Origin of the sequence: Paenirhodobacter ferrireducens, assembly GCF_004022265.1 — a bacterium.
Classification (GTDB): domain Bacteria; phylum Pseudomonadota; class Alphaproteobacteria; order Rhodobacterales; family Rhodobacteraceae; genus Rhodobacter; species Rhodobacter ferrireducens.
The window spans coordinates 1-110,004 of sequence record NZ_SAVB01000020.1; the positions used below are offsets into that span (position 1 = coordinate 1).

110 protein-coding genes, 3 tRNA genes, 4 pseudogenes and 1 riboswitch are annotated in these 110,004 nt (G+C 68.9%); of the genes and pseudogenes, 52 read left to right on the top strand and 65 right to left on the bottom strand.

All coding sequences use genetic code 11. From position 1 onward, the window contains the following. From EOW65_RS14005 to EOW65_RS14040, 8 genes and pseudogenes are all read left to right on the top strand, one after another. A pseudogene (locus EOW65_RS14005) lies at positions 1–584 on the top strand (DNA polymerase III subunit gamma/tau); the annotation flags it as partial. 65 nt (positions 585–649) lie between these two features. Further along, on the top strand, positions 650–997 hold the full coding sequence (locus tag EOW65_RS14010) for a YbaB/EbfC family nucleoid-associated protein (protein ID WP_113899691.1): 348 nt from the start codon (positions 650–652) through the stop codon (positions 995–997). Between the two features lies 1 nt (position 998). Next, positions 999–1,598: a recombination mediator RecR gene (gene recR / locus EOW65_RS14015; RefSeq protein WP_128150461.1), complete on the top strand. Its 600-nt coding sequence runs from the start codon at positions 999–1,001 to the stop codon at positions 1,596–1,598. Continuing rightward, positions 1,598–1,954: a TfoX/Sxy family protein gene (locus EOW65_RS14020; protein ID WP_128150463.1), complete on the top strand. Its 357-nt coding sequence runs from the start codon at positions 1,598–1,600 to the stop codon at positions 1,952–1,954. The genes recR and EOW65_RS14020 overlap by 1 nt, the downstream gene beginning before the upstream one ends. Before the next feature lie 53 nt (positions 1,955–2,007). Further along, positions 2,008–2,673: an FtsZ-binding protein FzlA gene (gene fzlA, locus EOW65_RS14025; RefSeq protein WP_128150465.1), complete on the top strand. Its 666-nt coding sequence runs from the start codon at positions 2,008–2,010 to the stop codon at positions 2,671–2,673. 53 nt (positions 2,674–2,726) lie between these two features. Next, positions 2,727–3,788, top strand: a complete 1,062-nt coding sequence (queG, locus tag EOW65_RS14030; RefSeq protein WP_128150622.1) for a tRNA epoxyqueuosine(34) reductase QueG — start codon at positions 2,727–2,729, stop codon at positions 3,786–3,788. A gap of 5 nt (positions 3,789–3,793) precedes the next feature. After that, a complete protein-coding gene (locus tag EOW65_RS14035) occupies positions 3,794–4,720 on the top strand; it encodes a DMT family transporter (RefSeq protein ID WP_128150467.1) in 927 nt (308 codons plus the stop codon). A 108-nt stretch (positions 4,721–4,828) separates the two neighbouring features. Continuing rightward, entirely contained in the window at positions 4,829–5,020 is a 192-nt protein-coding gene (locus tag EOW65_RS14040; protein ID WP_128150469.1) for a hypothetical protein, read from the top strand. Between the two features lie 51 nt (positions 5,021–5,071). Here the strand turns inward: EOW65_RS14040 and EOW65_RS14045 are convergent, their stop codons facing one another. Beyond that, positions 5,072–5,941, bottom strand: a complete 870-nt coding sequence (locus EOW65_RS14045; protein WP_128150471.1) for a branched-chain amino acid aminotransferase — start codon at positions 5,939–5,941, stop codon at positions 5,072–5,074. A 147-nt stretch (positions 5,942–6,088) separates the two neighbouring features. On the opposite strand from EOW65_RS14045, the gene EOW65_RS14050 reads away from it, so the two are divergent. The 6 genes from EOW65_RS14050 to EOW65_RS14075 all read left to right on the top strand — a co-directional run bounded on the left by EOW65_RS14050 (position 6,089) and on the right by EOW65_RS14075 (position 11,107). Then, a complete protein-coding gene (locus EOW65_RS14050) occupies positions 6,089–6,589 on the top strand; it encodes a MarR family winged helix-turn-helix transcriptional regulator (RefSeq protein WP_128150473.1) in 501 nt (166 codons plus the stop codon). Further along, entirely contained in the window at positions 6,589–7,308 is a 720-nt protein-coding gene (locus EOW65_RS14055; RefSeq protein WP_113899699.1) for a response regulator, read from the top strand. Before EOW65_RS14050 ends, EOW65_RS14055 begins: the two co-directional genes overlap by 1 nt. Before the next feature lie 219 nt (positions 7,309–7,527). Then, positions 7,528–8,097 (top strand): ubiquinol-cytochrome c reductase iron-sulfur subunit, encoded by a 570-nt coding sequence (gene petA, locus EOW65_RS14060; protein ID WP_121531994.1) that lies wholly within the window; start codon positions 7,528–7,530, stop codon positions 8,095–8,097. A gap of 18 nt (positions 8,098–8,115) precedes the next feature. Next, a complete protein-coding gene (gene petB / locus EOW65_RS14065; protein ID WP_128150475.1) occupies positions 8,116–9,429 on the top strand; it encodes a cytochrome b in 1,314 nt (437 codons plus the stop codon). 18 nt (positions 9,430–9,447) lie between these two features. After that, positions 9,448–10,230 (top strand): cytochrome c1, encoded by a 783-nt coding sequence (locus tag EOW65_RS14070; protein WP_206364072.1) that lies wholly within the window; start codon positions 9,448–9,450, stop codon positions 10,228–10,230. Between the two features lie 103 nt (positions 10,231–10,333). Next, positions 10,334–11,107 carry an NYN domain-containing protein gene (locus EOW65_RS14075; protein WP_128150479.1) on the top strand — a complete coding sequence of 258 codons (774 nt, stop codon included), beginning with the start codon at positions 10,334–10,336 and terminating at the stop codon, positions 11,105–11,107. 13 nt (positions 11,108–11,120) lie between these two features. Here EOW65_RS14075 and EOW65_RS14080 read toward each other — a convergent pair whose 3' ends face one another. The 3 genes from EOW65_RS14080 to aroC form a co-directional block, all read right to left on the bottom strand. Beyond that, on the bottom strand, positions 11,121–11,669 hold the full coding sequence (locus EOW65_RS14080; RefSeq protein ID WP_128150481.1) for a L,D-transpeptidase family protein: 549 nt from the start codon (positions 11,667–11,669) through the stop codon (positions 11,121–11,123). Then, complete coding sequence (locus EOW65_RS14085; RefSeq protein WP_128150483.1) at positions 11,670–12,299, bottom strand: TetR/AcrR family transcriptional regulator; 630 nt, start codon at positions 12,297–12,299, stop codon at positions 11,670–11,672. Between the two features lie 89 nt (positions 12,300–12,388). Beyond that, positions 12,389–13,489 (bottom strand): chorismate synthase, encoded by a 1,101-nt coding sequence (aroC, locus tag EOW65_RS14090; RefSeq protein ID WP_128150485.1) that lies wholly within the window; start codon positions 13,487–13,489, stop codon positions 12,389–12,391. A gap of 144 nt (positions 13,490–13,633) precedes the next feature. Between aroC and EOW65_RS14095 the strand changes: the two genes are divergently transcribed. Further along, positions 13,634–14,050: an SRPBCC family protein gene (locus EOW65_RS14095; RefSeq protein ID WP_128150487.1), complete on the top strand. Its 417-nt coding sequence runs from the start codon at positions 13,634–13,636 to the stop codon at positions 14,048–14,050. A 4-nt stretch (positions 14,051–14,054) separates the two neighbouring features. On the opposite strand, the gene EOW65_RS14100 is transcribed toward EOW65_RS14095, so the two are convergent. Next, a complete protein-coding gene (locus EOW65_RS14100; RefSeq protein WP_128150490.1) occupies positions 14,055–14,528 on the bottom strand; it encodes a cytochrome b in 474 nt (157 codons plus the stop codon). A gap of 160 nt (positions 14,529–14,688) precedes the next feature. Continuing rightward, a riboswitch (TPP riboswitch) is annotated at positions 14,689–14,797 on the top strand. Positions 14,798–14,836: 39 nt separating this feature from the next. On the opposite strand from EOW65_RS14100, the gene EOW65_RS14105 reads away from it, so the two are divergent. Genes EOW65_RS14105 through EOW65_RS14115 form a run of 3 tightly spaced genes read left to right on the top strand, consistent with a single transcriptional unit; the run spans position 14,837 to position 18,037 of the window. Then, entirely contained in the window at positions 14,837–15,826 is a 990-nt protein-coding gene (locus EOW65_RS14105; protein WP_128150492.1) for a thiamine ABC transporter substrate-binding protein, read from the top strand. Further along, complete coding sequence (locus tag EOW65_RS14110; protein WP_128150494.1) at positions 15,802–17,358, top strand: ABC transporter permease family protein; 1,557 nt, start codon at positions 15,802–15,804, stop codon at positions 17,356–17,358. The genes EOW65_RS14105 and EOW65_RS14110 overlap by 25 nt, the downstream gene beginning before the upstream one ends. Next, complete coding sequence (locus EOW65_RS14115) at positions 17,342–18,037, top strand: thiamine ABC transporter ATP-binding protein (RefSeq protein WP_128150496.1); 696 nt, start codon at positions 17,342–17,344, stop codon at positions 18,035–18,037. The genes EOW65_RS14110 and EOW65_RS14115 overlap by 17 nt, the downstream gene beginning before the upstream one ends. 52 nt (positions 18,038–18,089) lie before the next feature. On the opposite strand, the gene EOW65_RS14120 is transcribed toward EOW65_RS14115, so the two are convergent. Next, positions 18,090–19,220, bottom strand: coding sequence for an S-(hydroxymethyl)glutathione dehydrogenase/class III alcohol dehydrogenase (locus EOW65_RS14120; RefSeq protein WP_128150498.1), 1,131 nt, complete (start codon positions 19,218–19,220; stop codon positions 18,090–18,092). 71 nt (positions 19,221–19,291) lie between these two features. Here EOW65_RS14120 and EOW65_RS14125 point away from each other — a divergent pair, with 71 nt between their 5' ends. Both EOW65_RS14125 and EOW65_RS14130 read left to right on the top strand, forming a co-directional pair. Then, positions 19,292–19,627 carry a hypothetical protein gene (locus EOW65_RS14125; protein ID WP_113899711.1) on the top strand — a complete coding sequence of 112 codons (336 nt, stop codon included), beginning with the start codon at positions 19,292–19,294 and terminating at the stop codon, positions 19,625–19,627. Positions 19,628–19,902: 275 nt separating this feature from the next. After that, the gene (locus EOW65_RS14130; RefSeq protein WP_113899826.1) at positions 19,903–20,250 is read left to right on the top strand and encodes a DUF2794 domain-containing protein; all 348 of its coding nucleotides are present in this window, start codon (positions 19,903–19,905) and stop codon (positions 20,248–20,250) included. Here EOW65_RS14130 and EOW65_RS14135 read toward each other — a convergent pair. The 3 genes from EOW65_RS14135 to EOW65_RS14145 all read right to left on the bottom strand — a co-directional run bounded on the left by EOW65_RS14135 (position 20,247) and on the right by EOW65_RS14145 (position 22,958). Further along, the gene (locus EOW65_RS14135) at positions 20,247–21,077 is read right to left on the bottom strand and encodes a C40 family peptidase (protein ID WP_128150500.1); all 831 of its coding nucleotides are present in this window, start codon (positions 21,075–21,077) and stop codon (positions 20,247–20,249) included. The genes EOW65_RS14130 and EOW65_RS14135 overlap by 4 nt on opposite strands. Continuing rightward, positions 21,074–22,474 carry a leucyl aminopeptidase family protein gene (locus EOW65_RS14140; RefSeq protein WP_240664695.1) on the bottom strand — a complete coding sequence of 467 codons (1,401 nt, stop codon included), beginning with the start codon at positions 22,472–22,474 and terminating at the stop codon, positions 21,074–21,076. Before EOW65_RS14140 ends, EOW65_RS14135 begins: the two co-directional genes overlap by 4 nt. A 109-nt stretch (positions 22,475–22,583) precedes the next feature. Continuing rightward, positions 22,584–22,958, bottom strand: coding sequence for a hypothetical protein (locus EOW65_RS14145; RefSeq protein WP_128150502.1), 375 nt, complete (start codon positions 22,956–22,958; stop codon positions 22,584–22,586). A gap of 187 nt (positions 22,959–23,145) precedes the next feature. On the opposite strand from EOW65_RS14145, the gene EOW65_RS14150 reads away from it, so the two are divergent. After that, positions 23,146–23,796, top strand: a complete 651-nt coding sequence (locus EOW65_RS14150) for a carbonic anhydrase (RefSeq protein ID WP_128150504.1) — start codon at positions 23,146–23,148, stop codon at positions 23,794–23,796. A 71-nt stretch (positions 23,797–23,867) separates the two neighbouring features. Here EOW65_RS14150 and EOW65_RS14155 read toward each other — a convergent pair whose 3' ends face one another. The 5 genes from EOW65_RS14155 to EOW65_RS14175 form a co-directional block, all read right to left on the bottom strand. After that, positions 23,868–25,451, bottom strand: a complete 1,584-nt coding sequence (locus EOW65_RS14155) for a DUF4139 domain-containing protein (protein ID WP_128150506.1) — start codon at positions 25,449–25,451, stop codon at positions 23,868–23,870. A gap of 279 nt (positions 25,452–25,730) precedes the next feature. Further along, positions 25,731–26,753, bottom strand: coding sequence for an aspartate-semialdehyde dehydrogenase (locus EOW65_RS14160; protein ID WP_128150508.1), 1,023 nt, complete (start codon positions 26,751–26,753; stop codon positions 25,731–25,733). A 69-nt stretch (positions 26,754–26,822) separates the two neighbouring features. After that, positions 26,823–27,440: a glycosyltransferase family 29 protein gene (locus tag EOW65_RS14165; protein WP_128150510.1), complete on the bottom strand. Its 618-nt coding sequence runs from the start codon at positions 27,438–27,440 to the stop codon at positions 26,823–26,825. Then, positions 27,437–28,474 (bottom strand): glycosyltransferase family 4 protein, encoded by a 1,038-nt coding sequence (locus EOW65_RS14170; protein WP_128150512.1) that lies wholly within the window; start codon positions 28,472–28,474, stop codon positions 27,437–27,439. The genes EOW65_RS14165 and EOW65_RS14170 overlap by 4 nt, the downstream gene beginning before the upstream one ends. Positions 28,475–28,483: 9 nt before the next feature. After that, positions 28,484–29,674, bottom strand: a complete 1,191-nt coding sequence (locus EOW65_RS14175; RefSeq protein ID WP_128150513.1) for an MFS transporter — start codon at positions 29,672–29,674, stop codon at positions 28,484–28,486. A gap of 107 nt (positions 29,675–29,781) precedes the next feature. Here EOW65_RS14175 and EOW65_RS14180 point away from each other — a divergent pair, with 107 nt between their 5' ends. The 4 genes from EOW65_RS14180 to modC all read left to right on the top strand — a co-directional run bounded on the left by EOW65_RS14180 (position 29,782) and on the right by modC (position 32,752). Next, complete coding sequence (locus EOW65_RS14180; RefSeq protein WP_128150515.1) at positions 29,782–30,165, top strand: winged helix-turn-helix domain-containing protein; 384 nt, start codon at positions 29,782–29,784, stop codon at positions 30,163–30,165. Between the two features lie 64 nt (positions 30,166–30,229). Next, entirely contained in the window at positions 30,230–30,970 is a 741-nt protein-coding gene (gene modA / locus EOW65_RS14185; protein WP_128150517.1) for a molybdate ABC transporter substrate-binding protein, read from the top strand. A gap of 4 nt (positions 30,971–30,974) precedes the next feature. After that, positions 30,975–31,670 (top strand): molybdate ABC transporter permease subunit, encoded by a 696-nt coding sequence (gene modB / locus EOW65_RS14190; RefSeq protein WP_206364073.1) that lies wholly within the window; start codon positions 30,975–30,977, stop codon positions 31,668–31,670. After that, positions 31,667–32,752, top strand: coding sequence for a molybdenum ABC transporter ATP-binding protein (modC, locus tag EOW65_RS14195; protein WP_128150521.1), 1,086 nt, complete (start codon positions 31,667–31,669; stop codon positions 32,750–32,752). The genes modB and modC overlap by 4 nt, the downstream gene beginning before the upstream one ends. A gap of 60 nt (positions 32,753–32,812) precedes the next feature. On the opposite strand, the gene EOW65_RS14200 is transcribed toward modC, so the two are convergent. From EOW65_RS14200 to EOW65_RS14230, 7 genes are all read right to left on the bottom strand, one after another. Beyond that, positions 32,813–33,292: an Hsp20 family protein gene (locus EOW65_RS14200; RefSeq protein ID WP_128150523.1), complete on the bottom strand. Its 480-nt coding sequence runs from the start codon at positions 33,290–33,292 to the stop codon at positions 32,813–32,815. A gap of 160 nt (positions 33,293–33,452) precedes the next feature. Further along, entirely contained in the window at positions 33,453–34,232 is a 780-nt protein-coding gene (locus EOW65_RS14205; RefSeq protein ID WP_128150525.1) for a trypsin-like serine peptidase, read from the bottom strand. Between the two features lie 59 nt (positions 34,233–34,291). Further along, complete coding sequence (gene glcF / locus EOW65_RS14210; RefSeq protein ID WP_128150526.1) at positions 34,292–35,575, bottom strand: glycolate oxidase subunit GlcF; 1,284 nt, start codon at positions 35,573–35,575, stop codon at positions 34,292–34,294. Further along, the gene (locus EOW65_RS14215) at positions 35,575–36,645 is read right to left on the bottom strand and encodes an FAD-binding protein (protein WP_128150527.1); all 1,071 of its coding nucleotides are present in this window, start codon (positions 36,643–36,645) and stop codon (positions 35,575–35,577) included. The genes glcF and EOW65_RS14215 overlap by 1 nt, the downstream gene beginning before the upstream one ends. Positions 36,646–36,656: 11 nt before the next feature. Then, entirely contained in the window at positions 36,657–38,138 is a 1,482-nt protein-coding gene (locus tag EOW65_RS14220) for an FAD-linked oxidase C-terminal domain-containing protein (RefSeq protein WP_128150528.1), read from the bottom strand. Positions 38,139–38,292: 154 nt separating this feature from the next. Next, a tRNA-Val gene (locus tag EOW65_RS14225) sits at positions 38,293–38,367 on the bottom strand. A 19-nt stretch (positions 38,368–38,386) separates the two neighbouring features. Next, positions 38,387–38,815, bottom strand: a complete 429-nt coding sequence (locus EOW65_RS14230) for an HU family DNA-binding protein (RefSeq protein WP_164880108.1) — start codon at positions 38,813–38,815, stop codon at positions 38,387–38,389. Between the two features lie 125 nt (positions 38,816–38,940). Here EOW65_RS14230 and EOW65_RS14235 point away from each other — a divergent pair, with 125 nt between their 5' ends. Beyond that, positions 38,941–39,159 (top strand): hypothetical protein, encoded by a 219-nt coding sequence (locus EOW65_RS14235; protein WP_128150530.1) that lies wholly within the window; start codon positions 38,941–38,943, stop codon positions 39,157–39,159. A gap of 79 nt (positions 39,160–39,238) precedes the next feature. On the opposite strand, the gene lon is transcribed toward EOW65_RS14235, so the two are convergent. Together lon and EOW65_RS14245 are read right to left on the bottom strand one after the other, a co-directional pair. Continuing rightward, positions 39,239–41,653, bottom strand: a complete 2,415-nt coding sequence (gene lon / locus EOW65_RS14240; protein WP_128150531.1) for an endopeptidase La — start codon at positions 41,651–41,653, stop codon at positions 39,239–39,241. A gap of 201 nt (positions 41,654–41,854) precedes the next feature. Beyond that, positions 41,855–43,204, bottom strand: a complete 1,350-nt coding sequence (locus tag EOW65_RS14245) for an ATP-binding protein (protein ID WP_128150532.1) — start codon at positions 43,202–43,204, stop codon at positions 41,855–41,857. 48 nt (positions 43,205–43,252) lie between these two features. Between EOW65_RS14245 and EOW65_RS14250 the strand changes: the two genes are divergently transcribed. The 3 genes from EOW65_RS14250 to EOW65_RS14260 all read left to right on the top strand — a co-directional run bounded on the left by EOW65_RS14250 (position 43,253) and on the right by EOW65_RS14260 (position 44,385). After that, a complete protein-coding gene (locus tag EOW65_RS14250; protein ID WP_128150626.1) occupies positions 43,253–44,125 on the top strand; it encodes an MBL fold metallo-hydrolase in 873 nt (290 codons plus the stop codon). A 70-nt stretch (positions 44,126–44,195) separates the two neighbouring features. Next, positions 44,196–44,270, top strand: a tRNA-Asn gene (locus EOW65_RS14255). Between the two features lie 40 nt (positions 44,271–44,310). Continuing rightward, positions 44,311–44,385 (top strand) — tRNA-Asn (locus EOW65_RS14260). Between the two features lie 608 nt (positions 44,386–44,993). On the opposite strand, the gene EOW65_RS14265 is transcribed toward EOW65_RS14260, so the two are convergent. Both EOW65_RS14265 and EOW65_RS20495 read right to left on the bottom strand, forming a co-directional pair. After that, complete coding sequence (locus tag EOW65_RS14265; protein ID WP_128150533.1) at positions 44,994–45,740, bottom strand: hypothetical protein; 747 nt, start codon at positions 45,738–45,740, stop codon at positions 44,994–44,996. Further along, positions 45,719–45,916 (bottom strand): annotated as a pseudogene (locus EOW65_RS20495) (IS30 family transposase); the annotation flags it as partial. The pseudogene EOW65_RS20495 and the gene EOW65_RS14265, both read right to left, overlap by 22 nt. Before the next feature lie 43 nt (positions 45,917–45,959). Between EOW65_RS20495 and EOW65_RS14270 the strand changes: the two are divergent. Then, positions 45,960–46,261: pseudogene (locus EOW65_RS14270) on the top strand (integrase core domain-containing protein); the annotation flags it as partial. Positions 46,262–46,313: 52 nt separating this feature from the next. Here EOW65_RS14270 and EOW65_RS14275 read toward each other — a convergent pair. From EOW65_RS14275 to hutI, 12 genes and pseudogenes are all read right to left on the bottom strand, one after another. Further along, positions 46,314–46,487, bottom strand: a pseudogene (locus tag EOW65_RS14275) (IS5/IS1182 family transposase); the annotation flags it as partial. A 259-nt stretch (positions 46,488–46,746) separates the two neighbouring features. Beyond that, on the bottom strand, positions 46,747–47,541 hold the full coding sequence (locus EOW65_RS14280) for an amino acid ABC transporter ATP-binding protein (RefSeq protein ID WP_164880109.1): 795 nt from the start codon (positions 47,539–47,541) through the stop codon (positions 46,747–46,749). A 3-nt stretch (positions 47,542–47,544) separates the two neighbouring features. Then, the gene (locus EOW65_RS14285) at positions 47,545–48,204 is read right to left on the bottom strand and encodes an amino acid ABC transporter permease (protein WP_240664699.1); all 660 of its coding nucleotides are present in this window, start codon (positions 48,202–48,204) and stop codon (positions 47,545–47,547) included. Beyond that, positions 48,204–48,851 (bottom strand): amino acid ABC transporter permease, encoded by a 648-nt coding sequence (locus EOW65_RS14290; protein WP_128150535.1) that lies wholly within the window; start codon positions 48,849–48,851, stop codon positions 48,204–48,206. Before EOW65_RS14290 ends, EOW65_RS14285 begins: the two co-directional genes overlap by 1 nt. A gap of 49 nt (positions 48,852–48,900) precedes the next feature. Further along, entirely contained in the window at positions 48,901–49,713 is an 813-nt protein-coding gene (locus tag EOW65_RS14295) for a transporter substrate-binding domain-containing protein (protein ID WP_113899734.1), read from the bottom strand. A gap of 93 nt (positions 49,714–49,806) precedes the next feature. Continuing rightward, complete coding sequence (locus EOW65_RS14300) at positions 49,807–50,352, bottom strand: HutD/Ves family protein (protein ID WP_128150536.1); 546 nt, start codon at positions 50,350–50,352, stop codon at positions 49,807–49,809. Next, positions 50,349–52,043: a urocanate hydratase gene (gene hutU / locus EOW65_RS14305; protein WP_128150537.1), complete on the bottom strand. Its 1,695-nt coding sequence runs from the start codon at positions 52,041–52,043 to the stop codon at positions 50,349–50,351. The genes EOW65_RS14300 and hutU overlap by 4 nt, the downstream gene beginning before the upstream one ends. A gap of 19 nt (positions 52,044–52,062) precedes the next feature. Further along, the gene (locus tag EOW65_RS14310) at positions 52,063–53,205 is read right to left on the bottom strand and encodes an acyl-CoA dehydrogenase family protein (RefSeq protein WP_128150538.1); all 1,143 of its coding nucleotides are present in this window, start codon (positions 53,203–53,205) and stop codon (positions 52,063–52,065) included. Beyond that, complete coding sequence (locus EOW65_RS14315) at positions 53,198–54,394, bottom strand: CaiB/BaiF CoA transferase family protein (RefSeq protein ID WP_128150539.1); 1,197 nt, start codon at positions 54,392–54,394, stop codon at positions 53,198–53,200. The genes EOW65_RS14310 and EOW65_RS14315 overlap by 8 nt, the downstream gene beginning before the upstream one ends. Then, entirely contained in the window at positions 54,391–55,185 is a 795-nt protein-coding gene (hutG, locus tag EOW65_RS14320) for an N-formylglutamate deformylase (protein WP_128150540.1), read from the bottom strand. The genes EOW65_RS14315 and hutG overlap by 4 nt, the downstream gene beginning before the upstream one ends. Next, positions 55,182–56,702: a histidine ammonia-lyase gene (hutH, locus tag EOW65_RS14325; RefSeq protein WP_128150541.1), complete on the bottom strand. Its 1,521-nt coding sequence runs from the start codon at positions 56,700–56,702 to the stop codon at positions 55,182–55,184. The genes hutG and hutH overlap by 4 nt, the downstream gene beginning before the upstream one ends. Next, positions 56,696–57,874: an imidazolonepropionase gene (gene hutI, locus EOW65_RS14330; RefSeq protein WP_128150542.1), complete on the bottom strand. Its 1,179-nt coding sequence runs from the start codon at positions 57,872–57,874 to the stop codon at positions 56,696–56,698. Before hutI ends, hutH begins: the two co-directional genes overlap by 7 nt. A 100-nt stretch (positions 57,875–57,974) precedes the next feature. Here hutI and EOW65_RS14335 point away from each other — a divergent pair, with 100 nt between their 5' ends. From EOW65_RS14335 to EOW65_RS14345, 3 genes are all read left to right on the top strand, one after another. Then, positions 57,975–59,345, top strand: coding sequence for a formimidoylglutamate deiminase (locus EOW65_RS14335; protein WP_128150543.1), 1,371 nt, complete (start codon positions 57,975–57,977; stop codon positions 59,343–59,345). Between the two features lie 2 nt (positions 59,346–59,347). After that, the gene (locus EOW65_RS14340; protein WP_128150544.1) at positions 59,348–60,055 is read left to right on the top strand and encodes a GntR family transcriptional regulator; all 708 of its coding nucleotides are present in this window, start codon (positions 59,348–59,350) and stop codon (positions 60,053–60,055) included. Positions 60,056–60,420: 365 nt separating this feature from the next. Beyond that, complete coding sequence (locus EOW65_RS14345) at positions 60,421–61,701, top strand: ferredoxin reductase family protein (RefSeq protein ID WP_240664700.1); 1,281 nt, start codon at positions 60,421–60,423, stop codon at positions 61,699–61,701. Positions 61,702–61,749: 48 nt separating this feature from the next. On the opposite strand, the gene EOW65_RS14350 is transcribed toward EOW65_RS14345, so the two are convergent. The 4 genes from EOW65_RS14350 to EOW65_RS14365 all read right to left on the bottom strand — a co-directional run bounded on the left by EOW65_RS14350 (position 61,750) and on the right by EOW65_RS14365 (position 68,484). Next, positions 61,750–62,976: an MFS transporter gene (locus tag EOW65_RS14350; protein ID WP_128150546.1), complete on the bottom strand. Its 1,227-nt coding sequence runs from the start codon at positions 62,974–62,976 to the stop codon at positions 61,750–61,752. A gap of 13 nt (positions 62,977–62,989) precedes the next feature. Beyond that, complete coding sequence (locus EOW65_RS14355) at positions 62,990–63,427, bottom strand: YqaA family protein (RefSeq protein WP_128150547.1); 438 nt, start codon at positions 63,425–63,427, stop codon at positions 62,990–62,992. Between the two features lie 307 nt (positions 63,428–63,734). Continuing rightward, on the bottom strand, positions 63,735–67,067 hold the full coding sequence (gene carB / locus EOW65_RS14360) for a carbamoyl-phosphate synthase large subunit (RefSeq protein ID WP_128150548.1): 3,333 nt from the start codon (positions 67,065–67,067) through the stop codon (positions 63,735–63,737). Positions 67,068–67,185: 118 nt separating this feature from the next. Then, positions 67,186–68,484 carry a glycosyltransferase family 87 protein gene (locus tag EOW65_RS14365; protein ID WP_128150549.1) on the bottom strand — a complete coding sequence of 433 codons (1,299 nt, stop codon included), beginning with the start codon at positions 68,482–68,484 and terminating at the stop codon, positions 67,186–67,188. Positions 68,485–68,684: 200 nt separating this feature from the next. On the opposite strand from EOW65_RS14365, the gene aspS reads away from it, so the two are divergent. From aspS to EOW65_RS14380, 3 genes are all read left to right on the top strand, one after another. Next, positions 68,685–70,463: an aspartate--tRNA ligase gene (aspS, locus tag EOW65_RS14370; RefSeq protein ID WP_128150550.1), complete on the top strand. Its 1,779-nt coding sequence runs from the start codon at positions 68,685–68,687 to the stop codon at positions 70,461–70,463. Between the two features lie 119 nt (positions 70,464–70,582). Beyond that, positions 70,583–71,950 (top strand): DUF1800 domain-containing protein, encoded by a 1,368-nt coding sequence (locus EOW65_RS14375; protein WP_128150551.1) that lies wholly within the window; start codon positions 70,583–70,585, stop codon positions 71,948–71,950. A gap of 4 nt (positions 71,951–71,954) precedes the next feature. Then, positions 71,955–73,223, top strand: a complete 1,269-nt coding sequence (locus EOW65_RS14380; RefSeq protein ID WP_128150552.1) for a DUF1501 domain-containing protein — start codon at positions 71,955–71,957, stop codon at positions 73,221–73,223. A gap of 2 nt (positions 73,224–73,225) precedes the next feature. On the opposite strand, the gene EOW65_RS20405 is transcribed toward EOW65_RS14380, so the two are convergent. Beyond that, positions 73,226–73,360, bottom strand: coding sequence for a hypothetical protein (locus EOW65_RS20405; protein WP_276319605.1), 135 nt, complete (start codon positions 73,358–73,360; stop codon positions 73,226–73,228). 143 nt (positions 73,361–73,503) lie between these two features. Here EOW65_RS20405 and EOW65_RS14385 point away from each other — a divergent pair, with 143 nt between their 5' ends. Then, entirely contained in the window at positions 73,504–74,226 is a 723-nt protein-coding gene (locus EOW65_RS14385) for a GNAT family N-acetyltransferase (protein ID WP_128150553.1), read from the top strand. Between the two features lie 4 nt (positions 74,227–74,230). Here EOW65_RS14385 and EOW65_RS14390 read toward each other — a convergent pair whose 3' ends face one another. Next, positions 74,231–74,926 carry a response regulator gene (locus EOW65_RS14390; RefSeq protein WP_240664703.1) on the bottom strand — a complete coding sequence of 232 codons (696 nt, stop codon included), beginning with the start codon at positions 74,924–74,926 and terminating at the stop codon, positions 74,231–74,233. Between the two features lie 150 nt (positions 74,927–75,076). Between EOW65_RS14390 and mce the strand changes: the two genes are divergently transcribed. Both mce and EOW65_RS14400 read left to right on the top strand, forming a co-directional pair. Then, on the top strand, positions 75,077–75,481 hold the full coding sequence (mce, locus tag EOW65_RS14395; RefSeq protein ID WP_113899752.1) for a methylmalonyl-CoA epimerase: 405 nt from the start codon (positions 75,077–75,079) through the stop codon (positions 75,479–75,481). Beyond that, complete coding sequence (locus EOW65_RS14400) at positions 75,481–75,750, top strand: DUF1467 family protein (protein ID WP_128150556.1); 270 nt, start codon at positions 75,481–75,483, stop codon at positions 75,748–75,750. Before mce ends, EOW65_RS14400 begins: the two co-directional genes overlap by 1 nt. Positions 75,751–75,754: 4 nt before the next feature. Here EOW65_RS14400 and EOW65_RS14405 read toward each other — a convergent pair whose 3' ends face one another. The 3 genes from EOW65_RS14405 to EOW65_RS14415 all read right to left on the bottom strand — a co-directional run bounded on the left by EOW65_RS14405 (position 75,755) and on the right by EOW65_RS14415 (position 77,190). After that, positions 75,755–76,015 (bottom strand): DUF6455 family protein, encoded by a 261-nt coding sequence (locus tag EOW65_RS14405; RefSeq protein ID WP_128150558.1) that lies wholly within the window; start codon positions 76,013–76,015, stop codon positions 75,755–75,757. A gap of 15 nt (positions 76,016–76,030) precedes the next feature. Beyond that, entirely contained in the window at positions 76,031–76,342 is a 312-nt protein-coding gene (locus tag EOW65_RS20135) for a DUF6455 family protein (protein WP_206364074.1), read from the bottom strand. A 101-nt stretch (positions 76,343–76,443) separates the two neighbouring features. Beyond that, positions 76,444–77,190, bottom strand: coding sequence for a M48 family metallopeptidase (locus EOW65_RS14415; protein ID WP_128150560.1), 747 nt, complete (start codon positions 77,188–77,190; stop codon positions 76,444–76,446). Between the two features lie 141 nt (positions 77,191–77,331). Here EOW65_RS14415 and EOW65_RS14420 point away from each other — a divergent pair, with 141 nt between their 5' ends. Then, on the top strand, positions 77,332–77,592 hold the full coding sequence (locus tag EOW65_RS14420; RefSeq protein ID WP_113899756.1) for a hypothetical protein: 261 nt from the start codon (positions 77,332–77,334) through the stop codon (positions 77,590–77,592). A 21-nt stretch (positions 77,593–77,613) separates the two neighbouring features. On the opposite strand, the gene EOW65_RS14425 is transcribed toward EOW65_RS14420, so the two are convergent. Continuing rightward, the gene (locus tag EOW65_RS14425) at positions 77,614–77,862 is read right to left on the bottom strand and encodes a DUF167 domain-containing protein (protein WP_128150562.1); all 249 of its coding nucleotides are present in this window, start codon (positions 77,860–77,862) and stop codon (positions 77,614–77,616) included. A gap of 101 nt (positions 77,863–77,963) precedes the next feature. On the opposite strand from EOW65_RS14425, the gene EOW65_RS14430 reads away from it, so the two are divergent. The 5 genes from EOW65_RS14430 (at position 77,964) to EOW65_RS14450 (ending at position 81,282) form a co-directional block, all read left to right on the top strand. Beyond that, entirely contained in the window at positions 77,964–78,569 is a 606-nt protein-coding gene (locus EOW65_RS14430) for a nitroreductase family protein (RefSeq protein WP_128150564.1), read from the top strand. Further along, complete coding sequence (locus tag EOW65_RS14435) at positions 78,566–79,255, top strand: EI24 domain-containing protein (protein ID WP_128150566.1); 690 nt, start codon at positions 78,566–78,568, stop codon at positions 79,253–79,255. Before EOW65_RS14430 ends, EOW65_RS14435 begins: the two co-directional genes overlap by 4 nt. 156 nt (positions 79,256–79,411) lie before the next feature. Further along, positions 79,412–79,753: a carboxymuconolactone decarboxylase family protein gene (locus EOW65_RS14440; RefSeq protein ID WP_128150568.1), complete on the top strand. Its 342-nt coding sequence runs from the start codon at positions 79,412–79,414 to the stop codon at positions 79,751–79,753. A gap of 90 nt (positions 79,754–79,843) precedes the next feature. Beyond that, entirely contained in the window at positions 79,844–80,353 is a 510-nt protein-coding gene (locus tag EOW65_RS14445) for an EF-hand domain-containing protein (RefSeq protein ID WP_128150570.1), read from the top strand. Positions 80,354–80,448: 95 nt separating this feature from the next. Beyond that, positions 80,449–81,282 (top strand): GH25 family lysozyme, encoded by an 834-nt coding sequence (locus EOW65_RS14450; protein ID WP_128150572.1) that lies wholly within the window; start codon positions 80,449–80,451, stop codon positions 81,280–81,282. Positions 81,283–81,417: 135 nt separating this feature from the next. Here EOW65_RS14450 and EOW65_RS14455 read toward each other — a convergent pair whose 3' ends face one another. Next, positions 81,418–83,919, bottom strand: a complete 2,502-nt coding sequence (locus tag EOW65_RS14455) for a GcvT family protein (protein WP_128150574.1) — start codon at positions 83,917–83,919, stop codon at positions 81,418–81,420. A 174-nt stretch (positions 83,920–84,093) separates the two neighbouring features. Continuing rightward, positions 84,094–85,086 (bottom strand): 2-hydroxyacid dehydrogenase, encoded by a 993-nt coding sequence (locus EOW65_RS14460; protein WP_128150576.1) that lies wholly within the window; start codon positions 85,084–85,086, stop codon positions 84,094–84,096. A gap of 176 nt (positions 85,087–85,262) precedes the next feature. On the opposite strand from EOW65_RS14460, the gene EOW65_RS14465 reads away from it, so the two are divergent. Continuing rightward, positions 85,263–85,829, top strand: coding sequence for an SH3 domain-containing protein (locus EOW65_RS14465; RefSeq protein WP_164880110.1), 567 nt, complete (start codon positions 85,263–85,265; stop codon positions 85,827–85,829). 52 nt (positions 85,830–85,881) lie between these two features. Further along, on the top strand, positions 85,882–86,778 hold the full coding sequence (locus tag EOW65_RS14470) for a cation diffusion facilitator family transporter (protein ID WP_128150578.1): 897 nt from the start codon (positions 85,882–85,884) through the stop codon (positions 86,776–86,778). Between the two features lie 63 nt (positions 86,779–86,841). On the opposite strand, the gene EOW65_RS14475 is transcribed toward EOW65_RS14470, so the two are convergent. The 8 genes from EOW65_RS14475 to EOW65_RS14510 form a co-directional block, all read right to left on the bottom strand. Next, positions 86,842–88,860, bottom strand: coding sequence for a M3 family metallopeptidase (locus EOW65_RS14475; protein WP_128150580.1), 2,019 nt, complete (start codon positions 88,858–88,860; stop codon positions 86,842–86,844). Positions 88,861–89,007: 147 nt separating this feature from the next. Then, positions 89,008–89,790 carry an amino acid ABC transporter permease gene (locus EOW65_RS14480; RefSeq protein WP_128150582.1) on the bottom strand — a complete coding sequence of 261 codons (783 nt, stop codon included), beginning with the start codon at positions 89,788–89,790 and terminating at the stop codon, positions 89,008–89,010. Further along, positions 89,787–90,563 (bottom strand): transporter substrate-binding domain-containing protein, encoded by a 777-nt coding sequence (locus EOW65_RS14485; RefSeq protein ID WP_128150584.1) that lies wholly within the window; start codon positions 90,561–90,563, stop codon positions 89,787–89,789. Before EOW65_RS14485 ends, EOW65_RS14480 begins: the two co-directional genes overlap by 4 nt. Positions 90,564–90,600: 37 nt before the next feature. Continuing rightward, positions 90,601–91,695 (bottom strand): HesA/MoeB/ThiF family protein, encoded by a 1,095-nt coding sequence (locus EOW65_RS14490; RefSeq protein ID WP_128150586.1) that lies wholly within the window; start codon positions 91,693–91,695, stop codon positions 90,601–90,603. Continuing rightward, entirely contained in the window at positions 91,695–92,162 is a 468-nt protein-coding gene (dut, locus tag EOW65_RS14495; protein WP_206364075.1) for a dUTP diphosphatase, read from the bottom strand. The genes EOW65_RS14490 and dut overlap by 1 nt, the downstream gene beginning before the upstream one ends. 19 nt (positions 92,163–92,181) lie before the next feature. After that, entirely contained in the window at positions 92,182–93,384 is a 1,203-nt protein-coding gene (gene coaBC, locus EOW65_RS14500; protein WP_128150588.1) for a bifunctional phosphopantothenoylcysteine decarboxylase/phosphopantothenate--cysteine ligase CoaBC, read from the bottom strand. Positions 93,385–93,435: 51 nt separating this feature from the next. Further along, positions 93,436–94,242 (bottom strand): ChaN family lipoprotein, encoded by an 807-nt coding sequence (locus tag EOW65_RS14505; RefSeq protein ID WP_128150590.1) that lies wholly within the window; start codon positions 94,240–94,242, stop codon positions 93,436–93,438. Then, complete coding sequence (locus EOW65_RS14510; RefSeq protein WP_128150592.1) at positions 94,239–95,117, bottom strand: RNA polymerase factor sigma-32; 879 nt, start codon at positions 95,115–95,117, stop codon at positions 94,239–94,241. Before EOW65_RS14510 ends, EOW65_RS14505 begins: the two co-directional genes overlap by 4 nt. Positions 95,118–95,354: 237 nt before the next feature. On the opposite strand from EOW65_RS14510, the gene EOW65_RS14515 reads away from it, so the two are divergent. After that, on the top strand, positions 95,355–96,869 hold the full coding sequence (locus EOW65_RS14515; protein ID WP_128150594.1) for a YifB family Mg chelatase-like AAA ATPase: 1,515 nt from the start codon (positions 95,355–95,357) through the stop codon (positions 96,867–96,869). Here the strand turns inward: EOW65_RS14515 and EOW65_RS14520 are convergent. The 4 genes from EOW65_RS14520 to rsmI all read right to left on the bottom strand — a co-directional run bounded on the left by EOW65_RS14520 (position 96,847) and on the right by rsmI (position 100,033). Next, positions 96,847–97,758 (bottom strand): alpha/beta hydrolase, encoded by a 912-nt coding sequence (locus tag EOW65_RS14520; RefSeq protein WP_128150596.1) that lies wholly within the window; start codon positions 97,756–97,758, stop codon positions 96,847–96,849. The two genes, EOW65_RS14515 and EOW65_RS14520, sit on opposite strands and share 23 nt — an antisense overlap. Further along, positions 97,755–98,702: a glutathione synthase gene (gene gshB, locus EOW65_RS14525; protein WP_128150598.1), complete on the bottom strand. Its 948-nt coding sequence runs from the start codon at positions 98,700–98,702 to the stop codon at positions 97,755–97,757. Before gshB ends, EOW65_RS14520 begins: the two co-directional genes overlap by 4 nt. Positions 98,703–98,771: 69 nt before the next feature. Continuing rightward, on the bottom strand, positions 98,772–99,131 hold the full coding sequence (locus EOW65_RS14530; RefSeq protein WP_128150600.1) for a YraN family protein: 360 nt from the start codon (positions 99,129–99,131) through the stop codon (positions 98,772–98,774). After that, on the bottom strand, positions 99,128–100,033 hold the full coding sequence (rsmI, locus tag EOW65_RS14535) for a 16S rRNA (cytidine(1402)-2'-O)-methyltransferase (protein WP_128150602.1): 906 nt from the start codon (positions 100,031–100,033) through the stop codon (positions 99,128–99,130). Before rsmI ends, EOW65_RS14530 begins: the two co-directional genes overlap by 4 nt. A 97-nt stretch (positions 100,034–100,130) precedes the next feature. On the opposite strand from rsmI, the gene EOW65_RS14540 reads away from it, so the two are divergent. Genes EOW65_RS14540 through murJ form a run of 3 tightly spaced genes read left to right on the top strand, consistent with a single transcriptional unit; the run spans position 100,131 to position 105,662 of the window. Then, positions 100,131–101,306 (top strand): penicillin-binding protein activator, encoded by a 1,176-nt coding sequence (locus EOW65_RS14540; protein WP_128150603.1) that lies wholly within the window; start codon positions 100,131–100,133, stop codon positions 101,304–101,306. Positions 101,307–101,355: 49 nt separating this feature from the next. After that, positions 101,356–104,118, top strand: coding sequence for a [protein-PII] uridylyltransferase (locus EOW65_RS14545; protein WP_128150605.1), 2,763 nt, complete (start codon positions 101,356–101,358; stop codon positions 104,116–104,118). Further along, the gene (gene murJ, locus EOW65_RS14550) at positions 104,115–105,662 is read left to right on the top strand and encodes a murein biosynthesis integral membrane protein MurJ (RefSeq protein ID WP_128150607.1); all 1,548 of its coding nucleotides are present in this window, start codon (positions 104,115–104,117) and stop codon (positions 105,660–105,662) included. Before EOW65_RS14545 ends, murJ begins: the two co-directional genes overlap by 4 nt. A gap of 19 nt (positions 105,663–105,681) precedes the next feature. Here murJ and EOW65_RS14555 read toward each other — a convergent pair whose 3' ends face one another. Next, complete coding sequence (locus tag EOW65_RS14555; protein WP_128150609.1) at positions 105,682–106,365, bottom strand: rhomboid family intramembrane serine protease; 684 nt, start codon at positions 106,363–106,365, stop codon at positions 105,682–105,684. Between the two features lie 94 nt (positions 106,366–106,459). On the opposite strand from EOW65_RS14555, the gene trpS reads away from it, so the two are divergent. Further along, positions 106,460–107,503, top strand: a complete 1,044-nt coding sequence (gene trpS / locus EOW65_RS14560) for a tryptophan--tRNA ligase (RefSeq protein WP_128150611.1) — start codon at positions 106,460–106,462, stop codon at positions 107,501–107,503. 116 nt (positions 107,504–107,619) lie between these two features. Here the strand turns inward: trpS and EOW65_RS14565 are convergent, their stop codons facing one another. From EOW65_RS14565 to EOW65_RS14575, 3 genes are read right to left on the bottom strand one after another with little or no spacing between them, the layout of a single operon-like run. After that, entirely contained in the window at positions 107,620–108,945 is a 1,326-nt protein-coding gene (locus EOW65_RS14565; protein ID WP_128150613.1) for an MATE family efflux transporter, read from the bottom strand. Next, positions 108,938–109,447 carry a PaaI family thioesterase gene (locus EOW65_RS14570; protein ID WP_128150615.1) on the bottom strand — a complete coding sequence of 170 codons (510 nt, stop codon included), beginning with the start codon at positions 109,445–109,447 and terminating at the stop codon, positions 108,938–108,940. The genes EOW65_RS14565 and EOW65_RS14570 overlap by 8 nt, the downstream gene beginning before the upstream one ends. Then, positions 109,444–109,887, bottom strand: a complete 444-nt coding sequence (locus EOW65_RS14575) for a PaaI family thioesterase (protein ID WP_121532052.1) — start codon at positions 109,885–109,887, stop codon at positions 109,444–109,446. Before EOW65_RS14575 ends, EOW65_RS14570 begins: the two co-directional genes overlap by 4 nt. Between the last annotated feature and the right edge of the window lie 117 nt (positions 109,888–110,004).

A 110,004-nucleotide genomic window follows, 5' to 3' on the forward strand; every position in this document is an offset into this window, starting at 1 on the left:
GCCCCGCCCCGGGCGGCGGGCCGGTGCACGGCCCCGCGGCGCTGGCCGCCGCGACCACCCGCGCGATGCTGGGCGGCGCGCCGGTCGGCCGAGCCCCCTCGGGCGCCGCGGTGGCCCTTGCCGCCGCCCCCGCCACCGGTGCGCTCGCCCGCTTTGCCCGGTTCGAGGACGTGGTCGAGCTGATCCAGCGGATGCGGGACGTGAAGCTGCTGGTCGAGGTCGAGACCTGCCTGCGGCTCGTGCGCTATGCCCCTGGCCGGATCGAGTTCGAGCCCACGCCGGCGGCACCGCGCGACCTGGCCGCCACCCTTGCCGCCCGGCTGCAGGGCTGGACCGGCGCCCGCTGGGGCGTCTCGGTGGTGTCGGAGGGCGGCGCGCCCACCATCGCCGAGGTCCGCGACGCCGGCCGCCGCGCCGCCGAGGCCGAAGCGCGCGAGACGAACCCGGTGGTGCAGGCGATCCTCGCGGCCTTTCCCGCCGCCGTCTTCGACGACATCAAGCTGGCCGCCGACCTTGCGCAGGAACAGGCCGCCGAGGCGCTGCCCGAGGTCGAGGATGAATGGGACCCGTTCGAGGACGGCTGACGCCCCCCTTGTTCCGCCCGGTCGGGCTGCGTATCTGTGACAGACACTCATAGCGGGGGACGACGATGTTCAAGGGACTGGGCCAGCTCGGCGACATGGCCAAGATGATGAAGGCCGCGAAAGAGATGCAGGAGCGGATGATGACGCTCCAGGAAGATCTTGGCCGCATCGTCGTGGTGGGCGAGGCGGGCGCCGGCCTCGTGCAGGCGCGCGCCACCGCCAAGGGCGAGCTGACCGGCCTGTCGATCGACCCCTCGATCCTCGTCGCCTCGGAAAAGGAAGTGGTCGAGGACCTGATCCTCGCCGCGATCAAGGATGCCCAGGCCCGCGCCGCGGCCCGCGCCCAGGATGAACAGCGCAAGCTGCTGACCGAGATGGGGCTGCCCGCCGACATGAACCTTCCGCCCGTGTAAGATGGCCGGCGCGCAGGACGAGATCGAGGCACTGATCGCGCTGATGGCGCGGCTGCCGGGGCTTGGCCCCCGCTCGGCGCGCCGTGCCGTCCTGCAACTGATCCGCCGCCGCACGCAGCTGATGGAACCGCTCGCCCGTGCCATGGCGCATGTGGCCGAGACCGCGCAGGACTGCCCCATGTGCGGCAATATCTCGCTCGGCGGGCTGTGCGAGATCTGCGCCGATCCGGCCCGCGCGACGGGCGAGATCTGCGTCGTCGAGGATGTCGCCGATCTCTGGGCGATGGAGCGCGGCCACGCCTTCAAGGGCCGTTATCACGTGCTGGGCGGGCTGCTGAGCGCGCTTGACGCCGTCGGGCCCGAGGAGCTCGGCATCCCGCGGCTGATCGAACGGGTCCGCACCGAGGCCACGCGCGAGGTGATCGTCGCGCTCAACGCCACGGTCGAGGGCCAGACCACCGCCCATTACATCGCCGAGGCGCTCGAGGAGAGCGGCACCGCCGTCACCGGCCTCGCCCAGGGCGTGCCGATCGGCGGCGAGCTCGACTATCTCGACGACGGCACGATCCAGGCTGCGCTGCGCGCCCGGCACAGCCTCTGATGCCGGTCTCCCCCGATCTCGAGCTGTTCTTGCGCGAACAGCTGCAGGGCCGCGTGCATTCGCGCCCGATGTTCGGCGGCTTCGGGCTTTATCTCGGTGAAAAGCCCGCCGGGTATCTGTTCAACGACGCGCTCTATCTGCGCCGGCTGCCCGCCCTCGAGCCGCTGCTCGACCTCCTCCCCGAACGCCCGCCGGCCGAACCGCCGGTGCGCGGCGCGCAGCCCTATTGGCGGATCGAACCCGATCTGTGGGAAGACCCCGACTGGCTGCTTGAGCTGCTGCGCGCGGCCTCCGAGGCCGCCCCGCCCCGCCGCCCGCGCCGGCCGCGCCGCGTAAAGACGCCCGCAGAGCATTGAACGCCCCGGCCCCGGCCGCTATCACGGGGAAAACACCAACCGGGGCCGTGTCCATGAACCGCCTGTACCACGTCGCGCTTTCGCCCTTTTGCCGCAAGGTGCGCCTGACCCTCGCCGAGAAGAAGATCGAGGTCGAGCTGATCGAGGAGCGCTACTGGGAGCCGAGCCCCGATTTCCTGCGCCGCAACCCGGCCGGCAAGGTGCCGGTGCTGCGCCTCGACAACCGGATGATGTCAGAAAGCCAGGCGATCTGCGAATATCTCGAGGAAACGGTGCCCACGCCGCCGCTGCTGCCGCGCGACGCCGAGGGCCGCTACGAGGTGCGCCGGCTCTGCGGCTGGTTCGACGACAAGTTCAACCACGAGGTCACCCGCAAGGTGATGGGCGAGCGCGTCTGGAAGAAGGTGATGAAGAAGGGCTATCCCGACAGCAAGACCGTCAAGGAAGGGCTCTCGGCGATCAAGTTCCACATCGACTATATGAGCTGGCTGCTCGATCAGCGGCGCTGGCTTGCGGGCGACGTGATGACGCTCGCCGATTTCACCGCCGCCGCGCATCTGAGCTGTCTCGACTACATCTCGGATGTCGACTGGAACCGCTCGGACGCGGTGAAGGACTGGTATGCGAAGATCAAGTCCCGCCCGGCCTTCCGCTCGCTTCTGGCCGACCAGCTGCCGGGCCTGCCGCCCGCCCCGCAATACGCCGAGCTCGATTTCTGAGTGCGAGAGGGGGCCCGCCTCCGCCCAGCATCACGGAGACCGACGTGGACGATCTGAAGCGCCGCCTGATCGAGACCGCCCGGGCCGAGGGCTTTGCCAAGGCGCGGGTCACCACGCCCGACGCGATTCCCGAGGCGATGGCGCGGCTCGAGACCTTCGTCGCGGCCGGCATGCACGGGCAGATGGGCTGGATGGCCGAGCGGATGGAATGGCGCGGCAACCCCGCCGCGCTCTGGCCCGAGGCGCGGGCGGTGGTGATGCTGGCCGAACCCTATACCCCGGCCGTGGACCCGCGCGCGGCGCTCGAACACCGCGAACGGGGCGCAATCAGCGTCTATGCCCAGGGCAAGGATTACCACGATCTGCTCAAGCGCCGGCTGAAGCGGGTCGGCCGCTGGCTGATCGAGGCGGCGAAACGGCAGGGCGAGGCGGCCGAGATCAAGGTCTTCGTCGACACCGCGCCGGTGATGGAGAAGCCGCTCGCGCAGGCAGCGGGGCTCGGCTGGCAGGGCAAGCACACCAACCTGCTTGCCCGCGACCTTGGCAGCTGGTTCTTCCTCGGTGCGATCTTCACCACCCTGCCGCTGCCCCCCGATGCGCCCGACGTCAGCCATTGCGGGCGCTGCACCGCCTGCCTTGACGCCTGCCCGACAGCCGCCTTCCCGGCCCCCTACCGGCTCGATGCGCGGCGCTGCATTTCCTATCTGACGATCGAGCATCGTGGCCCGGTCGCACCCGAGCTGCGCCCGATGCTCGGCAACCGGATCTATGGCTGCGACGATTGCCTTGCCGCCTGCCCCTGGAACAAGTTCGCCGCCGCGGCACACGAGATCGGCTATGCCGCGCGCGAGGCCGAGGCGCCCTTGCTCGCCGAGCTTGCCGAGCTTGATGACGCCGCCTTCCGCGCCCGCTTCGCCGGCTCGCCGATCAAGCGCATCGGCCGCGACCGGATGGTGCGCAACGTGCTCTACGCGATCGGCAATTCGGGTGCACCGACACTCGCCGCGGTGGCAGCCCGGCTGGTGGATGACGCCGACCCGGCCGTCGCCGATGCCGCCCGCTGGGCACTGGCCCGGGTTTCTCCCCTTGCCGGCCCCGCCCCGCGCGATAGGTGAGGCCAATGATCGAGACCACCCCCTCCCCCGCCAAGGGCATCGCCCTGAAACTTGCTGCCGTCGTCGGCTTCGTGGTGATGCAGGCGATGATCAAGGCCGTCGCGCCGCATGTGCCGCCGGGCGAGGCGGTGTTCTTCCGCTCGGCCTTCGGCATCGTGCCAATCCTCGTCTGGCTGGCCGTCACGCACGAGCTCTCGGGCGGGCTGCGGGTGCAAAGCCCGCTCGGCCATGTCTGGCGCGGCGTGATCGGCACCACGGCGATGGGACTCGGCTTTGCGGCGCTGGCCTTCCTGCCGCTGCCCGAGGCGACGGCGATCGGCTATGCGACGCCGATCCTCGTCGTCGTCTTCGCCGCGCTGTTTTTGGGCGAGCAGGTCCGCATCGTGCGGATCTCGGCAGTGGTGATGGGGCTTGCGGGGGTGCTGATCGTGCTTTGGCCGCAATTCGGCGCCGGCGCCGGCGGGACCGAGGCGCTTGGCGCGGGGCTCGCGCTTGCCGGCGCGGCCTGCGCGGCCCTCGCCCAGATCCAGATCCGCCGGCTGGTGGGCTCCGAGCGCACCTCGGCGATCGTGTTCTGGTTCTCCTTCACCGCGACGGCGCTGTCGCTGCTGACCATCCCCTTCGGCTGGGTCATGCCCTCACCCACCGAGGCGGCGCTGCTGATCGGGGCGGGGCTGCTCGGCGGGGTGGCGCAGATCCTGATGACCTCGGCCTATCGTTTCGCCGACGCCTCGGTCGTCGCGCCCTTCGACTATGCCTCAATGCTCTTCGCCCTGGTGATCGGCTATGCCGTCTTCTCCGAGATCCCCTCGGCCAGCACGCTTGCCGGCTCGGCCATCGTGATCGCGGCGGGGGTGCTGATCATCTGGCGCGAACATCAGCTGGGTCTTGAACGGCGCAAGCAGCGCAAGGCGATGACGCCGCCGGGCTGAGCCCCTGCGCCGATCCCCGCCGAGGCGCCGCGCTGCGGCGGATCGTCTGGTCGAAACCGGCGGTTTTTCGTGCTAGGGTTGTGGCCCAAGCATCTGAAGGAGGCTGCCATGACCCGTCACATCATCGACCGCGCGGCGCCGAAGGCCGAAGGGGCCCGCGTGAAGCACTTCCTCGACCTTGCCCGCAAGGAAGGTGTCCATCCCGCGGTTCTCGAGCTGAACCAGCGCCCCGCAGACCGCGGCGCCCGCAAGGTGCAGGAATTCCTGCGCATTAATCGCGAGGAACGGGCCGAGGCCTGAGTCGTCCCGTGCCGGCGCGCCGAGGGGCGCGCCGGCACGGGACGGGCGCGATCAGGCCCGGACCAGCGCCTCGTAGCTGCGAACCATCTCCTGCGCGAGCGCGCCGACCTCGAATCGGAAGTCGCCGATCCGTGCGACCGGGGTCACCTCGGCGGCAGTCCCGGTCAGCCAGCACTGCTCGAAGCCGGCCATCTCGGTCGGGCTGATGTGGCGTTCGTGCACGGCAATGCCCTTTTCGCGCAACAGCCCGATCACCGTCTGCCGGGTGAGACCGTTGAGGAAGCAATCCGGCAGCGGCGTGTGCACCGCGCCGTCCTTCACGAAGAAGACATTCGCCCCCGTCGCCTCGGCCACATAGCCCCGGTAATCCATCATCAGCGCGTCCGAGCAACCCTTCGCCTCGGCCGCGTGCTTCGACATGGTGCAGATCATGTAGAGCCCCGCCGCCTTCGCCTCGCAGGGGATGGTGCGCGGATCGGGCCGGCACCATTTCGAGATGTCGAGCTGTGCGCCCTTCATCTTGGCGTCGCCATAGTAGTTGCCCCACTCCCAGCCCGCCACCGCAAGCCGCACCGGGTTGCGCCGGGCCGAGACGCCCATGTCGTCGCCCGCCCCGCGCCAGGCCACGGCCCGCACATAGGCATCGGTCCAGCCGTTCGCCTTCAGCATTTCGTATTTCGCCGCCTCGATCTCCTCCACCGTCCAGGGGATTTCCATGTCGAGAAGCTCGGCCGAACGGCGCAGCCGGCGCGAATGCTCCACCCCCTTGAAGATCCGCCCGCCATAGCAGCGCTCGCCCTCGAACACCGAGGAGGCGTAGTGCAGCGCGTGGGTCAGGACATGGACCTGCGCCTCGCGCCAGGGGACGAGCGTGCCGTCCATCCAGATCCATCCATCGCGATCGTCATAAGCCCCGGCCATACTGGTCTCCCTCGGGTTGTTTTCCACAAGTTGCGCACAATGACACTTTCGAATCATAATATTGCGCAGATTGTGTGCCCGGCTAACAATTCATTCTTGGAAAGTCAACAACACTGACATAAAGTCGCGAAAAAGCGAGGAAGACCGATGGCCGACAGCAGCACCCAGGGCGGCGAGACCCTGCTGTTTCTGACCGACGAGCAGTTGCGCAAGGGGATCGAGGCGATGTTCTTCGCCTATCGCGGCTTCACCGCCGATCCCGACCGGATTCTCGACAAGCACGGCTATGGCCGAGCACATCACCGCGCGATCCATTTCATCAACCGCGAGCCCGGGCTGACGGTAACGACGCTGCTTTCGGTGCTCGGCGTGACCAAGCAGTCGCTGAACCGGGTGCTGCGCACGTTGATCGACGACGGGCTGGTCGAAAGCCGGGTCGGGCGCAAGGACAAGCGCGCGCGCCACCTGCATCTGACGCCGACGGGCGAGGCGCTCGAGCGCGAGCTGTCGGGGGCGCAGCGCGAGCGGATGCGCGGTGCCTATCGCACCGCCGGGCCGCAGGCCGTCGCGGGTTTCCGCCAGGTGCTCGAGGCGATGATGGACCCCGAGATGCGCCGCCACTATCAGATGCTGAAGGATGACAGCTGATGCCGGGCGCCGCGCAAGCCCCCCACCTGCTGATCGTCGACGATGACGAACGGATCCGCGGCCTTCTGCAGAAGTTCCTGATCCGAAACGGCTTTCTTGTCACCGCGGCGCGCGATGCGGCGCATGCGCGGCGCCTGCTGGCCGGGCTCGAGTTCAACATGATCGTGCTCGACGTGATGATGCCGGGCGAGGACGGGCTGAGCCTGACCCGCGATCTGCGCGCGCGCCGGGTGGCGACACCGATCCTGCTGCTCACCGCCCGCGGCGAGACCCGCGAACGGATCGAGGGACTCGAGGCCGGGGCGGATGACTACCTGCCGAAGCCGTTCGAGCCGAAGGAGCTCTTGCTGCGGATCAACGCGATCCTGCGCCGCGTGCCCTCCGCAGTGCAGACCGGGCCAAAATACCTGACGCTCGGCCCGCTGCGCTATGACCAGGACCGCGGCGAGCTGTGGCAGGGCGACAGCCCGGTGCGGCTGACCGCGACCGAGATGGCCCTGATGCGGATCTTTGCCGCCCGCGCCGGCGAGGTGGTCAGCCGCACCGACCTGATCGACGAGCTCGGGCGCGACCGCCCGGCCACGCCCGAGGAAGGCGCGGGCGACCGCGCCATCGACGTGCAGATCACCCGGCTGCGGCGCAAGATCGAACCCGACCCGCGCGAACCGCGCTACCTGCAGACGGTGCGGGGCCTCGGCTACATGCTCGCCCCCGACTGAGCCCGCGCGGCAGCGAGGTCTGCCGGCGCGGCGCCATGGGGCGCCGCGAAAGCCAGGCAAGACGGAATATCCTGCGGCATTTCGCCCCACGGGGACAAGAATGTTCGCTGGACTGACAACATCGTGATTGCTAAACGAAACGCATGTTCGGCGGCACGTCACGTGCGGCCCGGCAAGTCGCATCGGCCTGATCCCAGGCCCGGGAAGGGAGAAGAATTCGTGTCCCACGCAGAAGACGCAGGCACCCGGAGGGATTTCCTCTACTATGCCACCGCCGGAACCGGCGCGGTGGTGACCGGCATGGCCGTCTGGCCGCTGATCAACCAGATGAACGCCTCGGCCGACGTGAAGGCCATGGCTTCGATCTACGTCGATGTCTCGGGCGTCGAGACGGGGACCCAGCTGACCGTGAAATGGCGCGGCAAGCCGGTGTTCATCCGTCGCCGCACCCAGGAAGACATCGATCTCGCCCGTTCGGTCGACGTCGCGACGCTGACCGACACCACGGCCGAGAACGCGAACAAGCCGGGCGCTGACGCCTCGGACCAGAACCGCTCGCTGCCGCCCTTCTCGGGCGAGGACACCGGCGAATGGCTGGTGATGATGGGCGTGTGCACCCACCTCGGCTGTGTGCCGCTCGGCAATGCGGGCGACTTCGGCGGCTGGTTCTGCCCGTGCCACGGCTCGCATTACGATTCGGCCGGCCGCATCCGCAAGGGCCCGGCGCCGCGCAACCTGGACATCCCGGTCGCGGCCTTCACCGACGACACCACGATCAAGCTCGGCTAAGGGCAAAGGGACAGGAACATGGCTGGAATTCCGCACGACCATTACGAGCCCAAGACGGGCGTCGAGAAGTGGCTGCACGAGCGTCTGCCCGTCGTGGCGCTGATCTATGACACGATCATGATCCCGACGCCGAAGAACCTCAACTGGTGGTGGATCTGGGGCATCGTCCTCGCCTTCTGCCTAGTGCTGCAGATCGGCACCGGCGTTGTGCTGGTGATGCACTACACCCCCCACGTCTCGCTGGCCTTCGCCTCGGTCGAGCACATCATGCGCGACGTGAACGGCGGCTATGCGCTCCGCTACGTGCATGCGAACGGCGCCTCGCTGTTCTTCTTCGCCGTCTACATCCACATCTTCCGCGGCCTCTACTACGGTTCGTACAAGGCCCCGCGCGAAGTGACCTGGATCGTCGGCATGATCATCTACCTGCTGATGATGGGCACCGCCTTCATGGGCTACGTGCTGCCCTGGGGCCAAATGTCCTTCTGGGGCGCCACCGTCATCACCGGCCTCTTCGGCGCGATCCCGGGCATCGGGCCGTCGATCCAGGCCTGGCTTCTGGGCGGGCCGGCCGTCGACAACGCGACGCTGAACCGCTTCTTCTCGCTGCACTACCTGCTGCCCTTCGTCATCGCCGGGCTGGTGATCGTGCACATGTGGGCCTTCCACACCACCGGCAACAACAACCCGACGGGCGTCGAAGTGCGTCGCACCTCGAAGGAAGAGGCGAAGAAGGACACCCTGCCCTTCTGGCCCTATTTCGTGATCAAGGACCTGTTCGCGCTGGCCCTCATCGTCACCATCTTCTTCGCCGTCGTCGGCTTCATGCCGAACTACCTCGGCCACCCCGACAACTACATCGAGGCGAACCCGCTCGCGACTCCCGTGCATATCGTTCCGGAATGGTACTTCCTGCCGTTCTACGCGATCCTGCGCGCCTTCACCGCGGACGTCTGGGCCGTGCAGTTCGTGCACTGGATCACCTTCGGCATCGTCGACGCGAAGTTCTTCGGCGTGCTCGCCATGTTCGGTGCGATCATCGCGATGGCGCTGGCGCCCTGGCTTGACACCTCGAAGGTGCGCTCGGGCCAGTTCCGTCCGGTGTTCAAGTGGTGGTTCTGGCTGCTCGCGATCGACTTCGTGGTGCTGATGTGGGTGGGCGCGATGCCGACCGACGGGATCTATCCCTACATCTCGCTGATCGGCGCGACCTACTGGTTCGCCTACTTCTTCGTGATCCTGCCGCTGCTCGGCCTGATCGAGAAACCGGCACCGATGCCGGCGACGATCGAAGAAGACTTCAACAACCACTACGGCACTCCGGCCGAGTAAGGACAAGGACCGTACATCATGAAAAAACTTCTGATCTCGGCCCTTTCCGCGCTCGTGCTGAGCACGGGTGCGGTGGCCGCGAGCGAGGCCGGCGGCGTCAAGGACTTCGCCTTCTCCTTCGAGGGCCCCTTCGGCCGCTTCGACCAGCAGCAGCTGCGCCGTGGCTTCCAGGTCTACCGGGAGGTCTGCTCGGCCTGCCACGGCCTGAAATTCGTGCCGATCCGTTCGCTCGCCGACGAGGGCGGCCCGCAGATGGACCCGCAATGGGTGCGTGACTACGCGGCCGAACTCGACCCGGTGATCGACGCCGACACCCAGGAAGAGCGTCCGCGCAAGGACACCGACTTCTTCCCGATCCGGGTCGGCGACGGCATGGGCCCGGACCTGAGCCTGATGGCGAAGGCCCGCGCGGGCTTCCACGGCCCCTACGGCACCGGCATCTCGCAGCTGTTCAACGGCATCGGCGGGCCGGAATACATCCACTCGCTGCTGAACGGCTTCACCGGCGCGGACAAGCAGGAGGCTGGCAACACCTTCTACGAGAACCACATCTTCTCGACCGGCTGGATCAAGATGCCGCCGCCGCTCTCGGATGACATCGTCACCTACGAGGACGGCACCCCGGCGACGGTCGAGCAGATGTCGGAAGACGTCGCGACCTTCCTGATGTGGACGGCCGAACCGAAGATGATGGCGCGCAAGGACATGGGCTTCACCGCGGTGCTCATGCTCGGCCTGCTGACGGTTCTGCTCTACCTCACCAACAAGCGGATCTGGGCGCCCCACAAGGGCAAGCACTGAGCCAGCCGCAAGGATGACCTGAAACGCGCCCTCCGGGGCGCGTTTTCTTTTGCCGTGGTGCGCGTGCCGCGGATGGCATAGGCTCGCCGCCAAAGGAGACCCTATGACCCAGCCCCGCGCGCCCCGCCTGTGCGTCCTGATCGACGCCGACAACATCCCCTGCGCCCATGCGGAAGCGATCTTTGAGGAGATCGCCGGCCTCGGCGAGGCCTCGGTGCGGCGCATCTATGGCGACTGGTCGGCGCAGCGGCTGGCCGGCTGGGCGAAGAAGGTGAATTCGCTCGGCCTCGTCGCCGACCAGCAATTCGCCAATACCAAGGGCAAGAACGCCTCCGACATCGGCCTCGTCATCGCGGCGATGGACTTCCTGCACTCGGGCCTCTTCGACGGCTTCGTGCTGGTCTCCTCGGACAGCGACTTCACCCGCCTCGCCTCGCGCATCCGAGAGCAGGGGCTCGACGTCTACGGCATCGGCGAGAAGAAGACGCCCGAGGCCTTCCGCAACGCCTGCAAGCGCTTCATCTATGTCGAGAACCTCGGCGCCGAGGAGGCCCCGGCCCCGATGGTCGAGACCGGCTCCGAGGCGCAGCCCTCGACCCCGTCGACGGCGATGCCCACCGCCCCGGCACCCGCCGCCTCGGGCAAGCTCGCGCCGCCGCAGGCGATCCCGCTCGTCGTCGCGGCGATGAAGCGGATCGGGCTCGAAGAAGACTGGTATTCGCTCGGCCAGATCGGCCAGTTCATCACCCAGGCGAACCCGGATTTCGACACCCGCACCTATGGCTGCGCGAAACTGTCGGATCTGCTGCGCAAGACCGGCCGTTTCGAGGTCAAGCAGGGCCAGGGCAACCACCTGATGGTGCGCGACAAGGCCTGAGGCCCGCGCCGGCTCAGGGCGCGATCCGGATCGGCGTGCCGTCGGGCACCAGCGCCCAGATCTCGCGCATCTCGGCATTGGTGACGCCGATGCAGCCATCGGTCCAGTCGAGCCGGCGATGCAACGCACCGAGAAATCCCCAGCCGTTCGGCAGCCCGTGAATCATGATGCTGCCTCCCGGGGCGACGCCGGCCGCCCGGGCCCGGGCCCGGTCTTCCGCATCCGGGTAGGAGATGTGCAGGCTCAGATGCGCGACTGAATTCGGGTTGCGCCAGTCGATCCGATAGACGCCTTCGGGGGTGCGCTCGTCCCCCTCCTGATGCTTCGGCCCCGCCGGGGCGCCGCCAAGGGCGATGTGGTAGCTGCGCAGCACCCGCCCCTCGCGCAACAGGCGCATCTCCCGCGCCGACTTGAGAACCTCGATGGCATCGGCCTGCACCGCAGCCGCGGCCATCGGCGGCGCCTCGCCATGCCCCAGCCGCGCCATCACCTTGGTATAGCCGACGGTTCCGCCACCGAGACAGAGCACCGCCAGCACTGCAATCGTCAGCGCGCGCCGCATTCAGCCCTTCACGCCATAGCGGGCGAGGAACATCTCGACCGCGCCGTCGACCGTGCGCTTGATATGGCGCGCGCTGCAGCATTCGGTGACGCCGAAGATCATCCGCGCATGGATGTCGGCCTTGCACAGTTCGACGAACTGATCGGCGGCAAGGTCGAAATCCTCGATCACGAGTTCGCCGCGTTCGACCGCGCATTTCAGGTAGGACACCAGCCGGTTGCGCAGCAACAGCGGCCCGGCCTGATAGAACTCGGTGCCAAGCTGCGGAAAGCGATCGCCCTCGGCGACGCAGATCCGGAAGAAGCCGAAGCCGAAATCCGAGGACATGAACTCGACGATCCGGCCGCCGGCAAAGCGCAGCACATCGCGCGGCGGCGCGCCGCCGGCCAGAAGCTCGCCCGCCTCGTCGGCCTGGCGCGCGCATTCGCCCTTCGCCACCTCGAGAAAGAGCAGTTTCTTGTCGGGAAAATAGCTGTAGAGCGTGGCCTTCGACACCCCCGCCTCGCGCGCGATGTCATCGACCGAGGCGCCCTCGAAGCCGTCACGCAGAAACACCTTGCGCGCGCCCTCAAGCACCTGGTCGAACTTGCGCCCCTTGCGGATCGCCGGTTTCGTCTCTGTCTGCGCCATCATGCCCCCTGCCCGCGCCGCGCCGGCTCCTCAGCATAGCCCCTCCGCTCCGGCCGGGGCAAGGCGCCGATCGCGCGGCCGTGAGCGGCTCAGCCGATCCGGCCGCGCACGCCGCCGGTCTGGCCGCGGTCAAGGAGCAGGTGATCGAGGATCACGCAAGCCATCATCGCCTCGGCCACCGGCACCGCGCGGATGCCGACGCAGGGGTCGTGGCGGCCCTTGGTGATGACCTCGACCTCGTGGCCATCGACGTCGATCGAGCGGCGCGGCGTCAGGATCGAGGAGGTCGGCTTGACCGCGAAGCGCAGCACGATCGGCTGGCCGGTGGTGATGCCGCCGAGGATGCCGCCGGCGTGGTTGGTCTCGTAGACCGGGCCCGAGGGGCCCATGCGGATCTCGTCGGCATTCTCGGCGCCGGTGAGCCCCGCCGCCGCCATGCCCTCGCCGATCTCGACCGCCTTCACCGCGTTGATCGACATCATCGCAGCGGCCAGATCGCTGTCCATCTTGGCATAGATCGGCGCGCCAAGGCCGGGCGGGCAGCCCTCGGCCACCAGCTCGATCATCGCGCCGACCGAGTTCTGGTTCTTGCGCACCGCCTCGAGGTAATCGGCCCATTCGTCGACCACCGCCGCATCGGGGATGAAGAACGGGTTGCGCAGGATCTCGTCGCGGTCGAACCGCTCGCGGCTGATCTGCTTCACCCCCATCTGCACCATGTAGCCGGTGATCCGCAGACCGGGCACGAGCGCCTTCAGCACCGCCTGCGCGACGCCCCCCGCCGCGACCCGCGCCGCGGTTTCCCGCGCGCTCGAGCGGCCGCCGCCGCGATAATCGCGGATGCCGTATTTCTGGTGATAGGCAAGGTCGGCATGGCCCGGGCGGAACTGCCGCGCGATCTCGCCGTAATCCTTGCTGCGCTGATCGGTGTTCTCGATCATCAGCTGGATCGGCGTGCCGGTGGTGCGCCCCTCGAAAGTGCCTGAGAGGATCTTCACCCGGTCGGGCTCCTGCCGCTGCGTCGTCATCTTCGACTGACCCGGACGGCGGCGGTCAAGGAAGACCTGGATGAACTCTTCCGAGATCTCGATGCCGGGGGGGCAGCCGTCGACCGTAGCGCCAAGCGCGGGGCCGTGGCTCTCGCCCCAGGTGGTGACGCGGAACATGTGTCCGAAGGTGTTGTAGCTCATCGCGGGCCTCCCCTTTTGCCTTTCTCCTAAGGCATGGCGGCGCGTCGATAAACTGGAAAGTGCGGCGGGCCCCGGTGCGCCTTACAGCCAATTGACGCCACGTCGCCCGCTTGCGACACTTTGCCGGCAGCGGAGGAGCACGCCATGGGATTCGAGCAGGTCACGATCGCCGCCACCATCGCCGCCACGCCCCGCACCACCTGGCGCGCCTGGACCGCGCCCGCGCATATCACGCGCTGGAACTTCGCCGCGCCCGACTGGCACTGCCCGCACGCCGAGGTCGACCTGCGCCCGGGCGGCAGATACCTCGCCCGGATGGAGGCGAAGGACGGCAGCTTCGGCTTCGATCTCGAGGCGGTCTTCGACATCGTCGAGCCCGAGCGGCGCATCGCCTTCACCATGCCCGACGGGCGCCGCGCCGAGACCACCTTCGAGGCGATCGGCGGCGGCACCCGCGTCAGCACCACCTTCGACGCGGAAACCGAAAATCCCATCGAGATGCAGCGCGCCGGCTGGCAGGCGATCCTGGACAATTTCGCGCGCTACGCCGCCGCGCTGTGACGCCTCAGCCGCGCAGCATCTTGCCCAGCATGTCGGTCTTCCACAGGAACTGATGCGCAAGGGCCAGGCTGACATGCCCCGCGATCAGCAACCACCACAGCCAGCGCAGCACCTGCCCGTGCAGCATCAGCGCCGCCGCGCTGCCGCCGTAAAGGCCGATGAGCCCGCTCAGCGGCATCGCGAAGAACAACGCGTAGAACACCCATTGCCCGAAGCGGGCGAGCCGGCGAAAGACCTTCGGCGCGCCGCAGGGCTCGGGCGGCACCCCGTCGATCAGCCGCAGCAGCAAGCGCAACAGGCCGAGCACCAGCACGGCCGAGCCCACCATGACATGCACGAAAGCGGGCGGAACGACCCCGATGTCTAGCCCCCTGCCGCCCATCCCCTGCGGCAGCAGCAGGTTGAACAGGATCAGCCCGACCATCGCCCAGTGCAACACCCGTTGCGGCAGGGAAAAGGTGGTGGGCAACTCTCGCATCGGTCTTGCTCCGCATCGGCGGTCCGCGGGGAGGCGCCTGACCCTGATGTGATCCCGCGGGTGGGCCGTGGCAAGCGACAGGGACCGGCCGCAGTGTCGCACCCGGACATTCCTTCCGCCCGCGATTTTCCTTGCATCGTCCCTGCGCGGCCCTATCCTGCGCTCCACCTCGGGGTGCCCGGGCCCCAAAGGCCCGGCTGAGATGCGCAAGCGAACCCGTTGAACCTGAACCGGTTAAGACCGGCGGAGGGAAGGTATCCGGGCACTCTCCCGGCCTGACCCCGTCCGTCACGCCATTGGAGAGACCGATGAAGAAACCTCTGATGCTGGCGGCATGTCTGATGGTGGCGAGCCCCGCGCTCGCCGAAGACAAGCCCGTGCTCACCGTCTATGCGCCCGACTATTTCACCTCGGAATGGGGCCCGGGTCCCGCGATCGAGGCGGGCTTCGAGAAAAGCTGCGGCTGCGATCTGCGTTTTGTGGCGGGCGACGTGCTGCCGCGGATCCTGCTCGAGGGCGACAAGACCGCCGCCGATGTGGCGATCGGGCTGAACACCGACGTCATGGCCCGCGCCCGCGCCACCGGCCTCTTCGCCCCGCATGGCGAGGATGTCGGCCGCCTGACCCTGCCGATCGCCTGGACCGATGACATCTTCCTGCCCTTCGACTGGAGCGAAATCGCCTTCGTCTATGACAAGACGAAGCTGAAAAACCCGCCGAAGTCGTTCCAGGAGTTGCTCGACGCGCCGGCCGATGCCTACAAGATCGCGATCGAGGATCCGCGCTCGGCGATCTCGGGGCTCGCCCTCCTGCTCTGGGTCAAGGCGGTCTATGGCGAGAAGGCCGGCGAAGCCTGGGAAAAGCTCGCCCCCAAGGTGCTGACCGTGACCCAGGACTGGTCGACCGCCTATGGCCTCTTCACCGATGGCGAGGTCGACATGGTGCTCAGCTTCACCACCTCACCCGCCTATCACCGCATCGCCGAGAACGACGACACCAAGGTCGCCGCGATCTTCCCCGAGGGGCATTATTTCTACACCGAGGTGGCGGCGCAGCTGAAGACCTCGAAACAGCCCGAACTTGCGCAGAAGTTCATGGACTACCTGCTGTCGGACGCGTTCCAGGGGATGATCGCCACCGCGAACTGGTCCTATCCTTCGATCATCAAGCCGGGCTTCCTGCCCGAGGGCTTCGAGACCCTGCCGCGGCCGGAAAAGACCCTGTTCTTCTCCGAGACCGAGGCCGAGGCGCTGCGCGGCCCGGCGCTTGAGGAATGGCGGGCGGCCTTCGGCAAGTGAGCCCCGCGCGCGCCCTTCCGGCGGCACTGGCGGCGATGCTTGCCGCGGCGCTGGTGCTCGCCCCCCTGGCCGCGGTGATCGGCCGGGCCGGGGGGCTGTCGGCGCTGACGCGCGCCGACGGGGCGGCGCTGTGGTTCACGCTGTGGCAGGCGGCACTGTCGGCGCTGCTGTCGTGCCTGCTCGCGGTGCCGGTCGCGCGCGCGCTCTACCGGCGCCGGTTCCCGGGGCGCGAGGCGCTCATTGCGCTGATGGGCGCGCCCTTCCTGCTGCCCTCGATCGTCGCGATCCTCGGGCTGATCGCGGTCTTCGGCCGGCGCGGCGCGCTGAATGCCGCACTCGGCACGCTCGGCCTGCCCACGCTCAGCGTCTATGGCGCGCATGGGGTGATCCTTGCGCATGTCTTCTTCAACCTGCCGCTCGCCACGCGGATGGTGCTGCACGGCTGGCAGGCGATCCCGTCCGAGCGGCTGCGACTGGCCGCCAGCCTCGGCCTCGGCCCGGCCGAGGTGACGCGCCATCTCGAGCGGCCGATGCTGCGCGCGGTGCTGCCCGGCGCGGCGCTCGCCATCTTCCTCGTCTGCCTGAGCTCCTTCGCCGTGGCGCTGGTGCTGGGCGGCGGACCGCGGGCGACGACGGTCGAGCTGGCGATCTATCAGGCTTTCCGCTTCGACGCCGATCTTGGTCGGGCGGCGGCGCTGGCGCTGGTGCAGGTGGCGCTGGCGCTTGCGGCGCTGGCACTCGCGGCGCGTTTCACCCTGCCCGCGGGCTTCGGCGCCGGGCTCGACCGGCCGGGTGCCCCCCTGCCCGCCCCCGGCCTGCGCCGGATCAAGGACGGCGCAGCGATCACGCTGGCCGCAGCCTTCCTGATCGCCCCTCTCGGCGCGATCGCGCTACGCGGGCTGCCGGCGCTCGCGGACCTGCCGCCCTCGGTCTGGCACGCCGCCGCGACCTCGCTCGCACTCGCCGCGGGCTCGACCCTCGTCACCCTCGCCCTTGCCCTGCCGCTTTCCCTTGCCGCCCCCCGCGCCCGCTGGGCCGAGGCGGCGGCGATGCTGCCGATGGCGGCCTCGCCCCTCGTCCTCGGCACCGGGCTGTTCCTCATCGCGCGCCCCGTCGTCAGCCCCACCGCCCTCGCCCTGCCGGTCACGCTGATCGTCAATGCCGCGATGAGCCTGCCCTTCGCGCTGCGCCTGCTGCTGCCCGAGGTGCGCAGCCTGCAGGCCGATTACGACCGGCTGGCCGCGGCGCTGAACCTGACGGGGCTTGCGCGGCTGCGGCTGCTCACCCTGCCCCGCCTCGCCCGGCCGCTCGGCTTCGCCGCGGGCATCGCCGCCGCCTTCTCGATGGGCGATCTCGGCGTCATCACGCTTTTCTCCGACGGACGCACCCAGACCCTGCCGCTTGCGCTTTACGCGCTGATGGGCAGTTACCGGATGGATCAGGCCGCCGGCGCCGCCTGCCTGCTGATGGGCCTCACCTTCGCGCTCTTCTGGGCGCTCGACCGGATCGGACGCCATGCTGACCCTCGATGATCTTCTGCTGGAACAGGGCGACTTCCGCCTGAGCGCCGACCTGACGGTGACCAGGGGCGCGCGCGTCGCGGTGATGGGGCCGTCGGGCGCGGGCAAGTCGACGCTGCTTGCCGCGATCGCGGGCTTCCTCGCCCCCACCCGCGGCCGCATCCTGTGGGCCGGCGCCGACATCACCCGCCTTGCGCCGGGTGCGCGGCCGCTCTCGATCCTGTTCCAGGACCAGAACCTCTTCCCACATCTGAGCGTCGAACAGAACATCGGCCTCGGCCTCGACCCGAAGCTCCGCCTCGGCCGGGCAGAGCACGCCCGGATCGACGCCGCGCTCGCGCAAGTCGGGCTCGACGGCATGGGGCGGCGCAAGCCCGCCGCACTCTCGGGCGGGCAACAAAGCCGCGTCGCCCTTGCCCGCACGCTGCTGCGCGACCGCCCGCTCCTGCTGCTCGATGAACCCTTCGCGGCGCTTGGGCCCGCGCTCAAGGCCGAGATGCTCGCCCTCGTCGCCGGCATCGCCTCTGCACAGGGCACGACGGTGCTGATGGTCAGCCACGATCCGGCCGATGCCCGCAGCCTCTGCCCCGAAACGATCCTCGTGGCAGAGGGGCGCGCGCCCCAGCCGCAGCCGACCGCGCCGCTGCTCGACCACCCGCCGCCGGCGCTGCGGGCCTATCTGGGCGGCTGATCTTTCCTGGCGGAAAGGCTCTGGGGGCCGGGGGCAAGGCCCCCGGCCGGCCTCAGTAGATCACCACCGAACGGATCGACTCGCCCTTGTGCATCAGATCGAAGGCCTCGTTGATGCGCTCGAGCGGCAGGGTGTGGGTGATCATCGAGTCGATCTCGATCTTACCGTTCATGTACCAGTCGACGATGCCCGGCACATCGGTGCGCCCGCGCGCGCCGCCAAAGGCGGTGCCCTTCCAGACGCGCCCGGTCACCAGCTGGAACGGACGGGTCTGGATCTCGGCGCCCGACGGCGCCACGCCGATCACCACCGACACGCCCCAGCCGCGATGCGTGCATTCGAGCGCATCGCGCATCACCTGCACGTTGCCGGTGCAGTCGAAGCTGTAATCGGCGCCGCCGATCTGGTCGAAGGGGGTCTTCGTCATGTTGACGATATGCTGCACGATGCCGCCCTCGATCTTCTTCGGATTGACGAAATGCGTCATCCCGAAGCGACGGCCCCACTCTTCCTTGTCGTCGTTCAGATCGACGCCGATGATCATGTCGGCGCCGGCCATCTTCAGGCCCTGGATGACGTTGAGCCCGATGCCGCCCAGCCCGAATACCACCGCCTTCGCGCCGATCTCGACCTTCGCGGTGTTCAGCACCGCACCGATGCCGGTGGTGACGCCGCAGCCGACATAGCACACCTTGTCGAAGGGCGCGTCGTCGCGGATCTTGGCGAGCGCGATCTCCGGCACCACGGTGTGGTTCGCAAAGGTCGAGCAGCCCATGTAATGATGGATCGGCGTGCCATCGAGCATCGAGAACCGCGTGGTGCCGTCGGGCAGCAGCCCCTGCCCCTGGGTTGCGCGGATCGCGGTGCACAGGTTCGTCTTGCGGCTGAGGCAGGACGGGCATTCGCGGCATTCGGGCGTGTAGAGCGGAATCACGTGATCGCCCGGCTTCAGCGTCGTCACGCCCTCGCCGACCTCGAGCACCACCCCCGCGCCCTCATGGCCGAGAATCGCCGGGAAGATGCCCTCGGGGTCCGCTCCCGACAAAGTGAATTCGTCGGTGTGGCAGATGCCCGTTGCCTTGATTTCGACCAGAACCTCGCCCTTCTTCGGGCCTTCAAGGTTCACTTCCATGATTTCAAGCGGTTTTCCGGGGGCAACAGCCACTGCGGCACGGGTTCTCATCGACGTTTCCTCGCTGTATAGAGGGGGCAAACTGAGCCAATCTGCCCGTCAACGCAAGCAATGGGTGCGACATGTTGTTTCGAATTTCCGTCATAGCCACCTGTGCGGTGCTCCTCGCCGCCTGCCAGACCACGACCCGGGAGGAGCCGGCCGAGCCGATGCCGGCGCCGCACATGACGCCGACGGTCACCGAGGGCGCGCTCGAGCAGCGCGAGCCCGATACCTGCCACGCCGCCGATTACGTCTCGGCGCTTGGCCAGCCCGGATCGGTGATCCCGACGCTCGGCATCTCGCGTCCGATCAACGTCGTCGAGTGGCGCGGGCTCGAGCCGCAGGAATACAACCCGCAGCGCATCGTGTTCCGTCTCGACCAGACCGGCAAGATCTTCAACATCGATTGCGGCTGAGCCCCGACGCACCATCCTGACGACAAAACCCCGCCCTTTCGGGCGGGGTTTTTGCATCTGTGGCGCGGAAAGCCTCCCAGGGGCACGAACTGGGTGGGGGCTTTCGATCGCATCCCCGGGAGACAGCGTTTTCCGCTGCCCCGATCCTCTGCGGTAATCGCGGCCCGATTGCGGCGAAGAAACGGGTCTTTTGCGGGCCATTTCACGGCGATTTCATGGCGCCGCCCCCGCAGCGCGGGCTTGATTTGCCGCCGCCGCGGTGTCACCCTTTTGTTATGACGGTCCAGTCGCCCACGCCCTTTCCCGCCCAGCCCTCTGCCCCGCAGCAGATCGCCTTCGATCGGCAGGAGCTTGGCGCAATTCTCACCCTTTATGGCCGGATGGTCGCCGCCGGCGAATGGCGCGACTACGGCATGAGCTTCCTGCGCGACGTGGCGATCTTCGCGGTCTTCCGCCGCGCTGCCGAAAATCCGCTCTACCGCATCGAGAAGCGCCCCGCCCTGCGCAACCGGCAAGGCATGTATGCGGTGATCGGCATGGACGGGCAGGTGCTGAAGCGCGGGCAGGATCTGGCGACCGTGCTGCGCGTCCTTGAACGCAAGCTGATCCGCCCGGTCGACTAGGCGCCGGGCCGCTTCAGCCCGAGGAAGGGCCCGTCGCCCGCCGCCTCGATCCGCGCCAGACAGGCGCCGATGCCCTCATGTGCGACGCTCATCGTGTACCCGTTCGCGTGGATCAGCCGCTCGCCGTCGCAGGCCATGGTGACATGCCCCTTCCAGAAGAACAGGTCCCCCCGCCGTGGCACCGTGCCGGCGGGCAGGAAATCACCAAAAGCGCGGCTCTGCTGATCGGAATCGGCCGGGCAGGCGCGCCCACACAGGGCAAGCGCGAGCTGAACGAGGCCCGAACAGTCGATCCCCGCGCGCGAATTGCCGCCCCACAGATAGGGTGTGCCCAGCAGCCGCTCGGCCACCGCGACCGGGTCGGTCTCGGGCGGATCAAGCGGGCGCAGATGCGGACGCGGCACGAAGCCCTCGGCGATGCGCAGGAATGTCGCGTCTTCGTCGAGCACCGCAAGCCGCGCACCAAGGCTGAGCGACATCACCTCGCCGCGCTTGATCGAGGCTTCGCGATAGACATGGGTCGCGGCGGCGCTGACGACATGGGTCGGCCGCGCGGGCGCGCCGAGCGCCACCGCGGGAACCCAGCCGCAATAGCCGTCCGCCGCGGCCTGCACGAAGGCCGCCGCCGCGCGCCGCTCGATCACCGTGACCGCGGCGCCGAAGATCAGCTGCCGGTCGCGCAGCGCGCCGGGCGCGGGGCTCAGATCGACCACCGGCAGGATAACGCGGGCGGGCTCGCCCTCGGTGAAAGCCCCGGCCGCCACCTGCCCGCGCAGGGTTTCAAGTGCGATGCGGCCCGAGAACGGGGTGAGGCGCCGGTCACTCACAGCCCGAGCACCCCGGGCAGCGCGGCAAGGATCGCCCGTGCCCCCTGCCCGACCGCGCCCTTCGGCCGGCCGGGCGCCGCCGCGGGCTGCCAGCCGTAGATGTCGAAATGAGCGAAGCGCCCGGTCTCGGTCACGAATCGGCGCAGGAACAGCGCGGCGGTGATCGAGCCCGCCATGCCGCCCGAGGGTGCATTGTCGAGATCGGCGATGCCGGGCTCGATCAGCGTCTCGTAGGGCTCCCACAGCGGCATCCGCCAGAGCGGGTCGGCGACCGCCCCCGCCGCCCCGGCCAGCGCCGCGGCAAGGGCCTCGTCATCGGTGTAGAAGGGCGGCACTTCGGGGCCAAGCGCCACGCGGGCGGCGCCGGTCAGCGTCGCCATGCAGAGAATCAGGTCCGGGCAGGCCTCGTCGGCCGCGGCCAGCGCATCCGCGAGCACCAGCCGCCCCTCGGCGTCGGTGTTGTTGATCTCGACCGTCAGCCCCTTGCGCGAGGTATAGACGTCCTGCGGCCGGAAGGCGGCGCCCGAGACCGCATTCTCGACCGCCGGAATCAGCACGCGCAGCCGCAGGGGCAGCGCGAGCGCCATGATCATCGCGGCAAGGCCGAGCACGGTGGCCGCGCCCCCCATGTCCTTCTTCATCAGCCCCATCGAGGACCCGGGCTTCAGGTTCAGCCCGCCGGTGTCGAAGCACACGCCCTTGCCGACGAGCGCAAGCTCCGGCCCCTCGCCGCCCCAGCTCAGCTCGATCAGCCGCGGCGCGCGCGGACTGGCCCGACCGACGGCGTGAATGAGCGGATAGCCCTGCGCCAGAAGGTCATCGCCGGCGATCACGCTCACCGTCGCGCCGTGGCGACCGGCCAGCGCCCGCACCGCGGCTTCGAGCTCGTCGGGCCCCATGTCGTTCGGCGGCGTATTGATCAGATCGCGGGTCAGCGCCTCGCCCGCCGCGATCGCCTCGAGCCGCGCGGCATCGACGCCCGCCGGGCAGACAAGCCGCGCGCCGGGCACCTTCGCCGGCGCATAGCGGCCAAAGCGATAGCCCTCGAACAACCAGCCAAGCGCCTCGGTCTCGGCCTCGGGCAGTTCGGTTGCCAGCCGCCAGGCGCCGGCAGGAAGCGCGGCCGCGGCACGGGCCAGCGGGAAGCGGCCACGGCGACGGTTCGCAGCACTGCCCCAGCCGAAAAGCGCCCCGTCAAGCGCGCCCGATGCGCCCGGCAACAGGCATAGCGTGCCCGCCGCGCCGTCGAAGCCCTGCGCCTGCGCAAAGGCGCGCTGCGCCGGGCTCAGTTCGGCGGGCAGATCGGCGCCGCTGTCCACCAGCCACAGCGGCAGGGCCGCGGCATCGGCGGGGGCAAAACGCATCTCAGGGTGGTCAGAAAAGGGCGCGTCGGTCATCTCGGTCTCCGGACAGGCGGAGCGCCGCCGCCCCGCGCGGCAAGGGTAGCGCCCCGACCGGCAGCCGCAACCCCCGGTCCGGTGTCCGGCCACCGACGATCGACCGGGATCAGCCCCGGCGCCCGGCCAGCAACCCCATCGCCGCGAGCGAGCGCTCTCCGATGCGCATCAGCCGCGCCGCAACCGCCTCCCGTGCCGGGCGGTCGTCGCGCATACAGCAGTGCTGCAGATCGCGCGCCACCCGCGCCAGCCCGATCATTCCGACCTGATCCGCCAGCCGCTCGACCTCGACCGCAGTCCAGGCGATCTGCTGCGGTTCTTGCTGCCGGACCGCCAGTTCGATCCGCGCGAACTGCTCGATCAGATCCTGACTTGTGGCGGAGATCAGATGCGCAGCGTCGATCCGGCCAAGCCGCGCCGCCAGTCTGAGCACGCGATCGGGATCGACGCGTACCCCCTCTTCGATCCGGATCCAGGATACCATTGCCAAAGCCATCCTCCTTCCCACGTTGCGCAGCCCTGCGGCGCGCGCCGCCGTCCCCACACCCACATTGGCAGGGATGCCTCAAGAAAACATTGAGACCTTGGCCAAAGAATGGCGGGCACGAAAATTTTCTCGCACTCTGCCCCGGCTCAGCCTATCTAGGGCCTCGCAATCAATGGGGATGACGATGAAGGAACACGTTCGGCCTCTGCCCTCGTATCTGGTCAGCCGCTATCATGGCTGGAAGGCGACCACCTACACGGAAAACCGCGCCTGGTACCGACGCCTCGCCGACGAGGGCCAGCGCCCGCGCGCGATGATCATCGCCTGCTGCGACTCGCGGGTCCATGTGACCTCGATCTTCGGCGCCGACTCGGGCGAGTTCTTCAGCCACCGCAACATCGCGAACCTGGTGCCGCCCTACAACCCGGACGGCGATCACCACGGCACCTCGGCCGCGGTCGAATATGCGGTGACCTCGCTCAAGGTCGCCCACATGATCGTGCTGGGCCATTCGCAATGCGGCGGCGTGCACGGCTGCCACGCGATGTGCACCGGCCATGCGCCCGAACTGGAGGAAAAGACCTCCTTCGTCGGCGCCTGGCTGAACCTGCTGCGCCCCGCCTATGAAGAGGTGAAGGAGCTGCCCGAGGAGACGCAGATCGAGGCGCTCGAGAAGCAGGGGGTGATCACCAGCCTCGAGAACCTGATGACCTTCCCCTTCGTCAAGGCGGCGATCGAGTCGGGCAACATGACGCTGCACGGGCTGTGGCACGAGATCGGCTCGGGCGGGCTCGAGCAGTACAACCCCGAGACCGGGGCCTTCGAACAGATCTGACACCGCCGCCCGCGAGGGCCGGCACCGGGACGGAACGGGAAGGGGCGGCCGCGGGGCTGCCCCTTTTCATGTCATTGCAGGACCTGATCGGCCGGCCAGCGGATCGTGGTTTCCAGCTTCACCGCCTGGGTCTTGCCGGCGGCAAGGTCGAACTCCCAGGCGAGCAGCCCGCGCTTGTCGGTCCAGTCGGTCGCCGTCGGAGCCGGTGTGGCGGTCCAGTCGATCTTCAGGTCCTCCTGCTCGGAATAGGGCACCTGATCGATCAGCCGCACCGGCCAGTCGCGCCCGGTCAGGTTCTCGACCGAGATCTGCGCCACCTCGCGCCGCTCGTTCGATTTGCTGATGAGACCACGGTCGCCCTCGTTTGCCTCAGGGACAAGGCGCTTCAGCCGCAGCCCGTCGATCGCCCCGAAGCCAAAGCGGAACGGCGCGCCGGCCGCCACCGCGGGCATCTCGGCGGTGCCCACGACCGCGCCGTCGACGAAGAGCGTCGCCGGGCCCGGCAGCAGCGCCTCGACCCCGGTGTTGGTGCCTTCGGCCACGCGATAGGCGGTGTCGTCGCGTGCCGGCACCGCCTCGGCCAGCACCTTCGCCGGGCGTTCGAGCGTATCGAGGCCAAGGCGCAGGTTCTCGACCCCGTCGCGGATGTCGACGGGCGTCGCATAGCGATAGGTCACCGTCTCCCCCTGCATCTCGAGCGTCATCGGCATCGGCGCGGCCTCGGCCACCGGCATCGCGAAGCTGTCGGCCTCGCGCATCGCGGACTTGGCCATCACCCCCACCGGCTGGTCGGGCCCGATGCGCAAAAGCTGCGGCCAGAGCTCGGACGGATCGGTGCGGTCCGAGGGGCGCGCGGTCGACAGCGTCAGATCGACCCCGGTCCAATCCTCGCCCGTCGCCTGCCGGACCGAGACGAAACGGTCGATGGCGAGCGTGCCCGCCGTGCCGTCAAGCCGCAGGTCATAGCTCGGCGTCCAGCCGGCACCCTGCACGAAGGTGGTGATCGTCAGCGTGCCCGCCCCCGTGGCGGTGACCAGCAGGGAATCGCTGCCCTTCTCGGGGTGCTCGAGCGCCGCAAGCGCCTTCTGCGCCGCCTCGAGTGCGTCACGGTCCGGTTGCAGCGCCACATCGGCGCGGCGCACCTCGGCCTCGGCGGCAATCGCCTCGCCGCTTGCCGCCAGCACGCCCTCGGCCACGGTCTGGGCGAGCTTGGCGATATCGGCGGGCGCGGTGTTCGCGGTGTCGAGCCCCTTGAGGAACTCGGCCTTCGCCCGCGCCGCCTCGGCCTTGGCGCGGATCTGGGCGACGCCGTCCTGCTTTGCCGCCAGCGCCTCGGTCAGCGCGGCGACCTTCTCGCGCGCCGCGGCGAGGGCGGGCGAGACGACCTCCGCCGCCGCGGGCTGACGCTCGTCGATCAGCGTGACGGCGCCGATCGCAAGCCCCGTTCCGGTGACGCGCAGCCCGGCCGGATCGGTGCCGTCGGGCAGGTTCGGCACCAGGATCTCGCCGCCCGCGGGCACGGCGACGGTGCGGGTGACCTGTGCGCCTTGCGGGAACAGGGTGACGGCGGTGACGGTGGCGGGCAGCTCGACCGGGGCCGCGAACAGCGCCGCAGGGGCGGTGGATGCAAGAAGCGCGATGAAAAGGGAACGCATGGAAACTCCTCCGACTTTCCCGCGCAGGGTCGCCGGGGGGCGGCGCAAAAGCAAGAGGGCGCCGGTTCACGGCGCCCTCACGTTCAGGTCAGAAGTTCAGAAGAGACGTGGCCCGGCCCTGCGCTTGCGCTCCGGGCGTTCGCCAAAGGCACCCGGCCCTGCGCTTGCGCTCCGGGCGTTCGCCAAAGGCACCCGGCCCTGCGCTTGCGCTCCGGGCGTTCGCGCCTGAAAACGCTCCCCCGGAGCGTTTTCCCGCGGCCCAAAGGGCCGCGGCGGCTCTCACCCCTTCTTCAAACAACGATTGCCGAGTGTTTCGGCGATCTGCACCGCGTTCAGCGCCGCGCCCTTGCGCAGGTTGTCCGACACGCACCACAGGTTGATGCCGTTGTCGATCGTGCTGTCCTGGCGGATGCGCGAGATGAAGGTGGCATAGTCGCCCACGCATTCCTTCGGCGTGATGTAGCCGCCGTTCTCGCGCTTGTCGATCACCATGACACCGGGCGCCTCGCGCAGGATGTCGCGCGCCTCGTCCTCGTCGAGGAACTCCTCGAACTCGATGTTCACCGCTTCCGAGTGGCCGACGAAGACCGGCACGCGCACGCAGGTCGCGGTCAGCTTGATCTTCGGATCGACGATCTTCTTCGTCTCCGCGACCATCTTCCACTCTTCCTTGGTGGAGCCGTCTTCCATGAAGACGTCGATGTGCGGGATCACGTTGAAGGCGATCTCCTTGGTGAACTTCTTCGGCGGGACTTCCGAGGTCGGGTTGTAGACCGCCTTGGTCTGCTCCCACAGCTCGTCCATGCCTTCCTTGCCCGCGCCCGAGACCGACTGATAGGTCGCGACGACGACGCGCTTGATCTTGGCGCGGTCATGCAGCGGCTTCAGCGCCACGACAAGCTGCGCGGTCGAGCAGTTCGGGTTCGCGATGATGTTCTTGTTCTTGTAGCCTTCGACCGCTTCCGGGTTCACTTCCGGAACCACCAGCGGGATCGCCGGGTCGTAGCGGTAGAGCGACGAGTTGTCGATCACGACGCAGCCCTGCGAGGCGGCGATCGGCGCATATTTCTTCGTCGGCTCCGAGCCGATGGCAAAGAGCGCGATGTCGTAGCCCGTGAAGTCGAAGCCTTCGATGTCTTTGGTCTTCAGGGTTTTGTCGCCGTAGCTGACCTCAGTGCCAAGGCTCCGGCGCGAAGCCAGAGCGACAACCTCATCAGCAGGAAACTCGCGCTCGGCGAGAATGTTCAGCATTTCGCGGCCCACATTGCCCGTGGCGCCCGCGACGACGACTTTATAGCCCATCTTGGGACCTCCATGCTCAAAGCAGGCAGGCCATATCGGAAAAGCGATGGCTTGGGAAGCGATTTGCGCTCAAATCACACGGCTGATGCGCGAATCCCGCGCCATCAGATCTGCGACAAATTGCGCCTCGGCGGAAAAGTCATGCGGCACCTGCTCGGCCGTGCGCCGGCCGGACAGCGAGAGCGAGGCGAAGAAGTCGAAGCCGAAGAGGGAGAGGCGCGACAGGTCCGAGCGCGCGAAAAGCTCGATCAGCATCGCCCCGGTCGTCGGTTGCGCGCCAAGCCGCGCCTTCAGCCCGGCGTAATCGGCGAGAGGATGCAGGTAGAACCCCGGGCTCGTCGCCGTTTCCCAGTCGAGCCGCTTGCGCTTGTGGCTCATCCACAGATAGCGGCCGGGGTGCAGCCGGGCGCGGTCGGCGGCCGGCAGCGCGGTCGCGAGCGCCAGCCAGTCGGTGCGGGTGCCGTGGCTTTGCGCTGCGGGCATCGGCGCGCGGTTGATCCGCACCACGAGGTCATGGCCGTCGATCGCCGCGCCGTGCCGCGTCCCGGCGAGCGAGCGCGCATTGCCGACGAGCGCGACCGAGCGGCCGGCCAGATCGGCCAGCAGCGCCGCCTGCGGCACCGACAGCGCGGCAAGCGGCGCCTCGCGGCGCAGGGTGCGGGCGAGCAGGAAGCCGAGCCGGGTCATGCCAGCAGGTCGCGATAGAGGGCGACCAGCGCCGCGGCCTCGGCCTCGATGCGGAAATGCGCCTCGACATGGGCGCGGGCAGCCTCCGACGCCGCAGCACGGCGGGCGGCATCGTCGAGGAAGGGCGCACAGGCGGCGGCGAGTGCCGGAATGTCGCCCGGATCGACCAGCGCGCCGGTTTCCGGCGTCACGATCTCCTCGAAGGCACCGACGCGGGTCGCCACCACCGGCACGCCGCAGGCCATCGCCTCGAGCGGGGTCAGGCCGAAGCCCTCCCACCGCTGCGGCGCGACGTAAAGGTCAAGCACGCGATACCAGTCGGCGATCCTGTCGACGGTGACCTCGGGGGGGAAGAGGATGCGGTTCTCCAGCCCCGCCTCCCTCACCTTCGCCTTCAACCCGTCGAGGAAGGCCCCCTGCCCCTCGGTCGCACGCCCCATCACAAGGGCGGTGACGCCGGGCCGGGTCGGCAGCAGCGACAGCATCGCGTCCACAAAGGCATCGGTGCCCTTCTGCGCACGGATCCGGCCATAGCAGCCGACCAGCACCCCCTCGGGCAGGCCGAGCCGGGCGCGCAGCGCAGCGCGGCTGCGCGGCGGGGCGAAGCCCTGGGTGTCGATGCCGTGCAAGATCACATGCGCCGGACGCTCGAGATAGGCCGCGGTGCGCGACGAGGTGGCGACGACGTCGTCCATCTGCCCGATCAGCCATTTCGTATAGCCGGTGTGGCGGCGCTGACTGGCCGAGGTGAAGAGGAGTTTCAGCTCCATCCCGAACAGCCGCTTCAGCGCCAGGCCCAGCAGCATCTCGGTGTTGCGCCGCGCGTGCCAGACCCGGCGCCGGCGCGGCAGCAGCGGCAGGCGCCAGACGGGCACATGCGGCAGCGCGGCCGGCAGGCCGGGGCCGGTGGTGACGATGCCGATCATCCGCGCCTGCACCGGCACCAGCCGCGCGATGGTGGCGGTGACCCCCGACAGGCGGCGTTTCAGGTTCGGTGCGATGACCTCGATCGGGTCGGGAAGGGGCGTCTTCATGCGGTCTTTCTAGTCCAGTGCCACGGGCTTGTCTGCCGCGAAGAGGTAGAAGGCAAGCGAGAGCACCAGCGGCACGAGGAAGAACAGGAACAGCATGCCATAGGCGAAGGTCACATCGCCCCCGGCCGAGGCAGCCCGGAACAGCGGCGCGGTGCCGAATTGCGCGACCGCGATGCCGCCGATCGACATCAGGTTCAGCACCGTCATGCCGCGGCCGACCAGATGCGCCGGGAAGAAGGCGCGACCATGCGCCATCAGCACCGGGTAGGAGCTGCCGAAGAAGCCCACCGCAGCGAGCGCCACCGCGCCGCCGACCAGCGACATCCCGGGCATCGCGACCAGCACCGCGAGCGCCAGGCACAGGCACAGGTTGCCCACCAGCACCACGCGCTTGTGGCTGCCAAGGATGCGGTCGGCCGGCCCGTAGACGAAATTGCCCAGCACCATGGCAAGGCTCATCGCCAGCGTGACATGGCCGATGGTCAGCGCATCGGCGCCATGCACCTCGCCCGCCCAGGGCCCCGCCCACAGGCCGCGGATGCCGGCCGAGGCGGCGTTGTTGGTGAAGGCAAGCGGCAGGATCAGCAGGAAGCCCGGGTTGCGCAGCACATCGAGGAGCGAGCCGCGGCGCGCCCCGTGCCCCTCGGCCCGCGCCGGGTCGCGCGCAAAGACCGCAAGCCCCGCCGCCACGACCAGCGTCGCCGCCATCAGCCCCCACATCACCGCGCGCCAGCCCCAGGCCTCGACCGCCGCCGCCATCGGCGCCGCGCCGAGAATGTTGCCAAGGCTGCCGCCGCCCAGCAGCGCCGCGGCGAGGATCGAGAACAGCGCCGGACGGAAGGCATGGGCGACGACGTAATAGCCGGCCATCAGCACCGGCGAACAGCCGAACCCCAGAAGCGCCATCGCCAGATGGATCTGCACCGCCCCCTGCGCCGTGGCGAAGAGCGCCGCGCCCCCGGCCCCGCCAAGGCCCAGCAGCAGCGCCGTCGTCATCCGCGGCCCGAAGCGGTCGAGCGCGGTGCCCACCGGGATCTGCATCGCCGCGAAGGCGGCAAACCAGAAGCCGAGCGCCAGCGCCAGCTCTTCGGCGCTGATCCCGAGATCGGCGCCCAGCACCGGCGTCAGCACCGCCAGGAACACCCGGTAGAACTGGCTCAGCACATAGGCGGCCAGCAGAAAGACGATGGTCATGCGCATGGTTTCCTCCCCCAAGCCCGGCGAGGCTGACCGATGCGGCAGCGCGGCGCAAGGGGGCGGCTTGCCTGAGCGGACCGAACGCGACAGGATGGACACAGGAGGAGCCCATGGACCTGACACGCGCCACGCTGCGGCTTTACTACGGCAAGCTGGTCTTCGGGCCGGGCAAGGCCGACCTGCTTCAGGCAATCGCCGAGGAGGGCTCGATCTCGGCCGCCGGGCGGCGGATGGGGATGAGCTACAAGCGCGCCTGGAGCCTGGTCGAGGAGATGAACGACGCCTTTGCCGAGCCGCTGGTGCTGAGTGCGCGGGGCGGGGCGCATGGCGGCGGGGCACAACTGACCTCAACGGGCCAGGCCGTGCTTGCCGACTATCGCGCGCTTATGGCGCGGCTGCTTGCGGACGGTGCGGACGAGATCGCGGCGATCGGCGCACGGCTGCGCGACGGCGCGGCAGAGGAGCAGGAAAGGGATATTCCCGATGGGAAATAACGCTTGCCGCCAGCCGGAAGCGGCGGTTATGGTCGCGCAAACATAACGTGACCCGGAGGTCCCCATGCGTCTCGCATCCCTCGCCCTCGGCCTGCTGCTGGCCGGCGCGACCCCTGTCCTTGCTGCCGATCCGGTGATCTTCGCCGCCGCCTCGATGAAGACCGCGCTCGACGAGATCGCCACCGAGTTCGCCGCCGAGACCGGCACCAAGCCGGTGATCTCCTATGCCGGGAGTTCCGCGCTGGCGAAGCAGATCGACGCCGGTGCGCCGGCCGACATGTTCATCTCGGCCTCGGTCGCCTGGATGGACGATGTCGAGAAGGCCGGCATGGTGCTGCCCGACAGCCGCAAGGATCTGCTCGGCAACACGCTGGTGCTGATCTCGGACAGCGAGGCGCCGGTCGATCTGCCCAAGCTGCCCGAGGTGCTTGGCGATCACAAGCTGGCCATGGCGCTGGTGGATTCCGTGCCGGCGGGCCAGTATGGCAAGGCCGCGCTGACCTTCATGGGGCTGTGGGACAAGGTCGAGCCGCAGGTGGCGCAGGCCGACAACGTGCGCGCGGCGCTTGCCCTCGTGGCGACCGGCGAGGCGCCCTATGGCATCGTCTACAAGACCGATGCCGCGGCCGAGCCGAAGGTGCATGTCGTCGCGACCTTCCCCGAAGGCAGCCACAAGCCGATCACCTACCCCGCCGCGCTGATCAAGGACGGCCCCGCGCCCGCCGAGGCGAAGGCCTTCCTCGACTACCTCGGCACGCCCAAGGCGGCCGCGATCTTCGAGGCCCAGGGCTTCGAGGTGAAATGAGCTGGTGAGCTTTCTCAGCCCGGAAGAATGGACGGCGGTTCTGCTGTCGCTCAAGGTCGCCACGGTCGCCGTGGCGGCCTCGCTGCCCTTCGGCATCGGCGTGGCGCTGCTGCTCGCGCGCAGCCGGCTGCCGGGGATGTGGCTGCTCAATGCGCTGGTGCATCTGCCGCTGATCCTGCCGCCGGTGGTGACGGGCTATGCGCTGCTGCTGAGCTTTGGCCGCAAGGGGCCAATCGGCGGCTTTCTCCATGACGTCTTCGGCCTTGTCTTCGCCTTCCGCTGGACCGGCGCGGCGCTTGCGGCCGCGGTGATGGGCTTTCCGCTGATGGTGCGGGCGATCCGGCTGGCGATCGAGGCGGTCGATCCGAAGCTCGAGCAGGCCGCCGCGACGCTCGGCGCCTCGCGGATCGCGGTCTTCGCCACCGTCACCTTGCCGCTGATCCTGCCCGGGGTGCTGGCCGGCGCGATCCTCGCCTTTGCCAAGGCCATGGGCGAGTTCGGCGCCACCATCACCTTCGTGTCGAACATCCCGGGCCAGACCCAGACCCTGCCCTCGGCGATCTACTCGTTCCTGCAGATCCCGGGCGGCGAGTTGCAGGCGGCGCGACTGGCCGGGGTGTCGGTCGTGGTGGCGCTTGGCGCGGTGCTGATCTCGGAAGGGGTGGCGCGGCGCGTGGCGAAGCGGATCGGGGGGGCATGATGCTGGAAGTGTCGCTCACCCACGATTTCGGCAGTTTCGCCGTGGATGTCGCCTTCACCGCGCCTGCGGGCGTCACCGCACTTTTCGGGGCCTCCGGCGCGGGCAAGACCACGGTCATCAATGCCGTCGCGGGCCTCTTCCGCCCGACGCAGGGCCGGGTCGTGGCGCAGGGCGAGGTGCTGCTCGACACCGGGCGTGGGGTGAACCTGCCCGCGCGCCGGCGCCGGGTCGGCTATGTCTTTCAGGAACCGCGGCTGTTCCCGCATCTTTCGGTGCGCTCGAACCTGCTCTACGGCGCCCGCTTCGCCCCGAAGGCTGCCCCGGGGCCGGGCTTTGACCAGGTGATCGAGATGCTCGGCATCGGCGCGCTGCTCGAGCGCCGCCCCGGCGCGCTGTCGGGGGGCGAGAAGGCCCGTGTCTCGATCGGGCGGGCACTACTGTCGAAACCGCGGCTCTTGCTGATGGACGAGCCCCTCGCCGCGCTTGACGCCGCGCGGCGCGAGGAGATCCTGCCCTTCATCGAGCGGCTGCGCGATGCGGGGCTCCCCGTCCTCTATGTCAGCCACTCGATCGGCGAGGTGGCGCGGCTCGCCTCGACCGTGGTGCTGCTCGATGCCGGCCGGGTGCTGGCCGCCGGGCCGGCGGCCGAGGTGCTGTCGGACCCCGCACTGGCCGCCCGTCTTGGCGGGGCCGAGGCCGGCACGGTGCTCGCCGCCACCGTGGGCGAGACCGCGCCCGACGGGCTCGTGCGGCTCGACACGGCCGCCGGGCCGGTCTGGGTGGCCGAGCCCCCGGGCGCGCCCGGCACCCGGCTGCGGCTGCGGCTCCATGCCTCGGATGTGATCCTCGCACGCGCGCGCCCCGAGGGGCTGTCGGCGCTGAACATCCTGCCCGGCATCGTCGAGCGGATCGAGCCCGAACCCGGCGGCCGCGCTTTCGTGCGGCTGCGGATGGGACGCGAGGCGGTGCTTGCCCGGCTGACGCAACGCTCGGTCACCGCGCTTGGCCTTGCGCCGGGCGTTGCCTGCCACGCGGTCCTGAAGACGGTGGCGGTCAGCCGCGACGATCTGGGGGCGGGCTGACACGAAACGGGGCGCGGAGGGTCTCCCCCGCGCCCCGTCCCGTTCATCCGGTCACGGCGATCAGGCGTTCAGCGGCTTTGCCTCGACCGTCTCGACGCGTTTCGCCTCGACGGTCGCCGGGCCCGCGATCTCGATCCGGCGCGGCTTCAGCGCCTCGGGCACCTCGCGGACAAGGTCGATGTGCAACATGCCATCGGCATGGGACGCGCCGGTGACCTTCATGTGGTCAGCGAGCGCAAAGCGGCGCTCGAAGGCGCGGGTGGCGATGCCGCGATGCAGGAAGGTGGTCTCGCCCGCCTCTTCGGTCTTGCGACCGGCGACGATCAGCGCGCCCTCGCGCAGCTCGACGCTCAGCTCGTCCGAGCCGAAGCCCGCGACGGCGACGGAGATGCGATAGGCGTTCTCGTCGGTCTTCTCGATGTTATAGGGCGGGTAGGTCGGCTGCGCCACATCGGCGGCAAGCACCCGATCCATCATGTCGGCGACGCGGTCAAAGCCGACGGTAGCACGGTAAAGCGGCGAAAAATCAAAGGTACGCATGGTGTCATCCTCACGTGAGCGATGTCGTTGCGCCCGCCCCGACGGGGCCGGGCATGGGATTTGCCGGGGCCCGTCATGGCACCCCGGTGACGGGAATCTGGGAAGGGAGCAGGCGCGTTTCAAGGGCCGCGCGCGGGGCGCGCTGGTAAAATCCGCCCCCTCAGGGGCGGATGAATTTCGCCCCGCTGCTGCGGGTTTCCCGCGTCTCGGGCAGGGTCTCGCGGCGCGCCATCGCCTCTTCGAGATCGGTCACCCCGTCGACCAGCGCGCCAAGCGAAACCGGTTCCTTGCGCAGCTCGGCCTTCGCCGAGACGATCGAGACGATGCGCGGCTCGCCCTCGCGCATCGCGAAGACCGGCGCCCCCGAGGAACCGAAATCGGCGGCGCAGTTCATCAGCACCACCCCCGCCTCGCGCTTGAGCACCTCGCAGATCGACTGCAGCGCCGGTGCCTCGGCCCGGTCATGGGCATAGGAGACAACACCGACCTGATCCCCCTCGCCCGGCCCGCGATCGAGCGCGAAGGGCTGCACCTGCGGCAACCGGATCGGCGCATCAAGCTGCACGAGGGCAAGGTCCCAGGCGACACGGTCGAAGCGGTCGGGGCCCTGATACAGGTAGGAGGGATGCGCCATCGCCCGCCGCGCAGACCGATAGGCGACGGCCCGGCCATTGCGCCAGCCAGCGCGGAACTCGATCTGCCCGGCCGGGACCATCTGCCCGGAGCGGGGATCGTAAAGGCAATGCGCCGCGGTCAGCACCAAGTCGGGGGCGATCAGCGTGCCGGTGCAGAAGCTGCCACGACCGAGGTCGAGCCGGCCGACGGCCTCCCAGCCCCGGCCCTCCGCCCCGGTCGCCAGAAGCTTGAGCCCGCTCTCGAACGCCGCGGCCGGCCCGGCAAGCAGGGCGAGGGCGGCAAGGGCTCTGGCAAGGCGGCGCATCGGAGATCCGTGAAAGGGCTGGCTATAATGTCCGCTTCTAGAGATTTCCTGCGGCGACATTAAGGCGTTTTCGCGAGCGCCCGCGGGCAGGGCCCGCCGGTCGCCCAGTCAAGCAGTTCGACCGTATGCACCACCGGCAGCCCGGTGCCCGAACCGATCTGCAGCATGCAGCCGATATTGCCCGCCGCGATCACCTGCGGCGCCGTCGCCTCGAGCGTGGCGACCTTGCGCCGCTTCAGCTCGGCCGAGATCTCGGGCTGCAGCAGGTTGTAGGTGCCGGCCGAGCCGCAGCACAGATGGCTGTCGAGCGGCTCGACCACCTCGAAGCCCGCCGCCCGCAACAGATCCTTCGGCGCGGTCTTCACCTGCTGGCCGTGCTGCAAAGAACAAGCCGCGTGATAGGCGACGCGCAGCCCCTTCGGCGCGCCCTGGGGCAGGCCGGCACGGGCGAGAAACTCGGTCACGTCGCAGGCCAGCGCCGCGACCTGCCCGGCCTCTGCCGCCAGCGGCTCATCCCGGAACATGTGGCCGTAATCCTTCACCGTCGTGCCGCAACCCGAGGTGTTGAGGACGATCGCATCGAGCGGCCCTGCGGCGCCATAGGCGCGGATGTTCGCCGCCGCCTGCGCATGGGCCTCGCCAGCGCGCCCCATGTGATGGCTGAGCGCCCCACAGCAGCCCAGCCCGCGCGGCACCACCACCTCGCAACCGATCCGGCGCAGCAGGCGGATGGTCGCGTCATTGATGTCGGGATCGAGCGCGCGCTGCGCACAGCCGATCTGCAACGCCACGCGAAACCGCCGCGCGCCCTCCGCGGCAAAGACCTGCGGGCGGTCGTTCGGGCTGGGCCGCGGCAGGCGCGCGGGCGCCATCTCCAGCATCGCGCGCAGCCGCGCATCAGGCAGGTGGCGGGCGAACGGCCGGGCCAGCCGCGCCGCCTGCAACGCCAGCCGGAACCGCCCCGGATAGGGCACCAGCTTCGCCAGCACGAAGCGCAGCGCGCGCTCGTGCCAGGGCCGGCGGAAGGTGCGCTCGACATGGGCGCGGGCGTGGTCGACCAGATGCATGTAATGCACGCCCGAAGGGCAGGTCGTCATGCAGGCAAGGCAGCCAAGACAGCGGTCGATGTGGCGCGCGGTCTTCGCATCCGCCGGCCGGCCACTCTCCAGCATGTCCTTGATCAGGTAGATCCGGCCGCGCGGGCTGTCGAGCTCGTCGCCCAGCACCTGATAGGTCGGGCAGGTGGCGGTGCAGAAGCCGCAATGCACGCAGGCGCGCAGGATCTCGTTCGCGCGTGCGATACCCGGGTCGGCCAGCTGCTCGGGGGTGAAGGAGGTCTGCATCAACCGGCCCTTTCCGGATCGAGAATGCCGCGCGGATCAAAGCGCGCCTGCAGCGCGCGGCTCAGCGCGGCGACGGCAGGGGCCTCGGGCTCGGCGCGGGGCGCGCGACCGCGCAGGCAGGTGGCATGGCCGGTGTAGGGCGCGGCCTGCGCCCGGGCGTCCGTGCCCTCGGGCAGCAGCGCCCAGATCAGCCCGCCGCCCCAGTCGAGTACCACCTCACCGTCCAGCCGCGCCGCGATCGCCGCCGCCTCGGAGGGCTTCACCGAGAACCGCCAGATGTCGCCCGCGCGGCCATGGAACGGCCGCACCTCGGCCAGATCGCGCCAGATCGCGACCGAGCCCTCGCGCTCGATCCGCGCCCCCCAGGGCGCAAGCAACGCCGCCAGCCGCCCGGCGCGATACCCGACCGAGCCCTCGAGCCCCTCGAGGCGCAAAACCGCCCCCTGCCCCGGCAACCAGCCCGCCCCCGACACGTCGAAGGGCGATGCCAGCGCCGCGGCCAGCACCCGCCCTGCCTCGGAAAGCGGCACCTCGGCCCGCACCGTCGCCTGCGCGGGCGCCGCCGGCAGCAGCTTGAAGGCCACCTCGCTCAGCACCCCAAGCCGGCCACGACTGCCCGCCAGCAGCTTCACCAGATCATAGCCGGTGACGTTCTTCATCACCCGCCCGCCGGCCTGCACCGCAATGCCCGCGCCATCGACGAAGCGCAGCCCGATCAGGCTGTCGCGGCAGGCCCCCGCCTGCACCCGCCTGGGCCCCGAGACATTCGCGGCGGCAACCCCGCCAATCGTGCTCTCCCCCGCAAGCCCCAGAAGCGCGCCCCAGCGCGGCGGCTCGAAGGGCAGGCGCTGCCCCTCGGCGGCCACGACCGCCTCGATCTCGGAAAGCGGCGTGCCCGCTCCGGCGATCAGCGTCAGCGCACCCGGCTCGTAAAGCCGGACGCCCGAGATCGCGACCTCGAGCCGCTCCCCGGCCCCAACCTCGCCCCGCGTGCCGCCGCCCACCACGCGCAAGGGCGCGCGCGCGCCCCGCACCGCCTCGACCAGCTCCGCCTCGCTTTCGACCCGCATCGCCCCTGCTTTCATCTTGGCCCAAATACCTCGGGGTCCGGGGCAGCGCCCCGGGACGCCCCGCCCGCGCGCCGCCCGGCACTTGCAGCAAGCGGAAACACCTTGGCCGGGTTCAACAGCCAGGGCGGGTCGAAGACATCCTTCACCCGCATCTGCGCCTCGAGATCGGCGGCGGTGAACTGCACCCCCATCAGGTCGCGCTTCTCGATGCCCACGCCATGCTCGCCGGTCAGACAGCCCCCCGCCGCGACGCAGAGCTTCAGGATCTCCGCACCCAGGGCCTCGGCCCGCTCCTGCTGCCCCGGGGTGTTGGCATCGTAAAGGATCAGCGGGTGCATGTTGCCATCGCCCGCGTGGAACACATTCGCCACCTCGAGCCCGAAGTCGCGGCCAAGCGCCGCGATGCCGCGCAGCACCTCGGGCAGCGCGCTGACCGGAATCGTGCCGTCAAGGCAGATGTAATCGCCCTTCTGCCCCATCGCGCCGAAGGCCGACTTGCGGCCGAGCCAGATCCGTCGCGCCTCCTCTGCGTCGCGCGCCTCGCGGAACTCGACCGGATCGTGGCGCAGGGCGATCTCGCGGATCAGGCCCAGCTGCTCGGCGATCTCGCCCGGGCTGCCCTCGCATTCGACGATCAGCAGCGCCTCGCAGTCGGGATACCCCGCGGCGCAGAAGGCCTCGGTCGCCTCGATGCAGGGCCGGTCCATGAACTCGATCGCGACGGGCAGGATGCCGGCGCGGATGATGTCGGCGACACAGGCCCCGGCGATCTCGTTCGCGGCAAAGCCGATCAGCACCGGCCGCGCGCCCTCGGGTTTCGGCAGGATGCGCAGCACCGCCTCGGTCACCACACCGAGCTGCCCTTCCGAGCCACACACGACGCCCAGCAGATCGAGCCCCGGGGCATCGCAGAAGGGTCCGCCCAGCTCGACCACCTCGCCCGCGCCGGTGACGAAGGTGACGCCCAGCAGGTTGTTCGTCGTCACCCCGTATTTCAGGCAATGCGCCCCACCGGAGTTCATCGCGATATTGCCGGCGATGGCGCAGGCAAGCTGGCTCGAGGGATCGGGCGCATAGAACCACCCCTCGCCCTCGATCGCCGCGGTGACCGACAGGTTCGTGCGCCCGGCCTCGACCCGGATGAAGCGGTTCTCGAAATCGACCTCGAGCACCCGGGTCATCCGCGCGAGCCCCAGCACCACCGAATCGGCGGTGGGCATGGCGCCGCCGGCAAGCGAGGTGCCGGCGCCGCGTGGCACCACCGGCACCCCCTCCTCCGTGCAGATCCGCAGCACCGCCGCGACCTCGGCCGTGGTGCGCGGCAGCACGACCGCGAGCGGCGCACAGCGCCAGGCCGAGAGCGCATCGCATTCATAGGCGCGCGTCTCGGCCGGGTCGTCGATCACCGAATCGGAAGGCAGCACCGCGCGCAGCCGCGCCACGATCTCTTGCTTGCGCGCGAGCACTCGCGCGGCTGGCACCGGCATATCCATGCGATCTCCTCCACTGGTAAAAAAATATAACCAGTTCACGCATGAATCAAGCCAGAGCTTGCAGCCCCCCCCAGAATGCAAGACCCCGCCGGCTGCGACGCAGCGGCGGGGTCCTGAAACGAAAACCGGCCCCGCGAGGGGGCCGGCAGAATTCTGGTGGGCGATAACGGATTTGAACCGCTGACATCTTCGATGTGAACGAAGCGCTCTACCGCTGAGCTAATCGCCCGGTGGAGTGGCTTCTAGCGTCACTCCTCGGCCTCTGCAAGAGGGGCCTCGTCGGTTTTTTCGCCCTTCTTGCCACCGGCCTCGATCCGCTTCAGCTTAATCTGCAGCAGATCACCGTCCTTGCCGGCGTGCTTGGTCACGCGCAGTTTGCCAAGCGGCGGGATGGCCAGGCTTTCGCCATTGGCCAGCGCCTCGCCCAGAACCTGCAGAACCGCATCGGTGATCTCGCGCACCTTGCCCTTCTTCACCCCGGCGGCAAGTGCGACGCGCTCGACAAAATCCTTCTTGCGGAGCACGAGGCTCGCTCCGCCCTCTTCCGCCGGCGTCGGACCGGTCTCGGTCCCCGCCGCGTCGTCGGGCATATCGTCTTCGGCAAACTCTTGCATCATGGAACTGGTCATCTGCGCCTCTCGCAACTGATTCGAGGTCAGAGTATGGTGCAGAAACACGCCGATCCAGCACCCAAACGCGGACGATCGCGGAATCTTTCGCGCTCGCGGCATGAATTCTTGACCGAAGGACAAGATGCCCGCACGCTTCGGGGACGACCCCACCTAACCACTAAGGAGTTCCGATGCGCAAACTGTTGCTGACTGCCACCGCCCTGTCCTTCGCTGCTCCCGCGGCGTTTGCCGGGGGTTACGAAAAGCCCATCATCGAGACCGAACCCGTGGTCGTGGCCGCGCCCTCGACCAGCAATCCCGCGCTGGTCGTGCCCGCGGTGCTGCTGCTCGCGCTTGCCGTCGCAGCCGGCGGCTCGTCGAGCAGCTCGACCAGCGGCGCCGGGAGCTGATCCACCCGATCAGAGGCCGGCTGAAACGGAAACGCGCCCCTCACGGGGCGCGTTCTCATTTTTCAGGAACGGGCGGCGCTCAATGCGCAGTGGCGACGTGGCCCTCGCGCGCAGCCAGCGCAGCCGCGGCCGCGGCGGCTTCCTCGGCCTCCTCGTCCCATTCGATCGGCTCGGGCATCCGCACCAGCGCACGCGGCAGCACCTCGCGCACATGGCTCACCGGGATGATCGTCAGCCCCTCCTTCACGTTCTCGGGGATGTCGATCAGGTCCTTCTCGTTCTCCTCGGGGATCAGCACGGTCTTGATGCCCCCCCGCAGCGCGGCGAGCAGCTTCTCCTTGAGGCCGCCGATCGGCAGCACGTTGCCGCGCAGCGTCACCTCGCCGGTCATCGCGATGTCCTTGTGCACCGCAATGCCGGTCAGCACCGAGACGATCGAGGTGACCATGGCGATGCCCGCGCTCGGCCCGTCCTTCGGCGTCGCACCCTCGGGAACGTGGACGTGGATGTCGACCTTCTCGAACTTCGTCGGCTTGATGCCAAGTTCAGGCGCGATCGAGCGCACATAGCTCGACGCCGCCTCGATCGATTCCTTCATCACGTCGCCGAGCTTGCCGGTGGTCTTCATCCGCCCCTTGCCGGGCAGCTTCAGCGCCTCGATCTGCAGCAGATCGCCACCGACCGAGGTCCAGGCAAGCCCGGTCACCACGCCGACCTGATCTTCCTTCTCGGCCAGACCATAGCGGAAGCGCTTCACGCCGAGGTAATCCTCGAGCTTCGCGCCATCGACGGTGACGGCTTTCACCGCGCCCTTCGACTTCAGGATCTCGGTCACCGCCTTGCGCGCCAGCTTGGCGATGGCCCGTTCGAGCGACCGCACCCCCGCCTCGCGGGTGTAATAGCGCACGATGTCGCGCAGCGCCTCGTCGGTGACGGTGAACTCGGTCTTCTTCAGCCCGTTCGCCTTCGTCTCCTTGTCGACAAGGTGCTGGCGCGCGATCTCGATCTTCTCGTCCTCGGTGTAGCCCGAGAGCGGGATGATCTCCATCCGGTCCATCAGCGGTTCGGGCATGTTGTAGCTGTTCGCCGTGGTGATGAACATCACGTTGGACAGATCATACTCGACCTCGAGATAGTGGTCGACGAAGGTGCCGTTCTGTTCCGGGTCGAGCACCTCGAGCATCGCCGAAGCCGGGTCGCCACGGAAGTCCTGCCCCATCTTGTCGATCTCGTCGAGCAGGATGAGCGGATTCGTGGTCTTCGCCTTCTTCAACGCCTGGATGATCTTGCCGGGCATCGAGCCGATATAGGTGCGCCGGTGACCACGGATCTCGCTCTCATCGCGCACGCCGCCAAGCGAGATGCGGATGAACTCGCGCCCCGTCGCCTTGGCGACCGAGCGGCCGAGCGAGGTCTTGCCGACGCCGGGCGGGCCGACGAGGCACAGGATCGGCCCCTTCAGCTTGTCGGACCGCGCCTGCACGGCGAGGTATTCGACGATCCGCTCCTTGACCTTCTCGAGGCCATAGTGATCGGCGTCGAGCACCTTCTCGGCGGCGGCGAGATCCTTCTTCACCCGGCTCTTCACGCCCCACGGCAGGCTCAGCAGCCAGTCGAGATAGTTGCGCACCACCGTCGCCTCGGCCGACATCGGCGACATCGACTTCAGCTTCTTCAGCTCGCCCTCGGCCTTTTCCCGGGCCTCCTTGGAGAACTTCGTGGCGCGGATCTTCTCCTCGAGTTCGTTGAGCTCGTTCTGGCCTTCCTCGCCATCGCCCAGCTCGCGCTGAATGGCCTTCATCTGCTCATTCAGGTAATACTCCCGCTGGGTCTTCTCCATCTGCGACTTGACGCGCGACTTGATCTTCTTCTCGACCTGCAGGACGGAAACCTCCCCCTGCATCAGGCCATAGACCTTCTCGAGCCGCGTGCTGACGTCGAGCGTCTCGAGCAGCTCCTGCTTGGCCTTCACCTCGAGCCCGAGATGGCCGGCGACGAGATCGGCCAGCTTGTCGGCCTCCTGCGTCTCGGCGACGGCGGCCAGCGCCTCCTCGGGGATGTTCTTCTTGATCTTCGCGTAGCGCTCGAATTCCTCGGCGACCGAGCGCAGCAGCGCGCGGATCGTCTCGGTGTCGCCCTCGGTTTCTTCGAGCACCTCGGCTTCGGCCTCGAAATAGGCGTCATTGGGCAGGAACTCCGCGATGCGCACGCGGGTGCGCCCCTCGACGAGCACCTTCACGGTGCCGTCGGGCAGCTTGAGCAGTTGCAGGACATTGGCCAGCACGCCGGTGCGGAAAATCCCCTCGGTCGTGGGCTCGTCCACCGCCGGGTCGATCTGGCTTGCAAGCAGGATCTGGCGATCGTCTGCCATCACCGCTTCCAGCGCCCGGACGGATTTCTCCCGGCCGACGAACAGCGGGACGATCATGTGCGGGAACACCACGATGTCGCGCAGCGGCAGGACGGGATAGGTGGTCGAGAGGGTCTCGGTCATCATCATTCCTCTTTGGCGAAAGGGCACCGGCCCCGCCCCTGCGGCAGCCCCGGCCCTTCCCGGTTTGACCATATCTAGGGGTGAGGCAGGCCCGCTTCAACCAGTGCACCGGTGCGCTGCGTCACGTCTCCTTTACAATGCAGGCAGCCCCGCGCCGGGGCAAGCCCGGATCGGCGCCCCGGATCGGCCGCGGCGCGGGGATCAGCGCGGCAACACCAGCTCGGCGCTCAGCCCGCCCAGCCGCGCACTCTCGCCAAGCCGCAGACTGCCGCCGTGCCGGCGCATCACATCGGCAGCGATCGACAGCCCTAGCCCCACCCCCGGCCCTCGGTCCTGATTGCGCGAGGGATCGAGCCGGGCGAAGGGGCGCAGCGCCTCCTCGCGCCGCTCAGGCGGGATACCGGGACCGTCATCCTCGACGAGGATCCGCACCGATTTCGGCGAGAGCACGACCGAGACCTCGGCCCGCGTGCCATAGCGCACCGCATTGCCGATCAGGTTCTCGAGCGCGCGGCGGATCGCATCCGGGCGGGCGGTGATCTCGATCTGCCCAGCCCCCGGACAGGCGGTCAGCGCCACCTGCTGGCCCGCCCGCTCGGCATCCTCGACCACCCGCGCCACCAGCTGGCAGGGGTCGATCCGCTCGGGTTCGCCCGCCGTCGCGCCTTCGCGCGCGAAATCGAGGAAGGCATCGACGAGCTTGCCCATTTCTGCCACGTCGCGCTCCATCGCGGCGATCTCGTCGCGGCTGTCGTCATCCTCGGGCAGCATCGACAGGCCAAGCCGCAGCCGGGTCAGCGGCGTGCGCAGGTCGTGGCTGATCCCCGAGAGCATCAGCGTGCGCTGCTCGATCTGCCGGATGATGCGGGCGCGCATATCGACGAAGGCGGCGCCCGCGGTGCGCACCTCGGTCGCGCCCGAGGGGTGATAGCTCACCACCTGCCCCTTGCCGAAGGCATCGGCCGCCCGCGCAAGCCGCTGGATCGGGCGCAGCTGGTTGCGCAGGAAGATGAAGGCGATCAGCGTCATCAGCAGCGACACCATGACCATCAGCACCAGCAGCTGGTGCGGGTTCGAGGCCGAGACCCAGGCGCGCTGGAAGGTGATCCGCGCCACCCCCCAGGGGGTGTCGACCAAGAGCTTGACGCGCGAGCCCTCGCTCAGGTCGATCGCCCGCAGATCGGCGACGCCCGCCCGGATCGTGTCGATCACCACGATGCCGGTCAGGTCGGTGAAGGGGCGCTGGTCGCGGGTGATCTGATCTTCCGGGGCACCGGCCGGCAGTTCGACCTGCAGGCCGAGCGGCTCGGCCAGATCGTCGATCACCGCCTGCGCCGCGGCAAGCGACGGCGCCGCCTCGACCCGGTCGACGACCAGCGCGATCTCGCGCAGCATCGAGGCGGTCATCTGCCGCGTCACCCGCTCGAAATGGCGCTGGATGAAGACCACCGAGACGACGAGCTGGATGGTGACCACCGGCAAAATCAGGATCAGCGCGGCCCGCCCGTACAGCCCGCGTGGCATGATCTGTTTGAGCCAGCCGAATTTCATGGCAGAACCCTAGCCGGACGGGCGGCAGAGAGGAAGCGGAAGATGGCGATGGAGAGGCTCGAGGCGGGGCTGCGGCGGATCGTGGCACCGAACCCCTCGCCGATGACGCTCGAGGGCACCTGCAGCTATGTGCTCGGCACCGGCGCGGTGGCGGTGATCGACCCCGGCCCGGCCGATGCGGGCCATCTGCGCGCCATCCTCGAAGGCCTTGATCCGGGCGAGCGGGTGGCGGCGATTCTCGTCACCCATGCCCATCTCGACCATTCCCCGGGCGCGCGGACGCTCGCCGAGGCGACCGGGGCCAAGGTCCATGCCTTCGGCCCGCCCGAGGCCGGCCGCTCGGACGTGATGGCGCGGCTCGCGGCCGGGGGGCTGGCGGGCGGTGGCGAGGGCGTCGATCGCGCCTTCCGCCCCGACGTGACGCTCGCCGACGGCGAGGAGATCGGGCTTGGCGACTGGCAGGTGACGGCGCTGCACACGCCCGGGCATTTCTGTAACCACCTCAGCTTCGCCTGGGGCGATGCGCTGTTTTCGGGCGACCATGTGATGGGCTGGGCCTCGACGCTGATCTCGCCGCCCGATGGCGATCTGGGCGACTATTTCCGCTCTCTCGACCGGCTCGCCTCACGGGACTGGCGGGTGTTCTACCCGGGCCATGGCGCCCCGGTCGGAGCGACGGCCGCACGGCTGGGCGAGCTTGCCGCGCACCGGCGCGACCGCAGCGCACAGATCCTTGCCGCGCTCGAGGCCGGTCCGGCCACCGTTGCGACGCTGACCGCGACAATCTACACTGACACGCCGCCGGCGCTCCTGGCCGCCGCAGCGCGCAATGTCTTTGCGCATCTTGTTGAAATGACCTCGCAAAATGAGGTCGCCCCCGAGGGATCCCTGTCCCCTTCGGCGCGCTTTTCGCGGCGTTGACGGAAACGGCAAAAAACGCGCAGCTCCCCCTTGCGCCAGTGTCACGTGGCCTTTATAGAACGGCGCGTGTTCCGGCGTAGCTCAGCGGTAGAGCAGTTGACTGTTAATCAATTGGTCGTAGGTTCGATCCCTACCGCCGGAGCCAGATCCCCCTGTCAGGGATGCACGCATGACAGATACCGTGTTCCGGCGTAGCTCAGCGGTAGAGCAGTTGACTGTTAATCAATTGGTCGTAGGTTCGATCCCTACCGCCGGAGCCAAATTACCTAGCTACAACAAGCACTTAAGCGGCCCCTTTCACGGGGTTGGTATGCTATTGGCGGCCCGTGCTAGCGCTATTCTAGCCGCTGCACATGAATCATAGCAGTCAGCAAAAAGCGACCCGCTGCACATGCACCCGGGCAGCTTCTACCGTTGCGAGCGACAAGGAGTAGCCGCTGACGGCTGGCTCCGTTGGATTTACGAGGGACGGTTGCCTACGCTTCGCACGGCTGGCGAGGCCGCGTGCCGCTGCTCTGCCACTCCTGCGGCAGCGGCTATGATGTTCGTCTCTGCCCCTTCGGGGCCGCTTTGCACTCGCCACACATCCTCGGCGCGATCCGGTTGAGGATGTGACCACAGGCCGTCAGATCGCCTGCCTTCGCCGCGTCAAGCACGACGCGCACAACGTCCAGACCTTCTTCGTTCAGGGCGCGGGCGATCTTGTCGCTCTTGCTGAGCGATCCTTTGGGGCGGCCCGCCCGGCAGTCGCTGACCCCCTTGGGCCAGCGACTGCCGGGCGGGGCAGGATCAGGCACGAAGCCTTCCATCCAGCTAGGTTTGATTACGTCTGCCATTGGCACCTGCATCAACAGTTTCGATTCAGGGGTCAGGCGTGCTGCCGGTAGACCTTGACGGAGGCGTTGCGCTTCTTGCGGTAGGCATCCGGTCCTTCGGTGCGATACCCGAGGGTCTTGCCCTCCGGGCCGGGGATGGGGATTTGGATGACGCCCACCGCCTTGATCGGCTCTTTCAGCACCTGCGGTCCGTGGCGTTCAAGGTAGTCGCGGGCAGCGGTCAGCGCCTTCAACCGCTTCGTTGCCTCGGGCTTCGTCATCTCGTTGTAGAGGCGGGTGAAGTGCGCGTGCATCTCCTTGGACAAGCCCGACAGCATCGGAGGCGCGCCGCAAACCGCGTTCAGCACGTCCAGATCCTTGTCGCCGACCGCCTTCTCAAGCAGGCCCACCCGGTCAGGGGACTTCTGCATCAGGGCGCGCACCTCACCGCTCACCATCTTGCCCGCCTGCTCTTTCACGCTGGCGGACAGGTCGCTTTCCAGCGACTTGATCGTCGTCGTGAACCGGGCGATTGCACCGTCCAACTGGCGGGTGACACCCTCCAGCTTCGCCATCGCGTAGTCGTCGGCCTTGAGCAGCGCGGCTGGCTCGGTCAGCGTCGGGTCGGAGAACGCGGCTTCCCGGTAATCGTAGATCGAGCCGAGGCAGGTGTGTGCCGCTGTCAGGGCTTCGGTCGCAGGAGCGATGAAAACGCGGGTGTCGTCGTCCACGCCGTCGAACGCCGCGATGTTGTCGGGGTGAAGGCTCAGGGGAACCCTCCGCCAGAACTCCGAAACCATCGGGTTCCGACCGGAGCGGAAACTCCCGCTGCAACAGCGGCTTCTTCGCTGGACAGCCCCGCTGCAATCTCCCGCCAGAACCGGTACAGATGCTCACGCTGCCAGACTGGCGGCCGATCTGGCGAGGATAATTTGCGTCGCATCGAACGCTCCGACTTCCGTCTTCCTGACATCAACAACACCTCCAATAGCGGGGTGTTGCGACGACCGGTTGAATCTGCCCAATACCTGTCCATGCGCTACACCGAGCGGTTGGGCGAGGCCGGCATCGAACCATCCGTGGGCAGCGTCGGCGACAGCTACGACAACGCCTTGGCGGAGACGATCAACGGTCTCTTCAAGGCGGAGGTCATCCATTGACGCGGGCCGTGGCGGAGCTTCGAGGCCGTTGAATATGCCACCCTCGAATGGGTCGACTGGTTCAACAACCGCCGCCTGCTCGAACCGATCGGAACATCCCGCCGGCGGAAGCGGAGGCAAACTTCTACGCCGCTCTGGAAACTGAAGACATGGCCGCGTAACTCACCCCAATCAGCCTCCGGCAAACCTGGCGCGGTTCACACCGCTTACTCACATCTGGATGGCACTGTCGGAGAAGATCTCGGGGGGGCCGCGCCTGCCGGTCCTGACCGCGTACCACTCCATCTCTGGATCGAACCAGATCGACGGGAAGCCGCGTCGCTTGAGCGAGGCGTTGTAGCTGGGCCAGTTCGTCGGGCGATAGCGGGAGGTGTCAGGCTTCGGCATGTGACTGACCTAACCCTACGGATTCCCGAACTGAATCCCTCTCACCGATATGTGCAACAAACCCGCTCGGGAGCAAACCAGATCGTCAGCGAGCCGAGGCACATGAGCGCTTCATGATCGCCCCCGGTTCTTGACCTTGCGGGGCGGGCGGGTCGGCCCGCTCCCGCCCGCCAGCTCTCACACCGGAGTCAGATGATGAACCCAGAGCAGGTTTTGCACAACAGCGCCGATCGCGCCATCAGACGGTGGGATCAAGCCCCTAGAACTCGAGCGAATTGCGCTCCCGGTAGCCTTGCAGGAAGCTCTGCAGACGCGGATCGGCGGCGTCGTGGAAGACCTCCCGCGGCGAACCGACGGCCACGATCTCGCCCCGCTCCATGAAGACCACGCGATCGGCGACATGGGCGGCAAAGCCCATCTCATGGGTCACCACGACCATCGTCATGCCCTCGCTCGCAAGCTGCTTCATCACTCCCAGCACCTCGCCCACCAGTTCGGGGTCAAGCGCGCTTGTCGGCTCATCGAACAGCATGATGCGCGGCTGCATCGCGATCGCGCGGGCGATCGCCACGCGCTGCTGCTGACCGCCCGACAGCCGGCTCGGGTGATTGGCCTCCTTGTCGGCCAGCCCCACCTTGGCCAGCGCCTCGCGCGCCCGCACCTCGGCCTCGGGGCGCGAGAAGCCGCGCACCCGCTCGAGCCCCTCGGCGACGTTTTGCAGGGCCGTCATGTGCGGCCAGAGGTTGAACTGCTGGAACACCATGCCGATGTCGCGGCGCATCTCGCGCAGCCGCCGCGCCGACATCCGCCGCCCGCCGGGAGTTTCATAGCCGATCAGCTGATCGTCGATGCGCACCTCGCCGCTGTCGTAATCCTCGAGGAAATTCAGGCAGCGCAGCAGCGTCGACTTGCCCGAGCCGGAGGGGCCGATCAGGCAGGTCACCTTGCCCGGCGGGATATCGAGGTCGACGTCGCGCAGCGCATGGAAGGTGCCGTAGTATTTGTTCACCTTGCGCATCGAGGCGGCGGCGGGGGAAGAGGAAAGCGTGGTCATCGGTCAGCTCCGCTCGAGCAGGTAGTGGGTGAAGCGCCGCTCGAGGCGGCGGCCGAGGCGCGAGATCACCTCGACAAAGCCCCAGAAGAACAGGGCGAGAATGAGGATCGGCTCGACGAAGGCGAAGGTCTCGCTCATCATCGTCTGGGTCTGGAACATGATCTCGGGCACGGTAATCATCGACAGGATCACCGTTTCCTTGGTGAGGATGATGGCAAAGTTCACCAGCGCCGGCAGCGCCGAGACCATCATCACCGGCACCATGATCCGCCGCACGATCACCCCGTCGGTAAAGCCCATGGCGCGGGCGGCCTCGATCTGCCCCTTCGGCACGGCATCGAAACCGGCGCGCAGGATCTCGGTGAAATAGGCGCTGCCATAGATGGTGAGCCCGAGCACGCCGGCGGGCAGCGCATCGAGCCGCAGCCCGATCAGCGGGCCGCCGTAATAGAGCACGAAAAGCTGCACGAGGAAGGGCGTGCCGCGGATGAACTCGACATAGGCGCGGATCGGCCAGGCAAGGCGTTTCGGCCCGAAGCGGCGCAGCAGTTCGATGGCGAAGCCGAGCGCGAAGCCCAGCAGCGTGCCAAGCGCCCAGGTGAACAGCGTCATGCCGAAGCCGGTCAGCAGATCGGGGCCATAACGGTGCAGCAGATCAGGCATCAGTAGGCGAGCCTCCGTTCCAGCAGCCGGCCCGCCTGCGCGATCACCAGGTTGATCGCGAGATAGAGGAAGGCGGCGGCAAGGTAGATTTCGAGCGGGCGATAGGTGGCGGAGGCGATCGACTGGCTCATCCGGGTGATCTCGACGATCCCGACGACGGTGACGAGCGAACTTGCCTTCACCAGCAAGATCAGCTCGTTGATGATCGCGGGCAGGCCGATCTTGAGCGCCTGCGGCAGCAGGATGCGCAGCCACAGATCGCGCGGCGCCATGCCGATCGCGGCGGCAGCCTCGGCCTGGCCCCTCGGAATGGCGTTGAGCGCACCGCGCAGCACCTCGGACAGGTAGGCGGCGGCGCACAGGCCGACGGTCAGCACTGCGGCCACCAGCGCGGGCACGTTGATGCCGATCACCGGCAGCAGATAGAAGGCGACGAGCAGCTGGATCAACAGCGGCACACCGCGGAAGAAGCTGACGTAAAGCGCGGCGGCCCGGCGCAGCCAGACCCGGCGCGACAGCGCCCCGGCACAGACCACGGCGCCGACCAGCAGCCCCTGCGCGCAGCCCAGCACCGAGATCAGCAGCGTATAGCGTGCCGCGCCGATCAGCACCGGCAGATTGTCGAAGATCGTCTGGAACGAGAACATTGCCGCCTCTCGGAAAGAGCGGGCCGGTCAGACCGGCCCGCGGGTTGCATCAGAGCTGCGGCATCTCTTGCGGCAGCTCGGTCGCAGCGCCGAACCACTTTTCCTGCAGCGCCTTCATCCGGCCGTCGTCCTCGATCTTCTTGATCGCCTCGTTGATCGCGGCGATCAGCGTGTCGCCCTCCCCCTTGCGCGCGACGAAGGCGAAATAGGTGGGCTTGCCGAACGGCGGATTGACCACGGCGAAATCCGCCGGCCGGGTCTTGGCGAGATAGTTCAGCAGCGGCGCCGAGCCCGCCACCGCGTCGAGACGCCCGGTCATCAGGTCGGCATAGGCCTCGTCCGGCGTGCCGTAGCCCTTGATGGTGATGCCGCCGATCTTGTCGCTGAAGGCCTGCAGCTGGATTTCCTGTGCGGTGCCCTTCTGGGTGCCGACGGTCTTGCCCTTGGCGTCCTCGGGCGTGCTCAGCGGCCCGCCCTTGCGCTGGACGAAGGCGACCGTGGCATCCGAGATCGGCAGGGTGAAGGCATAGCGCTCGGCGCGCTCGGCGGTCATCGTCACCGGAGCGAGCACGAAGTCGAACTTCTTCACCTCGAGCCCGGGCAGGATCGAGGTCCAGGGCAGGTCCTGATATTCCGGCGTCACGCCCAGCTCCTTGGCGATCTCGTCGAAGAGGTCGCGGTCGAAGCCGACGTATTCACCGTTCTCGAGCATGTCGAAGGGCGCATAGTGCATCTCCGTCGCGGCGACGATCTTGCCGGCGGCCTTGATGTCGGCAAGCTGGTCGGCCAGCGCGCCGGTGGCGGCGAGGGTGAGCGCCGAAAGGCCGAAGAGGGCCGATTTCAGCGAGGTCTGGAAGGTCATGTGTCTCTCCTGTCGTCGGGGCTGGTTGCGATCGGTGCCGCGCCCCTTAGGCACCGACTGTGGAACCGGCGCCGGGCCCGGCGCCGGAAATCGTCAAAGCGCCCGCAGCCCCACGGCCAGAAGCGCCCCGGTGCCGCGCAGCCCCGCAAGGTCTTCCTGCGGATCGGCGCGCAAAACCGTGCCATGCGCAAGGGCCAGACCGCTATCGAGCGTCGATTCCGCCCGCGCGATCAACAGCATCGTCCCCTGCGGCGCGACTTCGCCCGTTCGCAGGGCAGTCACGCGATGACCGAAGGCCCCGCGCCGTGTCATCACGTTGAGGTCGATCACCGGCCCCTGCACAAGACGCGCCTGTACCGCCGCTTCGCCCGGAAAGGCAAGCGGCGGCGCAGCCGCGTCGAGCGCGACCGTACCCCCGGCGGCGAAGTCGAGCAACATCGCCCCCGACAGCACGCTCAGCGTGCGGTCGATGCCCGCAAAGGCCGAGAACGGGCCATCCGCCGCCACCTCGGCCATGCTCACGCGCCAGCCGAAGGCGTCGAAACCGGCGCCCTCGGGAGAGGCGGCGATCTCCCAGGTCCGGCCGCCGCCGTTCTTCCACGGCTGCGCGGTCAGGTCGTCGCGGCGGATCAGCCTCATTTCAGGATGCCGGGCAGGTTCAGCCCGTGTTCGCGCGCGCAGTCCTTCGCGATCTCGTAGCCTGCATCGGCGTGGCGCATGACGCCGGTCGCCGGGTCGTTCCACAGCACCCGCTCGATGCGACGGTCGGCCTCTTCGGTGCCATCGCAACAGATCACCATGCCCGAATGCTGCGAGAAGCCCATGCCGACGCCGCCGCCGTGATGCAACGAGACCCAGGTCGCGCCGGAGGCGGTGTTGAGCAGCGCGTTCAGCAGCGGCCAGTCCGAGACCGCATCCGAACCGTCCTTCATCGCCTCGGTCTCGCGGTTGGGCGAGGCGACCGAGCCCGAATCGAGGTGGTCGCGGCCGATCACCACCGGCGCCTTCAGCTCGCCCGTACGCACCATCTCGTTGATCGCGAGGCCGGCACGGTGCCGGTCGCCAAGGCCGATCCACATGATCCGCGCCGGCAGGCCCTGGAAGGCGATGCGCTCGCGCGCCATGTCGAGCCAGCGGTGCAGATGCGCGTTCTCGGGGAACAGCTCCTTCATCTTTGCATCGGTCTTGTAGATGTCTTCCGGATCGCCCGAAAGCGCCGCCCAGCGGAACGGCCCGATGCCGCGGCAGAACAGCGGCCGGATATAGGCCGGCACGAAGCCCGGGAAGGCAAAGGCGTTCTCGAGCCCTTCCTCGAGCGCCATTTGCCGGATGTTGTTGCCGTAATCGAGCGTCGGCACGCCGGCGTTCCAGAAATCGACCATCGCGGCGACATGCGCCTTCATGCTGGCGCGGGCGGCCTGTTCCACCGCCTTCGGCTCGGTCTCCTGACGCGCGCGCCACTCGGCGACGCTCCAGCCGCGCGGCAGATAGCCGTGGATCGGGTCATGCGCCGAGGTCTGGTCGGTGACGATGTCGGGCCGTCCGTTCGGCAGCGCCTCGCCCGCCTTCATCCGGCGCACGATCTCGGGGAAGATCTCGGCGGCGTTGCCGATCAACGCGACCGATTTCGCCTCGCCCGCCGCGGTCCAGCGCGCGATCATCGCCAGCGCCTCATCGAGCGAATGGGTCTTCTCGTCGCAATAGCGGGTGCGGATGCGGAAATCGGCACGGGTCTCGTCGCATTCGACGGCAAGGCAGCAGGCGCCGGCCATCACCGCAGCGAGCGGCTGCGCGCCCCCCATGCCGCCGAGCCCGGCGGTCAGGATCCAGCGGCCCTTGAGCGAGCCGTCGTAATGCTGCCGGCCGGCCTCGGCGAAGGTCTCGTAGGTACCCTGCACGATGCCCTGCGTGCCGATGTAGATCCACGAGCCCGCGGTCATCTGGCCATACATCGCCAGACCCTTCTTATCGAGCTCGTTGAAATGGTCCCAGGTGGCCCAGTGCGGCACCAGGTTCGAGTTCGCGATCAGCACCCGCGGCGCATCCGGGTGGGTGCGGAACACGCCGACCGGCTTGCCCGACTGCACAAGCAGCGTCTCGTCCGCCTCGAGCTTGCGCAGGCTGTCGCAGATGCGGTCGAAATCTTCCCAGGTGCGGGCCGCGCGGCCGATGCCGCCATAGACCACCAGCTCGTGCGGGTTCTCGGCGACATCCGGGTGCAGGTTGTTCATCAGCATCCGCAGCGGAGCCTCGGTCAGCCAGCTTTTCGCGCTGATCTCGGTTCCGGTCGCCGGGAAGATGTCGCGGATGTTGTGACGGGGATTGGTCATGGTGTGTCCTTTCGGCGCGTCAGGCAAGCAGCCGGCCTGCGATGATGTTGCGTTGGATTTCGGAAGAGCCCTCGTAGATGCGCATGATGCGCAGGTCGCGGGCGTGACGTTCAAGCGGGAAGTCGCGGGTATAGCCGTAGCCGCCATGGATCTGCAGCGCGGCATCGGCGATGCGCCCGGCGGCCTCGGTGGCGAACAGCTTGGCTTTCGAGGCCGCGGTGGTGAAGCGCTGATGCGCCTGACGCTGGCGTGCCGCCTCGTGGCCGAGCAGCTCGGCCGCGCTCAGCTCGGTCGCCATGTCGGCCAGCATCCACTGGATGCCCTGGCGGCTGGCGAGCGGCGCCCCACCGATGATGCGGCTCTTCGTCCAGTCTCGGGCGGCGGCGAGGGCCGCGCGGGCAATGCCCACCGCCATCGCCGCAACCTCGACACGGCCGTTGTCGAGCACCTGCATCGCGGTGCGGAACCCCGTGCCCTCGGCACCGAGCCGGTTCGCCTCGGGCACCAGCACGTCGAGGTCGAGTTCCCAGACATGGCCGCCGCGCAGCCCCATGGTCTGCTCGACCCGCCCCGGGGTGAGGCCGGGCGTGCCCTTCTCGACCACGAAGGCCGAGATCCCGCGATGCCCCGCCGCCGGGTCGGTGACGCAATAGACCACGATGAAATCGGCGACGCCGCCGTTCGAGATGAAGCACTTGCGCCCTTTGATCCGCCAGCCGTCGCCCTCGCGGGTGGCACGGGTACGCATGTCAGCCGGGTCCGATCCGGCGTTCGGCTCGGTCAGACCGAAGGCGCCGAGCAGCCGGCCCTCGGCCGCCGCCGGCAGCAAGCGCGCGCGCAGCGCGTCATCGCCGCCGATGAGCAGGCTGTCGGTGGCGAGGAAATGAGCGGTCAGCGCCGAGACGGTCGAGCCGCAGCCGCCCGCCACCGTCGCCACCGCCTCGAACAGCGCATGCGCCGAGATCTCCGCCCCGCCCCAGCGTTCGGGCAGGTTCGCGCCCATCATCCCGGTTTCGGCGAGCGCGGCGAGTTGCGCGTGCACGAAGGCGCCGCTCTCGTCGGTCGCCGCGGCCTGCGGGGCCAGCACCTCGGCCGAGAACCGGGCGAGGGTGTCGAGGAAAATCCGCTCCTCGTCGCCGAGCAGGTGGTCAAAATCAGTCATCTGTCGTCTCCGTCACGATCCCCGCGGCAATCAGCCCGTCGATCTGTTTCCTGCTCAGCCCCAGCCCCTCGAGCACCGCGCGGGTCTGCCCGCCAAGCGCCGGGGCGCCGGTCGCAGCCAGCGGCGCGGCGCCGTCGAAGCGGACCGGCTGGCCCACCACCGGCGCCGTGCCAAGCGCGTGATGCGGCAAGGCGGTCACCAGCGCGCGGGCGCGGGCGTGCTCCGAGGCAAGCTGCTGCGCCAGCGTCAGGATCGGCGCCGTGGGCACCTGCGCCGCGGCCAGCGCCGCAACCACCGCGTCGGTGGAATGCTGCGCCGTCCAGCCCTCGATCAGCGCGCGCAGCGCGGGTTCATGCGTGGTGCGCAGCTCGTCGGAGGCAAAGCGCGGGTCCGCGGCCGCCTCGGGCGCACCGATCACGGCGCAAAGCGCGGCGAACTGGCGGCTGCCCAGCACCGCGATGATCGCATGGCCATCGGCAGTGCGGAAGGCGCCGAAGGGGGTGGACAGCGGATGGCGGTTGCCGACCCGCGCCACCGGCACGCCGGCATAGAGGTGGAGCGCATGGCTTGTCGGCAGCATCGCGACGAGGCAATCCACCATCGCCACGTCGAGTGCCGCGCCACACCCGGTCTGACCGCGCCCGACCAGCGCGGCAAGGATCGCGATCACCGCGTAAAGACCGGCCGCCACGTCGCCGAGCGCCTCGCCGACCTTCAGCGGCGCGCCGTCCTCCTCGCCGGTCGCAGCCATCCAGCCCGACATCGCCTGCGCCACGAGGTCATAGGCGGGCAGCCCGGCGGCCGGCCCCTGCTGGCCGAAGCCCGAGATCGAGCAATAGACGAGGCCGGGATTGGCCGCACGCAGCGCCTCAGCGCCAAGACCGAGCCGCGCGGCAACACCGGGGCGGAAGTTCTCCACCACCACGTCGCAGCGGGCAGCAAGGTCACGCGCCAGCGCCTGGCCCTCGGGCGTCTTCAGATCGACGACGACCGAGGCCTTGCCGCGGTTCGTCAGGGTGAAAAGCGCCGACTGCCCCGCGGTGAACGGGCCGATGTGGCGATAGTCGTCGCCCTGCGGCGGTTCGAGCTTGATCACCTCGGCGCCGAGATCGGCAAGGATCGCGGTGGCGAAGGGCCCCGCGAGCACCCGCGTCAGGTCGAGGATGCGCAGTCCGGCAAGCGGTTTCATCGCGCGAGCTCCGGCGCAAGCGCGGCGAGCCGGGCGAGGATCCCGGCCAGATGCGGGCGCAGCCGGGCGGCCTTTTCGGTGCTCAGCGTCCAGGGCGCGGCCTCGGTGGCAAGATGCGTCGATTGTGCCAGCTCCATCTGGATCGCATGCACCCCGGTTTCCGGCCGGCCATAATGGCGGGTGGTCCAGCCCCCCCGGAAACGGCCGTTCAGCACATGGCTGAAGCCCTCGGCCCCGGCACAGACCGTGCGCGCCGCAGCCTCGATCTGCGGCGCGCAGCTGGTGCCGCCGGCAGTGCCGATGTTGAAATCGGGCAAGGTGCCCTCGAAGAGGAAGGGGATATGGCTGCGGATCGAGTGGCAGTCGTAGAGGATCGCCACGCCGTGCCGCGCCTTCACCCGCGCGATCTCGGCCGCGAGGGCCGCGTGATAGGGCGCATGGAAGCGCGCGAGACGATCGGCCACCTCGGCGGCGTCGGGCGCCTCGCCCCAGATCGGCACGCCATCGAAGTCGGTGGAGGGCACGAGACCCGTGGTGTTCTGCCCGGGATAGAGGCTCTCGTCCTCGGGCCCGCGGTTCGCGTCGATCACATAGCGATGGAAGGTCGCGCGCACCGTGGTCGCGCCGGGCAGCAGGCCCGCATAGAGCTCATGGACATGCCAGTCGGTATCGGCCAGTTCCTGGCCGCGGGGAGTCAGCCGGGCGCGGATCTCCTCGGGCAGGAAGGTGCCGGTGTGCGGCAGACCAAGGATCACCGGACCATCGCCCGGGATGACTTCAACGGGGGTCATGCGACAATCTCCAGCCCGGTGGCGGCAACCAGCGCGCCGTCTTCAATCAGCCCCTGTGCGGCGGCAAGGTCGGGGGCGAGGAAGCGGTCCTCGCCCATCGTCGCCACCCGGCTGCGCAACACGGCCAGCGCCCGGGCCAGCGGCGCCGAGGTGGCAAGCGGGGCGCGGAACTCGATGCCCTGGCCGGCGCAGATCGCCTCAACGCCAAGGATCACGGCGAGGTTCTGTGTCATCAGGCCAAGCCGGCGCGCACCGTGGGCGGCCATGCTGACATGGTCTTCCTGGTTCGCGCTGGTCGGCGTGCTGTCGACCGAGCAGGGCGCGGCGAGGTGCTTGTTCTCGCTCATCAGCGCGGCGGTGGTGACCTCGGCGATCATCAGGCCCGAGTTCAGCCCCGGCGCCGGGGTCAGGAACGGCGGCAGGCCGAAGCTCAGCGCCGGGTCGACCATCAGCGCGATGCGGCGCTGCGCGATGGCGCCGATCTCGGCCACGGCCAGGGCGATCTGGTCGGCGGCAAAGGCCACCGGCTCGGCATGGAAATTGCCGCCCGAGACGATCGTGCCATCGGAGAGCACCAGCGGATTGTCGGTCACCGCATTGGCCTCGGTGATCAGGGTGCCGGCGGCAAAGCGCAGCAGGTCGAGCGCGGCGCCCGTCACCTGCGGCTGGCAGCGGATGCAATAGGGATCCTGCACGCGGGCGTCGCCCTCGCGGTGGCTTTCGCGGATCTCGCTGCCCGCAAGCAGGGCACGCATCGCGGCGGCGACGTCGATCTGGCCGGCGTGGCCGCGCAGGGTGTGGATCTCGGCGCGGGTGGGCGCGGTCGAGCCCATGATCGCGTCGGTCGACATCGCGCCGGTCACCACCGCGCCGCGCAGGCAGTTCAGCGCCCGGAACAGCCCGACGAGCGCGAGCGCGGTCGAGAACTGCGTGCCGTTGATCAGGGCCAGCCCCTCTTTCGCGCCAAGCACCACCGGCACAAGTCCCGCACGCGCCAGCGCCGCGGCGCCGGGCAGGCGCTCGCCCGCCACGAGGGCCTCGCCCGCGCCAATCATCACCGCCGCCATATGGGCGAGCGGCGCGAGATCGCCCGAGGCCCCGACCGAGCCCTGCTCGGGCACCACCGGGGTCACCCCCTGCGCCAGCATCCCCTCGAGCAGCGCGACGATCTCCGGGCGCACGCCCGAGGCACCGCGGCCGAGGCTGAGCAACTTCAGCGCCATCATCAGCCGCACGGTCTCGGGGGCGAGCGGCGCGCCGACGCCGCAGCAATGCGACAGGATCAGATTGCGCTGCAGCGTCGCGGTATCCTCGGGCGCGATCCGCACCGAGGCGAGCTTGCCAAAGCCGGTATTGACACCATAGACCGCCGCGTCGCCGGCCGCCGCCGCCGCGATCCGCGCCGCCGAGGCGGCAATGGCGGGATGCGCCCGCGGGTCGAGCCGGGCCGGGGCCGCGGTGCGCCAGAGGGTTTCGAGCTGGGCGAGCGTGGCTTCGCCGGGAATGAGGGTCAGCATTTGCGTCCTTCGAAATAGCGGGCATGAAGCGGGTTGAAACCGATGCGATAGGCCAGTTCGGCCGGGTCCTCGATGTCCCAGACCGCGAGATCGGCGCGCAGCCCCGGCGCGAGACGGCCGCAGTCGCTCAGGCCAAGCGCACGGGCCGCATGGCAGGTGATGCCATGCAGCCCCTCCTCCGGCGTCAGGCGGAACAGCGTCGAGGCCATGTTCAGCGTCAGCAGGATCGAGGTCAGCGGCGCGGTGCCCGGGTTGCAGTCGGTGGCCAGCGCCATCGCGCAGCCCGCATCGCGGAAGGCGGCGATCGGCGGCATCTGCGTCTCGCGCAGGGTGTAGAAGGCGCCGGGCAGCAGCGTGGCGACGGTGCCCGCCGCCGCCATCGCCCGCGCATCCGCGGCGGTGGCATGCTCGACGTGATCGGCCGAAAGCCCGCCGCGCGCGGCGACCAGCTGGCAGCCGCCCAGATGCGAGAGCTGCTCGGCATGCAGCTTCACCGGCAGGCCAAGCTCTGCCGCCACGTCGAAGAGCCGCGCCATCTGCGCCGGCGAGAAGGCGATGCCTTCGCAAAAGCCGTCGACCGCATCGACCAGCCCCTCGGCATGGGCGGCGCGCAGGCCGGCAATCGCCACCTCCTCGATATAGGCGTCGGCGCGGCCCGCGTATTCGGGCGGCAGCGCATGGGCGGCAAGCCAGCTGGTGACGATGCGCACCGGGCGCACCGCAGCCAGCGCCCGCGCCGCGCGCAGCATCTTCAGCTCGTCCGCGATCGTCAGCCCGTAGCCCGACTTCACCTCGACCGTCGCCACACCCTCGGCCAGCAGCGTGTCGAGCCGTGGCAGCGCCGAGGCCAGCAGCTCGGCCTCGGTGGCGGCACGGGTGGCGGTGACGGTCGACAGGATGCCACCGCCGGCGCGGGCGATCTCTTCGTAGCTGGCACCTTCGAGGCGCATCTCGAACTCCCGCGCGCGGTTGCCGCCATGCACGAGATGGGTGTGGCAGTCGATCGGCGCCGGCGTGACGACCCGACCGCCCAGGTCCTCGCCATCGGCCTCGCCCTCGCCCATCGCCACGATCCGCCCTGCGACGATGCGCAGCCAGCCGCGCGCGATCCGGCGCGGCGCCCCGGGACCGCAGGGGATGAGCGTGGCATTGGTGAGTGTGAAATCGGTCATGTGCTGGTCCCGTCGTGCTGCGATTCGGGGTTGATTGAAAATAATATGTCTGCACATAATATTCCTGTCAACACGGTGAATTCGGGCGGAGGTTCCGGCAATGCAGACGATCTGGGCGCGTCAGGCGCTGGTGCAGGACGGGTGGGCGCAGGCGGTGCGGGTGGAAATCGGCGACGACGGCCGGATTGCCGCGGTGCAGGCCGATACGGCGCAGCCCGCCGGGGCGCAGCTGGTGGAGACGCTGCTGCCGGCGCCCGCCAACCTGCACAGCCATGCCTTTCAGCGCGCCATGGCGGGGCTGACCGAACGCCGCGGCGCCGATCCGCGCGACAGTTTCTGGACCTGGCGGCAACTGATGTATCGCTTCCTCGAGCAGATCACCCCCGAGGATGTGCAGGCGATCGCCGCCTTCGTGCAGATGGAAATGCTCGAGGCCGGCTATGCCACCAATGTCGAGTTCCATTATCTCCATCACGCGCCGGGGGGCGTGCCCTATGCCGATCTGGCCGAGATGTCGGGGCGGATCGCCGCCGCCGCCGCGCAATCGGGCATCGGGCTGACGTTGCTGCCGGTGCTCTACAGCTATGGCGGACTCGACCGGCGGGCGCTGACGAGCGGCCAGGATCGCTTCGGCAACGACCCCGAGCGCTATGCACGGCTGCATGCGGCGGCGGCGCGGCATGTCGCGGCCCTGGGCGCCGACAGCGGCATGGGCGTGGCGCCGCACAGCCTGCGCGCGGTCGATGGCCCGGGCCTTGCGGCGGCGATCGCGCTGGCCGGCGACCGCCCGATCCACATCCACCTTGCCGAGCAGCAGGCCGAGGTCGACGAAGTTCTCGCCGCCACCGGCCGCCGCCCGGTGCAGTGGCTGCTGGAAAATGCGCCGGTCGATCCGCGCTGGTGCCTGATCCATGCCACCCAGATGCTGCCCGCAGAAACCACGGCGCTGGCCGCCAGCGGGGCGGTGGCCGGGCTGTGCCCGATCACCGAATCGAACCTGGGCGACGGCATCTTCGACGGGTTGCGCTGGCGCGCCGGCGGCGGGCGCTTCGGCATCGGCTCGGACAGCAACATCCGGATCTCGCTGACCGAGGAGCTGCGCACGCTCGATTATTCGCAGCGCCTGCGCGACCATACCCGCGCCGCGCTGGCCGAGGCCGGGCGCTCGACCGGGCGGGTGCTGCTGCAGGGCGCCGCCGAAGGCGGGGCACAGGCGGCGGGCCGGGCAAGCGGCGCGATCGCACCGGGGCTCTGGGCCGATCTGCTTGCGCTTGACGATCTCGGCCCCGACGGGCAGGGAAGGACCGGGGATGTGGTTCTCGACACCTGGATCTTCGCCCGCGACGACCGCGCGGTGCGCGAGGTCTGGTCGGCGGGCCGGCACATGGTGCGCGACGGGGTTCATGTCCGGCGAGAGGAGATTGTTACGGCCTATGCCCGGGTGGTGCGGAGGCTGGCCCGGGAGGGGTAAGCATGCACGGAGATCTGCCCGGCAGCCCGACAACCTGGCAGGCGATACGCGACGTGATGATGCGCCGCATCCGCACCCGCGCCTATACGCCCGGCAGCCTGATCCCGAACGAGGCCGAGCTTGCCGCCGAATTCGGCTGCGCCCGGGCCACGGTGAACCGGGCGTTGCAGGACCTCGCCGCCTCGGGCTTCCTTGACCGCCGTCGCAAGGCCGGCACCCGGGTAATGGAAGCGCCGCGGCGCAAGGCAACGCTCGACATCCCGCTGATCCGCAACGAGGTGGAGGCGCGCGGCCAGGACTATGAGTATCGTCCTTTGCTGCGCGAGATCGCGCCGCCGCCCGGCCCGGTCGCGGCGCGGCTGCACCTGAGCGGGGGCGAGACGATGCTGCATGTCCAGAGCCTGCATCTCGCCGACGGCGCGCCGCACATGTTCGAGGACCGCTGGATCGTGGTCGATACCGTGCCAGCGATCACCGGCGCCGATCTGACCCGGCTCAGCCCGAACGAATGGCTGGTGCGCGAATCGCCCTATACCCACGGCACGATGGAGTTTCAGGCCGTCGCAGCCGGCGCGGCCGCCGGGCCTCTGGCCTGCGCGCCCACCGCCCCGGTGCTGAGCATCTTGCGCATCACCTGGATGCACGAGGCGGCCATCACCCATGTGCAGGAATATTTCACCCCGGCGTTCCGGCTGGGGCTGGAGCTGTAACGCCCCGCCACGCGCCCTGCTGCCCCCCGTGCCGCATCCCCCGCCCCGCCGCACGGCAGGGCCGCATCGGCAGGACAGCGAGCAGGCCTTTCCCCGAAATCCGCGCGCACCGCAGCAGCGGCCCGGGCAACATTGATGGACGCGGCTGAGACCCGTTGACGCAGGACCGGAAAAACTTGGTCCGGCGCGACGAAAGCGCCATGCTCGCGCGTATGATTTCCGGAATTACACCCGGCGGGCTGCATCGTGCCCCCACCACCATCGCACGCCCCTTTTGGCAAAACGACGAAGGACAGAGTATGACACGCACCAATCTGAGACTGTTTTGGGGGTTTTGGGGCGGTATGGGCGCCCTTTGGCTCCTGTTGAACCTGAGCATCTTCTCCGCCTCCAACCTGTTCGCCCTGCGCGATGACCTCATGCAGGCAACGGGAACGCTGGCGATCGCGGCGATGAGCGTCGCGATGATCCTGTCGCTCCGGCCGCGCTGGCCCGAAGCCCGGCTCGGCGGGCTCGACAAGATGTACCGTCTGCACAAGTGGCTCGGCATCGGCGCCCTCGCGCTGGCGGTCTTTCACTGGCTCTGGTCGGAAGCGCCGAAATGGGCAGTCGGCGCAGGGCTTGTCGCACGCCCCGAGCGCGGGCCGCGTCCGGAGATCACCGAGCCGGTGCGCGCCTTTCTGATGTCGTTTCGCGGCACCGCGGAGGGGCTCGGGGAATGGGCGTTCTACGCGGCGGTCGTGCTGCTGCTGATCGCGCTGGTGAAACTGGTTCCCTACCGGCTGTTCCGCTATACTCACCGTGTCCTGCCGGTCGTCTATCTCGTGCTGGTCTTTCACACCGTGATTCTGCTCGATTACGCGATGTGGTTCACCCCGCTCGGTCCGATTCTTGCGCTGCTGATGCTGGCGGGCAGCTATGCCGCGCTCGTTTCGGTCTTCGGGGCGATCGGTCGGACCCGGCGGGTCCGGGGGGAAATCGCCGAGCTGAGCCAATATCCCGGCGTGCACTCGCTTGAGACCGTGATCCGCCTCGGCAGCGGATGGCCCGGACACAAGGCCGGGCAGTTCGCCTTCGTCACCTCGAACCAGTTTGAAGGCGCACATCCCTACACGATCGCCTCGGCCTGGAAACCGACGGACCCGAAGATCGCTTTCGTCACCAAGGAACTCGGCGATCACACCGCGAAACTCGCCAAGACGCTGAAGGTCGGACAGCCGGTCACCGTCGAGGGCCCCTATGGCTGCTTCACCTTCGACGACGGGGCGCCGCGGCAGATCTGGATCGGCGCCGGGATCGGGATCACCCCGTTCCTCGCCCGGCTCAAGGAAATGGCAGGCACGGCGCCCGATACCCCGCGCCCCGAGATCGACCTGTTCCATTCGACGCGGGAAGTCGATGACGCGGCGCTCGAACGGCTCGCGGCCGATGCCCGCGCCGCGAAGGTGCGCCTGCATGTGCTGATCGACGCAAGGGACGGCCACCTCGGAGGACAGCGGATCCGCGAAACCGTCCCGGGCTGGCGCGAGGCCAGCCTGTGGTTCTGCGGACCGAGCGGCTTCGGCAAGGCGCTGCGCGCCGATTTCGCGGCGCAGGGGCTGGATGTCGAAACCCGCTTCCATCAGGAGCTGTTCGAGCTGCGCTGAGACCTGGCCGGGCGCGGCCCGCGCGGCTTCGCCGCCCCGCCGGGGGGCTTACCCCCGGCGGACGGACCCGGGTCGCGCAAGCCCTGCCCGGCCCAGCCACAGCACGCCGGCCAGCGCCAATGCTGCGAAAAGGGCGCCGCTCAGGAAGGTCGCCTGGGCACCGATCCCCTCCCACAATGCCCCGGCGATGACGCTCGCCAACAACAGCGCAATGCCGGTGACGAGGTTGAAAAGGCCGAAGGCGGTGCCGCGCAGCGCCACCGGCGCAGCATCGGCCACCAGAGCGGAAAGCAGCCCCTGCGTCGCGCCCATGTGCAGCCCCCAGATCAGCACCCCGACCGCAACGCCCGAAAGCCCGGGCACCAGCGCCAGCACGAGATCGGCAAGGATCAGCAGAGCCAGCCCCGCGACCAGCAGGCCGCGACGGCCGATGCGGTCGGAGAGCGCCCCCACCGGATAGGCGGCCAGTGCATAGACGAGGTTCATCCCGACCAGCACCAGCGGCACCAGCGCCGCGGCAAGCCCCGCCTCGGCAGCGCGCAGGATCAGAAAGGCCTCGCTGAACCGCGCCAGGGTGAAGACCGCCGAGACCGCCACCGCCGCCCAATAGCCGGGCGGCAGCTGCGACAGCTCGGCACGCGACAGCGGGTTGCGCGGCGGGTGCCGGTCCTGCCGCGGCGGCTCGTGCACCGCGGTCAGGATCAGCGCAAGCGCCAGGAAGGCCGGAATCACCGCCACCCAGAACACCTTGCTGAAATCATCCGCGAAGAGCGCCATCAGCCCGATTGCCGCGAGCGGGCCGATGAAGGCGCCGACGGTGTCGAGCGACTGGCGCAGCCCGAAGGCCGCGCCGCGCAGCCCCTCGGGCGTCAGATCGGCGATCAGCGCGTCGCGCGGGGCACCGCGGATGCCCTTGCCGACCCGGTCGACGAACCGCGCCGCAACCACCCAGCCAAGCGAGGAGGCGAGCGGAAACACCGGCTTCGTCAGCGCGGCCAGACCATAGCCGAGGGCGGCCAGTTCCTTGCGCCGGCCGATGCGGTCGGAGAGCGCCCCCGAGAAGACCTTGGTGATCGCCGCCGTCGCCTCGGCGATGCCCTCGATCACGCCAACAGCGAGCGCGGTCGCGCCAAGCCCCGCGGTCAGATAGATCGGCAGGAGCGCGTGGATCATCTCGGACGAGACATCCATCAGCATCGACACGAAGCCGAGCGCCCAGATCCCCGCCGGCAAGACGCGCCAGCCACCCGTCTTCGCCGCCGTCTTCCCGTCCATCGCCCGTCTCCTGCTAGACCGATGCCTGCACCCTTAGCACGGCCCAGGCGAGCACGGCATAGCGCCCGCCCTTCGCCGCCGTCACGATCACGAGAAAGCGCCACAGCGGCTCGCGCAGCACGCCGGCGGCAAGGGTCAGCGGATCGCCGACGATCGGCAGCCAGGCGCCGAGCAGGCTCCAGTGCCCCCAGCGGCGATACCAGCCCGTCGCCCGGCCGAGCGCCACGCCCGAGACCGGAAACCAGCGCCGCCCGGCATAGCGGATCAGGAAGCGGCCAAGCGCCCAGTTGATCGCCGCGCCAAGGACATTGCCCGCCGTTGCCACCACCAGCAGCAGCGAGACCGGATGGCCGCCGGCCAGGATCAGCCCGCTCAGCACCGCCTCGGATTGCGCCGGGATCAGCGTCGCCGCGACCAGTGCCGCAAGAAAGAGCCCCGTCAGCGCCATCATCCGAACTGCCCCGCCTCCCGCCCTTTGCCGCCGGCACGCCCCGGCGCCCCTTCGTCGCCGAAAACCCCGCCGAAGGCCAGCCCGGCACGCGCCGATCGGCCGCGGAGGAAAACCGTCGACCGGACCGGCCGCGAGGCGTAGGCTGGGTCCGTTGGAAAAGGAGGATGCGATGCGAACGGTTCTTCTGCTGGCCTTGGTGCTGACGCTTGCCGCCTGCGGCGACAGCGTGCCGCTGGTGCCCTTCATCTGAACGCAGCAAAAAGGCGGCCCGAAGGCCGCCTTTCGCGTCTTGTCGGTGCCGCGCGGCTTACGCCTGCAGCGGGCGAACGACGATGTCCCCCTCGGCCCGGCTCTTCATCGCCGCCACTGCCGCGATCGAGGCCGCGGCCGTGGTGAAGTAGGGGATGTGGTCGTGCAGCGCGACGGCACGGATCGAGCGGCTGTCCGAGATCGACTGCGTGCCCTCGGTGGTGTTCATCACCAGCGCGATCTCGCCGTCCTTCAGCCGGTCGACGATGTTCGGCCGGCGCTCGTAGACCTTGTTCACCAGCTCGGACGCGACGCCCTTCTCCTGCAGCCAGGCATTGGTGCCGCGGGTCGCGACGATGGTGAAGCCCATGCCGATCAGGTCGCGCATCGCCTGCGCCAGCTCGTCCGACTTGTCGGCATCCTTGATCGACAGGAAGACGCGGCCGCTTTCGGGCAGCTTGGTGCCGGCGCCGAGCTGTGCCTTGAGGAAGGCGCGCGGGAAGTTGCGGTCCCAGCCCATGACCTCGCCGGTCGAGCGCATTTCCGGCCCGAGCAGGGTGTCGACGCCCTGGAAGCGGGCGAAGGGCAGCACCGCCTCCTTCACCGAGAACCACGGCGTGATCGGGTCGGCAAGGGTCAGCGAATCGGCCAGCGGCAGCGGCGTCTCCGGCCCCACATCCGCCGGATAGGGCGCGCGGTGCGGGAAGGCCGACATCGGCTCGCCCGCCATCAGCCGCGCCGCGATCGAGGCGATGGCCGAGTCGGTCGCCTTGGCGACGAAAGGCACGGTGCGCGAGGCACGCGGGTTGACTTCGAGAACGTAGATCACCCCGTCCTTGATCGCGAACTGCACGTTCATCAGGCCGACGACGTTCAGGCCCCTGGCCATCAGCACGGTCTGGCGCTTCACTTCCTCGATCAGCTCGGGAGAGAGCGAATAGGGCGGCAGCGAGCAGGCGGAGTCGCCCGAGTGGACGCCGGCTTCCTCGATGTGCTGCATGATGCCCGCGACATGCACGGTCTCGCCATCCGAGAGCGCGTCGACGTCCATCTCGATCGCGCCCGAGAGGTAGCTGTCGAGCAGCACCGGGCTGTCGCCCGAGACCACCACCGCGGTGGTGATGTAGCGCTTGAGCTGTTCGAGATCGCGCACGATCTCCATCGCGCGGCCGCCCAGAACGTAGGACGGGCGGATCACCAGCGGATAGCCGACGCGGCCGGCGATCTCGAAGGCCTCGGCCGCCGAATGGGCGATGCCGTTCACCGGCTGCTTCAGGTCGAGCTCGTTCAGCAGCTGCTGGAAGCGCTCGCGGTCCTCGGCCAGGTCGATCGCGTCGGGCGTGGTGCCGAGGATCGGGATGCCTTCGGCTTCGAGCGCATTGGCGAGCTTCAGCGGCGTCTGGCCGCCGAACTGCACGATCACGCCGTGCAGCGTGCCGTTCTCCTGCTCGACGCGCAGGATTTCCAGCACCGATTCGAGGGTCAGCGGCTCGAAATACAGACGGTCCGAGGTGTCATAGTCGGTCGACACGGTCTCAGGGTTGCAGTTGACCATGATCGTCTCGTAGCCGGTCTTGCTGAGCGAGAAGCAGGCATGGCAGCAGCAATAGTCGAACTCGATGCCCTGACCGATGCGGTTCGGGCCACCGCCGAGGATGACGACCTTCTTGCGGTCCGAGGGCCGCGCCTCGCATTCGACATCGCCCATCGCCGGAGCTTCGTAGGTCGAATACATGTAGGGGGTCTGGGCCTCGAATTCGGCCGCGCAGGTGTCGATGCGCTTGAACACCGCCTTGACGCCGAGGTTGCGGCGCGCACGGCGCACCTGCGCCTCGTCGCGGCCAGTGAGCTTCGCGAGACGCTTGTCGGTGAAGCCCATCATCTTCAGCTTTCGCAGACCTTCCTCGGTCAGCGGCAGGCCCGACTTGCGGATCTCGGCTTCGACCTCGACGATCTCGCGGATGCGGGCGAGGAACCAGGGATCATAGCTGGTCGCGACGTTGATCTCATCGTCGCTCAGCCCGTGCCGCATCGCCTGGGCGATGATCCGGATCCGGTCGGGCGTCTGGTGCGACAGCGCCTTGACCACCGCGGCCTTGTCCGGTGCGCCGGGGATCTCGATCTCGTCAAAGCCCGACAGCCCGGTCTCCAGCGAGGCCAGTGCCTTCTGCATCGATTCGTGGAAGGTGCGGCCGATCGCCATCGCCTCGCCCACCGATTTCATCGCGGTGGTCAGGTCGGGTTTCGAGCCCGGGAACTTCTCGAAGGCGAAGCGCGGGATCTTGGTCACGACATAGTCGATGGTCGGCTCGAAGCTGGCCGGCGTCACCTTGGTGATGTCGTTGTCGAGCTCGTCGAGGGTATAGCCGATGGCCAGCTTCGCCGCGATCTTGGCGATCGGGAAGCCGGTGGCCTTCGAGGCGAGCGCAGACGAGCGCGACACGCGCGGGTTCATCTCGATCACGACCATGCGGCCGTCCTTCGGGTTGATCGCCCATTGCACGTTCGAGCCGCCGGTCTCGACGCCGATCTCGCGCAGCACGGCAATCGAGCCGTTGCGCATGATCTGGTATTCCTTGTCGGTCAGCGTCAGCGCCGGGGCGACGGTGATCGAATCGCCGGTGTGCACGCCCATCGGATCGACGTTCTCGATGGCGCAGACGATGATCGCGTTGTCCGCCTTGTCGCGGACGACCTCCATCTCGTATTCCTTCCAGCCCAGAAGGGATTCGTCGACGAGGATCTGCGCCACCGGCGAGGCATCGAGGCCCGAGTGGCAGATCTCGATGAAGTCGTCGCGGTTGTAGGCGACGCCGCCGCCGGTGCCGCCCAGGGTGAAGGCGGGGCGGATGATCGCCGGCAGGCCGATGTGCTCGAGCTCGGCCAGCGCCTGCTGCACGCCCGCGTTGATGTCGAAATGCCCGTTTTCGAGCTTCGGTGCGGTGATGATCGTGGCCTTGGGGTTCTCGAGGCCGATGCGGTCCATCGCCTCGCGGAACAGCTTGCGGTCCTCGGCCATCTCGATGGCCTCGCGGTTGGCGCCGATCAGCTCGACGTTGAATTTCTCCAAAACGCCCATGTCGGCAAGCGCGAGCGCGGTGTTCAGGCCGGTCTGCCCGCCCATCGTCGGCAAGATCGCGTCGGGGCGTTCCTTCTCGATGATCTTCGCCACGACCTCGGGAGTGATCGGCTCGATATAGGTCGCGTCGGCCATCTCCGGGTCGGTCATGATCGTCGCCGGGTTCGAGTTCACCAGGATGACCCGGTAGCCCTCTTCGCGCAGCGCCTTGCAGGCCTGGGCGCCCGAGTAGTCGAACTCGCAGGCCTGGCCGATCACGATGGGGCCCGCACCGATGATGAGGATGGACTTGATGTCGGTTCTCTTCGGCATGGTGACCCCTATTTTTTGCGACAGGTTTGCAGCAGCGAAACGGGGCCAGCAGGCCCCGCGCAAATTGATGGGCGTTATAGTCAGACCGGCGCGCGGCGCAAGGGTGAAAGGCGCGGCCTCACCCCTTCGGATGTCGGGAAAGCGCCACAACGGTCGCGGCGAGGGTCACGAGCCAGGACAGGCAGATCAGCGCCACATAGCGGAAGGTGCCGTCGGCATCCGCCGGGAAGAACGACAGGACGGCATCGGAATTGGCGAGCAGGAGCTGTGCCAGCACGATCAGTGTCGCCCCGCGCCCCAGACCGGAGCCGAGAGCCGGCGCAATCAGCATCGGCAGGACGAAATAATGCAGCCAGCTGACCGGCCCGAAGACGGCAAGACCGATCGACAGGCCAAGCAGCCCCAGCGTCACCGCCGCCGGCCCCGGCCGCCGGACAGCCAGCACCGCCGCAGGCAGCGCAATCAGCAGGGCCACCACCGCGGCAACCGGGCCGAGCCAGCGCGGCAGGGCGACAAGCGCCGCCTCTCCGCCGGGCATCCAGACAAAGGTGCCGGGCATCTCGCCCGCCGGCAGCAGATCAAGAAGCAGAAGCCGCAACGACGGGTTTCCCCTTGCCCAGACGGAGTTCTGCCCCGCCCGCCCGAGTTGCTCGAGAAACGCCTGGTGCAACCCCGTCCCCATCAGCGCGAAAGACGCAAGCGCCAACGCGGCAAGCCCTAGCGCCAGCACTACCAGCGCGCGCGGCCGACGCGCCTGCACGCAGAGCAGCGCATAGACAAGCGGCGTGAGCTTGATCGCGGCAGCGACAGCCAGCACGCCGCCCGCAAGCCGCGGCCGTTCCCGCAGACAGGCCACCGCCAGCAGCACCAGAAAGGTGACGCCGATGGTCGGCTGGTTCAGATACAGCGACGCACGTACCGGCGCCGACAGCGTCAGCACCGCCAGCCCCCAGCCAATGAAGACGAGGCGCGGCATGCCATCCGGGCGCGCGATCCGCTCGGCCAGCAGCACCGAGCCAGCCAGCAGCGCGACGTGCAGGGCCAGGAACAGCCGGAAGAACGCGATCGGTTCGAGCCAGCCCGTCACCGGCGCGATCAGCCCGGCCCAGAGCGGCGGATAGACATAGGGGAAGCTGAGCCCTGCCGGGGGGCCGCCATGGGCGAGATGCGCCGCGATCCAGCCCGGCGGGGTGCCGCCGAAGAACTGCGCAGGCGCGTCATAGACCAGCGCGTCCTGACCGATGGCGTGAAAATGCCCGGCGAACCACAGGGCGGCCAGATCGCTGCTCCAGATATTTGCCGCCAGAAACCAGGCCCAGATCGACCAGACAAACAGCATCACCGCCGTGAGAACCGCTTCGCGGCGGCGCTGAACCGGCGGGACGGAACCGGTGTAGGAGAAAAGAGTCGCAGACATGAAAATCTCATTCGCGGAAAATCCTGCGCCGCGTCTGCCCGGAGAATGCGGCCGATCTTTGGCACCCGGGCCCGAAAAAGCCCGCTCACCTGACTGTGCAGGCCATCAGGCGACACTGTCATGCGGCTCGCGCTTGACTTTGCCGCGCCTTCGCGGTTGATCGGGCCGGAATCCGCCATGCCCGTTGAAAGGGGAGCCTCATGCACGCCTATCGCAGCCATACCTGCGCCGCGCTCACCGCCGCCAATGCCGGCGAAACCGTCCGTCTCTCGGGCTGGGTGCACCGGGTGCGAGATCACGGGGGCGTGCTGTTCATCGACCTGCGCGACCATTACGGCATCACCCAGATCATCTGTGACGGCGACAGCCCCGCCTTCGCCGCGCTCGAGAAGGTGCGCGCCGAATGGGTGATCCGCATCGACGGCACGGTGAAGCCGCGCGCCCCCGAGCTGATCAACCCGAAGATCCCGACCGGCGAGATCGAGGTCTACGCCCGCGAGATGGAAGTCCTCGGCGCCGCCGACGAGCTGCCGCTGCCGGTCTTCGGCGATCAGGACTACCCCGAGGAAACCCGCCTCGCCTATCGCTTCCTCGACCTGCGCCGCGACAGCCTGCACCAGAAGATGATCCTGCGCTCGAACGTCGTGCGCTCGCTTCGCAACCGGATGTGGGACGCGGGCTTCAACGAGTTCCAGACCCCGATCATCACCGCCTCCTCGCCCGAGGGCGCGCGCGACTTCCTCGTGCCCTCGCGTCTGCACCCGGGCAAGTTCTACGCCCTGCCGCAGGCGCCGCAGCAGTTCAAGCAGCTGATCATGGTGGCGGGCTTCGACCGCTACTTCCAGATCGCGCCCTGCTTCCGCGACGAGGACCCGCGCGCCGACCGCAGCCCGACCGACTTCTATCAGCTCGACATCGAGATGAGCTTCATCGAACAGGAAGACGTCTTCGCCACGGTGCAGCCGGTGGTGCAGGGCATGTTCGAGGAATTCGGCACCGGCAAGACCGTCGACCCGGTCTGGCCGAAGATCGCCTACAAGGACGCGCTGCTGTGGTACGGCTCGGACAAGCCCGACCTGCGCAACCCGATCAAGATGGCCGATGTCAGCGCCCAGTTCCGCGACTCGGGCTTCGGCATCTTCGCCAAGCTGCTCGAGACCGAGGGCACCGAGATCCGCGCGATTCCCGCGCCGACCGGCGGCAGCCGCAAGTTCTGTGACCGGATGAACGCCTTCGCCCAGGCGAACGGCCTGCCGGGCATGGGCTACATCTTCTGGCGCAAGGCCGAGGACGGCACGATGGAGGCCGCCGGCCCGATCGCCAAGGCCCTTGGCGCCGAGCGCACCGAGGCGATCCGCACCCAGCTCGACCTGAACGAGGGCGACGCGGTGTTCTTCCTCGGCGGCAAGGCCGAGCAGTTCGAGGCGGTCGCCGGCAAGGCCCGCAACGAGATCGGCCGCGAGCTGGGTCTGACCGAAGAAGGCGTGTTCCGCTTCTGCTGGATCGTCGACTTCCCGATGTACGAGAAGACCGACGACGGCAAGATCGACTTCTCGCACAACCCCTTCTCGATGCCGCAGGGCGGTCTCGAGGCGCTGCAGGGCGACCCGCTCAAGGTGCTCGGCTATCAGTACGACCTCGCCTGCAACGGCTACGAGCTGATCTCGGGCGCGATCCGCAACCATGACCTCGACACCATGTACAAGGCCTTCGAGATCGCGGGCTATCCCGCCTCCGAGGTCGACAAGCGCTTCGGCGGCATGGCGAAGGCCTTCAAGTTCGGCGCGCCGCCCCACGGTGGCTGCGCCATGGGCATCGACCGTGCGGTGATGCTGCTGGCCGACGAGTCGAACATCCGCGAGGTCATCATGTTCCCGATGAACCAGCGCGCCGAGGACCTGATGATGGGCGCGCCGAGCCTGCCCACCAACGATCAGCTGCGCGAACTGCGGCTGCGCGTGCTGCCGAAAGAGGCCTGAGGCGCTTTCTCGCGCAGCTCACGCCGGATTGAGCGGAAGGGCGCCGGGTTGATCCCCGGCGCCCTTTCCTTTTGCCCGCGTTTCTGGCGCAATCCGGGGAAACAGCCCCGGAGGTGGTGATGGAGTTCTCGACCCTGGCGCCGGTGCGGTTCGGCTTCGGGCTCTCGCCCCGGCAGACGCCCCCGGCTTCCCCCGACGAGATTCTGGCGGCGCTGCGCGGCCCGGACCTGCTGGCACAGCGCTGGCCCGGGCTGACGACGCAGGAGGCGCTGCAAATGCGCGACGAGTTCCTGCGCCTGCGCAAGGCCGAGGCACAGAATGTTCCGGGCGCCACCGAGGACTTCAAGCGTCAGCGCCAGGCGATCGACCGCAGCAATGTCGGCGGGCTGCAGATCGCGCTCGCCCGCGCCGTCGAGGATCCGACGGGCATGCGCGAGCGCCTGCATGCCTTCTGGCGCAACCATTTCACCGTGCGCGCGAAACGCACGCCGGAGGCACCGCTTGCCACCGCCCATGGCGAGGCGCTGCGCCCCGAGATCACTGGCAGTTTCCCGGCCCTGCTGCGCGCCTCGACACTGCATCCGATGATGCTGATCTACCTTGATCAGATCGCCTCTTTCGGGCCGGATTCGAAGCGCGCGAAGAAGCGCCCCGATCTCAAGCTCGGGCTGAACGAGAACCTCGCACGCGAGCTGATGGAGCTGCACACGCTCGGCGTCGGTGGCAGTTATACCCAGGACGACGTGCGCCAGCTGGCCGAGCTCCTGACCGGACTGCGGGTGATGGCCGAGGAGGGCACGACCTTTGCCCCCGACTTCGCGGAACCCGGCGCAGAAACCGTGCTCGGCCATGCCTATGGCGGCGACCCGGCCAAGATGGCGGACATCGTGCAGGTGCTGACCGCGCTCGCCCTGCACCCCGACACCAGCCGCCACATCGCCACCAAGCTCGCCGTGCATTTCGTCGGCCCCGAACCAGATCCGGCCCTGACCGGCGCGATGTCCGAGGCCTATCTCGGCGCCAAGGGGCAGCTGCTGCCGGTCTACGAGGTGCTTCTGACCCACCCCGCGGCACAGGGGGGGGGCTTCCTCAAGGTGCGTCAGCCCTTCGACTATATCGCCACCGGGGTTCGCGCCATGGGCTTCGACGGCAAGGCCGTGATGGCCTTCAACGGGCCGCAGATCCGCCGCCACGCCTTCAAGCCGCTGCGCGACATGGGGCAGCGATGGCTGGGCGCGCCGGCACCGAACGGCTGGCCCGAGGCGGCAGAGGAATGGATCTCGCCGCAACAGCTTGCGGCCCGGATCAACTGGGCGCTGAAGGCCCCCGCCGGCTTGCAGGCGAAACTGCCCGAGCCCGCCGATTTCGCCCGCGCCGCGCTCGGCCCGCGGCTGAGCGACCTTGTCGCCCAGGCCGTGCCGCGCTCGGAAAGCCGGCCCGAGGCGGCCGCGCTCGTGCTCGCCTCTGCCGAGATGAACAGGAGATAACGCCATGCTGTCCCGTCGCTTCTTCCTGCAGGGCGCGGCCATCGCCGGCTGTTCGGCCGCCGCCCACCCGTTCATGAGCTCGGTCACCCTGGCCGCCGTGCCCGGCGAGCAGCGCCTTGTCGTCATCATCCTGCGCGGCGCGATGGACGGGCTCGACATCGTGCAGCCCTATGGCGATCCGCTGCTGGCGCAGCTGCGCCCCGACTTCCCGGTCGGCCCCGACAAGGGCGCGACCGACCTCGACGGCTTCTTCGCGCTGCACCCGGCGATGGCCGAGCTGATGCCCTTGTGGAAGACCGGCGAGCTGGGCTTTGCCCATGCCGTCTCCACCCCCTACCGCGACAAGCGCAGCCATTTCGACGGGCAGGACATGCTCGAGGCCGGCACCGGCATGGACGTGCCACTGTCGATGGTGCGCGACGGCTGGTTGAACCGGCTGTTGCAGCAGATGCCCGGCGCGCGGGCCGAGACCGCCTATTCCGTCGGCGACGACGAGCTGAAGATCCTGTCCGGCAGCGCGGCGGCGCTGTCCTGGGCGCCCGACGCCTCGCTGATCCTGTCTTCGCAGGGGCGGACGCTCCTTGACATGATCTATCACGACGACCCGCTGTTCCGGCAGGCCGCAAGCGAGGCGATGCAGATCACTGACGGTGGCGACAATGCCGAGGACGGCACGACCGACCCGGACAGCCCTGACCTGATGGCCGAGCCGATGATGGCGGCCCCGGCGGACGGCATGGCGGCGCCCGGGGCCCCCGCGCCGCTCAAGGGCGCGGTCGGGGCGGCGGCCTCGCTCGCCGATTTCGCCGCAAGCCGGCTGCGCGGCGAGACCCGGATCGCCGCCTTCTCGCTCAATGGCTGGGACACGCACCGCGGCCAGGAGGCCGCGATCCGCGGCCCGGCAACGCAGCTTGCCGCGATGGTGACCACGCTCAGGCAGCAGCTCGGCCCGGTCTGGGACAAGACGCTGGTGCTCGGCATGACGGAGTTCGGCCGCACCGCGCGGCAAAACGGCACCCGCGGCACCGATCACGGCACCGGCGGTGCGATGCTGATGGCCGGGGGTGCGCTGAAGGGGCGCAAGGTCTATGGCAAGTGGCCGGGGCTGGCGGATGCCGACCTCTACGCCGGGCGCGACCTGATGCCCACGGCGGACATCCGCGCCTATGCCGGCTGGGCGCTGCGCGGCATGTATGGCGTGCCGGTGGATGTGCTGGAAAAGTCGATCTTCCCGGGGCTCGACATCGGCGCCGACCCGCGCTTCCTCGCCTAATCTCAGGCGAAGAAGGCGCTGTAGAGCGTGCCGGCGACCGAGATCGTCAGGCTCAGCGCACCAAGGGTGAAAACCGCCCAATGCGTCGCCCGGATCAGGCTTTCGTCGGTGAACAGGCGAATAGCGTGATCCTTCATCGTCTCTGGCTCCGTCTTTGACCGGGCCAGAGTCGCGCCCGATTGCGGCAGGAATCGGGAGCCATTCGCACCGTTTGGCGGCAATTGCGGAGGATGGCGTGGCACGCTAGCGTGACCGCGACAGCCAGCAAACGGGGGACACCATGGCGACGAAGCACTTTGGCACGCCGCTGCCGGACTGGGAGGCCCCGCCTGCCCCCGATGCCACGCTGCTCGAAGGCCGCTATGCCCGGCTCGAACGGCTGGAGGAACGCCATGCCCACGCGCTGTTTCGCGCCAATGCCACCGATGACGCGATCTGGGATTATCTGCCCTATGGCCCGTTCCCCTCGGAAGCGGGCTATATCCGCTGGCTCACCGACATGGCGGCACTGAACGATCCGTATTTCTTCACCGTGATCGACCGCGAGACCGGACAGCCTGGCGGCGTGATGGCCTTTCTGCGCATCGCCCCAGCGATCGGCACGATCGAGCTCGGCCACATCTGCCTGTCGCCGCAATTGCAGCGCAGCCGGGCCGCGACCGAGGCGATGGTGCTTTTGATCAGCTGGGCCTTCGGTTCTGGCTATCGCCGCTTCGAGTGGAAATGCGACGCGCTCAACCTGCCCTCGCGCTGCGCGGCCGAGCGGCTGGGGCTGAGCTATGAAGGCACTTTCCGACAGGCGACGATCGTCAAGGGCCGCAACCGCGACACCGCCTGGTTCGCCGCGACCGATGGCGACTGGCCGGCGCTGCTTGCGGCCTTCGAGGCCTGGCTCGATCCGGCGAATTTCGACGCCGAGGGGCGGCAGCGCGAAAGGCTGTCGGACCTGACGCGGCTGGTGCGGGTGAGTTCGGACCCGGTGCTGGCACCCCTGCCCGGCTGATGGTCTAGAACACCGCGGCGCCGTCGAGCCGCGCCTGCACGAGGCCGCACAGCTGCGACACCGCCGCGGGCGTGGGCCGCCGCCCCGCCGCAGCCTCGGCCGCCGTCTCGAGATCCTCGTCGTGGCAGGCCCGCGCGAGCCCCGCGACGAATTGCGCAGCATAGTCGGTCGCCGCCGCGTCGCCGCGCGCCGCCAGAACCTCGGCCGCGTGGCTGAGATCGTCGCGCAAGGCCAGCGGATCGGGGATGACGGTGTCCTCCCCGCCCTGCGGCGTCACCGTGCCGCGCACCTCGCTGGGCAGCACCGACAGCATCGCCTGCTGAAACAGCGCCAGGCTTTCCACCGGTTTCGGGAGGAAGGCGTCGGCCCCCGCGCGCAGCGCCTCGGCCGCGCGGGCGGGATCGCCCGAAAGCCCCAGCACCGCCGGCACCGGCACGGCCAGCGCCTTCGCCTCGGCGATCAGCTCGGTCCCCGAACCGTCGGGCAGGCCGATATCGACGATCAGTACCGCCGGGCGATAGGTCTGCAGATGGCGCCGCGCCGCGCGCAGGCAATCGGCGCGGCGGATCCGCGCGCCCGAGCGCACGCACATCAGACGCAGCGCCTCCGAGGCGAAGCGGCTGTCCTCGATCACCAGCACGGTCAGCCCGAACAGCGGGCGCAGCCAGCTGGGCGGGCCGGCGGGCAGGCTGGGGCTCATGGCGTCGGGCATCGGCGTCATCCCTGGCAGAGGAATCGCGGGTCTGCCCACTAGAGCCGATTTCGCCTAACGGCCGGTTAAGCCCGCCACGCGACGCTTGCATCGTGCTCCGCGCCCCCCTATGCCCAAGGAAACCGAACGGAGGAGCCCATGATCGGACGTCTGAACCATGTCGCCATTGCCGTGCCCGACCTCGAGGCGGCGGCGGCGAAATACCGTGACACCCTCGGCGCGAAAGTGAACCCGCCGCAGGACGAACCCGACCACGGCGTCACCGTGGTGTTCATCGAACTGCCGAACACCAAGATCGAGCTGCTCTATCCGCTTGGCGAGAATTCCCCGATCCAGGGTTTCCTCGACAAGAACCCCTCGGGCGGCATCCACCACATGTGCTTCGAGGTCGAGGATATCCTGGCCGCGCGCGACACGCTGAAGGCCACCGGCGCGCGCGTTCTGGGCACCGGCGAGCCGAAGATCGGCGCGCATGGCAAACCTGTGCTGTTCCTGCATCCGAAGGACTTCAACGGCTGCCTGATCGAGCTGGAACAGGTCTGATGAACCTCACCGGCGGCATCGTCCTTTTCGCCGTGATCTGGTTCATGGTGTTCTTCGTGGTGCTGCCCGTGCGCTTTCGCAGCCAGGAGGAGGCAGGCGAGGTCGTTCCCGGCACGCCCCCCTCTGCCCCGGCCGATGCGCAGATCGGCCGCAAGGCAAGGATCACCACGCTGATCGCCGTGCCGATCTGGGCCGCGATCGCGGCGGTGATCCTGTCGGGCGCAGTCTCGATTGCCGATCTCGACTGGTTCGGCCGGCTCGGGCGCTGAGCGCTCAGCGCCCAGCGCGCAGACGGCTCAGCACCGCGGTGTGACAGCACCAGTCCGGCACCGCCGCCGTCGGACCGTCGCGCTCCGACAGGAAATCGAGGCACCCCTGCGCCCCCGGGCAATCGCGACAGCGCTCGACCATGCGCGCAAGCTCAGCCTGGCTTAACCGCCCCTCCTGCATCGCCTCGCTCAGGGTCACCCCCATCCGGCGGGCCATGCCGCGGGTGATCCAGAAATGCAGATCGAGCCCTCCCTGAATTCCCATCCGCACCTCCCTCGCTCACTCGGCGGCAACCGCCCCGTCGCCATCTCCGAGCGCATCGCGCAGCCGCGCCAGCATGAGCCGGTTGTTGCAGTAATGCGGGGCAGCCGCGGCCGCGCCCCCCTCGGCATCCTCGGGGGCCGGGCGCTCGGACAGCCAGACCGTGCAGGCCTCGGGCGCCGTGCAGCCGGTGCAGCGCACCACCGCCTCGCGCCAGTCCTCGCCGGAGAGTTTGCCCCGGCTCATCGCCTCGGTCAGATCGACACCCAGAACCTGGGCCATGCGGTTCACCAGAGCGGCGTGGCGGTTGAGAGTCTTCGCTCCGAACATCGGCTTTTCCTTTCCGGCGGGATCATCCAGACGGTGCCGGAAAGCCCGACGCGGCGCCATGATTCAGATCAAGCCTTGCCCGGCGGCCCGGCGCGCGCAGCTCAGATCCGGCCGCTGCGCAGCTCCGCCACGGTCTCGCGCGCCACGTCGACACGCAGGGCATTGGCCGGGTGCGAACCAAGGAACACGTCCCCGGGATCCGGGATGCGGGCGAAGAACTGCGCGCCCTTCAGCGGGTCATAGCCCGCGTCCCAGGTGATGATCGTGCCAAGCCGGTCGGCCTGCAGCTCGTAATCCTTGGAATAGGCCCGGCTGCCGACGGTGGCGCCAATGTCCTGCGCATGCGAGATCTGCGTCGCATCCGCGCCCGAGGCGGCGGCGAGCACCCCGAGGATCATCGCCCCCGCCGCGGCATCCTCGCTTTTCGACTGCAGGTGGCCGAGGATATGATGCGCCGCCTCGTGGCCCATGACGAAGGCCAGCTCGTCGGCATTGCGGGCCTCGGCAATCAGCGCAAGGTTGAAGGCGACGACCGGATGCCCCGCCTTGTCCACCGTCTGGAAGGCATTGGGCGAGCGGTCGGGCCGGTCGTCGACCATGATGCGATAGTCGCAATCGCGGCTGCCACGGGTGCGGGCGCGGCATTCCGCCTCGATCCGCGGCTCCATCGCCTCGGCCACGGTGATGAAATTCGAGGCTGCCTCGCGCGGGGTCAGCCGCGGCGGCGCCACGGCGGCGACCGTCGCGACCGGAGCCGGGCGCGTGTCGACAGGCTGCGGCGCCTCGCAGGCCGCCAGGGTGAGGATCGCGAGAAGGACCGCCAGCGGACGGCCAGGGGAATGCAGCATGATCAGGGCCCGACAGGCGCGCCCCACGGCACGCCAACCGCCTCACATTAGCCATCACCGCGGCCGGCGCAAAGCCCATGCGGCGCCATCACCGAAATGTTTGCCCTTCCCCGCCGCGGTCCGGCGCGCTAGCATGGTGCCATGTTCACCATCGAGCACGAATTCGACGCCACCGTGATCACCCTCGTCGACGAGGGAGACGATCCGCGCGACTACCTGCAGGAAGACATCACCATCCAGTCCTTCGAGGATTGTGTGGTGCTCGAGCAGGTCGACGACCAGACCGAGGCCGTGCACCGCATCGTCTTCTCGCATGCCCAGCTGCGCGAGCTTGCCGCGGCGCTGAACCTGCCCGAAGGCGTCTACCGGCTGCGCGCGACCGAGAAGACCGAGAAAAAGTGAGGGGGCGCTGCCCCTTCGGTCTCAGTCGAGCCGGAACACCTTGTCGCGCGCGGTCTGGCCGCGCACGAGGGTGAGCCGGCTCTTGGCGACTCCCAGTGCCTTTGCCAGCAGCTTTGCCACCGCCGCATTCGCCTTGCCATCCTCGGGCACGACGGTGACATAGGCGCGTAGCCCCTCCTCCGCCACGACGATCGCGTTGCGCGAGGCCTTGGGCGTCACCCTCAGGGCGATTTCCGTGCCGGGCACGGCGAGATGGGCAAGATCGGTCATGCCCCTTCCTAACCGCCCCCGCCGGCGCGGAAAAGTCCGCCGCAGCGTTGCAATCGACGTTTTCCGCGCCGATATGGGGAGGCAGCAGAAGGAGATCCGCGATGGATATCGCCACGGGCACCGTCAATCCCGCCACGCGCAACGAGGAGGCGCTGCGCTTCCTGCTCACCCGCCGCTCGCGGCCGCCGAAGACGCTGGTGGCGCCCGCCCCCGACCGCGCCGCGCTGACCGAGATCCTGACCGCCGGGCTGCGCGTGCCCGATCACGGCAAGCTCGAACCCTGGCGGCTGATCGTGTTGGAACGGCCCGCGCTCGAACGGCTCGCCGCCGCCGCCGGCACCTATGCCGAAGCCCATGCAATCCCCGAACGCGACGCGGCGAAAGGCGTCGGGCAATTCGCGCAAAGCCCGCTCTGCATCGCGATCATTGCCGTGCCGCGCCCGACCGACAAGGTGCCCGCGATCGAGCAGACGCTTTCGGTCGGTGCCGTGGGCGTCAGCCTGGTGAATGCCGCGCTCGCCGCGGGCTGGGGTGCGGGCTGGCTCACCGGCTGGGTCGCGCATGATCCGGGCTTTGCCGGCCCCGCCCTGGACCTTGCCCCCGGCGAATGGGTTGCGGGCTATGTCCATATCGGCACCGAGACCCTCACGCCCCCCGAACGCCCCCGCCCCGACTTTGCCACCGCCGTCACCTGGGTTTCCGCATGATCGTTTCCGTCTTTCTGCGGGGCTGGGAGGATCTGCTCCGTCCCGGCGCCCTGAAGATCGTGGGCCTGGGCGTGGCCCTGTCGCTCGGCCTTTTCGTCGCGCTCTATTTCGCGCTGCTTTGGGTGATGGGCTGGGTGCTGCCCGACACGCTCACCCTGCCCTGGATCGGCACCGTCACCTGGCTGCGCACCGCCGCCGACTGGGCGACGCTCGGGCTGATGATGTTCGCCTCGATCTTCCTGATGGTGCCCGTCGCCTCGGCCTTCACCGGCTTCTTCCTCGAGGACGTGGCCGAGCTGGTGGAAAAGGAGCATTACCCGAACCTGCCCGAAGTGCGAAAGCTGAGCTTCCTCGAGGGGCTGGGCGACACCGTGCGCTTCTTCGGCGTCATCATCGTCGCGAACCTTCTGGCGCTGATGATCTATCCCTTCGTCATCCCCTTCGCGCCGCTGCTGTTCTTCGGGATGAACGGCTATCTGCTCGGGCGCGAATATTTCCAGATGGCCGCACTGCGGCGGATGGACCGCGGCGCGGCCCGCGCGCTCTACGATCGCAACCGCGCCACCGTCTGGGCGACCGGCGCGCTGATGGCGCTGCCGCTGTCGATTCCGATCCTGAACCTCGTGGTTCCGGTGGTGGGCGCCGCCGCCTTCACCCATCTCTTCCACCGCCTCGCGCGGCGCTGAGCGCCGCCACATTTGCAGGCAGCTGTGCCGCGGCCCCTGCCGCGACGCAGCGTCAGCCGGCAACACATTCCGAAATTCGCAGATGATTGATGCAAATCAAGGCCGCGCGGGTGTGGCCATGGCACCTGCACGCCATGACGTGAACAGGAGAACCCCATGAGCTACAAGGCGAAAATCGACGATATGCGCGGCGAACTGCGGGTGATGGGCAAGCTCATCCCCGACGCGATGCAGGGTTTCGGCACGCTGTCGAAAGCGGTGAAGGACAACGGCGAGCTCGACCTCAAGACGAAGGAATTCGTCGCCCTCGGCATGGCCGTGGTGCTGCGCTGCGAGCCCTGCATCATGTTCCACACCGAAGCGCTGATGAAGGCCGGCGCCACCCGCGAGGAGCTGGGCGACGTGCTGGCGATGGCGATCCAGATGGGCGGCGGCCCGGGCGTGATGTATGCGGGCCATGCGCTCGGCTGCTGGGACGAGCTCGCCGCCAAGGCCTGAGCCCCCTTCCCCGGAAAATCGACGGGCCCGCGACGGAAGTTGCGGGCCCTCGCGTTTTTCCATCAAGCGATTGATGAAAGGACGCAGATCATGCACCGCCTTCTCTCCCTCTCCGCCGCCCTCGCGCTCCTCGCCGGCGCAGCACAGGCCCAGACCGTCATCCCCGGGGACCAGTTCATGACCCAGTGGGATCTCGACGGGAACGGCCAGGTCACCCTCGCCGAGGCCCGCGAGCAGCGCGGCAACATCTTCGACATGTTCGACGCCGACGGCAACGGCCGCTACTCGGAGGACGAGATCAAGGGCATCGACGAGCACAAGCTCGCCCAGATCGAGGCCGGCATGGGGCCCGGCCACCAGATGCCTGCCGGCATGACCCCGCCCGCCGGCCGTGGCCCCGGCAAGGGGCCCGGCAACGGCCAGGGCATGGGCCCAGGCCTGACCCGCCCGGCCGAGGACGGGTTGCGGATGTTCGACGCGAATCAGGACGGCACCCTCACCCGTGATGAATTCGTCGCCGGCACCGATGGCTGGTTCGCGATGCGCGACCGAAATCGCGACGGCGTGCTGACCACGGCCGACTTCGGCCGCGGCAACTGAGCACCGTCGCGCAAAAATCCGCTGCTCCCGCCCGGCTGCCCCCGTGACAGCCGGGCGTTTTTGCGCGATTCTGTCAAAAAACAAAGGAGGCGCAGATGGGGCAGTATCTTGCGTGGATGATGATGGGCGTGTCGGCCGTGGCGCTGACCGCCTGTGGCGGCGGGCGCGACAGCGGCCCGAGCCGGGGTCGGCTGATGGCGCCCGACAAGCTGAATGCCGCGGCGTTCAGTGCCTCGGGCCTGCCGTCGCGCTTCGGCGACACGGCGCCGCATGAATGGGACGGTCTGGTGCCGGCGCTCTACTCGGTGCACGGCATCGACGCGGCGCGCTATCAGGGGATGATCGACTGGTCGACCGCGCGCAATGCCGGCGTCAGCTTCGCCTGGCTGAAGGCAACCGAGGGCGGCGACCACATCGACCCGGGCTTCGTCGCCAACGCGCCGGGCGCGCGCTCGGCGGGCGTTCCGGTCGGCGCCTATCACTTCTACTACTTCTGCCGCACCCCCGAGGAACAGGCGAAGTGGTTCATGCAGAACGTGCCGCATGTGCCGGGCGACCTGCCACCCGTGCTCGACATCGAGTGGAATCACCAGTCCTCGTGCAAGCGCAAGCCCGACCCGCTGACCGTGCGCACCGAGATGGCGCGCTTCGTCAATATCCTGAACAAGCATTACGGCACGCTGCCGGTGATCTACACCACGCCCGACTTCTACGCCGACAATGATCTCGGCCAGATGCACGGTGCCGAATTCTGGCTGCGTACCGTCGCTGCGCACCCGTCCGAGCGCTATCCGGGCGAGGACTGGTCGTTCTGGCAATATACCGGCACCGGCGTGGTGCCGGGCGTGGGCGGCAATGTCGACATCAACGCCTTCGGCGGCTCGCCCGAAAGCTGGTCGCGCTGGCTCTCCGCCCGCCGGCAGTCCTGAGACAGAAACCGCAACAGAAGACGGGGGGCGCTGCCCCCCGGCCCTGACGGGCCTCCCCCCGAGGTATTTCTGGCAAGGCGAAAGAGGGAGGGGCCGGCCCGACCGAAGGCGGGGGCCGCGCCCCCGCCCCAAGGGTCAGCCGTCGACGCGGATGCGGCTGTTCGACGGGTCGTGCGGGCTGTCCTCGGCCACCACCGCATCCCATTCCTGCAGACGCATCTTCACCTTCAGCTTCGTGCCCGGCTCGGCGAGATCGGGGCGGACATAGCCCATGCCGATCGACTTCCCGAAAGCCACCGAATAACCGCCCGACGTCAGGCGCCCGACCTTCTCGCCGTCGAGCAGGAGCGCTTCCTTGCCCCAGGGATCGGCATCCTCGGGACCGTCGATCAGCAGCGTCACGCATTTCGCGCGGATGCCCGTGTCGAGCATCGCCGCCTTGCCGTGGAACTCCTTCTCGAGATCGACGAAGCGGTCGAGACCGGCCTCGAGCGGCGTCGCGTCGCGGCCAAGTTCGGTGCCGAAGGCGCGATAGCTCTTTTCCTGGCGCAGCCAGTTCTGTGCCCGCGCGCCGACGAGCTTCAGCCCGTGCTTCTCGCCCGCCTCGAGCAGCAGGTTCCACAGATAGCGGCTCATCTCGATCGGGTGGTGGAGTTCCCAGCCAAGCTCGCCGGTATAGGCCACGCGCACCGCACGCACTGGGCACATGCCGAGCTCGATGTTGCGCCAGCTGAGCCAGGGGAAGCGCTTGTTCGACAGCACCGTCTCGGGCACCGCGTCCTTCACCACCTCGTTCAGGATCGCGCGGGCATTCGGACCGGCGATCGCGAAGACGCCCCATTGCGTGGTGACGTCGTGGATGTCGAGATGACCGCCGCCGGCCGCGATGAAATCCTCGGCCGATTTCATCAGGAAGTCGGCGTCATAGGCGGTCCAGGCGCCCGCCGAGACGAGGTAGTATTCGTTCTCGGCCAGCCGCACGATGGTGTATTCGGTGCGGGTGGTGCCGGCCTCGGTCAGAGCATAGGTCAGGTTGATGCGCCCGACCTTCGGCAGCTTGTTGCAGGTGAAGGCGTCGAGGAAGGCGGTGGCGCCCGGGCCGCGCACGAGGTGCTTGGTGAAGGCGGTGGCGTCGATCAGACCAGCGGTCTCGCGCAGCGCCGCGGCCTCGGCCCTGGCATATTGCCACCAGCCGCCGCGACGGAAGCTGCGGGCGTCGTGGTCGAAGCTTGCCGGCGCGTCGAGCGGGCCATAGTAGTTCGGCCGTTCCCAGCCGTTGACCTGACCGAACTGCGCGCCAAGCGCCTTCTGCGCGTCATAGTTCGGCGCGGTGCGCAGCGGCCGGCAGGCCGTGCGTTCCTCGTCGGGGTGGTGCAGGATGAAGACGTGCTCATAGCACTCCTCGTTCTTGCGCGCGGCATATTCGGTGGTCATCCAGCTGCCGTAGCGCTTCGGATCGAGGCTCGCCATGTCGATCTCGGCCTCGCCCTGGGTCATCAGCTGGGCGAGATAGTGGCCGGTGCCGCCCGCGGCGGTGATGCCGAAGCTGAAGCCCTCGGCCAGCCACATGTTGCGCAGACCCGGCGCCGGGCCGACCAGCGGGTTGCCATCGGGAGTGTAGCAGATCGGGCCGTTGAAATCGTCCTTCAGGCCGACGGTCTCGGAGGACGGCAGGCGGTGGATGAAGGACATGTATTCGTTCTCGATCCGCTCGAGATCGAGCTGGAACAGGTCGGCGCGGAAGCTTTCCGGCACATCATAGAGGAAGCGCGCGGGGGCGTTGCGTTCGTAGGGGCCGAGGATCCAGCCGCCGCGTTCCTCGCGCACATACCACAGCGCGTCGGAATCGCGCAGCACCGGGTGCTCGGGGTTGCCCGCGGCGCGCCAGGCGACGAGCGCCGGATCGGGCTCGGTCACCACATACTGATGCTCGACCGGAATCGCCGGGATCTTGATGCCGAGAAGCCGCGCAGTGCGCTGTGCATGGTTGCCGGTCGCGGTCACCACATGCTCGGCGCGCACCTCGACGAGCTCGCCCGAGCCGACCAGCATGCCCCCCTTCTCGACCATCTTCTCGAGCGTGACGATCCATTCGTCGCCGGTCCAGAAATAGCTGTTCACCTGCAGCTTGCGGTTGATCTCGACGCCGCGCTGGCGCGCGCCCTTGGCCATCGCCTGGGTCACGTCGGCGGGGTTGATGTAGCCGTCCTGCGGGTGGAAGAGCGCGCCGACGAGGTCGTCGCAGCGCATCAGCGGCCAGCGCTCCTTCATCTCCTTCGGGCTGAGGAATTCGTGATAGACGCCAGCGGTCTCGGCGACCGAGGAGTAGAGCATGTATTCGTCCATGCGCTCCTGCGTCTGCGCCATGCGCAGGTTGCCGACGATGGCAAAGCCCGCGTTCAGCCCGGTTTCCGCCTCGAGCGTCTTGTAGAAGTCGACCGAGTACTTGTGGATGTGCGTGGTGGCGTAGCTCATGTTGAAGAGCGGCAGAAGGCCGGCGGCGTGCCAGGTCGAGCCCGAGGTGAGCTCGTCGCGTTCGACGAGCATGGTTTCCCAGCCGGCCTTCGCGAGGTGATAGGCAATCGACACGCCGACGGCGCCACCGCCGACGACCAGAGCTTTGACATGGGTTTTCATGGGCGATTCCTTAGAGGTCCTGCCCTCAGTTCTGACAGTTTGACGCAGGCTCGGGGCGTTCCACCCGACGCTTGCGGGCGAAAAGCGACATGCGCGACGGACGCAGGCGCGCCGTCCCGTCCGGACGGACGGAATGAAGAAGGCCCGGAACTTCGCCCCGGGCCTTCCTGCGTGTCAGACCATGCCCGGCACCACCAGATCCGGCGGCCTGTGCCCGTCGGCGAAGGTCTTGATGTTGATGATCACCTTCTCGCCCATCTCGGCGCGGCCCTCGACCGTGGCCGAGCCCATATGCGGCAACAGCACCACGTTCGGCAGGTTGCGCAGCTCGGGGTTGACCTCGACGCCATGCTCGAAGACGTCGAGCCCGGCGCCGGCGATCTCGTCCGCCTTCAGCCCGCGCACCAGCGCGTTCTCGTCGATCACCTCGCCGCGCGAGGTGTTCACCACCACCGCCGTCGGTTTCAGCATCTTCAGACGACGCGCGTTCAGCAGGTGGAAGGTCGAGGGCGTGTGCGGGCAGTTGACCGAAATCACGTCCATCCGCGCCACCATCTGATCGAGGCTCTCCCACCAGGTCGCCTCGAGCGGCGCCTCGATCTCGGGGCGCAGGCGGCGGCGGTTATGATAGTGGATCTGCATGCCGAAGGCACGGGCGCGCTTCGCCACTGCCTGCCCGATCCGCCCCATGCCGAGGATGCCAAGCCGCTTGCCGCCGATCCGACCGCCGAGGAAGGCATTCGGGGACCAACCCTCCCAGCTGCCCGACTGCATTGCGTGCAGCCCCTCGGGCAGGCGACGGGTGACCGAGAGGATCAGCGCCATCACCACATCGGCGGTATCCTCCGTCACCACCCCCGGGGTGTTCGAGACGAGGACGCCGCGCTGGCGCGCCGAGCTCACGTCGATGTGGTCGACCCCGGCGCCATAATTGGCGATCAACTTCAGCTTCTGGCCGGCGCTGGCGCGGGCCAGCATGTTCGCGTCGATCGTGTCGCTGAGGGTCGGAACAAGGACATCGGCACGCATCATCGCCTCGACCAGCTCCTCGCGGGTCATCGGCGCATCGCTCTCGCGCAGCTCGACGTCGAACAACTCCTTCATCCGGGTCTCGACGACCTCGGGCAACCGTCGCGTCACGACAACAGTCAGTCGCGGTGCGGGCATGACTGGACTCTCCTCTCTTCCAAACGCCTCTGCTTGGGTGCAAAGTGACCTTCAACGGGGCAAGGCACAAGGCCCCGAGAGAGCAGATATGGCATAAAAGTGGATGTTAGCGCAATTTTATTGCGCGGCCGTTGCATCAAGGCCGATGCGGCGGGGCGTCCCGGGCGGGCAGGACGATGCGGGCAGGCAAGGGAACGATGATTGCGGTGGCGCTGGTGCTGACGCTGACGGGCGCGGCACTGGCGCAGGAGGAAGAGGACGATTCTCCCCCGCCCTCGGATCTCGATGTTTCGCTTGCCATCGCGGCGCAAAACGGGCGCGGGCCGGTGACCAACCTGCCGCTGCCGCGCTATGTCTCTCTCAAGGGCTCGGAGGGCAACGCCCGCCGCGGCCCCTCGCTCAGCCACCGCATCGACTGGGTGTTCAAGCACGCCGGCATGCCGCTGAGGATCACCGCCGAATTCGGCCACTGGCGCCGGGTCGAGGACCGCGACGGCGCCGGGGGCTGGGTCCATTACGCGATGCTGTCGGGCGTGCGCACGGTGATCGTCGAGGAGGACATGACCCAGCTCCATGCCCGCGGCGACGAGAAATCCGCGGTGGTGGCCCTTGCCGAAACCGGCGCCATCGCCAAGCTTGGCGATTGCACGCTTGACTGGTGCGAGATCAGTGCCGGCGATGCCGACGGCTGGGTGCCAAAGACCAAGATCTGGGGCGTCGACCCCAAGGAAATCCGTGACTAGCCCGCCCTGACGCGATACGGACGGGGCCCGAAAACGACTCAGGACCGGTGCCATGTCCTATAGTGAAGATCAGCAACGCCTGAACCTCTCGGCCGGGCTTGCCTCGGTCGGTGTCGCGGCCACGCTCGTCGTGCTCAAGCTCTGGGCGCTGTGGGCGACGGGGGCGCTGTCGATCGCCGCCTCGCTGGCCGACAGCTCGATGGACCTGCTGATCTCGCTCGCCGGGCTTGGCGCCATCGTCTATGCCGCCCGCCCCGCCGACGAGGACCATGCCTTCGGCCATACCTCGGTCGAGGATCTGACCTCGCTCGGTCAGGCGGTCTTCGTCTTCGGCTCGGGCTGCGCGATCCTCTGGGCGGCCGGCCACCGTCTGGTGACGCCCGAGCCGCACGCGCTCGCCGCCGAGGGCGCGGGCATCGCGGTGATGTCGATCTCGGCCGTGGTGACGCTCGCCCTCGTCGGCTGGCAGGCGCGGGTGGCAAAGCGCACCGGCAACAAGGTCGTCGCCGCCGACATGCTGCATTACGTGGGCGACCTGATGCCGACGCTCGGCGCGATCCTCGCGCTGATCCTGTCGGCGCAGTTCGGCTGGTCGCGGGTCGACAGCGTGGTGGCGATCCTCGCCGCGCTGATCATGCTGCGCGGCGCGGCGAAGATCGGCGTCGAGGGCTGGCACGCGCTGATGGACCGCTCGGCGCCGCATGAGGTGGTCGAGGGCATCGCCGAGATCGCGCAGATCTGGCCCGGCGTGCACGGCTTCCACGACCTGAAGACCCGCACCGCCGGGGCGAAGCTCTTCGTGCAACTGCACATCGAGCTCGACCCCGACCAGTCGCTGATGGCCGCGCACGAGATCGCCGCCAGCCTGAAGCGCGCGATCATCGAGGCCTATCCGCAAGCCGACGTGATCATCCACATGGACCCCTGGCTGCGCGACAAGCGGCGCTAACGCGCCGGCCCCGGGGGCGCTGCCCCCGAGGCATTTCAGGCAAGATGAAAGGGAACGCGGCGCTCAGGCCGCGTCGAGAAGCCCCCGCCCCTTCAGCAGCGCCTCGACCCCGGGCATCTTGCCGCGGAAATCGAGCCACTCCTCGTCGGCCGGGCGCGAGCCGCCCTTCGACAGGATGCAGGCCTCGAGCCGCTTCGCCGTCGCCGGATCGAAGGGATTGCCGGTCTCCTCGAAGGCCGCGAAGGCGTCCGCGTCCATCACCTCGGACCACATGTAGCTGTAATAGCCCGAGGAATAGCCGTCGCCCGAGAACACATGGCTGAAATGCGGCGTCGCGTGGCGCATCCGGATCGCATGCGGCAAGCCGATCGAGGCCAGCACCTCGGCCTGTTTCGCCATCGGATCGGCGGGCGCGGCGCCATCGTGGAACTCGAGATCGACCAGCGCCGAGGCGATGTATTCGACCGTCGAGACGCCCTGATCGTAGGTGCCCGCCGCCAGGAGCTTGTCGCGCAGCGCCTTCGGCATCGGCGCGCCCGTCTGCCAGTGGCGCGCGTGTTTCTCGAGCACCTCGGGCACGTCGAGCCAATGCTCGTTCAGCTGGCTCGGCAGCTCGACGAAATCGCGCGCGACCGAGGTGCCCGAGACGAACTGATAGGTCACGTCGCTCAGCATCTGGTGCAGCGCATGGCCGAATTCGTGGAACAGCGTGCGCGCGTCGTCGTGGCTGAGCAGCGCCGGCGTCCCCTTGGTGAAGTTGCACACGTTGACGACGATCGGATGGGTCTCGCCACCCAGTTTCTTCTGGCTGCGCATCGCCGAGCACCAGGCGCCCGAGCGCTTCGAGCCGCGGGCGAAATAGTCGCCGAGGAAAACCGCCACATGACGGCCGCCGCGCGTCACCTCCCAGCCCCGCACGTCGGGGTGGTAAAAGGGGCCGTCGAGCTCGCGGAATTCGAGCCCGTAAAGCCGGTGCGCACAGTCGAAGACCGCGCCGATCATCGCCTCGAGCGAGAGATAGGGTTTCAGCGCGGCCTCGTCGAAGTCATGCTCGGCGACGCGGCGCTTTTCCGAGTAATAGCGCCAGTCCCAGGGCTCGAGCGCGCCGTTCAGACCATCGGCATGCATCATCCGGGCGAGGATCTCGCCATCGGCCTCGGCCCGCGCCTTCGCCGGCGCCCAGACCCGCATCAGCAGGTCGCGCACATGTTCGGGGGTCTTCGCCATCTCGGGTTCGAGCTTGTAGGCGGCAAAGCTCGGATAGCCGAGAAGCTTGGCGCGCTCCTCGCGCAATGCCAGGATCTCGGCCGCATTCGCGCGGTTGTCGGTCGGCCCGCCATTCGCGCCGCGCGCGGTCCAGGCCTCATAGGCGATCTCGCGCAGCTCGCGGCGCGGGCTGAACTGAAGGAAAGGCACGATGAGCGAGCGGTTGAGGGTGAGCACCGGCCCCTCGGCGCCGCGCTCGCGCCCGGCCTCGCGCGCCGCCTCGACGACGAACGCGGGCAGGCCCTCGAGGTCTTCCTCGGCGAGCGGGCGGAACCAGTCGCGCTCGTCGGCCAGAAGGTTCTGCGAAAAAGCGGTCGAGAGCACCGCCAGCCGCTCCTTCACCGCCGTCATCCGCGCCGCCGCCGCGCCCTCGAGCGCCGCGCCCGAGCGGATGAACATCTTGTAATAGAGCTCCAGCACACGGGCCTGCTCGGCCGTCAGATCAAGTGCCGCGCGCCCTTCCCACAGCGCCGCGACGCGGGCGAAGAGCGGGCGGTTCATCGTCACCTCGGAGGCGAAACCCGCCATCTTCGGTGCCAGATCGCGCATCAGCGCCTCGCGCGCGGGCGTGCTGTCGGCCCCGGCGAGGTTGTAAAACACCCCCGCCACCCGGTCGAGCAGCCCCTCGGCCAGTTCCATCGCCTCGATCGTGTTGGCAAAGCTCGGCGCCTCGGGATTTTCGGCGATCGTCGCGATATTCGCCCGCGCCTCGGTCAGCGCCGCCTCGAAGGCGGGGGCGAAATCCGCATCGCGGATCTCGGCGAAGGGGGGAAGCTCGAACGGGCCGGTCCAGCCGGCCAGAAGCGGATTGGTCATCGCATGTCTCCTTTGCGCTCAAGCTAGGCGCGCGGAGCACGAAGGGAAAGGGGCGGAGCGGGGCGCTGCCCCGCACCCCGGAGTATTTTCGCCAAGAAAAAGACCCCGGGCTTTTCCTGGCCCAAATACTCCCGCCGGAGGCGCCTTTCAGCGCGCGGGGCCGCGCCCGCGCAGCCGGGTCTCGAGCCGGCGCAGGGCCAGCGACAGGGTCACCGTCATCGCGAGGTAGAGCAGCGCCACCATGTTGTAGGTCTCGAGATAGCGGAAATTCCCCGAGGCCGCGACCTTGCCGAGTTGGGTGATATCGGCCACGCCCAGCACCGAGACGAGCGAGCTGTCCTTGACCATGGCGACGAAGTCATTACCGAACGGCGGCAGGATGGTGCGCAGGGCCTGCGGCCAGACGATCAGCCGAAAGCGCAGCCAAGGGCCAAGGCCGAGCGCCGAGGCCGCCTCGATCTGGCCCTCGGCGACCGAGAGGATGCCGGCGCGGAAGATCTCGGCCAGAAAGGCGGCATAGGCAAGGATCAGCGCAAGGACCGCCCGCGCGATCAGCGGCACGGCGCGGGTCTGCAGTTCGGGCAGGCCGAGCGCGTTCCAGCCCGCGATGACGAGCGGCACCAGCGCGAAGGCGACGTAGAGGAGCAGCACGATGATCGGCACGCCGCGCATCACCTCGACATAAAGCCGCGCCAGTTGCCGCAGCCAGAGGTGACGCGAGAGCGAGGCGACGGCGAGCGCAAGGCCAAGCGCCATCGCGCCGAGAAAGGCCGTGAGGGTGACCGCAAGGGTGAGACCGATGCCACGCGACAATGTGGCGAGGATGCGCGCATAGACCGGGTCGCGCGCTACCATCACCGCAACGACAAGGCCCGCGGCGGCGAGCACCACGAGCCACCAGGGAAAGTCACGGCCCTCGTCGCGCCTCATTCCACGAGCTTGGTGTCGACGAACCACTTCTTCGTCAGCTTGGCGAAGGTGCCGTCGGATTTCATCTCCTTGATCGCCGCATCGACGGGGGCGACCAGCTCGGAGCCCTTCGGGAAGATGAAGCCGAAATCCTCGGCCCCAAGCCGGCCGCCGACGATCTTCAGCGCCCCGTTCGAGGCGGCGGCATAGGCCTCGCCCGCGGCGCTGTCGGTCAGCACGAGATCGACATCGCCCGCCTTCAGCGCCTCGAGTCCGGCGCCGAAGGTCTCGAACATCTTGATGCGCGGGTTCGCCTCGTTGCCGTCGAGCACCTCGTAAACACCGACATAGAAGGGCGTGGTGCCGGGCTGCGCCGCCATCAGCAGCTTCGGATCGGCGGCAAAGCTCTTCGCATCGGCAAAGCGGGTCTCGTCGCCGCGCACCAGCATGATCATCTCGGACCGCATGTAGGGGGTCGAGAAATCGACCGATTCCTTGCGGTCGTCGCGGATGGTGATGCCATCCATACCGATGTCGAACTGACCCGAGGAAATCGCCGGGATCATCGCGTCCCAGCTTGAATGCTGATAGTCGACCTGCATGTTCAGCCGCCGCGCGATCTCGTTCATCGCGTCATATTCCCAGCCGACGGCAACGCCCTCCTTGTCGAGGAATTGCAGCGGCGGATAGGTGTTCTCCGTGACCACCGTGACGGAGCGTCCGCCAAGGTCGGGCAGCTCGGCGAAGGCCGGAACCGCGGCCAGCAGGATGGCGAGGAGAAAAGCGACTTTCATTGCGAGGAGGCTCCGCAGGACAAAACTGCGGCCAAAGCTATGCCCGGGGCGTGAGGCTGTCCAGCGGGGCACCATGCCGCGCCCCGCAAACCGGACAGTCGTTGCGTCGTTTCACCACGATCTGCCGGCTTTCGCCCCAGAGCGCATCGTGGATGAGCAGCCGCCCGCGCAGGCCTTGCCCGGCGCCGGTGATCTCCTTGATCGCCTCGCTCGCCATCATCGTGCCGATCACACCCGGCAAGGCGCCGACCACCCCCGCCTCGGCGCAGCTGGGCGCCAGCCCCGCCGCCGGGATCACCGGGAAGACGCAGGCAAGGCAGGGCGCGCCATGGGCCGGGTCGAAGAGACTCAGCTGCCCTTCCCATTGCGCGATCGCGCCCGAAAGGAGCGGCTTTCCCGCCGCCACACAGGCGCGGTTGACGAGGTGGCGGGTGTCGAAATTGTCGGACCCGTCGAGGATCAGGTCATAGTCCGCGATCAGCGCCCCGGCCTCGGCTTCGGTCAGGCGCAACGGGTGGGTGTGCACCGCGATGTCGGGGTTCAGCGCCAGCATCGCGTCACGCGCCGAGGCGACCTTGGGCCGGCCGATGTCGGCCGTGCGGTGGATCACCTGGCGCTGCAGGTTCGAGAGCGAGACGGTGTCGTCATCGACCACGCCGATCGTGCCCACCCCCGCCGCGGCCAGATAGAGGAGCACCGGCGCGCCAAGCCCGCCCGCCCCCACCACCAGCACCTTCGCCGCCTTCAGCCGGCGCTGCCCGGTGCCGCCCACTTCGCGCAGGAAGATGTGGCGGGCATAGCGTTCAAGCTCTTCGGGGCTCAGCGCGCCGGGCTTCGGTGCGGCGGCCTGCGGCAGCGGCGGCGCGGGTTCCGGCAGCGGCTGTGCATGGGCGCGCAGCCAGCGCAGCCCGGCGCGATAGGTCAGCACGACCGCGGCCGCGGCGCCAAGGCCAAGCCAGCCCGAAAGCGAGCCGCCGACCGCGCCACGCAGCGGATGCCCCTCGGCGAAGATCAGATGGGCCAGCACGAAGGACGCCCAGAGCGCCGCCAGCACGGCGAGGATCATCCGCCCCGGCACCCGCAGCACGAGGCCGAGCGCGATCACGCCCGCAAGCAGCACGAGGCCGGTCATCAATGCCTGCCGGTCGAGCCGAAGCCACCCGCGCCGCGATCGGTCTCGCTCAGCGCCTCGGCGAATTCGTAGCGCGCCTGCAGCACCGGGGCGATCACCGCCTGGGCGATGCGCTCGCCATGGTGGATGGTGTAGGGGTCGCGGCCGAGGTTGATCAGCAGCACGCCAAGCGGGCCGCGATAGTCGCTGTCGATGGTGCCGGGCGTGTTCGGCAGGCTGATCCCGTGCTTGAGCGCGAGGCCCGAGCGCGGACGGATCTGCATCTCGAACCCCTCCGGGATCTCGACCAGCAGCCCGGTGGGCACCACGGCGCGTTGCAGCGGGTAAAGGGTGAAGCCGTGCGTGCGGTCGTCGGGCTTCAGGTTGGCGCGGATGTCGGCACCGGCCGAGCCCTGGGTCTCGTAGCGCGGCAGGGCGATCTCGGGATCGGCCCAGTCCTCGCGCATCACCTTGATGATCGGCGTCACCTGTCGTTCCTTCCCTGTCTCAGCCGGCGTTCAGCGCGGCGGCAATGCGGGCGGCCAGACGCCGGGCGACGGCGTCCTTGCCCATCCGCTCCCAGCTTTCGGCGCCCGCGGCGTCGATGATCGTCACCGCGTTCTCGCTGCCGCCCATGATGCCGGTGGCGGGGCTGACGTCATTCGCCACGATCCAGTCACAGCCCTTGCGGGCGCGCTTCTCGGTGGCGTGGCGCAGCACGTCATGGGTCTCGGCGGCAAAGCCCACGACAAGGCGCGGCCGCCCCTCGGTGCGGCGCGAGATCGTGGCGAGGATGTCGGGGTTCTCGGCGAAGTCGAGCGCGGGGGCGCGGCCGCTGCCATCCTTCTTCATCTTCTGCCCGCTTTCGTTCGCCACCCGCCAGTCGGCGACGGCAGCGGCAAAGACCGCGGCCTCGGCCGGCAGCGCGGTCTCGACGGCGGCCAGCATCTCGCGCGCGGTCTCGACCCGCACCACCTCGACGCCCGCGGGCGGCGGCACGGTGGCGGGTCCGGTGACGAAGGTCACCCGCGCGCCAAGGTCGCGCAGCGCCGCGGCCAGCGCCGTGCCCTGCGCCCCCGAGGAGCGGTTGGCGATGTAGCGCACCGGGTCGATCGGCTCGTGCGTCGGGCCCGAGGTGACAAGGATGTGCCGCCCCGAAAGCGGCCCCGAGGTCAGCGCCTGGCCGATCGCCACGACGATCATGGCGGGTTCGACCATCCGGCCCGGGCCGAATTCGCCGCAGGCCATGTCGCCCTCGGTCGGGCCGGCAAAGAGCACGCCATCGGCCCGCAGCGTCGCGATGTTGCGCTGTGTCGCGGGGTGGTCCCACATCCGCACGTTCATCGCCGGCGCGATCAGCACCCGCTTGTCGGTGGCCAGAAGCAGGGTCGAGGCCAGGTCATTCGCCAGCCCCGCCGCCATCTTCGCCATCAGATCGGCCGTCGCCGGCACCACCACGACCAGATCGGCCGCGCGGCTGAGCTGGATATGACCGATCTCGGCCTCGTGTGTCAGATCGAAGAGGTCGGTGTGAGCCGCCTCGCCCGCCAGCGTCGAGACGGTGAGCGGGGTGACGAACTGCGCCCCGGCCGCGGTCAGCACCGGCGTCACCGCCGCCCCCTGCCCGCGCAACAGCCGGATCAGTTCGGGCACCTTGAAGGCCGCGATGCCGCCGCCGATGATCAGAAGTATCCGCTTGCCTGCGAGCATCGTCCCCTCCGCCTTTCGCACAGCTTTAGGCGCGCCGTCGCGGGGGCGCAACTATTGGAAGGCCTTGCACGGGTCTTCGCGCTCGGCGGGCGGCGTGACGATCCAGACATCGAAGGGTTGCACCCCCTCGGCCGGCGCCTCGACCTGGCCGAGTGCCAGAAGCGTCACCCCCGGCTCGGCCTTGCGGATCAGCGCCGGCACGGCACGGTCGGTGCGGGCATGGCCCGAGCCGGTGATCAGTGCCACCGGCCCGCCGGTCTCGGCCAGCGCGCGCAGGGTCGTCTCGGCAAAGGCGCCGTCGCGCAGTCGCTGCGCCGCGACCATGCCGGGCAGGATCTCGGCCGGCAGGGCGTTGCAATGATCCGCCTGCGTCTCGGCTTCCAGGTCGGCCTGCAGCGCGGCGGGATAAGGCTGATCGAGACCGAAGCGCGCCGCCTGCGGGAAGATCGTCGCCAGCGGCTCCTTCATCGCGCGGCGCACCTCGTCACGCGGCAGCGCCGCGCCATAGATCTTCGCCGCGGGGGCCGCCGCGAAGATCGGCGCGTAGATCGCGAAATCGGGCCAGCCGGCCTCTTCCCAGCCAAGCGCCTTGCCCAGTGCCACGGGATCGGCACGCAGCTCGGACGTGGCCTTCGCCGCCTGTTCGGGGCTCAGCATCTCGAAGACCAGCGCAGCGGGCTTCAGCGCGGCCACGGCCGCCGCCTGAGTGCGGTGATGCAGCGCATTGTCATGCACCTCCCCTAGCACCGCGACCTGCGGCGGATCGGCACTGATGCGGGCGACGAGCGCGTCGGCGGAAATCTCTTCGGCCGCGGCAGGCGCGGCCAGAAGGGCGAGGCAAAGGGCAAGTGTCTTCATGCGAAGAAACTTGCAACCTCCGGCCCGTGACCTTCAAGGCTTTTCCGCATCTTGCCGAAGGCCTGCGCCTCGAGCTGGCGGATTCTCTCCTTCGAGAGGCCAAGCTCGGCGCCCAGACTTTCAAGCGTGCGCGGCTCGTCGATCAACCGCCGCTCGGTGACGATATAGCGTTCGCGCGGCGTCAGCCGCCCCATCGCCTCGTCGAGCCAGCCACGCATCAGCGCACCGTCGTGGCTTTCGGTCACCGCCTCTTCCGGGCTGGCACCGTCGTCCTCGAGCGTGTCGACCCATTCGCGCCCGTCCTCGTCGCCCGACTGCATCGCGTTGAGCGAGAAATCCGAGCCCGAAAGCCGGCCCTCCATCATCTCGACATCGGCAAGCGGCACGCCGATCACCGCCGCCACCCGCTCGCGCAGCTGCGCGCCATCGAGGCTGATGCCCTCGGCATCCGCCTCGCGCTCGACCTGCGCCTGAACGCGCTTCATGTTGAAGAACAGCGACTTTTGCGAGCTGGTCGAGCCGGTGCGCACCATCGACCAGTTGCGCATGACGAATTCCTGGATCGAAGCCTTGATCCACCACACCGCATAGGTCGAGAAGCGCACGCCGCGCTCGGGGTCGAACTTGTCGGCCGCCTTCATCAGCCCGAGCGAGGCTTCCTGGATCAGGTCGTTCATCGGCGCGCCATAGCGCCGGAATTTCGACGCCATCGAGATCGCAAGCCGCATATAGGCGGTGACGAGGCGATGCAGGGCCTGCTCGTCCCGCCGGTCACGCCAGGCGCGGGCAAGCTCCGCCTCGGTCTCCGCGTCGAGATACTCCGCGCGCATCGCCTGCCGCGGCAGCGTTTCGTCTGTCATTCCATCGAGTGCCATGGCCAGTCTCCCGGGTCTCCCACCCAACTGTCGGCGTGCTCTGCCCTGACACTATGCCCCATCCCCGGCTCAATGTCTCGCCCGGCGAAAGGGTCCTCACAAAAAAGTTTAGTCTTTCATGCAGGATTTCCGGGCGCGGTTTTCGATGCGACGAAGGACCAAGCAATATTGGGATGTTATCGTTAACGTTTCAGCAACTATGCTGCGCGAGGCTGGAGCGATCTGGCGGAGGGGGCGATGGTCGCGACGACCTACACGGTGGCGTTCGAGGGGGTCGAAGCGCGACTCGTCGAGGTGCAATGCGCGCTCGCCGCCGGCATGCCCGCCTTCTCGATCGTCGGCCTGCCCGACAAGGCGGTGAGCGAGGCGCGCGAGCGGGTGCGCGCGGCGCTGGCGGCGCTGTCGATCGCCCTGCCGATGCGGCGGATCACGGTGAACCTGTCGCCCGCCGACCTGCCGAAGGAAGGCTCGCATTTCGACCTGCCGATCGCACTCGGCCTGCTCGCTGCGATCGGCATCGTGCCGCCCGAGGAGGTCGAGGGGCTGGTCTCGCTGGGCGAGCTGTCGCTCGACGGCCGGGTGGTGGCGGTGACCGGGGCGCTGCCCGCGGCGATGGCCGCGGCCGAGGAAGACCGCGCCCTCCTTTGCCCCGCCGCCTGTGGCGCCGAGGCCGCCTGGGTCGCCGCGACCCCGGTCTTTGCGGCGGCCACGCTGAACGACGCGATCCGCCACCTGACGACGCAGGCGCCGCTGCCCCCCGCCCGTCCGGGCGAGGTCACCGCCCCCGCCGCCGCGCGCGATCTGCGCGACGTGAAGGGCCAGGAACGGGCGAAACGCGCACTCGAGATCGCCGCGGCGGGGCGGCACCACCTGATGATGGTCGGCCCGCCCGGCGCCGGCAAGTCGATGCTCGCCGCCCGCCTGCCCGGCATCCTGCCCGATCTGACGCCGGTCGAGGCGCTCGAAACCTCGATGATCCACTCGGTCTCGGGCCTCCTTGGCGACGGCGGCATCTCGCGCAGCCGGCCGTTCCGCGAGCCGCATCACACGGCCTCGATGGCCGCGATGATCGGCGGCGGGCGCGGCGCACGGCCCGGCGAGGTCAGCCTTGCCCATAACGGCGTGCTCTTCATGGATGAATTCCCGGAGTTTCCCCGCGCCGTCCTCGAAACCCTGCGCCAGCCGGTCGAGACCGGCGAGGTGGTGGTCGCCCGCGCCAACGCCCATGTGCGCTATCCCTGCCACTTCCTGCTGGTCGCCGCCGCGAACCCCTGTCGCTGCGGCCATCTGGGCGACGCCGCCCGCGCCTGCGCCCGCGCGCCCGGCTGCGGCGCCGATTACCTCGGCCGGATCTCGGGACCGCTGATGGACCGCTTCGATCTGCGCATCGAGGTGCCGGCGGTCGATTGGCGCGCGCTCGAGCTGCCCGCCGCGGGCGAGGGCTCGGCCGAGGTCGCCGCCCGGGTGGCGTCGGCGCGCGCCGTGCAGGCGCGCCGCTTTGCCAATGTGCCCGGGGTGCGGGTGAATGCCGAGGCCGAGGGCGCGCTGCTCGAGGAAATCGCCGCGCCCGACGCCGAAGGGCGCGCGCTTCTCGGCCGCGTCGCCGAACGGTTCGGGCTGACCGCACGCGGCTACCACCGGGTGCTGCGCAGCGCGCGCACGATCGCCGATCTCGACGGGGCAGACCGGGTCCGGCTGCCGCATCTGGCGGAAGCCGTCAGCTATCGCCTCACCGCCGGTCCGGCAGGCTGAGCATCCGCCGCGCCGCGCGCGCCGCATCGCTCAGCGCCGCGCGCGCCTCGGGCACCCAGCCGTCGAAGAAGTGCCACACGTGCAGCGCGTCGGGCCAGCTCTGCACCGTGACCTCGGCGCCGAAGCCGCGCAGCCGCTCGGCCATGCGCAGGCTGTCATCCCGCAGGATCTCGCTTTGCGAACAGTGCAGCAACACCGGCGGGCAGCCCGGGAAGGCCGCGAAAAGCGGCGAGGCATCGGGGTCGTCGGCAGCGTGAGTGCCAAGATACAGCCGCGCCACCTCGTCCAGCCGCTCGGCCGGCAGCATCGGATCGGTCGCCGCATTCTCGCGGATCGAGGCGCCCGAACCGGTCAGGTCGGTCCAGGGCGAAAAGGCGATCAGCCCGGCCGGCGGCGTGCCCCGCGCGCACAGCCGCGCGAGCAGCGCGAGTGCCAGCCCGCCGCCCGCACTGTCCCCCGAGAGCACGATCTGCCCCGGCGCATGGCCGCGTGCGATCAGATCGTCCCAGACCGCAAGCGAATCGGTCAGCGCGGCGGGGTGCGGGTGTTCTGGCGCAAGGCGATGATCGGGCAGGATCACCTCGACGCCCGCCAGCCGCGCAAACCGCGCCATCATCGCCAGATGCGTGCGCGGCCCGCCCGCGACATGGGCACCGCCATGCAGATGCAGGACAAGCGCCCCGCGGGCGGCGGGGCCCGAGCGCACCGAGAGCGCCGGCCGCCCGCCCAGGACAAGGGGCAGCGCGGCGACGAAGGGCGGCATGCGGAAGAACAGCACCGCGCCGCGCTCCATCGCGCCCCGCGCCAGATCCGGATCGATCACCCGCGCCATCTGCGGCTTTGCCAGCAGCCCCGCGAGGCGACCGAGCAACCGCAGCCGCAGGCTCACCGCGTTGCCCGCTTCGCCTCGATCACCTGCCAGATCTTCTCGGCGATGTTCGTGCCCTCGAACCGCTCGAGTTCCTGGATGCCGGTGGGCGAGGTGACGTTGATCTCGGTCAGCCAGTCGCCGATCACGTCGATGCCGACGAAGACCTGACCCTTCTCGCGCAGCACCGGGCCGATGCGGGCGCAGATCTCGAGGTCGCGCTCGGTCAGGCCGACCCGTTCGGGGCGGCCGCCGACATGCATGTTCGAGCGGGTCTCGCCCTCGGCCGGCACGCGGTTGATCGCGCCCACGGGCTCGCCATCGACGAGGATGATGCGCTTGTCGCCCTGCACCACGGCGGGCACGTATTTCTGCACGATCAGCGGCTCGCGGCTGATGCCGGTGAAGAGCTCGTGCAGCGAGGCGAGATTGCGGTCGTTCGGGTCGAGCCGGAACACGCCTGCACCACCATTGCCGTAAAGCGGCTTCAGGATGACGTCACCATGACGCGCCTTGAATTCGCGGATCGTGGCCAGATCGCGCGCGATCAGCGTGGGCGGCGTCAGATCCGGAAAGTTCAGCACCAGAAGCTTCTCGGGCGAGTTGCGCACCCAGAACGGGTCGTTGACGACGAGCGTCGCGGGGTGAATGCGCTCGAGGATATGGGTCGTGGTGATATAGCCCATGTCGAAGGGCGGATCCTGACGCAGCCAGACCACGTCGAAATCCGACAGGTCGACCTCGGCCTCGGCGCCGAGGGTGAAGTGATTGCCCTTCTCGCGCCGCACGGTCAGCGGCCAGCCGCGGGCCAGCACCCTGCCCTCGCGGTAGATCAGCTTGTCGGGCGTGTAATAGAACAGCTCATGCCCCCGCGCCTGTGCCTCTTCGGCCAGCCGGAAGGTGCTGTCGGCGTCGATGTTGATTGCACCGATCGGGTCCATCTGGATCGCAACTTTCAAGGCCATGTCGCCCCCTTTCGTTGCGCCCTTGATGCCCCGGCCGTGACCGCGATGCAATCGGCTCAGTCGATCAGCTCAGTCGAAGTGATAGGCGTTCTCGAGAATCTCGATCCGCCCCTGCGCATCGACCAGCGCCACGTCAAAGCGCCGGTCGAGATTGGCGCAATCGGGCGCGCCCGCGACGAACTCGTCGGCCGAGACGAAGATCCGGCGCATCTGCCGCCGGGTCAGCCGCTCGGCCGCCCAGGCATGGGTCTGCGCCCGCTTCACCTCGATGAAGATCACTGTGTCGCCCTCGCGCGCGATCAGGTCGATCTCGCCGCCATAGTGGCCGCGCCAGCGCTGCGCGGTGATCCGCCGCCCCGCCTGCGCGTAATGCTCAGCAACCTGGTGCTCGGCCGCAAGGCCGGCATGGTAGGACATCGCTCCGCTCATCTGTCCTTCTCCAGCTCCAGCGCGGCCTGATAGACTTCCCGCCGGGGCAGGCCCAGCAGGCCGGCCACCTCGGCCGCCGCATCCTTGACGCTCATGCGTGCGAGACGCTCCCGCAACGCAGCTTCCACCTCCTCCGCGCCGACCACGCGCTCGGCAGCGCGATCGACGAGGACCACGATCTCCCCCTTCACCGGTGCCGCCGCATAGTCCGCGGCGAGGGTGGCAAGGGTGCCGCGCCGCACCTCCTCGAATCGCTTGGTGAGTTCGCGGCAGACCGCGGCATCGCGATCTGGTCCGTATTCTGTCACCAGATCCCCTAACATTTCCCCAACGCGTTTGGGCGATTCGTAGAACACCAGCGTCGCCGGCACGGCGGCGAAGTCGCGCAACCATTTGCGGCGGGCGGAACCGCCGCTCGGCGGGAAGCCCGCGAAGAAGAAGCGGTCGGTCGGCAGCCCCGAGACGGTGAGCGCCGCCAGCACCGCCGAGGGCCCGGGGGCGGCGTAGACCGGGTATCCCGCGGCGATCGCGGCGCGGCCGAGGTGATAGCCCGGGTCCGAGACGAGCGGCGTGCCCGCCTCGGAGGCATAGGCAACCGAACGCCCCTCGCCGAGCGCGCGCAACAGCCGCGCCCGCGCGCCCTCGCCGCTGTGGTCGTGATAGGCGACGACCGCCCGGCCGGCGAGCGGCACGCCGTGGATCTCCATCAGGTGGCGCAGGGTGCGGGTGTCCTCGGCCGCCAGCACGTCGGCCTCGCGCAGGATGTCTAGGGCGCGCAGGGTGATGTCTCGCGCCGCTCCGATCGGCGTCGCGATGAAGTGCAGCCCCGGCACGAGCGCCCGTCCGCCCGACACCCGGTCCCGCGCCGGCAGGCTTTCGCCGCCTTCCTCTTCCAGATCCATCGCCGGCACCTTTCATCGCTGCTGCAAAGTTTACTTCACGGGGCGAAACGCTTAGGGTTCGGCCGTGGTCCCCCTGCCGTTGGAACAGAGGTCGTATATGTTTGCGAAATTGCGTACCCCCCGCAACCCCGTGCTGAAATTCGGCGCGATGCTCTCGGCGCTCTGGCTGGCGGCCTGCACCCCTGGCAGCGAGGGCGGCTCGGGGCCGCGGCTGAGTTCGGGGCAGGCGGTGCCGGTGGCGCTGCTGGTGCCCGGCGGCTCGGGCGCAACGGGCGACGAGACGCTGGCGAAATCGCTGCGTCAGGCGGCGGAACTGGCGATCTCCGACCTCGACGGGGTGAAGATCGACCTGCGCGTCTACAACACAGGCGGCAGCCCGGCGCAGGCCGCCGAGGCCGCGACCAAGGCCGTCGACGCCGGCGCGAAGATCATCCTCGGCCCGGTCTTCGCCGAGGCGGCGAATGCCGCAGGCCTCGCCGTCGCGAACCGCGGCGTGAGCGTGCTGTCCTTCTCGAACAACACCGACATCGCCGGCGGCAACGTCTTCGTGCTCGGCCCGACCTTCCCGAACACCGCGAACCGGCTGGTCAGCTATGCCGCGGCGCAGGGCAAGCGGCGAATCCTGGTGGTCAACGACCAGACCACCGCGGGCGAGATCGGCGCCCGTGCGATCACCGCCGCGATCTCGCGCAGCGGTGCCAGCAACGCCGGGCAGATCTCCTATCCGTTCTCGCAGCAGGACGTGACCAATGTCGCCCCGCAGATCGCCGCGCAGGTGCGAAGCGGCAACGTCGATGCGCTGTTTCTGACCGCCGACACCGCCGGCGCGCTGCCGTTGCTGGCGCAGCTTCTGCCACAACAGGGCGTCGACCCGGCGCAGACCAAGTTCATCGGCCTCACCCGCTGGGACATCCCGCCCGCCACGCTGGCCCTGCCCGGGTTGCAGGGGGGCTGGTTCGCCCTGCCCGACCCGAACCTGAACACCCGCTTCAAGGCGCGCTATCAGACCGCCTTCGGCGCGGCCCCGCATCCGATCGCCGGGCTCGCCTATGACGGCATCGCGGCGATCGGTGCCCTGGTCAAATCCGGCCGTTCCGATGCGCTCTCGCGCGCCGCGCTGACCCAGCCCGCGGGCTTCGTCGGCGTCAACGGCATCTTCCGGCTGCGCTCCGACGGCAGCAACGAGCGCGGTCTGGCCGTGGCCGAGATCCGCAACAATCAGGTCGTGGTGATCGACCCGGCCCCGAGATCCTTCGGCGGCGCAGGCTTCTGAGCCGGCCCCGCCCCTTCCAGCAAAGGCCCACCCGGGACATGGCGACCAAGTGACCGACCTTCCGACCTCCGCCCCGGCAACCGCCGGGGCGCCCTTGCTTCTGAGCCCCGACCGCCTGATCCCCGCGCTCGACGCGGCGCTCTCCGAGACGCGCGACGAGCGCACCCTGCGCACCGAAACCGTGGCCTTCCTCGCCGCCGCGCGCGAGAAGGCGACGCCCTGGATCGAGGCCGATTTCGCCGGCCATCCCCGCTCTGCCCGCGAGACCGTGCTGCATTACGCGCAGATGACCGACGGCATCGTCCGCGCGGTGCTGCATGTCGCCACCGACCGGCGGCACCCGCACCCCCGCGCCTCGGAGACCGAGCGCCTCGCCGTGCTTGCCGTGGGCGGCTATGGCCGCGCCGAGATGGCGCCGTTCTCGGATGTCGACCTGCTGTTCCTGACGCCCTGGAAGATCACCGCCTGGGCCGAAAGCGTGATCGAGTCGATGCTGTACATGCTGTGGGATCTGAAGCTGAAGGTCGGCCATGCCTCGCGCAGCATCGACGAATGCCTGCATCTGGGCCGCGAGGATGTGACGATCCGCACCGCCCTGCTCGAGCTGCGCCATGTCGCCGGCGACGAGCTGCTCACCGTGCAGCTGACCGAGACGCTGCGCAACGACCTGTTCCGCTCGACCGGGCCCGAGTTCATCGAGGCGAAGCTCGCCGAACGCGCCGAACGCCACAAGCGCCAGGGCGGGCAGCGCTATGTGCTCGAGCCGAACGTCAAGGAGGGCAAGGGCGGGTTGCGCGATCTGCAGACGCTCTACTGGATCGCGAAATACATCCACGGCGTGCACAAGGCGGCCGAGCTGGTGCCGCTGGGCGTCTTCACCGCCGAGGAATACCAGCATTTCCGCGATGCCGAGGATTTCCTCTGGGCGGTGCGCTGCCATCTGCACCTGATCGCCGGGCGCGCCTCGGACCAGCTCACCTTCGACATGCAGGTCGAGGTGGCGCGGCGCATGGGCTTTGCCGACACCGCCGGACGCCGCGGCGTCGAGGTGTTCATGCAGACCTACTTCCGCCACGCCACGATGGTGGGCGAGGTCACCCGCATCTTCCTGACCAAGCTCGAGGCGCAGCATGTGCGCGTGCCGCCGATCTACAAGCGCCTGTTCCGCCGCCGCAAGCCGCTGATCGCGCCCCTCATCGACGACAACGGCCGGGTCAACATCGGCGACAGGAAGGCCTTCCTGGCCGATCCGCTGAACCTTCTGCGGATCTTCGAGGAGGCGCTGCGCACCGGGATGCTGATCCACCCCGACGCGATGCGGGTGATCTCGGCGCATCTCGACCTGTTCGACGACAAGCTGCGCGAGAACCGCGAGGCGGCGCGGATCTTCCTCGACCTGCTGCTCAAGCACGGCAACCCGGAACGCTCGCTGCGGCGGATGAACGAACTCGGTGTGCTGTCCGCCTTCATCCCCGAGTTCGAACCGATCGTGGCGATGATGCAGTTCAACATGTATCACAGCTACACCGTGGACGAACACACGATCCAGGTGATCTCGACCCTCGCGCAGATCGAGCGCGGCGAGCTGGTCGAGGAGCTGCCGCTGTCCTCCCACATCCTGAAGGAGGGGATCAACCGGCGGGTGATGTATGTGGCGCTGCTGCTCCACGACATCGGCAAGGGCCGGCCCGAGGACCATTCGATCCTCGGCGCGCAGATCTCGCGCAAGGTGGCGCCGCGGCTTGGCCTGAACGCCGAGGAATGCGAGACGGTGGAATGGCTGATCCGGCATCACCTGCTGATGTCCGACGTGGCGCAGAAACGCGACCTGTCGGACCCGCGCACGATCCGCGACTTCGCCAAGATGGTGAAGTCGAAGCGCCGGCTCGAGCTGCTGACCGTGCTCACCGTATGCGACATCCGCGGCGTCGGGCCGGGGGTGTGGAACAACTGGAAGGCCTCGCTGCTGCGCCGGCTCTATTCCGACACCGCCCGCGCACTCGAGCACGGGATGGAGGCGCTGAACCGCGAACAGCGCTCGAGCGAGGCGAAGCGCGCGCTGCGCGAGGCGCTCTCGGGCTGGGACGCGAAGGACCTGCGCACCGAGCTGGGCCGGCATTACGATCCCTACTGGCAGGGTCTGTCGACCGAGACCCAGGTGATCTTCGCCGAACTGCTGCGCGATCTCGGCGATGACGAGATCCGCATCGACCTGCACCCCGACCCCGATCACGATGCGACCCGCGCGGCCTTTGCACTCGCCGACCATCCGGGCATCTTCTCGCGGCTTGCCGGCGCGCTGGCGCTCGTTGGTGCGAACGTGGTCGACGCGCGCACCTATACCTCGAAGGACGGCTATGCGACCGCCGTCTTCTGGGTGCAGGACGCCGAGGGCCACCCCTACGAGGCATCGCGCCTGCCGCGGCTGCGCAAGATGATCGACCGCACACTGAAGGGCGAGGTGGTGGCGCGCGACGCGCTGAAGGACCGCGACAAGGTGAAGAAGCGCGAGCGCGAGTTCCGCTTCCCGACCCATATCACCTTCGACAACGAGGGCTCGGATATCTACACCATCGTCGAGGTCGATACCCGCGACCGGCCCGGGCTGCTTTACGACCTGACCCGCGCGCTGGCCTCGTCGAACATCTACATCGCCTCGGCGGTGATCGCGACCTATGGCGCGCAGGTGGTCGACAGCTTCTACGTCAAGGACACCTTCGGGCTGAAGCTGTCGAAGACGAAGCAGGAGGCACTGGACAAGAAGCTGCGCGAGGCGATCGCGCGCGGGGCGGAAAGGGCTGCCACGGCATGAAACCGGTCCGCCTGGTGCGCGGATTCCTGACGGTGGGGGGCTGGACCTTCGGCTCCCGCCTGCTGGGATTCGTCCGCGACATGATGATCGCCGCCTATCTGGGCTCGGGCCCGGTGGCCGAGGCCTTCCTCGTCTCCTTCTCGCTGCCGAACATGTTCCGTCGCTTCTTCGCCGAAGGCGCGTTCAACATGGCCTTCGTGCCGATGTTCGCGAAGAAGCTCGAGGCGGGCGACGACCCGAAGGGCTTTGCGCAGGACGCCTTCTCGGGGCTTTCCGCGGTGCTGATCCTGTTCACCGTGCTCGGCACGCTCGCCATGCCCTGGCTCGTCTGGGCGATGGCCTCGGGCTTTCACGGGGACGAGCGTTTCACCCTCGCCGTGCTTTATGGCCGGATCGGCTTCTCCTACATCCTCTTCATCTCGCTCGTCGCGCTGCTCTCGGGCGTGCTGAATGCCTTTGGCCATTTCACCGAGGCCTCGCTGGTGCCGGTGCTGATGAACCTGATGTTCATCGTGGCGATGTGGATGGCGGACAAGGCCGGCTGGGACATGGGGCTGACGCTCGCCTGGACGGTGCCGGTGACGGGGGTGGCGCAGTTTGCCTTCACCTGGGTCTCGGCACAGCGGCTTGGCTTTGCACTCTGGCCCGGGCGACCACGGATGACGCCCGAGCTGAAACGGCTCCTCATCATCGCCGGCCCCGCGGTGCTGGCGGGTGGCGTCGTTCAGGTGAACCTGCTCGTCGGGCGCCAAGTGGCGTCCTTCACCGAGGGGGCGGTCGCCTGGCTCAGCTATGCCGACCGGCTCTATCAGCTGCCGCTTGGCGTCGTCGGCATCGCGATCGGCACCGTGCTCTTGCCGGTGCTGTCGCGCCACCTGCGGGCGGGCGACATGGCGGCCTCGCGCGACAGCTTCTCGCGCGGCGCGGAATTCGCGCTGTTCCTGACCGTGCCCGCCGCCGTGGCCCTTGTGGTGATCGCGACGCCGCTGATCTCGGTGCTCTACGACCGCGGCGCCTGGCGGGCCGAGGACACCACGGCGACGGCCCTCGCGCTTGCCGCCTATGGCCTCGGCCTGCCGGCCTTCGTGCTGCAAAAGGTGCTGCAACCGCTGTTCTACGCGCGCGAAGACACACGCAGGCCGTTCTATTACGCGGTCTTCTCGATGGTCACCAACGCGGGCTTCGCGATCGGCATGATGCCGGTGATGGGCTTCATGGCGGCGGCGCTCGCCACCACCGTCTCGGGCTGGGTGATGGTCGCGCAGCTGTGGTGGGGCGCGCGCAACATGGGCGAGGCCGCCCATCCCGACGCCCGCTTCTGGCGCCGGTTCTGGCGCATCGCCCTCGCCTCGGCGGTGATGGGGGTGCAGCTGTGGTTCACCGCCGACGCGCTTGCGCCGATGCTGGCCGCGCATGGCGCCCGCTGGGGAGCGCTGGCGATCCTGTGCGGCTCGGGGATTGCGGTCTACTTCGGCCTTGGCGCATTGATCGGCGCCTATGGCGCGGGCGAGCTCAGGGCGATGCTGCGGCGCAAGCGGGGCTGAGCCCCGCCCGGCCCAGGCCTCAGCGCTTGCGCAGTCGCGCGAGCGTATGGCGCCAGCCGCCCGGCGCGACCAGGAAGCTCAGCCCGAAGCCCGCGGCAAAGCCCGCGAATTCGGCGATCCAGTCCGAGGTGCTGCCGAAGATCGCGGCAAAGACCAGCTGGATCGCCATCAGCATCCCGATCAGCGAGAACGCCCGCGTGCGGTTCGCATTCGCTGCGCCAAGCCGCACCCACAAGAGCCAGGTGAAGGCGCCGATCAGCCCATAGGCGCCCGGATAGCCGCCATAGAGCGCACCTTGCGTGAAGGGCACCGCGGTATAGACCAGCGCCCCGACGATCGAGGCGCCGAAGAACACCGCCGCCACCGCCCAACCGCGGAAGATCTCGCCCACCATCTTGCCGAGCGCCAGCACGAAGACCAGCACCATCGCCGCATGGGTGAGCGAGCCGTGCACGAAGGGATAGGTGACGATCCGCGCCACCTGCCGCCAGGGCCAGAGGTTCTGCGCGATCATCTGGCGCAGGATGCCCGGGTCGAAGGCGAAGCGCTGCAGCGCGTCGAGCCGCCAGCCAAGCGCCGCATCCCCCGCCACCCCGGCATGGCCGATCCCGAACAGGATTTCGCCCAGGATGATCGGGCCGGTCAGCAGCCAGACCACCGGCGGCAGCGGGTTCAGCGGGTGTTCATTCGTGCGATGGTCCATCAGGCCTCCCTCGGGCGGGTCCGGTTGACGCCCCGCGCGCTTTAGCGATAAGCCCTCGCATAGCCGATTTCCAGCCCGGCTGAGGAGCATTACCATGACCGATCAACCTGCCGCCATCAACGCCAAGTTCAAACCCCGCGTGTTTTCGGGGATCCAGCCGTCGGGGAACCTGACGCTCGGGAACTACCTCGGTGCGCTCAAGCGCTTTGCCGAGAAGCAGGACGAAGGGATCGAGACGATCTATTGCCTCGTCGACCTTCACGCGATCACGCTCTGGCAGGAACCGGAAGCGCTGAAGCGTCAGACCCGCGAGGCGGCGGCGGCCTTCATCGCCTCGGGTGTCGATCCGTCGCGCTCGGTGCTCTTCAACCAGAGCCAGGTTTCGGCCCATGCCGAGATGGGCTGGCTTCTCAACTGTGTCGCGCGGATGGGCTGGATGAACCGCATGACGCAGTGGAAGGACAAGACCCAGGGCAAGAACGCCGAACAGCAGTCGCTGGGCCTCTTCGCCTATCCGGCGCTGATGGCGGCCGACATCCTCGTCTATCACGCGACGATGGTGCCGGTGGGCGAGGACCAGAAGCAGCACGTCGAGCTGACCCGCGACATCGCGGCGAAGTTCAACCACGATTACAAGACCGACTTCTTCCCGATGCCCGAACCGCTGATCGAGGGCACCGCGACGCGGGTGATGAGCCTGCGCGACGGCACCAAGAAGATGTCGAAATCCGATCCCTCGGATGCGAGCCGGATCAACCTGACCGACGATGCCGACACCATCGCGAAGAAGTTCCGCAAGGCGGTGACCGACCCCGCGCCGCTGCCCGAAAGCCTCGAGGGGCTGGCCGAGCGGCCCGAGGCGCGCAACCTCGTGAACATCTACGCGGCGCTGTCGAACCGGAACGCCGAGGCGGTGATCGCGGAATTCGGCGGTCAGGGCTGGGGCACGTTCAAGCCCGCCCTCGCGGATCTCGCCGTCTCCAAGCTCGAGCCGATCTCGTCGGAGATGTCGCGGCTGATGAACGACCCGGCCGAGATCGACCGGATCCTCGGCGCCGGCGCCGAACAGGCCCGCGCCATCGCCCAGCCGATCCTCGAAGGTGCGCTCGACATCATGGGCATGGTGCGCGCGCGATAAGCACCGCGCGGGGGCTTTGCGCCCCCGCCCCCCGCAGGATATTTGGAGCGATTGGAAGCGAAGGGCTCTTCTGCTTCCAATTGCCCCCAATATCCCGGGGGGCGAATGACCGCAGCTCAGAGGGGGGCAGCGCCCCCCTGCCCCGGCGCCGCCCGCGCCTCGGCCCGCGGATAGAGCCGCGCCATCGTCGCGCCCCGGGCGATGTTCAGCACCATCAGCCCCGCCCAGAGCCCGTGATTGCCGAAGGCTGGCAGCAACAGCGCCAGCGCCGCGCCGTAGACCAGCACCGACAGCGCCATCGCGTTGCGCATCTCGCGCGTCAGCGTCGCGCCGATGAAGATCCCGTCGAACATCCAGCTCGCCACCCCGATCAGCGGCGCAAGGCCGAGCCAGGGCAGGTAAAGCCGCGCCGCCGCGCGCACCTCGGGTGCGGTGGTCATGGTGTCGATGATGACCGGGCCGGCGAGAAAGAAGACCGCGCCCAGAAGCAGAGCGCCGCCCGCCGCCCATTCGCCGCTGAGCAGGGCCGCCCGACGCAGCCGCAAGGGCGACCGCGCGCCGACGGCCTGTCCGACGAGGCTTTCGGCGGCGAAGGCGAACCCGTCGAGCGCATAGGCGGTGATCTCGAGGAATTGCACCAGAACCTGGTTTGCGGCGAGAGTCACGTCGCCCTGCCCGGCACCGAGAAACAGGAAGGCGGTGAAGCTCGCCTGCAGCAGCACCGAGCGGATCATGATGTCTGTGTTGACCCGCGCCATCCGCTTCAGCGGGCCCGCCGCCAGCACCAGCGCCCGCGACAGCCCCGCCGCGAAGGCCCCCCGCGCCAGCCACAGCGCCAGCGCCACGCCCGACCATTCGGCGATCAGCGTCGCCGCCGCGACACCCCGCACGCCCCAGCCGAGGCCCAGCACGAAGGCAAGGTCGAGCCCGATGTTCAGCCCGTTCATCCACAGCTGCAACACCAGCACCGCGCGGGTGCGTTCCAGCGCGATCAGCCAGCCGGTGAAGGCATAAAGCGAGATCGTCGCCGGCGCGCCCCAAATCCGCAGACCAAGGTATTGCCGGGCCAGCGCCTCGACCTCGGGGCTGGCCGGCGCGATGCGGAAGGCGGCCCAAAAGAGCGGCCATTGCAGCGCGACAAGGCCGAGCCCTGCCACCCCGGCGATGATCAGCGCCCGCATCAGTCCCGCGGCAACCTCGGCCGAGTCCCCCTCGCCCTTCGCCTGGGCGACGAGGCCGGTCGTGCCCATCCGCAGAAAGCCGAAGATCCAGTAGAGCGAGGCGAGGATCACCGCGCCGATCCCCACCGCCCCGATCGGGGCGGCGGTGCCGATCTGCCCGACCACGCCGGTGTCGACCGCGCCGAGGATCGGCACGGTGGCGTTCGACAGCACGATCGGCGCGGCGATCTTCAGAACCCGCGCGTGGCTGATCTCAGCCATGCGGCCGCTCGGGCATCAGGAAATGCCCGGTGGCCTGCGCGTAAAGACGGGTGCGGTTGTCCTGCCAGGCCTCGACATGCACCGAGGCATAGCGCCGGCCCGAGCGGTTCACCCGCGCCCGCGCATAGGCGTCGCGCGGCAGGCCCGAGCGCAGGTAATCCACCGTGAAGTCGATCGTCTTCGGCAGCCGCGGCAGCACCGGCTCGGGCGCGGACAGGTCGATCCGCCCGGTCTCGACATCCTCCCACAGCGTCGCCCAGCTGAGCTCGACGATCGCCGTGACCTCGAGGAAGGCCGCACTCACCCCGCCGTGCAGGGCGGGCAGCATCGGATTGCCGATCAGCTTCTCGTCGAAGGGCAGCGTCGCGGTGATCTCGTCGCCGCGGCGGTCGAACTCGATGCCGAGGAAGCGGATATAGGGCACGCCTGACACGAGCGCGCGCAACGCAGCGTCGCGGCGCTGCTTGACCACCTGCATCGGTTCCGGTTTCACGCGGGTCATTTCGCCTCTCCCTTCGGACGTTCGACGGTGAAGGCGCCGGTCGCGGTGGCGACGGGCAGGCCCGCCTCCTCGTCATGCGCGGTGGCGCGCAGGAAGGCGACGGTGCGGGTGATGTGATAGACCTCCGCGCGGGCGGTGATGCGCTGGCGCGGCGTCGCCGCGCGCATGTAATCGATGCGCAGGTCGATCGTCGCGGTGCCCGCGGGCGCCTCGGGGTGGCTCATCACCGCGGCACCACAGCAGGTGTCCATCAGTGCCGAGACCGCGCCGCCATGGATCACCCCGGTGCGCGGATCGCCCACCAGCCGCTCGTCCCAGGGCATCGAGATCACCGCATGCCCGCCGCCGATCGCCTCGAGGTGCATGGCCAGCGCCCGGCTGTGCGGGATCGCCTCGATGAAGCGTCGCGCCAGCGCGAGCTTTTCCTCGTCTTCCGACATCTGCGCCATCTCCGTTCCCTCCGTTTGCGCCGACTATCCTTCGCCACGCGCCGCCACGCAAGCCGGACGCCGGCGAGTCGCAGCGTCACGAAAGGACGCAATCGCGGTTGAAGCCCG

Coding starts and splice junctions, on each gene's coding strand:
- EOW65_RS14425 (WP_128150562.1), bottom strand. CDS start 77,862: ATGACCGATCTTGCCCATCTCGCCGTGCCCGGCACGGAAATCGCCCTG.
- EOW65_RS14105 (WP_128150492.1), top strand. CDS start 14,837: ATGAAGAAACCTCTGATGCTGGCGGCATGTCTGATGGTGGCGAGCCCC.
- modA (WP_128150517.1), top strand. CDS start 30,230: ATGCGTCTCGCATCCCTCGCCCTCGGCCTGCTGCTGGCCGGCGCGACC.
- EOW65_RS14265 (WP_128150533.1), bottom strand. CDS start 45,740: ATGGTTTCGGAGTTCTGGCGGAGGGTTCCCCTGAGCCTTCACCCCGAC.
- EOW65_RS14175 (WP_128150513.1), bottom strand. CDS start 29,674: ATGCGCATGACCATCGTCTTTCTGCTGGCCGCCTATGTGCTGAGCCAG.
- EOW65_RS14010 (WP_113899691.1), top strand. CDS start 650: ATGTTCAAGGGACTGGGCCAGCTCGGCGACATGGCCAAGATGATGAAG.
- EOW65_RS14160 (WP_128150508.1), bottom strand. CDS start 26,753: ATGGGCTATAAAGTCGTCGTCGCGGGCGCCACGGGCAATGTGGGCCGC.
- EOW65_RS14565 (WP_128150613.1), bottom strand. CDS start 108,945: ATGGCTGAGATCAGCCACGCGCGGGTTCTGAAGATCGCCGCGCCGATC.
- EOW65_RS14480 (WP_128150582.1), bottom strand. CDS start 89,790: ATGAGGCGCGACGAGGGCCGTGACTTTCCCTGGTGGCTCGTGGTGCTC.
- EOW65_RS14110 (WP_128150494.1), top strand. CDS start 15,802: ATGGCGGGCGGCCTTCGGCAAGTGAGCCCCGCGCGCGCCCTTCCGGCG.
- EOW65_RS14115 (WP_128150496.1), top strand. CDS start 17,342: ATGCTGACCCTCGATGATCTTCTGCTGGAACAGGGCGACTTCCGCCTG.
- EOW65_RS14125 (WP_113899711.1), top strand. CDS start 19,292: ATGTTGTTTCGAATTTCCGTCATAGCCACCTGTGCGGTGCTCCTCGCC.
- coaBC (WP_128150588.1), bottom strand. CDS start 93,384: ATGCTCGCAGGCAAGCGGATACTTCTGATCATCGGCGGCGGCATCGCG.
- glcF (WP_128150526.1), bottom strand. CDS start 35,575: ATGCAGACCTCCTTCACCCCCGAGCAGCTGGCCGACCCGGGTATCGCA.
- hutI (WP_128150542.1), bottom strand. CDS start 57,874: ATGACCGATTTCACACTCACCAATGCCACGCTCATCCCCTGCGGTCCC.
- EOW65_RS14335 (WP_128150543.1), top strand. CDS start 57,975: ATGCAGACGATCTGGGCGCGTCAGGCGCTGGTGCAGGACGGGTGGGCG.
- EOW65_RS14475 (WP_128150580.1), bottom strand. CDS start 88,860: ATGACCAATCCGCTTCTGGCCGGCTGGACCGGCCCGTTCGAGCTTCCC.
- gshB (WP_128150598.1), bottom strand. CDS start 98,702: ATGGCCTTGAAAGTTGCGATCCAGATGGACCCGATCGGTGCAATCAAC.
- EOW65_RS14130 (WP_113899826.1), top strand. CDS start 19,903: ATGACGGTCCAGTCGCCCACGCCCTTTCCCGCCCAGCCCTCTGCCCCG.
- EOW65_RS14100 (WP_128150490.1), bottom strand. CDS start 14,528: ATGCGAGAGTTGCCCACCACCTTTTCCCTGCCGCAACGGGTGTTGCAC.
- aspS (WP_128150550.1), top strand. CDS start 68,685: ATGCACGCCTATCGCAGCCATACCTGCGCCGCGCTCACCGCCGCCAAT.
- EOW65_RS14390 (WP_240664703.1), bottom strand. CDS start 74,926: ATGAGCCCCAGCCTGCCCGCCGGCCCGCCCAGCTGGCTGCGCCCGCTG.
- hutG (WP_128150540.1), bottom strand. CDS start 55,185: ATGACCCCCGTTGAAGTCATCCCGGGCGATGGTCCGGTGATCCTTGGT.
- EOW65_RS14575 (WP_121532052.1), bottom strand. CDS start 109,887: ATGTCGGAAGACGAGGAAAAGCTCGCGCTGGCGCGACGCTTCATCGAG.
- murJ (WP_128150607.1), top strand. CDS start 104,115: ATGAAACCGGTCCGCCTGGTGCGCGGATTCCTGACGGTGGGGGGCTGG.
- EOW65_RS14095 (WP_128150487.1), top strand. CDS start 13,634: ATGGGATTCGAGCAGGTCACGATCGCCGCCACCATCGCCGCCACGCCC.
- EOW65_RS14165 (WP_128150510.1), bottom strand. CDS start 27,440: ATGACCCGGCTCGGCTTCCTGCTCGCCCGCACCCTGCGCCGCGAGGCG.
- mce (WP_113899752.1), top strand. CDS start 75,077: ATGATCGGACGTCTGAACCATGTCGCCATTGCCGTGCCCGACCTCGAG.
- aroC (WP_128150485.1), bottom strand. CDS start 13,489: ATGAGCTACAACACCTTCGGACACATGTTCCGCGTCACCACCTGGGGC.
- EOW65_RS14485 (WP_128150584.1), bottom strand. CDS start 90,563: ATGAAAGTCGCTTTTCTCCTCGCCATCCTGCTGGCCGCGGTTCCGGCC.
- EOW65_RS14220 (WP_128150528.1), bottom strand. CDS start 38,138: ATGGATATGCCGGTGCCAGCCGCGCGAGTGCTCGCGCGCAAGCAAGAG.
- EOW65_RS14385 (WP_128150553.1), top strand. CDS start 73,504: ATGGCGACGAAGCACTTTGGCACGCCGCTGCCGGACTGGGAGGCCCCG.
- EOW65_RS14555 (WP_128150609.1), bottom strand. CDS start 106,365: ATGGACCATCGCACGAATGAACACCCGCTGAACCCGCTGCCGCCGGTG.
- petB (WP_128150475.1), top strand. CDS start 8,116: ATGGCTGGAATTCCGCACGACCATTACGAGCCCAAGACGGGCGTCGAG.
- EOW65_RS14205 (WP_128150525.1), bottom strand. CDS start 34,232: ATGCGCCGCCTTGCCAGAGCCCTTGCCGCCCTCGCCCTGCTTGCCGGG.
- EOW65_RS14085 (WP_128150483.1), bottom strand. CDS start 12,299: ATGGCGCAGACAGAGACGAAACCGGCGATCCGCAAGGGGCGCAAGTTC.
- carB (WP_128150548.1), bottom strand. CDS start 67,067: ATGCCGAAGAGAACCGACATCAAGTCCATCCTCATCATCGGTGCGGGC.
- EOW65_RS14200 (WP_128150523.1), bottom strand. CDS start 33,292: ATGCGTACCTTTGATTTTTCGCCGCTTTACCGTGCTACCGTCGGCTTT.
- EOW65_RS14490 (WP_128150586.1), bottom strand. CDS start 91,695: ATGACCGGCCTCGTGCTGCTTGCGGGCGTGATCGCGCTCGGCCTCGTG.
- EOW65_RS14290 (WP_128150535.1), bottom strand. CDS start 48,851: ATGTTCTCGTTCCAGACGATCTTCGACAATCTGCCGGTGCTGATCGGC.
- EOW65_RS14155 (WP_128150506.1), bottom strand. CDS start 25,451: ATGCGTTCCCTTTTCATCGCGCTTCTTGCATCCACCGCCCCTGCGGCG.
- EOW65_RS14445 (WP_128150570.1), top strand. CDS start 79,844: ATGCACCGCCTTCTCTCCCTCTCCGCCGCCCTCGCGCTCCTCGCCGGC.
- EOW65_RS14470 (WP_128150578.1), top strand. CDS start 85,882: ATGTCCTATAGTGAAGATCAGCAACGCCTGAACCTCTCGGCCGGGCTT.
- EOW65_RS14405 (WP_128150558.1), bottom strand. CDS start 76,015: ATGGGAATTCAGGGAGGGCTCGATCTGCATTTCTGGATCACCCGCGGC.
- EOW65_RS14045 (WP_128150471.1), bottom strand. CDS start 5,941: ATGGCCGGGGCTTATGACGATCGCGATGGATGGATCTGGATGGACGGC.
- EOW65_RS14020 (WP_128150463.1), top strand. CDS start 1,598: ATGCCGGTCTCCCCCGATCTCGAGCTGTTCTTGCGCGAACAGCTGCAG.
- EOW65_RS14430 (WP_128150564.1), top strand. CDS start 77,964: ATGGATATCGCCACGGGCACCGTCAATCCCGCCACGCGCAACGAGGAG.
- EOW65_RS14440 (WP_128150568.1), top strand. CDS start 79,412: ATGAGCTACAAGGCGAAAATCGACGATATGCGCGGCGAACTGCGGGTG.
- EOW65_RS14140 (WP_240664695.1), bottom strand. CDS start 22,474: ATGACCGACGCGCCCTTTTCTGACCACCCTGAGATGCGTTTTGCCCCC.
- fzlA (WP_128150465.1), top strand. CDS start 2,008: ATGAACCGCCTGTACCACGTCGCGCTTTCGCCCTTTTGCCGCAAGGTG.
- EOW65_RS14420 (WP_113899756.1), top strand. CDS start 77,332: ATGTTCACCATCGAGCACGAATTCGACGCCACCGTGATCACCCTCGTC.
- hutH (WP_128150541.1), bottom strand. CDS start 56,702: ATGCTGACCCTCATTCCCGGCGAAGCCACGCTCGCCCAGCTCGAAACC.
- EOW65_RS14180 (WP_128150515.1), top strand. CDS start 29,782: ATGGACCTGACACGCGCCACGCTGCGGCTTTACTACGGCAAGCTGGTC.
- EOW65_RS14415 (WP_128150560.1), bottom strand. CDS start 77,190: ATGCTGCATTCCCCTGGCCGTCCGCTGGCGGTCCTTCTCGCGATCCTC.
- EOW65_RS14510 (WP_128150592.1), bottom strand. CDS start 95,117: ATGGCACTCGATGGAATGACAGACGAAACGCTGCCGCGGCAGGCGATG.
- EOW65_RS14505 (WP_128150590.1), bottom strand. CDS start 94,242: ATGAAGACACTTGCCCTTTGCCTCGCCCTTCTGGCCGCGCCTGCCGCG.
- EOW65_RS20405 (WP_276319605.1), bottom strand. CDS start 73,360: ATGAAGGATCACGCTATTCGCCTGTTCACCGACGAAAGCCTGATCCGG.
- EOW65_RS14465 (WP_164880110.1), top strand. CDS start 85,263: ATGCGGGCAGGCAAGGGAACGATGATTGCGGTGGCGCTGGTGCTGACG.
- hutU (WP_128150537.1), bottom strand. CDS start 52,043: ATGACCAATCCCCGTCACAACATCCGCGACATCTTCCCGGCGACCGGA.
- rsmI (WP_128150602.1), bottom strand. CDS start 100,033: ATGGATCTGGAAGAGGAAGGCGGCGAAAGCCTGCCGGCGCGGGACCGG.
- EOW65_RS14380 (WP_128150552.1), top strand. CDS start 71,955: ATGCTGTCCCGTCGCTTCTTCCTGCAGGGCGCGGCCATCGCCGGCTGT.
- EOW65_RS14050 (WP_128150473.1), top strand. CDS start 6,089: ATGGCCGACAGCAGCACCCAGGGCGGCGAGACCCTGCTGTTTCTGACC.
- EOW65_RS14245 (WP_128150532.1), bottom strand. CDS start 43,204: ATGAAATTCGGCTGGCTCAAACAGATCATGCCACGCGGGCTGTACGGG.
- EOW65_RS14315 (WP_128150539.1), bottom strand. CDS start 54,394: ATGAAACCGCTTGCCGGACTGCGCATCCTCGACCTGACGCGGGTGCTC.
- EOW65_RS14075 (WP_128150479.1), top strand. CDS start 10,334: ATGACCCAGCCCCGCGCGCCCCGCCTGTGCGTCCTGATCGACGCCGAC.
- EOW65_RS14150 (WP_128150504.1), top strand. CDS start 23,146: ATGAAGGAACACGTTCGGCCTCTGCCCTCGTATCTGGTCAGCCGCTAT.
- EOW65_RS14515 (WP_128150594.1), top strand. CDS start 95,355: ATGGTCGCGACGACCTACACGGTGGCGTTCGAGGGGGTCGAAGCGCGA.
- trpS (WP_128150611.1), top strand. CDS start 106,460: ATGACCGATCAACCTGCCGCCATCAACGCCAAGTTCAAACCCCGCGTG.
- EOW65_RS14080 (WP_128150481.1), bottom strand. CDS start 11,669: ATGCGGCGCGCGCTGACGATTGCAGTGCTGGCGGTGCTCTGTCTCGGT.
- EOW65_RS14530 (WP_128150600.1), bottom strand. CDS start 99,131: ATGAGCGGAGCGATGTCCTACCATGCCGGCCTTGCGGCCGAGCACCAG.
- EOW65_RS14570 (WP_128150615.1), bottom strand. CDS start 109,447: ATGACCCGCGTGAAACCGGAACCGATGCAGGTGGTCAAGCAGCGCCGC.
- EOW65_RS14070 (WP_206364072.1), top strand. CDS start 9,448: ATGAAAAAACTTCTGATCTCGGCCCTTTCCGCGCTCGTGCTGAGCACG.
- EOW65_RS20135 (WP_206364074.1), bottom strand. CDS start 76,342: ATGTTCGGAGCGAAGACTCTCAACCGCCACGCCGCTCTGGTGAACCGC.
- EOW65_RS14435 (WP_128150566.1), top strand. CDS start 78,566: ATGATCGTTTCCGTCTTTCTGCGGGGCTGGGAGGATCTGCTCCGTCCC.
- EOW65_RS14365 (WP_128150549.1), bottom strand. CDS start 68,484: ATGTCTGCGACTCTTTTCTCCTACACCGGTTCCGTCCCGCCGGTTCAG.
- EOW65_RS14460 (WP_128150576.1), bottom strand. CDS start 85,086: ATGCCCGCACCGCGACTGACTGTTGTCGTGACGCGACGGTTGCCCGAG.
- EOW65_RS14120 (WP_128150498.1), bottom strand. CDS start 19,220: ATGAGAACCCGTGCCGCAGTGGCTGTTGCCCCCGGAAAACCGCTTGAA.
- EOW65_RS14035 (WP_128150467.1), top strand. CDS start 3,794: ATGATCGAGACCACCCCCTCCCCCGCCAAGGGCATCGCCCTGAAACTT.
- EOW65_RS14145 (WP_128150502.1), bottom strand. CDS start 22,958: ATGGTATCCTGGATCCGGATCGAAGAGGGGGTACGCGTCGATCCCGAT.
- EOW65_RS14170 (WP_128150512.1), bottom strand. CDS start 28,474: ATGAAGACGCCCCTTCCCGACCCGATCGAGGTCATCGCACCGAACCTG.
- EOW65_RS14400 (WP_128150556.1), top strand. CDS start 75,481: ATGAACCTCACCGGCGGCATCGTCCTTTTCGCCGTGATCTGGTTCATG.
- EOW65_RS14310 (WP_128150538.1), bottom strand. CDS start 53,205: ATGACTGATTTTGACCACCTGCTCGGCGACGAGGAGCGGATTTTCCTC.
- EOW65_RS14295 (WP_113899734.1), bottom strand. CDS start 49,713: ATGACCTTCCAGACCTCGCTGAAATCGGCCCTCTTCGGCCTTTCGGCG.
- EOW65_RS14355 (WP_128150547.1), bottom strand. CDS start 63,427: ATGATGGCGCTGACGGGGCTCTTTCTTGCGGCACTGGTCGCGGCGACG.
- lon (WP_128150531.1), bottom strand. CDS start 41,653: ATGACCGAGACCCTCTCGACCACCTATCCCGTCCTGCCGCTGCGCGAC.
- EOW65_RS14350 (WP_128150546.1), bottom strand. CDS start 62,976: ATGGACGGGAAGACGGCGGCGAAGACGGGTGGCTGGCGCGTCTTGCCG.
- EOW65_RS14235 (WP_128150530.1), top strand. CDS start 38,941: ATGCGCAAACTGTTGCTGACTGCCACCGCCCTGTCCTTCGCTGCTCCC.
- EOW65_RS14215 (WP_128150527.1), bottom strand. CDS start 36,645: ATGCGGGTCGAAAGCGAGGCGGAGCTGGTCGAGGCGGTGCGGGGCGCG.
- EOW65_RS14285 (WP_240664699.1), bottom strand. CDS start 48,204: ATGCCTGATCTGCTGCACCGTTATGGCCCCGATCTGCTGACCGGCTTC.
- EOW65_RS14455 (WP_128150574.1), bottom strand. CDS start 83,919: ATGAAAACCCATGTCAAAGCTCTGGTCGTCGGCGGTGGCGCCGTCGGC.
- EOW65_RS14450 (WP_128150572.1), top strand. CDS start 80,449: ATGGGGCAGTATCTTGCGTGGATGATGATGGGCGTGTCGGCCGTGGCG.
- EOW65_RS14250 (WP_128150626.1), top strand. CDS start 43,253: ATGGAGAGGCTCGAGGCGGGGCTGCGGCGGATCGTGGCACCGAACCCC.
- recR (WP_128150461.1), top strand. CDS start 999: ATGGCCGGCGCGCAGGACGAGATCGAGGCACTGATCGCGCTGATGGCG.
- modC (WP_128150521.1), top strand. CDS start 31,667: ATGATGCTGGAAGTGTCGCTCACCCACGATTTCGGCAGTTTCGCCGTG.
- EOW65_RS14340 (WP_128150544.1), top strand. CDS start 59,348: ATGCACGGAGATCTGCCCGGCAGCCCGACAACCTGGCAGGCGATACGC.
- EOW65_RS14055 (WP_113899699.1), top strand. CDS start 6,589: ATGCCGGGCGCCGCGCAAGCCCCCCACCTGCTGATCGTCGACGATGAC.
- EOW65_RS14300 (WP_128150536.1), bottom strand. CDS start 50,352: ATGAGGCTGATCCGCCGCGACGACCTGACCGCGCAGCCGTGGAAGAAC.
- EOW65_RS14040 (WP_128150469.1), top strand. CDS start 4,829: ATGACCCGTCACATCATCGACCGCGCGGCGCCGAAGGCCGAAGGGGCC.
- EOW65_RS14375 (WP_128150551.1), top strand. CDS start 70,583: ATGGAGTTCTCGACCCTGGCGCCGGTGCGGTTCGGCTTCGGGCTCTCG.
- EOW65_RS14540 (WP_128150603.1), top strand. CDS start 100,131: ATGTTTGCGAAATTGCGTACCCCCCGCAACCCCGTGCTGAAATTCGGC.
- EOW65_RS14280 (WP_164880109.1), bottom strand. CDS start 47,541: ATGACCACGCTTTCCTCTTCCCCCGCCGCCGCCTCGATGCGCAAGGTG.